92 protein-coding genes and 1 pseudogene are annotated in these 95,788 nt (G+C 56.1%); 58 read left to right on the top strand and 35 right to left on the bottom strand.

What is annotated here, in order from left to right; genetic code table 11:
* Positions 1 to 60 precede the first annotated feature (60 nt).
* A complete protein-coding gene (locus IM295_RS09760) occupies positions 61 to 330 on the bottom strand; it encodes a DUF1435 domain-containing protein (RefSeq protein WP_032644970.1) in 270 nt (89 codons plus the stop codon).
* Between the two features lie 216 nt (positions 331 to 546).
* Here IM295_RS09760 and IM295_RS09755 point away from each other — a divergent pair, with 216 nt between their 5' ends.
* Together IM295_RS09755 and fhuF are read left to right on the top strand one after the other, a co-directional pair.
* Complete coding sequence (locus IM295_RS09755; RefSeq protein ID WP_193066618.1) at positions 547 to 1,611, top strand: GGDEF domain-containing protein; 1,065 nt, start codon at positions 547 to 549, stop codon at positions 1,609 to 1,611.
* Between the two features lie 94 nt (positions 1,612 to 1,705).
* Positions 1,706 to 2,494 (top strand): siderophore-iron reductase FhuF, encoded by a 789-nt coding sequence (gene fhuF / locus IM295_RS09750; RefSeq protein ID WP_059357840.1) that lies wholly within the window; start codon positions 1,706 to 1,708, stop codon positions 2,492 to 2,494.
* Positions 2,495 to 2,590: 96 nt separating this feature from the next.
* On the opposite strand, the gene IM295_RS09745 is transcribed toward fhuF, so the two are convergent.
* Positions 2,591 to 3,937: a PTS sugar transporter subunit IIC gene (locus IM295_RS09745; protein WP_028015425.1), complete on the bottom strand. Its 1,347-nt coding sequence runs from the start codon at positions 3,935 to 3,937 to the stop codon at positions 2,591 to 2,593.
* Positions 3,938 to 4,265: 328 nt separating this feature from the next.
* Here IM295_RS09745 and IM295_RS09740 point away from each other — a divergent pair, with 328 nt between their 5' ends.
* A complete protein-coding gene (locus tag IM295_RS09740) occupies positions 4,266 to 4,724 on the top strand; it encodes a YbaK/EbsC family protein (RefSeq protein WP_023331967.1) in 459 nt (152 codons plus the stop codon).
* Positions 4,725 to 4,764: 40 nt separating this feature from the next.
* Here the strand turns inward: IM295_RS09740 and bglJ are convergent, their stop codons facing one another.
* Together bglJ and IM295_RS09730 are read right to left on the bottom strand one after the other, a co-directional pair.
* Positions 4,765 to 5,400 carry a DNA-binding transcriptional activator BglJ gene (gene bglJ / locus IM295_RS09735; protein WP_041911299.1) on the bottom strand — a complete coding sequence of 212 codons (636 nt, stop codon included), beginning with the start codon at positions 5,398 to 5,400 and terminating at the stop codon, positions 4,765 to 4,767.
* Positions 5,397 to 6,134: a LuxR C-terminal-related transcriptional regulator gene (locus tag IM295_RS09730; protein WP_041911300.1), complete on the bottom strand. Its 738-nt coding sequence runs from the start codon at positions 6,132 to 6,134 to the stop codon at positions 5,397 to 5,399. The genes bglJ and IM295_RS09730 overlap by 4 nt, the downstream gene beginning before the upstream one ends.
* Before the next feature lie 408 nt (positions 6,135 to 6,542).
* On the opposite strand from IM295_RS09730, the gene IM295_RS09725 reads away from it, so the two are divergent.
* The 10 genes from IM295_RS09725 to IM295_RS09680 all read left to right on the top strand — a co-directional run bounded on the left by IM295_RS09725 (position 6,543) and on the right by IM295_RS09680 (position 14,568).
* Positions 6,543 to 7,319 carry a threonine/serine exporter ThrE family protein gene (locus tag IM295_RS09725; RefSeq protein WP_193066617.1) on the top strand — a complete coding sequence of 259 codons (777 nt, stop codon included), beginning with the start codon at positions 6,543 to 6,545 and terminating at the stop codon, positions 7,317 to 7,319.
* A complete protein-coding gene (locus IM295_RS09720) occupies positions 7,310 to 7,783 on the top strand; it encodes a threonine/serine exporter (protein ID WP_041911301.1) in 474 nt (157 codons plus the stop codon). Before IM295_RS09725 ends, IM295_RS09720 begins: the two co-directional genes overlap by 10 nt.
* Before the next feature lie 67 nt (positions 7,784 to 7,850).
* Entirely contained in the window at positions 7,851 to 8,492 is a 642-nt protein-coding gene (locus IM295_RS09715) for a TetR family transcriptional regulator (protein ID WP_028015420.1), read from the top strand.
* Between the two features lie 41 nt (positions 8,493 to 8,533).
* A complete protein-coding gene (locus IM295_RS09710) occupies positions 8,534 to 8,986 on the top strand; it encodes a MarR family winged helix-turn-helix transcriptional regulator (protein WP_028015419.1) in 453 nt (150 codons plus the stop codon).
* Between the two features lie 84 nt (positions 8,987 to 9,070).
* On the top strand, positions 9,071 to 9,499 hold the full coding sequence (locus tag IM295_RS09705) for an organic hydroperoxide resistance protein (protein WP_013095463.1): 429 nt from the start codon (positions 9,071 to 9,073) through the stop codon (positions 9,497 to 9,499).
* A 147-nt stretch (positions 9,500 to 9,646) separates the two neighbouring features.
* The gene (gene dnaT, locus IM295_RS09700; protein WP_193066616.1) at positions 9,647 to 10,192 is read left to right on the top strand and encodes a primosomal protein DnaT; all 546 of its coding nucleotides are present in this window, start codon (positions 9,647 to 9,649) and stop codon (positions 10,190 to 10,192) included.
* A complete protein-coding gene (gene dnaC / locus IM295_RS09695; RefSeq protein WP_028015417.1) occupies positions 10,189 to 10,926 on the top strand; it encodes a DNA replication protein DnaC in 738 nt (245 codons plus the stop codon). Before dnaT ends, dnaC begins: the two co-directional genes overlap by 4 nt.
* Positions 10,927 to 11,010: 84 nt before the next feature.
* A complete protein-coding gene (locus IM295_RS09690) occupies positions 11,011 to 11,493 on the top strand; it encodes a DUF2501 domain-containing protein (RefSeq protein ID WP_048959799.1) in 483 nt (160 codons plus the stop codon).
* Positions 11,494 to 11,761: 268 nt separating this feature from the next.
* Entirely contained in the window at positions 11,762 to 14,053 is a 2,292-nt protein-coding gene (opgB, locus tag IM295_RS09685; RefSeq protein ID WP_193066615.1) for a phosphatidylglycerol--membrane-oligosaccharide glycerophosphotransferase, read from the top strand.
* Positions 14,053 to 14,568, top strand: a complete 516-nt coding sequence (locus IM295_RS09680) for a GNAT family N-acetyltransferase (RefSeq protein WP_193066614.1) — start codon at positions 14,053 to 14,055, stop codon at positions 14,566 to 14,568. Before opgB ends, IM295_RS09680 begins: the two co-directional genes overlap by 1 nt.
* Positions 14,569 to 14,658: 90 nt before the next feature.
* Here the strand turns inward: IM295_RS09680 and tsr are convergent, their stop codons facing one another.
* Together tsr and hpaR are read right to left on the bottom strand one after the other, a co-directional pair.
* Positions 14,659 to 16,323, bottom strand: coding sequence for a methyl-accepting chemotaxis protein (gene tsr, locus IM295_RS09675; RefSeq protein WP_193066613.1), 1,665 nt, complete (start codon positions 16,321 to 16,323; stop codon positions 14,659 to 14,661).
* 83 nt (positions 16,324 to 16,406) lie between these two features.
* Positions 16,407 to 16,847, bottom strand: a complete 441-nt coding sequence (gene hpaR, locus IM295_RS09670; RefSeq protein WP_023334396.1) for a homoprotocatechuate degradation operon regulator HpaR — start codon at positions 16,845 to 16,847, stop codon at positions 16,407 to 16,409.
* Between the two features lie 271 nt (positions 16,848 to 17,118).
* On the opposite strand from hpaR, the gene hpaG reads away from it, so the two are divergent.
* From hpaG to yjiA, 14 genes are all read left to right on the top strand, one after another.
* Entirely contained in the window at positions 17,119 to 18,396 is a 1,278-nt protein-coding gene (hpaG, locus tag IM295_RS09665) for a 4-hydroxyphenylacetate degradation bifunctional isomerase/decarboxylase (protein WP_193066612.1), read from the top strand.
* Positions 18,393 to 19,859 carry a 5-carboxymethyl-2-hydroxymuconate semialdehyde dehydrogenase gene (hpaE, locus tag IM295_RS09660; RefSeq protein WP_045631049.1) on the top strand — a complete coding sequence of 489 codons (1,467 nt, stop codon included), beginning with the start codon at positions 18,393 to 18,395 and terminating at the stop codon, positions 19,857 to 19,859. Before hpaG ends, hpaE begins: the two co-directional genes overlap by 4 nt.
* Before the next feature lie 2 nt (positions 19,860 to 19,861).
* Positions 19,862 to 20,713, top strand: coding sequence for a 3,4-dihydroxyphenylacetate 2,3-dioxygenase (gene hpaD / locus IM295_RS09655; protein ID WP_059357834.1), 852 nt, complete (start codon positions 19,862 to 19,864; stop codon positions 20,711 to 20,713).
* Between the two features lie 9 nt (positions 20,714 to 20,722).
* Positions 20,723 to 21,103, top strand: a complete 381-nt coding sequence (locus tag IM295_RS09650; RefSeq protein WP_063438163.1) for a 5-carboxymethyl-2-hydroxymuconate Delta-isomerase — start codon at positions 20,723 to 20,725, stop codon at positions 21,101 to 21,103.
* Positions 21,104 to 21,203: 100 nt separating this feature from the next.
* Complete coding sequence (gene hpaH / locus IM295_RS09645; protein ID WP_193066611.1) at positions 21,204 to 22,007, top strand: 2-oxo-hept-4-ene-1,7-dioate hydratase; 804 nt, start codon at positions 21,204 to 21,206, stop codon at positions 22,005 to 22,007.
* 10 nt (positions 22,008 to 22,017) lie between these two features.
* Positions 22,018 to 22,812 (top strand): 4-hydroxy-2-oxoheptanedioate aldolase, encoded by a 795-nt coding sequence (hpaI, locus tag IM295_RS09640; protein ID WP_059354706.1) that lies wholly within the window; start codon positions 22,018 to 22,020, stop codon positions 22,810 to 22,812.
* Between the two features lie 21 nt (positions 22,813 to 22,833).
* Complete coding sequence (gene hpaX / locus IM295_RS09635; RefSeq protein ID WP_193066610.1) at positions 22,834 to 24,177, top strand: 4-hydroxyphenylacetate permease; 1,344 nt, start codon at positions 22,834 to 22,836, stop codon at positions 24,175 to 24,177.
* On the top strand, positions 24,149 to 25,039 hold the full coding sequence (hpaA, locus tag IM295_RS09630; RefSeq protein ID WP_047363639.1) for a 4-hydroxyphenylacetate catabolism regulatory protein HpaA: 891 nt from the start codon (positions 24,149 to 24,151) through the stop codon (positions 25,037 to 25,039). Before hpaX ends, hpaA begins: the two co-directional genes overlap by 29 nt.
* Before the next feature lie 195 nt (positions 25,040 to 25,234).
* A complete protein-coding gene (gene hpaB / locus IM295_RS09625; protein ID WP_058678933.1) occupies positions 25,235 to 26,797 on the top strand; it encodes a 4-hydroxyphenylacetate 3-monooxygenase, oxygenase component in 1,563 nt (520 codons plus the stop codon).
* A 17-nt stretch (positions 26,798 to 26,814) separates the two neighbouring features.
* Positions 26,815 to 27,327, top strand: a complete 513-nt coding sequence (locus IM295_RS09620) for a 4-hydroxyphenylacetate 3-monooxygenase reductase subunit (RefSeq protein ID WP_041911318.1) — start codon at positions 26,815 to 26,817, stop codon at positions 27,325 to 27,327.
* A gap of 176 nt (positions 27,328 to 27,503) precedes the next feature.
* On the top strand, positions 27,504 to 28,421 hold the full coding sequence (locus IM295_RS09615; RefSeq protein ID WP_048957191.1) for a YafY family protein: 918 nt from the start codon (positions 27,504 to 27,506) through the stop codon (positions 28,419 to 28,421).
* A gap of 191 nt (positions 28,422 to 28,612) precedes the next feature.
* Positions 28,613 to 30,766 (top strand): carbon starvation CstA family protein, encoded by a 2,154-nt coding sequence (locus tag IM295_RS09610; protein ID WP_028015394.1) that lies wholly within the window; start codon positions 28,613 to 28,615, stop codon positions 30,764 to 30,766.
* A gap of 65 nt (positions 30,767 to 30,831) precedes the next feature.
* A complete protein-coding gene (locus IM295_RS09605) occupies positions 30,832 to 31,035 on the top strand; it encodes a YbdD/YjiX family protein (RefSeq protein ID WP_003856610.1) in 204 nt (67 codons plus the stop codon).
* 10 nt (positions 31,036 to 31,045) lie between these two features.
* Entirely contained in the window at positions 31,046 to 31,999 is a 954-nt protein-coding gene (yjiA, locus tag IM295_RS09600; RefSeq protein WP_048959792.1) for a GTPase, read from the top strand.
* Between the two features lie 53 nt (positions 32,000 to 32,052).
* Here yjiA and IM295_RS09595 read toward each other — a convergent pair whose 3' ends face one another.
* The gene (locus IM295_RS09595) at positions 32,053 to 33,411 is read right to left on the bottom strand and encodes an esterase-like activity of phytase family protein (protein ID WP_193066609.1); all 1,359 of its coding nucleotides are present in this window, start codon (positions 33,409 to 33,411) and stop codon (positions 32,053 to 32,055) included.
* Positions 33,412 to 33,821: 410 nt separating this feature from the next.
* Here IM295_RS09595 and IM295_RS09590 point away from each other — a divergent pair, with 410 nt between their 5' ends.
* The gene (locus IM295_RS09590) at positions 33,822 to 34,367 is read left to right on the top strand and encodes a YfaZ family outer membrane protein (RefSeq protein ID WP_049138647.1); all 546 of its coding nucleotides are present in this window, start codon (positions 33,822 to 33,824) and stop codon (positions 34,365 to 34,367) included.
* Positions 34,367 to 34,687: a hypothetical protein gene (locus IM295_RS09585; RefSeq protein WP_028015390.1), complete on the top strand. Its 321-nt coding sequence runs from the start codon at positions 34,367 to 34,369 to the stop codon at positions 34,685 to 34,687. Before IM295_RS09590 ends, IM295_RS09585 begins: the two co-directional genes overlap by 1 nt.
* Before the next feature lie 44 nt (positions 34,688 to 34,731).
* On the opposite strand, the gene IM295_RS09580 is transcribed toward IM295_RS09585, so the two are convergent.
* Positions 34,732 to 36,102 carry an NAD-dependent succinate-semialdehyde dehydrogenase gene (locus IM295_RS09580; RefSeq protein ID WP_049138646.1) on the bottom strand — a complete coding sequence of 457 codons (1,371 nt, stop codon included), beginning with the start codon at positions 36,100 to 36,102 and terminating at the stop codon, positions 34,732 to 34,734.
* A gap of 151 nt (positions 36,103 to 36,253) precedes the next feature.
* Here IM295_RS09580 and IM295_RS09575 point away from each other — a divergent pair, with 151 nt between their 5' ends.
* The 7 genes from IM295_RS09575 to IM295_RS09545 all read left to right on the top strand — a co-directional run bounded on the left by IM295_RS09575 (position 36,254) and on the right by IM295_RS09545 (position 46,444).
* Entirely contained in the window at positions 36,254 to 36,997 is a 744-nt protein-coding gene (locus IM295_RS09575) for an AraC family transcriptional regulator (protein WP_193066608.1), read from the top strand.
* Between the two features lie 47 nt (positions 36,998 to 37,044).
* Complete coding sequence (locus IM295_RS09570) at positions 37,045 to 37,692, top strand: LysE family translocator (RefSeq protein ID WP_193066607.1); 648 nt, start codon at positions 37,045 to 37,047, stop codon at positions 37,690 to 37,692.
* Positions 37,693 to 37,793: 101 nt separating this feature from the next.
* On the top strand, positions 37,794 to 38,975 hold the full coding sequence (locus IM295_RS09565; protein WP_047367268.1) for a restriction endonuclease: 1,182 nt from the start codon (positions 37,794 to 37,796) through the stop codon (positions 38,973 to 38,975).
* Between the two features lie 49 nt (positions 38,976 to 39,024).
* The gene (locus IM295_RS09560) at positions 39,025 to 40,644 is read left to right on the top strand and encodes a class I SAM-dependent DNA methyltransferase (RefSeq protein WP_193066606.1); all 1,620 of its coding nucleotides are present in this window, start codon (positions 39,025 to 39,027) and stop codon (positions 40,642 to 40,644) included.
* A complete protein-coding gene (locus IM295_RS23070; RefSeq protein ID WP_226859465.1) occupies positions 40,634 to 42,088 on the top strand; it encodes a restriction endonuclease subunit S in 1,455 nt (484 codons plus the stop codon). The genes IM295_RS09560 and IM295_RS23070 overlap by 11 nt, the downstream gene beginning before the upstream one ends.
* 96 nt (positions 42,089 to 42,184) lie before the next feature.
* Positions 42,185 to 45,448: a type I restriction endonuclease subunit R gene (locus IM295_RS09550; RefSeq protein WP_193066605.1), complete on the top strand. Its 3,264-nt coding sequence runs from the start codon at positions 42,185 to 42,187 to the stop codon at positions 45,446 to 45,448.
* Positions 45,449 to 45,511: 63 nt separating this feature from the next.
* The gene (locus IM295_RS09545; RefSeq protein WP_193066604.1) at positions 45,512 to 46,444 is read left to right on the top strand and encodes a hypothetical protein; all 933 of its coding nucleotides are present in this window, start codon (positions 45,512 to 45,514) and stop codon (positions 46,442 to 46,444) included.
* A gap of 59 nt (positions 46,445 to 46,503) precedes the next feature.
* On the opposite strand, the gene tssD is transcribed toward IM295_RS09545, so the two are convergent.
* From tssD to IM295_RS09530, 3 genes are read right to left on the bottom strand one after another with little or no spacing between them, the layout of a single operon-like run.
* Complete coding sequence (gene tssD, locus IM295_RS09540; RefSeq protein ID WP_193066603.1) at positions 46,504 to 46,995, bottom strand: type VI secretion system tube protein TssD; 492 nt, start codon at positions 46,993 to 46,995, stop codon at positions 46,504 to 46,506.
* Positions 46,996 to 47,508, bottom strand: coding sequence for a hypothetical protein (locus tag IM295_RS09535; protein ID WP_193066602.1), 513 nt, complete (start codon positions 47,506 to 47,508; stop codon positions 46,996 to 46,998).
* A complete protein-coding gene (locus IM295_RS09530; protein WP_136486957.1) occupies positions 47,508 to 47,870 on the bottom strand; it encodes a tlde1 domain-containing protein in 363 nt (120 codons plus the stop codon). The genes IM295_RS09535 and IM295_RS09530 overlap by 1 nt, the downstream gene beginning before the upstream one ends.
* Positions 47,871 to 48,111: 241 nt before the next feature.
* On the opposite strand from IM295_RS09530, the gene IM295_RS09525 reads away from it, so the two are divergent.
* On the top strand, positions 48,112 to 49,389 hold the full coding sequence (locus IM295_RS09525) for a DUF445 domain-containing protein (RefSeq protein WP_028015387.1): 1,278 nt from the start codon (positions 48,112 to 48,114) through the stop codon (positions 49,387 to 49,389).
* On the opposite strand, the gene IM295_RS09520 is transcribed toward IM295_RS09525, so the two are convergent.
* Positions 49,370 to 50,233, bottom strand: coding sequence for a LysR substrate-binding domain-containing protein (locus IM295_RS09520; protein WP_193066601.1), 864 nt, complete (start codon positions 50,231 to 50,233; stop codon positions 49,370 to 49,372). The two genes, IM295_RS09525 and IM295_RS09520, sit on opposite strands and share 20 nt — an antisense overlap.
* Before the next feature lie 97 nt (positions 50,234 to 50,330).
* On the opposite strand from IM295_RS09520, the gene IM295_RS09515 reads away from it, so the two are divergent.
* Both IM295_RS09515 and IM295_RS09510 read left to right on the top strand, forming a co-directional pair.
* Positions 50,331 to 50,639: a carboxymuconolactone decarboxylase family protein gene (locus tag IM295_RS09515; protein ID WP_193066600.1), complete on the top strand. Its 309-nt coding sequence runs from the start codon at positions 50,331 to 50,333 to the stop codon at positions 50,637 to 50,639.
* On the top strand, positions 50,639 to 51,019 hold the full coding sequence (locus IM295_RS09510) for a tautomerase family protein (RefSeq protein ID WP_193066599.1): 381 nt from the start codon (positions 50,639 to 50,641) through the stop codon (positions 51,017 to 51,019). Before IM295_RS09515 ends, IM295_RS09510 begins: the two co-directional genes overlap by 1 nt.
* Here the strand turns inward: IM295_RS09510 and IM295_RS09505 are convergent.
* From IM295_RS09505 to IM295_RS09475, 7 genes are all read right to left on the bottom strand, one after another.
* Positions 51,010 to 52,074, bottom strand: coding sequence for a DUF2955 domain-containing protein (locus tag IM295_RS09505; RefSeq protein WP_193066598.1), 1,065 nt, complete (start codon positions 52,072 to 52,074; stop codon positions 51,010 to 51,012). The two genes, IM295_RS09510 and IM295_RS09505, sit on opposite strands and share 10 nt — an antisense overlap.
* Positions 52,064 to 53,131 (bottom strand): HlyD family secretion protein, encoded by a 1,068-nt coding sequence (locus tag IM295_RS09500; RefSeq protein WP_193066671.1) that lies wholly within the window; start codon positions 53,129 to 53,131, stop codon positions 52,064 to 52,066. Before IM295_RS09500 ends, IM295_RS09505 begins: the two co-directional genes overlap by 11 nt.
* The gene (locus tag IM295_RS09495) at positions 53,128 to 53,598 is read right to left on the bottom strand and encodes a MarR family winged helix-turn-helix transcriptional regulator (protein WP_028015381.1); all 471 of its coding nucleotides are present in this window, start codon (positions 53,596 to 53,598) and stop codon (positions 53,128 to 53,130) included. Before IM295_RS09495 ends, IM295_RS09500 begins: the two co-directional genes overlap by 4 nt.
* 149 nt (positions 53,599 to 53,747) lie before the next feature.
* Positions 53,748 to 54,443 (bottom strand): helix-turn-helix transcriptional regulator, encoded by a 696-nt coding sequence (locus tag IM295_RS09490; RefSeq protein WP_193066597.1) that lies wholly within the window; start codon positions 54,441 to 54,443, stop codon positions 53,748 to 53,750.
* Positions 54,418 to 54,813, bottom strand: coding sequence for an amino acid-binding protein (locus IM295_RS09485; protein ID WP_028015379.1), 396 nt, complete (start codon positions 54,811 to 54,813; stop codon positions 54,418 to 54,420). The genes IM295_RS09490 and IM295_RS09485 overlap by 26 nt, the downstream gene beginning before the upstream one ends.
* A complete protein-coding gene (locus IM295_RS09480; protein WP_028015378.1) occupies positions 54,806 to 55,129 on the bottom strand; it encodes an antibiotic biosynthesis monooxygenase in 324 nt (107 codons plus the stop codon). The genes IM295_RS09485 and IM295_RS09480 overlap by 8 nt, the downstream gene beginning before the upstream one ends.
* Before the next feature lie 75 nt (positions 55,130 to 55,204).
* Positions 55,205 to 56,617, bottom strand: coding sequence for an aldehyde dehydrogenase family protein (locus IM295_RS09475; protein ID WP_047367259.1), 1,413 nt, complete (start codon positions 56,615 to 56,617; stop codon positions 55,205 to 55,207).
* A gap of 100 nt (positions 56,618 to 56,717) precedes the next feature.
* Between IM295_RS09475 and IM295_RS09470 the strand changes: the two genes are divergently transcribed.
* Positions 56,718 to 57,620: a LysR family transcriptional regulator gene (locus IM295_RS09470; protein WP_193066596.1), complete on the top strand. Its 903-nt coding sequence runs from the start codon at positions 56,718 to 56,720 to the stop codon at positions 57,618 to 57,620.
* On the opposite strand, the gene IM295_RS09465 is transcribed toward IM295_RS09470, so the two are convergent.
* Positions 57,607 to 58,086 carry a carboxymuconolactone decarboxylase family protein gene (locus IM295_RS09465; protein ID WP_014882392.1) on the bottom strand — a complete coding sequence of 160 codons (480 nt, stop codon included), beginning with the start codon at positions 58,084 to 58,086 and terminating at the stop codon, positions 57,607 to 57,609. The two genes, IM295_RS09470 and IM295_RS09465, sit on opposite strands and share 14 nt — an antisense overlap.
* A 101-nt stretch (positions 58,087 to 58,187) precedes the next feature.
* On the opposite strand from IM295_RS09465, the gene IM295_RS09460 reads away from it, so the two are divergent.
* Both IM295_RS09460 and IM295_RS09455 read left to right on the top strand, forming a co-directional pair.
* Complete coding sequence (locus IM295_RS09460) at positions 58,188 to 59,576, top strand: PLP-dependent aminotransferase family protein (RefSeq protein ID WP_193066595.1); 1,389 nt, start codon at positions 58,188 to 58,190, stop codon at positions 59,574 to 59,576.
* An 80-nt stretch (positions 59,577 to 59,656) separates the two neighbouring features.
* The gene (locus tag IM295_RS09455; protein WP_193066594.1) at positions 59,657 to 59,911 is read left to right on the top strand and encodes a DUF4282 domain-containing protein; all 255 of its coding nucleotides are present in this window, start codon (positions 59,657 to 59,659) and stop codon (positions 59,909 to 59,911) included.
* Between the two features lie 94 nt (positions 59,912 to 60,005).
* Here IM295_RS09455 and IM295_RS09450 read toward each other — a convergent pair whose 3' ends face one another.
* Positions 60,006 to 60,167: a DUF1127 domain-containing protein gene (locus IM295_RS09450; protein WP_048959778.1), complete on the bottom strand. Its 162-nt coding sequence runs from the start codon at positions 60,165 to 60,167 to the stop codon at positions 60,006 to 60,008.
* 176 nt (positions 60,168 to 60,343) lie between these two features.
* On the opposite strand from IM295_RS09450, the gene IM295_RS09445 reads away from it, so the two are divergent.
* Positions 60,344 to 61,759: a PLP-dependent aminotransferase family protein gene (locus tag IM295_RS09445; RefSeq protein WP_041911335.1), complete on the top strand. Its 1,416-nt coding sequence runs from the start codon at positions 60,344 to 60,346 to the stop codon at positions 61,757 to 61,759.
* A gap of 79 nt (positions 61,760 to 61,838) precedes the next feature.
* Here the strand turns inward: IM295_RS09445 and foxA are convergent, their stop codons facing one another.
* The 3 genes from foxA to IM295_RS09430 all read right to left on the bottom strand — a co-directional run bounded on the left by foxA (position 61,839) and on the right by IM295_RS09430 (position 65,394).
* Positions 61,839 to 63,947, bottom strand: coding sequence for a ferrioxamine B receptor FoxA (gene foxA, locus IM295_RS09440; protein ID WP_112792168.1), 2,109 nt, complete (start codon positions 63,945 to 63,947; stop codon positions 61,839 to 61,841).
* Positions 63,948 to 64,068: 121 nt separating this feature from the next.
* Positions 64,069 to 65,022, bottom strand: coding sequence for an AraC family transcriptional regulator (locus IM295_RS09435; protein WP_045259553.1), 954 nt, complete (start codon positions 65,020 to 65,022; stop codon positions 64,069 to 64,071).
* Between the two features lie 138 nt (positions 65,023 to 65,160).
* On the bottom strand, positions 65,161 to 65,394 hold the full coding sequence (locus IM295_RS09430) for a DUF2171 domain-containing protein (RefSeq protein ID WP_028015371.1): 234 nt from the start codon (positions 65,392 to 65,394) through the stop codon (positions 65,161 to 65,163).
* Between the two features lie 220 nt (positions 65,395 to 65,614).
* Between IM295_RS09430 and IM295_RS09425 the strand changes: the two genes are divergently transcribed.
* Entirely contained in the window at positions 65,615 to 65,803 is a 189-nt protein-coding gene (locus IM295_RS09425; RefSeq protein ID WP_028015370.1) for a hypothetical protein, read from the top strand.
* A 38-nt stretch (positions 65,804 to 65,841) separates the two neighbouring features.
* Here IM295_RS09425 and IM295_RS09420 read toward each other — a convergent pair whose 3' ends face one another.
* Together IM295_RS09420 and IM295_RS09415 are read right to left on the bottom strand one after the other, a co-directional pair.
* Positions 65,842 to 66,963 (bottom strand): cupin domain-containing protein, encoded by a 1,122-nt coding sequence (locus tag IM295_RS09420; protein ID WP_047367254.1) that lies wholly within the window; start codon positions 66,961 to 66,963, stop codon positions 65,842 to 65,844.
* Between the two features lie 135 nt (positions 66,964 to 67,098).
* Positions 67,099 to 67,704, bottom strand: a pseudogene (locus tag IM295_RS09415) (ATP-dependent Clp protease proteolytic subunit); the annotation flags it as partial.
* An 85-nt stretch (positions 67,705 to 67,789) separates the two neighbouring features.
* Between IM295_RS09415 and IM295_RS09410 the strand changes: the two are divergent.
* A complete protein-coding gene (locus IM295_RS09410) occupies positions 67,790 to 68,176 on the top strand; it encodes a VOC family protein (RefSeq protein WP_028015367.1) in 387 nt (128 codons plus the stop codon).
* A 179-nt stretch (positions 68,177 to 68,355) separates the two neighbouring features.
* Positions 68,356 to 68,973 (top strand): response regulator transcription factor, encoded by a 618-nt coding sequence (locus IM295_RS09405; RefSeq protein ID WP_063942937.1) that lies wholly within the window; start codon positions 68,356 to 68,358, stop codon positions 68,971 to 68,973.
* A gap of 3 nt (positions 68,974 to 68,976) precedes the next feature.
* Here the strand turns inward: IM295_RS09405 and IM295_RS09400 are convergent, their stop codons facing one another.
* The 5 genes from IM295_RS09400 to IM295_RS09380 form a co-directional block, all read right to left on the bottom strand.
* Complete coding sequence (locus tag IM295_RS09400; RefSeq protein WP_193066593.1) at positions 68,977 to 74,559, bottom strand: ATP-binding sensor histidine kinase; 5,583 nt, start codon at positions 74,557 to 74,559, stop codon at positions 68,977 to 68,979.
* Between the two features lie 9 nt (positions 74,560 to 74,568).
* Entirely contained in the window at positions 74,569 to 74,949 is a 381-nt protein-coding gene (locus IM295_RS09395) for a response regulator transcription factor (protein ID WP_028015364.1), read from the bottom strand.
* 23 nt (positions 74,950 to 74,972) lie between these two features.
* Positions 74,973 to 75,233, bottom strand: coding sequence for a XapX domain-containing protein (locus IM295_RS09390; RefSeq protein ID WP_028015363.1), 261 nt, complete (start codon positions 75,231 to 75,233; stop codon positions 74,973 to 74,975).
* Positions 75,230 to 75,451, bottom strand: a complete 222-nt coding sequence (locus tag IM295_RS09385) for a DUF1427 family protein (protein ID WP_028015362.1) — start codon at positions 75,449 to 75,451, stop codon at positions 75,230 to 75,232. The genes IM295_RS09390 and IM295_RS09385 overlap by 4 nt, the downstream gene beginning before the upstream one ends.
* Positions 75,452 to 75,512: 61 nt before the next feature.
* The gene (locus IM295_RS09380; protein ID WP_023331928.1) at positions 75,513 to 76,199 is read right to left on the bottom strand and encodes a hydrolase; all 687 of its coding nucleotides are present in this window, start codon (positions 76,197 to 76,199) and stop codon (positions 75,513 to 75,515) included.
* 219 nt (positions 76,200 to 76,418) lie between these two features.
* Here IM295_RS09380 and IM295_RS09375 point away from each other — a divergent pair, with 219 nt between their 5' ends.
* From IM295_RS09375 to IM295_RS09350, 6 genes are all read left to right on the top strand, one after another.
* Positions 76,419 to 78,290, top strand: a complete 1,872-nt coding sequence (locus IM295_RS09375) for an amidohydrolase (RefSeq protein WP_136343902.1) — start codon at positions 76,419 to 76,421, stop codon at positions 78,288 to 78,290.
* Complete coding sequence (locus tag IM295_RS09370) at positions 78,290 to 78,697, top strand: DoxX family protein (RefSeq protein ID WP_126300261.1); 408 nt, start codon at positions 78,290 to 78,292, stop codon at positions 78,695 to 78,697. Before IM295_RS09375 ends, IM295_RS09370 begins: the two co-directional genes overlap by 1 nt.
* Positions 78,694 to 80,313, top strand: a complete 1,620-nt coding sequence (locus IM295_RS09365) for an MFS transporter (protein WP_192971554.1) — start codon at positions 78,694 to 78,696, stop codon at positions 80,311 to 80,313. Before IM295_RS09370 ends, IM295_RS09365 begins: the two co-directional genes overlap by 4 nt.
* Positions 80,314 to 80,343: 30 nt before the next feature.
* Positions 80,344 to 81,165, top strand: coding sequence for an alpha/beta fold hydrolase (locus IM295_RS09360; protein WP_193066592.1), 822 nt, complete (start codon positions 80,344 to 80,346; stop codon positions 81,163 to 81,165).
* 131 nt (positions 81,166 to 81,296) lie between these two features.
* On the top strand, positions 81,297 to 83,360 hold the full coding sequence (locus IM295_RS09355) for an McrB family protein (protein WP_136486727.1): 2,064 nt from the start codon (positions 81,297 to 81,299) through the stop codon (positions 83,358 to 83,360).
* Positions 83,357 to 84,661, top strand: coding sequence for an McrC family protein (locus IM295_RS09350; protein WP_032608430.1), 1,305 nt, complete (start codon positions 83,357 to 83,359; stop codon positions 84,659 to 84,661). Before IM295_RS09355 ends, IM295_RS09350 begins: the two co-directional genes overlap by 4 nt.
* A 34-nt stretch (positions 84,662 to 84,695) precedes the next feature.
* Here IM295_RS09350 and IM295_RS09345 read toward each other — a convergent pair whose 3' ends face one another.
* Positions 84,696 to 86,090 carry an MFS transporter gene (locus IM295_RS09345; protein WP_126817931.1) on the bottom strand — a complete coding sequence of 465 codons (1,395 nt, stop codon included), beginning with the start codon at positions 86,088 to 86,090 and terminating at the stop codon, positions 84,696 to 84,698.
* Positions 86,091 to 86,135: 45 nt separating this feature from the next.
* Positions 86,136 to 87,224 carry a cellulase family glycosylhydrolase gene (locus tag IM295_RS09340; protein WP_193066591.1) on the bottom strand — a complete coding sequence of 363 codons (1,089 nt, stop codon included), beginning with the start codon at positions 87,222 to 87,224 and terminating at the stop codon, positions 86,136 to 86,138.
* 185 nt (positions 87,225 to 87,409) lie between these two features.
* Between IM295_RS09340 and IM295_RS09335 the strand changes: the two genes are divergently transcribed.
* Positions 87,410 to 88,417: a LacI family DNA-binding transcriptional regulator gene (locus IM295_RS09335; RefSeq protein WP_193066590.1), complete on the top strand. Its 1,008-nt coding sequence runs from the start codon at positions 87,410 to 87,412 to the stop codon at positions 88,415 to 88,417.
* Here the strand turns inward: IM295_RS09335 and fosA are convergent.
* Positions 88,403 to 88,828 (bottom strand): FosA/FosA2 family fosfomycin resistance glutathione transferase, encoded by a 426-nt coding sequence (gene fosA, locus IM295_RS09330; RefSeq protein ID WP_193066589.1) that lies wholly within the window; start codon positions 88,826 to 88,828, stop codon positions 88,403 to 88,405. The two genes, IM295_RS09335 and fosA, sit on opposite strands and share 15 nt — an antisense overlap.
* A gap of 199 nt (positions 88,829 to 89,027) precedes the next feature.
* Here fosA and trpS point away from each other — a divergent pair, with 199 nt between their 5' ends.
* Positions 89,028 to 90,032 (top strand): tryptophan--tRNA ligase, encoded by a 1,005-nt coding sequence (gene trpS / locus IM295_RS09325; RefSeq protein WP_193066588.1) that lies wholly within the window; start codon positions 89,028 to 89,030, stop codon positions 90,030 to 90,032.
* 574 nt (positions 90,033 to 90,606) lie between these two features.
* Positions 90,607 to 90,978, top strand: a complete 372-nt coding sequence (locus IM295_RS09320) for a hypothetical protein (protein ID WP_048961085.1) — start codon at positions 90,607 to 90,609, stop codon at positions 90,976 to 90,978.
* Between the two features lie 58 nt (positions 90,979 to 91,036).
* Here IM295_RS09320 and IM295_RS09315 read toward each other — a convergent pair whose 3' ends face one another.
* Positions 91,037 to 91,504 carry a SymE family type I addiction module toxin gene (locus IM295_RS09315; protein ID WP_193066587.1) on the bottom strand — a complete coding sequence of 156 codons (468 nt, stop codon included), beginning with the start codon at positions 91,502 to 91,504 and terminating at the stop codon, positions 91,037 to 91,039.
* Positions 91,505 to 91,804: 300 nt separating this feature from the next.
* On the opposite strand from IM295_RS09315, the gene IM295_RS09310 reads away from it, so the two are divergent.
* The 3 genes from IM295_RS09310 to IM295_RS09300 all read left to right on the top strand — a co-directional run.
* Positions 91,805 to 92,677, top strand: a complete 873-nt coding sequence (locus IM295_RS09310) for a phosphorothioated DNA-binding restriction endonuclease (protein ID WP_193066586.1) — start codon at positions 91,805 to 91,807, stop codon at positions 92,675 to 92,677.
* A gap of 158 nt (positions 92,678 to 92,835) precedes the next feature.
* Positions 92,836 to 94,020 (top strand): DNA cytosine methyltransferase, encoded by a 1,185-nt coding sequence (locus IM295_RS09305; protein WP_193066585.1) that lies wholly within the window; start codon positions 92,836 to 92,838, stop codon positions 94,018 to 94,020.
* Between the two features lie 72 nt (positions 94,021 to 94,092).
* Positions 94,093 to 95,788, top strand: a 1,696-nt coding sequence (locus IM295_RS09300) for an ATP-binding protein (protein WP_193066584.1), incomplete at its 3' end; no start/stop codon positions are given.

Below are 95,788 nucleotides of genomic sequence, written 5' to 3'. Positions count from 1 at the left end.
AGTCCCCCCCCTCGCACCAATTATCTTATCTCCCTTCTGTAATACCTCTTATTTTCCCTGTTATTTCAAACTCATCATTATCACCAGTATTGCGCTGACTAATGCGACGCATGATGGCAGTAACACATAATGGCGAAGGTGCTTATGCCAGATCATGCCTGACGTCATCAGCAGCCCTGACACAATGATGGCCTTCCAGCTTTCGATGGAGAGATCGGCAAACATCAAACCGCCAAGGATTACGCCCGGCAGCAATACTCCCCATGCACTTCCCAGCGCCCTGTTCAACATACATCGCCCTTTCATAACGATAATGATAAACAATATCATATGATAAAAATTATCATTTGTCAGCGCAGTGAAGCAAAAAAAATCGCCCTTTCTCCTTATGTAGAATGACAGAAATTTCCTAAGGTGATAAATTGCTCACCTGTTAACTACACATAAACTTTTTCTTATAATTACGCTTTGAGTTTTTTGCATAATTAAGTGCGAAACCACACCTATTCATCTGTTTTAATTAAGTTTTAATAAAAACGCACGACTATGACATCACAATCCTGGCGGTCTTTGGTTCAAAGAAAATATCAATTATCGTTACGTTTATTTTTATTTCTGAACGCAACGTCAGCCGTGTTCTCGGTAACAAACCCGCTCTATTCTGTACGCGTGTTTTCTGCCCCTCTGATTGCTATTTTCGCGATCAGTACTGGCCTGTTCATCTGGCACTGGAAAAAGCGCGCGCGGAAGATAAATATTCCTGCCGTTTCAGCAATCTTTGGTATTTTGTGGGCCTGGCAAATAGATTCGAAATTTTCGCTAATTACCCATGACCAGGCGATGTATTTGATAATAGCTTTACTCACGGTGCTTTTTATCGGAACACTGGCCTTCGCCAGTAATATCAAAGCATTTACGCTGCACTCGCTCCCCGCCTTTATTGTCTGCCTGTGGTTAAGTGACCAGGATATATGGCTAAGAATGTCCTATTCTTTCGCACTTCCTGTGGTGGCTATTGCTATTCATAACATTTTGCAACGGCGCAACGATCGCTTCGCCCAGGAGCTGCTCTCTCGCCTGCTGGAAGAACGGGAAACTCTGACCGATCTCAGTATGATGGACCCGCTAACCGGGCTCTATAATCGTCGCGGCCTGCAGAGCCGTCTGGAGAACCTGCCGGCGGTAGAAAACGGCGAACATTTTGTTCTTTTGATGGATATCGACCACTTCAAAGCCTATAACGACCATTATGGCCATATGATGGGTGACCAGGCGCTGAAGCGCGTCTCTGCGGCAATTCGTGATGCCGTCCGTTCGCGCGATATTGTGGCGCGTTTCGGTGGGGAAGAGTTCATGGTGCTGCTGACGAATATTTCACTTGAACACGCCCGCCATACGGCAGAGCGGATCCGTCAAAAAGTCTATGATTTGAAAATCCCCCATCTGTTCAACGAAAGCGTCGCCACCAATGTCACCATCAGCATCGGTATTGCCATTTTCGAAAACGAGGACGCGGAAAGCGCTCTGGAGAGAGCGGACAGAGCCCTCTATGAAGCAAAGCATTTAGGTCGCAATAACATTCTGCTGAGTGAAGAGCTACAAACCGCTTAAGCACGTCTTCGGTTAATCAGGACAAAAGTCTTGCCATTGGTATGAGCAATAGTTAGGATTGGCAATCATTATCATTTAGATTTCTATCTCAACTATGGCTACGCATACCGCACACATCGTTGAACCACTCCTCTGGCGAGCGCCCCTCACCAGCGGGAATGCGTCGCTTGCGGATGCCATACGGGACAAGATTGCTAAGACGCGCGCCCACCTGCTGGACTTTATCAGGCTTGATGAAGCGCCCCCGCACCACGCCATGACGCTCGCTGAGTGGCAGCAGCCCTCTACGCTGCAGTCGCTGCTTGCAACCTATTCCGACCATATCTATCGCAATCAGCCGAGCCTAACGCGGGAAAATAAACCTCTGCTTTCCCTATGGGCACAGTGGTATATCGGGCTGATGGTTCCCCCGCTCATGCTGGCGGTATTAACCCAAAAGAGCATGCTGGCGCTCTCCCCGGATCATTTTCACGTCGAGTTCCACGAAACTGGCCGAGCAGCCTGCTTCTGGATTGATCTGCACGAAGATCGCGGCGCAGAGCAGTTCTCTGCTCAGGAACGTCTGGAACAGCTTGTCATCCAGGCCCTGATCCCAGTGGTTGAGGCACTTGAAGCAACGGGCGAGATCAACGGGAAGCTTATCTGGAGTAATACCGGGTATTTAATTCACTGGTATTTAACAGAAATGAAGCCGCTGCTTGGCGATGAGAAAGTGGAGGCCCTGCGCCAGTCCTGCTTCTTTGCCAAACAGCTTTCCGATGGTCGCGATAATCCGTTATTCCGTACCGTTGTGCTCCGTGACGGGCTTCTGGTACGCCGTACCTGCTGCCAGCGCTATCGCCTGCCGGACGTTAAGCAGTGCGGGGATTGCACGCTGAAGTAGTGCAGTGAATTGCCCGGTGACGCTTCGCTTACCGGGCCTACAAAAACCTCGACTCGTAGGCCGGGTAAGGCGCAGCCACCACCCGGCACAACGTCTTTAAGCCACCTGCTGATTGTCCTCTTCCCCATTACGCTGTGCTTCTTCCGCTTCCTGCTCCAGCAGCTGCTTCTCGTACACTTTGAAGAACGGGTAGTAGATGATTGCCGACACGCAGGCCAGAACCACAACCAGGATAGCCGCGCGGAAATCCCAGCCCAGAGCCCATGCTGCGCCTATCGGCGCCGGTGCCGTCCAGGGGACGACTGAAATAACACGACCAATCAGATCAAACGTCATCGCCGCCCAGGCCAGCACGGCGTTAACCATCGGGGCTAGCAGGAACGGAATAAAGAACACCGGGTTCATTACAATCGGCGTACCGAAGATAACGGGTTCATTGATGTTGAAGAAGCTGGGCACCACGCTCAATCGGCCAATAGAGCGTAAATGCGCTGAACGGCTGCGCAGATAGCAAATCACCAGACCCATCGTCGCACCCGACCCGCCAATCACGATGAAGAACGTCCAGAAGGCTTCCATAAAAATATGTGGCAGAGGATGGCCGGCAGCCAGCGCGGTCTGGTTCGCTCCGAGGTTAGTCAGCCAGAACATCTGCAGCATCCCGGAGACAATAGCCGCCCCGTGGATCCCGGCGAACCACAGCAGGTGGCCAATCAACACCGCCAGCAGGATCGCGGGCAGTGAATCCGCCGCGGAAACAAGGGGCTTGAAGATGGACATAATTGCCTGCGGGATCAGCATGTCAAACTGAGACTGAATCACCAGGCTCAGCGGATAAAGCGTTAACACCACCACCAGCACCGGGATCAGCAGATCAAAGGAGTTTTTGATCATCGGCGGCACCTGGTCCGGCAGGCGAATACCGATGTTATGCGCCTTCAGGAAACGCATCATTTCAACGCAGTAAATCGCCACCAGAATGGCGGTAAAAATACCCGTTCCACCCAGGCTGTCGACGGGAAGCGTGCCTTTGGTTTTCGGGGCGGCAACCAGCAGAAACGCCATCAGCGACAGCATGGCGCACATGAACGGATCCAGCTGGTGCGTTTTGACATAATGTTTGCCAAGGTTATAGGCGATGGCCGCGCAGATATAAATGGACATAATGCCCATGGTCATATCAAACGGCGTCAGGATCTGGCCTTCAAACTGCTTCGCCATATCCAGCCAGGCGCGCGCGAAACCCCAGGTGGTATCAGGCGAAAACGGCGGGTAAGCAAACACTAATAAAAATGAACCCACAATCATGAACGGCATCGCAGAGATGAACCCATCACGGATAGCCATGACATGACGCTGGGACGAGATCCGCCCGGCAATCGGGCTCACGTAATTTTCAACGAAACGGAATATCAGATTAAACGCAGCATGGTTGGCAGACATGATTGATCTCCTGTCAGACGTTTATTACAGGCGCGCTCGCGCCGCACGTTGGTCCATAAATCAGCTTCACAACCTTGCTGGCTTGCGTACCAGCGGTACTGCTCAGACGAAATGGTTTCATAATTGGCTCTTATTATTGGATACAGAGGACGTTACATACTCAGTATTAATCTACGCATCATGCTCTGCAACCGGTTACTGTAACCGGTTTCTGTGATTGTGAAGAGGATCCAGAAATCAGCCATCCTGGATATTTGTTACTTAAGAGATATTTACAGAGCATAAATTCTTATGACAGATTACGCAGGATATTTGTCAGGAGGAAACAATGAGTTTGCAGTCCGTACAGCAGTTTTTTGCCGACAACGCGCCGGAAATAGAGGTAATAGAACTTAGCCAGAGTACGGCTACCGTTGCGCTGGCTGCTGCCGCCCACCGTGTAGAGCCGGGACAAATCGCCAAAACCCTATCGTTGAAGGTTAAAAATGAGGTGATTCTGGTGGTGGCGAAGGGTGATGCGCGTCTGGATAACAAAAAACTGAAAGACACGTTTGGCGCGAAAGCACGCATGCTCAGCAGTGATGAAGTGGTTACCGTGACGGGTCATCCCGTTGGTGGCGTCTGCCCGTTTGGGCTTGAAAACCCACTTGCGGTTTACTGCGATATCTCTTTAAAACAATACGCTGAAGTGCTCCCCGCCGCTGGCGCTATCCATAGTGCCGTACGTATTTCTCCGGACAGAATGGCAGAGCTGACTTCAGCAAAGTGGGTTGATGTGTGCATCTGAATGACGCGCCAGGGCATATCTGGCGCGCAAAAGGTACAGGTTACAAAAATGTCGGTTTGCTTAGCCCCACAGTTCTCGGTTCTCTAACCGGAAGATGGGTAAGAATATCCGCTGCATCAAGCAATCCTACGTCAGAATTCACCCCTAGCTTCACCATCGCATTAAACTTATGCGCGCGAATAGTCTTGATATTGCGTTCAAGCTGCGCCGCGATTTCGGGAATGGAATATCCGCATGACATATAACGTAAAATTGCTCTTTCCGTTGGGCTTAACATCCGGTTCTGACTGCAGTACCAGTGGTTAAGCATATTGTCATTAATGCGCAGCGTTTCGCTCAACAATACCACTAACTCCTTCAGCAGGTGTTCAAGGGTCACCGATTTACTGACCACACCGTGAAGACGTGAAGGCGAAAGATGGCTAATCAATCTCGCCTCCATCTCATCCGAGACCAGGATAATGCGCTGAATATGGCTATGCGTAAACGCGAGATCCCGCAGATGCGCCAGGCAGTTACGTCGTTCTTCTCGCGCATCGGAAAGCGAATAGATCAGCGAGAAAAAATTCACGTGTTGCAGTGCTTTCTTAAAGCCATCAAAATCATTAAACAGGTGCAGTTGATATTGGCTGAGTTCAGGCTGCGTAAAAAGATGCTGCAGCCCGACCGCACTCATCGAGCAATTTTCGATGATGGCGATATGTCTTGTTGAATCGGTTTTTTCCATTCCTCGAACTCTCCATAGGCTGACATTAAACTCAGCTCTCTCATTCCCTGTGTACTGTTGATCCAGGCGTACATATCGGCATTACTCCGCAATGAGAGCCTTCGCATCGCACTGTTTTTCTGCGCACTGATCGTTTTATTGCTCTTTTTAAGCAACGTAGCGATTTGGTTAATCCCCCACCCTTTGCCTAACAGGCGAAGCACCTTACGTTCTGAGTGCGTGAGCGCAATAAAGTGTTCGTCGTCATCCTCACTTTCCTCAGGTTCTGGGGTTAATAACGTCTGGCTTATCCGTTCTGCGCGTTCACTCCCTGCCCGGATAGCGTTAACGACACCTTCGATAGGTTCCATATCAGAAAGCAGCGTGCTTTCCGGCCGCATAAGCAGCTCAACGGCAATAGGGTAAAACGGCCGGGAGACCAAAAAGATCCAGTGGATTTCCCGGTACTGGTTCAGTAAGCGGTAATACTCTTCGAGCGTACCCCGTGGGTTCCTGTATTCGCCTGAAACGTCGGCGATAATCACATCTGCGCGGCGCAACTGAAGCAGGGTTAACTCCTGCAGTGAGCGGCAGTAGGTCAATTCAAAATCGGGGAAATGACGTGCCATCACGTCCCCTAACCCATTCTGCATGACGGGTATCCGGCTAATGACAACGCCATGCTTACCAGGCAACGACAACATAGACCCTCCGTGTCCATTTTCCTTCGGTGCGTCATGTAAAACACACCAAGGTATAAATATTTTCTTCCCTGAGTATAAAAAGATTAATACAAGCAGAAGATGAGATATGTTCTTAGTTTAGGAAATGCCTAAAACAGCGCTAATATCTCACAAAGCGCAAATCAATTTAATTGTGCAGACATTAAAATAACAACAAAATAAAATTAGAATTTCTAAATACAAATATTTTATTATTTCAAATTACTAATTCATCGTATTAATAAATTAATCCTGTAAGTCGTCGTGACGAGGGGGGTAACTGTTTGCATAAACCTTGATCTGACCCACAGCAAGAGCCACTGCACTTTGTGCTAAAAGTAGGCATTACGGGCCAACCGGCAACTATTCACCTTATCTTCGGGATAATACATGCAGGCAGATCGGTCAACGCAGCGTGCTATCACGCGGCTCTGTATTCAGTGCGGTCTTTTTCTGCTCCAGCACGGCGCGGAAAGCGCGCTGGTCGAGGAGCTCTCAACCCGGCTGGGGCTGGCGCTGGGGATGGACAGCGTTGAGAGCGCTATCTCGTCCAACGCCATTGTGCTGACCACCATTAAAGACGGGCAGTGTCTTACGTCCACCCGTAAAAACCACGACCGCGGCATTAATATGCACGTTGTAACCGAGGTCCAGCACATCGTCATCCTGGCTGAGCATAAGCTTCTCGATCTCAAGGAGATTGAAAAACGTTTTAACCAAATCAAGCCATTACGTTATCCACGCTGGCTGGTCGTGCTCATGGTGGGGCTGTCATGCGCCTGTTTTTGTAAGCTCAATAAAGGTGGCTGGGACGGCGCGATCGTCACCTTTTTCGCCAGCAGCATCGCCATGTACGTGCGCCAGCTGCTGACGCACCGGCAGCTGCACCCGCAAATTAACTTCTGCATTGCCGCGTTTGTTGCCACTACGGTGTCTGGCCTGCTGCTGCGCCTGCCGCAGTTTGCCGCTACCCCGACGATTGCGATGGCCGCCAGCGTGCTTCTGCTGGTGCCGGGCTTCCCGCTGATTAACGCCGTTGCCGACATGTTTAAAGGGCACATCAATACCGGGCTGGCACGCTGGGCTATCGCCAGCCTGCTGACGCTGGCGACCTGCATCGGCGTGGTGATGGCGATGACGCTGTGGGGGTTACGAGGATGGGCGTGATAGATTTTCTGCTGGCGCTGGCACAGGACATGGCCCTGGCGGCCATTCCTGCCGTCGGCTTTGCGATGGTATTTAACGTTCCGCAACGCGCTCTGCCGTGGTGTGCGCTGCTGGGCGCAATTGGCCACGGCTCGCGAATGGTGATGATGACGGCGGGCTTTAACATCGAATGGTCGACGTTTATCGCCTCTATGCTGGTCGGCAGCATTGGTATTCAGTGGTCGCGCTGGTATCTGGCGCATCCGAAAGTGTTCACCGTCGCCGCCGTTATCCCGATGTTCCCCGGCATATCTGCCTATACGGCGATGATTTCCGCGGTGAAAATCAGCCATTTTGGCTACACCGAGCCGCAGATGATCCTTCTCCTTAGCAACTTTCTTAAGGCGTCCTCCATCGTCGGTGCGCTCTCTATCGGGCTGTCAATACCCGGGCTATGGCTCTACCGCAAACGCCCGCGCGTTTGATATTTGTGTTATTTCGCTGCCGTGGAGATAATCTTTCTGGTCCGTTTGGTAAAAATAAGGAAAGGATGTGGCTAACTCTGGCAGCGAACACCCCGATCACAGTGAAGAATCGAGCCTGAAAGAGAAAATTTTTCAGAGCGCTATCGCGCTGTTTGCCGAATTTGGACTGAACGGCGCCCGCATGGAGCAGATCGCGGAGAAAGCAGGTACCACCAAACGCATGGTCGTTTACCATTTTAAAAACAAAGAAAATCTCTACCTGCTCGTCCTGGAGTACGTTTACACCCAAATTCGCGCTAGTGAAAAGGCGCTTAGCCTGGCGGATATGCCTCCCGTCGAAGCGCTGGTCCATCTGGTTGAAGCCACCTTTGACTATCATGCCGACCACCCGGATTACATCCGCATTATCTGCATGGAAAACATGCAGCGCGGCCGTTTTATGCAGCAGTCAAACTATCTGCGGCAGGTCAACCGCAGCGCGCTCGACCTGCTGGAAGGCATCCTGCGCCGGGGCAAAGAAAAACAGCTTTTCAGCCAGACGGTTGACGCCCGCGACCTTCACCGTCTGATCAGCAGCTTCAGCTTTCACTACGTTGCCAACAGCTACACCTTCACCCTGCTGTTTGAAGAGGGTGCAGACGAGCAGGCCCAGCGCCAGCACTACCGTAAAATGGCCGTTCAGGTGGCGCTGCGTTATACTTGCCCCTAAAATTGCTTGCAATTAAATCGTGCACAATCTATATTCATTTCATGAACGCAAAAACGAACGACACGACCGCTGCGCTCCTGCTGGATAACCAGCTCTGTTTTGCCCTCTACTCGGCAAATCTGGCGCTTAATAAGCTGTACCGGCAACTGCTGGCGCCGCTAAACCTGACTTACCCGCAATATCTGGTGATGCTGGTGCTGTGGGAGCAGGATGACGTGACGGTGTCGGACATCGGTGAACGGCTGTTCCTTGACTCCGCAACGCTGACGCCGCTTCTGAAGCGTCTGGAAAGCGCAGGGCTAATCAACCGCCACCGTTCGCGTAAAGATGAACGTCAGGTCGCCGTCACGCTGACTGAAGCCGGACGTGAACTTCAGCAGCAGGCACTGGGTATCCCACACGCGGTGGGGTGCGCCGCACAGTGTGATACCGACACCATGCTGGCGCTCAAGCAGCAGCTGGAACTTTTGCGACAACAGATTCAACGCGCGTAAGGCTATACTTTACGCGTTTTAATTCACCCATATACATCGCACGCTATTTAATAGCACATACAAAAGTAAGATGAGGAACCTGCCATGTCTTTAGAAAAAGTTGTTTATACCGCCAAAGCAAAAGCAACCGGGGGCCGTGACGGCCGCGCGACCTCTTCCGATGGCGTTCTGGACGTTAAACTGGGCGTGCCCAAAGAGATGGGCGGTATGGGTGGAGAAGTCACGAACCCTGAGCAGCTGTTTGCTGCGGGTTACTCTGCCTGCTTCCTGGGCGCGATGAAGTTTGTGGCGGCTCGCGACAAATTTACCCTGCCAAAAGAGGCGTTTATTGAAGGCGAAGTGGGTATCGGCCCGCTGCCGACCGGTTTTGGTATCGAAGCAAAACTGAATATCCACGTTGAAGGTATGGATCCTGCGGAAGCCAAAAAGCTGGTCGATGCGGCGCATATCGTTTGCCCGTACTCTAACGCGACCCGCGGCAACATCGACGTGACGCTGAATATCATCGCGTGATAACTGCCTGATGGCGCTGCGCTTTTCAGGCCTACGACTGTAGCCCCGGTAAGCGCAGCGCCACCGGGGAAATCCCCTCCATCCCCTCCCCTCTCTGTGCTACCATAAGCCCATATCACGCCCGTAGTAATCAGTTGAGTAAGCGTTATGTCCTCCAGAATTCTGACCACCAGCATTGCTGGCATTGATGCCTTTATGCGCGACCCACGCGGTGTGTTGATCCACGCCGAAGGCGGCACGGTTGCGGTTTTTGCCGACAACGCGCCGGCGTTTTACGCAATCACGCCGGAACGTCTGGCGCAGCTTCTGGAGATCGAAGCGCAGATGTCACGTCCGGCAAGCGACGTCACGCTGGATAACCAGTTTTTTGAAGAACCGGTTAATACCCCGCTAACCGTTCCGATGGGCAAATTTGTCCTGTACGCGGGCTGGCAGCCTGACGCAGATTTTCAGCGGCAGGCAGCATTGTGGGGCATTGCGTTAACTCAGCCAGCCACCGCGGAAGAGCTCGCCGCGTTTATCGCCTGGTGGCAGGCGGAAGGCAAAGTGTTCACCCACATTCAGTGGCAGCAAAAGCTCGCGCGTCATCTTCAAATTACCCGCGCCAGTAACAATAGCCAGCCTAAGCGCGATATCAACACGTTTTCAGAACCGGATAAACAGATCCCGAGTGGATTCCGAGGTGCGAAATGAAGAACGTCGGCGACCTGATGAAACGTCTCCAAAAGATGATGCCAGCCAACGTGAAGCCCGCCTTCACCACGGGTGAAGAGCTGCTGGCGTGGCAAAAGGAGCAAGGTAAAATTCGTGCCGCCGCGCTCGCCCGCGAAAACCGGGCAATGAAAATGCAGCGCACCTTTAACCGCTCCGGTATTCGTCCCCTGCATCAGAACTGCTCGTTTGATAACTATAAAATTGAGACCAGCGGGCAGATGAACGCGCTCGCCGCCGCGCGTCAGTACGTGGATGAATTTGACGGCAATATCGCCAGCTTCATTTTTAGCGGCAAGCCGGGCACAGGTAAAAACCACCTCGCGGCCGCCATCTGCAACGAACTGCTTCTGCGCGGTAAATCGGTCCTCATTATCACCGTGGCCGATATCATGTCCGCCATGAAAGACACCTTCAGCAACCGTGAAACCAGCGAAGAGCAGCTTCTTAACGATCTGAGCAATGTCGATCTACTGGTCATCGACGAGATTGGCGTTCAGACCGAATCCCGTTATGAAAAGGTCATCATTAACCAGATAGTCGATCGCCGCTCTTCGTCAAAACGTCCCACCGGGATGCTGACGAACCACAACATTGACGAGATGACCCGCTTACTGGGCGAACGCGTCATGGACCGCATGAAGCTGGGCAACAGTCTGTATGTCATTTTCGACTGGGACAGTTACCGCAGCCGCGTCACCGGCAAAGAGTATTAAGACAGTTCCAGGAATCGCCAGCAGGGCGCAGGTATATACTGGAACCCCTTCCGGCCCAAAACGGACCTTTTTGAGAAAGCCATTATGAAAAAACAGATTCTTATCAGCACCTTTTTAGGCGCGCTGCTGGTTACCGGCGCAGCACAAGCGGCTTCGTGGCAGGAGTCCCTGTCAAGCGCCGCGAATGAGCTGACCAAAGAGAGCAGCAGCGCCCAGGGCGGGCTCTCGGCCTCTTCTCTCACCAGCCTGCTGAGCAACAGTTCCCAGAGCCTGAGCGCGGGCACGATGAACAACGCGGCGGGGATTCTGGAATATTGCGCTAAGCAAAAGCTGGCCTCGGTGACCGACGCGCAAAACGTGAAAAACCAGGTGCTGGGTAAACTGGGTCTCGACACGCAGGAGCAAAAAGCGGACACCAGCTATATGGACGGCATTCAGGGCCTGCTTAACGCGCAAAACGGCCAACAGCTGAATCTGAGCACCCTCGGCAACTCCGCCCTGGCAAAACAGGTGAAAACCAAAGCCTGCGATCTGGTGCTGAAACAAGGCGTTAATTTCATCTCCTGATCCGCCCCATTTTCTGCCACAACACGCCGCGTTTAATGCGATAGGCTTGCATCGCGGCGTTAAACGAGCGTTTTACCTACCTGCCACCGTCTCAGCGTCCGTTTATCAGGATGCGACCATCCTCATAAAAACGATTTTATAAACCAAATCCTAACAACAGCACACTTTCGTGACACTAAAATTGCAGCTAAACGACATCGCCATTACATTGTCTTACCAAAAATAAACAGTTAGCCAGCGAAGCACCTGGCGTCATGAGGATATGCTGTTGTCAGAATTCATCTCTCTTATCCTTTTTCTGGCTTCCGTCGGCGTTTATGCCTGGAAAGCCGGCCGTAACACCTGGTGGTTTATCGCCACGCTGGTGGTGCTCGGCATTTTTATCGTTTTAAACATTACCTTATACGCCAGCGATTACTTCACCGGCGACGGCATTAACGATGCTGTACTCTACACCCTGACGAACAGCCTGACGGGCGCGGGAGTAGGTAAATATATCCTTCCGGGGCTGGGACTGATCGTGGCGCTGGTGACGATTTTCGGCGCGCTCGCCTGGGTGCTGCGCCGCCGTCGCCATCTTCCTCACCATCATGGCTACAGCCTGCTGGCGCTTTTCCTGGCGCTGGCCTCCGTCGACGCCAGCCCCGCGTTTCATCAGATCACCGAGCTTGTAAAATCCCAGTCGCGCGACGGCGATCCGGACTTCGTGGCCTACTATAAAGAGCCGTCGAAAACGATCGCCAACCCGAAGCTCAATCTGGTCTACATCTACGGTGAAAGCCTGGAGCGCACCTACTTTGATAACGATGCGTTTCCGAACCTCACGCCGGAACTGGGCGCGCTGAAAAACGAAGGTCTCGATTTCAGCCACACCGTGCAGTTACCCGGCACGGATTACACTATCGCCGGGATGGTGGCCTCCCAGTGCGGTATCCCGCTGTTCGCACCTTTTGAAGGCAACGCCTCCGCCTCGATGTCGACGTTCTTCCCGCAGAATATTTGCCTGGGCGATATACTGAAAAACTCCGGCTATGAAAACTACTTTATGCAGGGAGCAAACCTGCGCTTTGCCGGAAAAGATGTGTTCCTGAAATCCCACGGTTTTGACCACCTGTATGGCTCAGAAGAGTTAAAAACGACGGTTGCCGATCCCACCTACCGCAACGACTGGGGCTTCTATGACGATACGGTGCTGGACGAAACCTGGAAGAAATTCGAGGAACTTTCCCGCGCCGGGAAGCGTTTTTCTCTCTTTGCGCTGACGGTAGATACGCACCATCCGGACGGGTTCGTCTCGCGCACCTGTAAGCGAAAAAGCTATGACGTGGACGGCAAAAACAACAAGTCTTTCAGTGCGGTGACCTGTAGCCAGGAGCACATCGCCGCGCTGGTCGAGAAAATCAAAGCCTCACCCTGGTTTAAAAACACCGTCATCGTCGTATCGTCTGACCATCTGGCAATGAAAAACAGCGCGTGGGACCAGCTCAGCAAGCAGGATCGCAGCAACCTGTTCTTCGTGCTGCGCGGCGACCAGCCACAGCAGGAGTTAATCGCCACCAAACGCAACTCCATGGATAACGGCGCAACCGTGCTGGACATTCTGGGGGGCGACAACTTTATTGGCCTTGGACGCAGCACGCTGTCGGGGCAATCCCTGTCGGAAGTGTTCCTCAACATGAAGGAGAAAATCCTCGCCTGGAAGCCCGACATCATCCGCCTGTGGAATTTCCCGAAAGAGATGAAAGACTTCACCGTCGATCGGGATAAAAACACCGTTGCCTTCTCCGGCAGCAATTTCCGCCTGCCGCTGCTGGTGCGCGTGTCGGATAGTCGCGTCGAACCGCTGCCGGAAAGCGAGTATTCCGCGCCGCTGCGCTTCCAGCTGGCCGATTTCGCCCCTCGCGATAACTTCGTCTGGATTGACCGGTGTTACAAAATGGGTCAGCTCTGGTCGCAGCCGCTGGCGCTCTCTACGGACTGGTGCGTCTCTCAGGGCCAGCTTGGCGGGGAGCAAACCGTGCAGCATGTCGACAAAGCCCAGTGGAAAGGCAAAACCGCCTTTAAAGATACGGTGATTGATACGGCTCGCTATCAGCACAACATCGACATGCTGAAAATCGTCGACAACGACATCCGCTATAAAGCGGACAGCTTTATCTTTAACGTGGCCGGCGCGCCCGAAGAGGTGAAGCAGTTTAGCGGCATCTCCCGTCCGGAGTCGTGGGGACGCTGGTCAAACGCGCAGCTGGGCAACGAGGTGAAAATTGAGTACACCCATCCGCTGCCAGAACAATTTGATCTGGTGATCACGGCCAGGGCGTACGGGCCTAACGCGAATAAACCCGTACCGGTGCGCGTGGGCGATCAAGAGCAGACGCTTACGCTTGGAAATGACGTAAGCACTCACACCCTGCATTTTGAGAATCCATCGCGCAGCAGTACCCTGGTGATTGTGCCGCCAGACCCGCAGTCCACCAATGAAGGAAATATTCTCGGCCATTCACCGCGCCAGCTCGGGATCGGCATGGTTGAAATTAAAATCGTGAGTCGCGCAGGCTAATGGTCACCCTTAACCTCACCGTTCGGCCCACACATTCCGACGACGTTGCCGCCCTGCCCGCCATTGAGCGCGCGGCGGGCGAGCGTTTTCGTGACTACCCCGACCTCGCCTGGCTTGCCGATGGCGAGGTCATTTCCGCTGAACAGCATCTCGACTATGCCGAACGGGGGCTAAGCTGGCTTGCGCAGGCGAACGACAGTCCCGTGGGGTTTATTCTCACTGAAGCGCACCCTTCGTCGCTGTTTATTGTGGAGCTCTCGGTCGATCTGGCCTGGCAGGGAAAAGGGATCGGTCGGCAGCTCATCGCCTGTGCGGCTGACCATGCCCGCCAAATGGGGCTGAGATCGCTGACGTTGACGACGTTCCGGGACGTGCCGTGGAATGCGCCCTTCTATGCGCGGCTGGGGTTTGAAATGATGACGAGGCTGACGCCTGAATTGCGTGAAAAACGCGAAGAAGAGACGGCGCACGGTTTAGCGTATGACTCCCGCTGCGCCATGCGCCTGCCGCTTTGATATCGCCCGGTGGCGCTTCGCTTACCGGGCCTACAACAAGCTTCCGTTGGCCGGGTAAGGCGTAGCCGCCACCCGGCACAACGCGCTGGATCAGAACGTTTCCCAGTTATCGCCCGCGTCCGCCGTCGCGACTTTACGCGACATCACCGGCGCGGCAACGCTTTTCGCGGCAGCGAACTCGCGCGCCTTCATCTGCTCCTGTTGAATGCGGAACACGGCCACGGCCTGCGTCAGACGGCTCGCCTGCTCTTCCAGCGCCGCCGCCGCTGCGGCTGACTCTTCCACCAGCGAGGCGTTCTGCTGGGTCACGCGGTCCATCTCTGCCACCGCCAGGCCCACCTGGTCGATACCGCGGCTCTGCTCGTCGGACGCAGAGGCAATCTCGCCCATGATATCGGTCACGCGGGTCACCGCGTTCACGATCTCACCCATGGTTTCACCGGCGCTTTCCACCAGCGTTGAACCCACTTCCACGCGTCCCACGGAGTCTTCAATCAGGCTCTTGATCTCACGTGCTGCCTGAGCGCTGCGCTGGGCCAGGTTACGCACTTCCCCTGCCACCACCGCAAATCCACGGCCCTGTTCGCCCGCACGCGCCGCTTCTACCGCCGCATTCAGCGCCAGGATGTTGGTCTGGAAGGCAATGCCGTCGATCACGCTGATGATATCGGCAATTTTCTGCGAACTGCCCGCGATGTCGCGCATGGTTTGCACCACGTTGTCCACCACCTTGCCACCCTTCTGCGCGGTTTCAGACGCGCTTAGCGCCAGGTGGCTCGCCTGACGGGCGTTCTCGGCGTTCTGCTTAACGGTCGCCGTCAGCTGCTCCATGCTGGCAGCGGTCTCTTCCAGTGAAGCGGCCTGCTGTTCAGTACGGGAAGAGAGGTCGTTATTGCCCATCGCGATTTCGCTCGCGCCGCTATAGATAGCGTTCGCGCCGTTACGCACGTCGCCCACGGTACGCACCAGTTCGCCCTGCATATGACGCAGCGAGTCGGCCAGTTCGCCCATCTCGTTAGAGCCTTCCACGTCGATGCGCTTCACCAGGTCGCCGCTGGCGATGTGGCGGATATTGTCAATGAGACGCGTCAGCGGAGAGATCAGCGCCTGCTTGATACCCAGCCAGACGGCCACGATCACCACCAGCACGGCAACCAGCACGCTGATCAGCACCCAGATAGCCTGAGTGTAAGAGCTGTTGCTGTCTTCAACCGCCATCTGGTACAGCTTGTCGTTCTGCTGCAGGTAGCTCACGTACTGCTTCTCGAATCCATCCTGGTAGCTCTGGGTCGGCTGGTCGAAGAAGGCGTTGATTTGGCCCGCCCCCAGCAGCTGAATTAGCTCAGCCAGCGCACCGTGGTAGATATCGTAGTTACGTTTTATTTCCAGCGCAGCGGCGTCGCTCTGACGCGGGTCGCGCGGCAGGGCTTCATAGTCAGCCCAGTTTTTTTCCGCCTGTTTCAGCGAGGCAGACGCAATCTGCATCAGATCGTTAACGGTCGCGCCGCTGCCGATATTGTTCTGATCCATCATGTAGCGGATGCCCGCGCGGTTCAGGGTATTACGGGTTTGCAGCAGCGCAACCCAGCTCCCGTTAAGGGTGGATTGTTGCTGACGAATGGTTTGCAGGACGGTGAAATTCTCTTTGTCATTCTTCAGAGCATTAAAGAAAAGACCACCGGATGTGAGTTGTAAAAGGCCAAATATCGCTAAAACCAGCATTAAGCTGGTGACAATCTTGATACGGTTTAACATGTTTTCTCTTTCCTCAGACAGATACAGAATTTTCGGCCTGGAAAGGGAAAACTTTACGAAAATCATCCTGGAATTTGTGGTTTTTACTCTTCTTCCCGCGCTGCGTTATGCCGGTTTCCGAGTTCAATAAACTCTTCCAGCAGCGCCGTCAGCTGCTTCATCTTCTCCGGCGTGTATTCCGCCTCAATCTGCTGATACGCCTCTTCCACCTGCGCCTGGGCGTGCTCGTACAGCGCATTTCCCTCTTTGGTCAGCGACACGTACAGCTTGCGCTGGTCGTTCACCGGCTTTAAGCGCAGCACCAGGCCGTCGCGCTCCATGCGCGTCAGAATGCCGGTCAGGCTCGGGCGCAGAATACAGGTGCGAAACGCCAGATCGTGAAAATCCATCGACGGATGTTCAGCCAGCACGCGCACGATGCGCCACTGCTGCTCGGTGAGGTTATGCCGCTTCACAATCGGACGGAAGTACGACATCGCCGCTTCCCGCGCCTGCAAAAGCGCGATGGTTAATGAATCATGCATAGCCTCTCCCCTTCACATCATTAACAAGTAAACGAATCATAAAAGATGTTTTTATAAACAACACGTTTCCTGCCAGAAAGTCTAACAGAAACCATTCGTTTTTATTAATCCACTGATTTACATAGGATTAAAATCCATAATGTAAATTTATTGTTATTCATATCACAAATTCTTCACTTCTGATTGCGAAATAAACAGCAAAAGCATAAAAACAGATCATTAACATATTAATGAAATCATAACCCGGACCGTCGGGGTGAGGAGTAGGTGAATGAAAGGTACCGTATTTGCCGTCGCGCTGAACCACCAGAGTCAGCAAGAAGCCTGGGCTGAGGCGTTTGAAAAAGCCCCTTACAACACGCCGCCAAAAACGCCGGTGTGGTTTATCAAACCGCACAACACGGTGATTCGCGCGGGCGAGCCCATTCCTTTCCCGCAAGGGGAAACGGTGTTAAGCGGCGCGACGGTGGCGCTGGTTGTGGGTAAAACCGCCAGCAGGGTGCGCGTAGAAGACGCCGCGGCCTACATCGCCGGGTACGCGCTGGCCAACGAGGTGAGCCTGCCGGAAGAGAGCTTCTACCGCCCGGCCATTAAGGCCAAATGCCGGGACGGCTTTTGCCCGCTTGGCGAGCTGGCCGCCGTTGATAACGTCGACAACCTGACCATCATCACCGAGATCAACGGCCGCGAAGCGGACCACTGGAACACCGCCGATCTGCAGCGCAGCGCCGCCGAACTGCTGAGCGCCCTGAGCGAATTCGCCACCCTCAATCCCGGTGATGCGATCCTGCTCGGCACGCCGCAAAGCCGCGTGAAGATCCGCCCGGGCGATCGCGTGCGGGTTCTGGCGGAAGGTTTCCCGCCGCTGGAAAACCCGGTGGTGAACGAGCGCGACGTTGCCCTTTCCCACCGCAAGCCTGAACACGCCACGCTGTTCGCCCTCGGTCTTAACTACGCCGATCATGCCAGCGAGCTGGACTTCAAGCCGCCCACCGAGCCGCTGGTGTTTATCAAAGCGCCGAACACCTTCAATGGCGACAACCAGACCTCGGTGCGCCCGAACAATATCGAATACATGCACTACGAGGCGGAGCTGGTGGTGGTCATCGGTAAAACCGCGCGTAAGGTGAGCGAAGCCGAGGCGATGGAGTATGTCGCGGGCTACACGGTCTGCAACGACTACGCCATCCGCGACTACCTGGAAAATTACTACCGCCCGAACCTGCGGGTCAAAAGCCGCGACGGATTAACCCCCATCAGCCCGAACATCGTGCCGAAAGAAGCCATTCCTGATCCGCATAACTTAACCCTGCGCACCTTCGTCAACGGCGAACTGCGTCAGGAAGGCACCACCGCCGATCTCATTTTCAGCATTCCTTACCTGATTGCGTATCTGAGCGATTTTATGACCCTACAGCCGGGCGACATGATCGCCACCGGCACGCCGAAGGGGCTGTCCGACGTGGTGCCGGACGATGAAGTAGTGGTGGAAGTGGAAGGCGTGGGCCGCCTGGTGAACCGGATTGTCAGCGAGGAGACTGCAAAATGAAAAAGATTAACCACTGGATCAACGGTAAAAACGTCGCCGGAAGCGAGTACTTCCATACCACTAACCCGGCCTCCGGCGAGGTATTAGCGGAAGTCGCCTCCGGCGGTGAAGCGGAAATTCATCAGGCCGTTGCCGCCGCTAAAGAGGCGTTCCCGAAATGGGCCAACCTGCCGATGAAGGAGCGCGCGCGCCTGATGCGTCGCCTGGGGGATCTGATCGACCAGAACGTGCCCGAGATCGCCGCCATGGAAACCGCCGACACCGGCCTGCCGATCCACCAGACCAAAAATGTGCTCATCCCGCGCGCCTCGCACAACTTCGAGTTCTTCGCCGAGGTGTGCCAGCAGATGAACGGCAAAACCTACCCGGTTGACGACAAAATGCTCAACTACACGCTGGTGCAGCCGGTGGGCGTCTGCGCGCTGGTGTCGCCGTGGAACGTGCCGTTTATGACCGCCACCTGGAAGGTCGCGCCGTGCCTGGCGCTGGGCAACACCGCGGTGCTGAAGATGTCTGAACTCTCGCCGCTGACCGCCGACCGTCTGGGCGAGCTGGCGCTGGAGGCGGGCATTCCGGCGGGCGTGCTGAACGTGGTGCAGGGCTACGGGGCGACGGCAGGCGACGCGCTGGTGCGCCACCACGACGTGCGCGCCGTCTCCTTCACAGGCGGCACCGCCACCGGGCGCAACATCATGAAAAACGCCGGGCTGAAGAAATATTCCATGGAGCTGGGCGGCAAATCCCCGGTGCTGATTTTTGAAGATGCGGACATCGAGCGCGCGCTGGACGCCGCCCTGTTCACCATCTTCTCCATCAACGGCGAGCGCTGCACTGCGGGCTCGCGCATCTTCATCCAGCAGAGCATCTACCCGGAGTTCGTCAAGCGCTTCGCCGAACGCGCCAATCGCCTGCGCGTGGGCGATCCGACCGATCCGAACACCCAGATTGGCGCGCTCATCAGCCAGCAGCACTGGGAGAAAGTCTCCGGCTATATCCGCCTCGGCATCGAGGAAGGCGCCACCCTGCTGGCGGGCGGCCCGGACAAACCGGTCGATCTGCCTGCACACCTGAAAGGCGGCAACTTCCTGCGCCCGACGGTGCTGGCGGACGTCGACAACCGCATGCGCGTGGCGCAGGAGGAGATCTTCGGGCCGGTGGCCTGCCTGCTGCCGTTTAAGGACGAAGCGGAAGGGCTGCGGCTGGCCAACGACGTGGAGTACGGCCTGGCGTCATACATCTGGACCCAGGACGTCAGCAAGGTGCTCCGTCTGGCGCGCAGCATTGAAGCGGGCATGGTGTTCGTCAACACCCAGAACGTGCGCGACCTGCGCCAGCCGTTTGGCGGCGTGAAGGCCTCCGGCACCGGGCGCGAGGGCGGCGAGTACAGCTTTGAAGTGTTCGCGGAGATGAAGAACGTCTGCATCTCCATGGGCGACCATCCGATTCCAAAATGGGGGATCTGACAATGGGCAAGCTAGCGTTAGCGGCAAAAATCACCCACGTGCCGTCGATGTACCTTTCCGAGCTGCCGGGGAAAAACCACGGCTGCCGCCAGTCGGCCATCGACGGGCATAAAGAGATCGGCAAGCGCTGCCGCGAGCTGGGCGTGGACACCATCATCGTGTTCGACACCCACTGGCTGGTAAACAGCGCGTACCACATCAACTGTGCGGATCATTTTTCAGGCGTCTACACCAGCAACGAGCTGCCTCACTTTATCCGCGACATGACCTACGACTACGACGGCAACCCGGAGCTCGGGCAGCTGATCGCCGACGAAGCGGTGAAGCTCGGCGTGCGCGCCAAGGCGCACAACATCCCGAGCCTCAAGCTGGAGTACGGCACGCTGGTGCCGATGCGCTACATGAACGCGGATAAGCACTTCAAAGTGATCTCCATCTCGGCGTTCTGCACGGTTCACGATTTCGCCGACAGCCGCAGGCTGGGCGAGGCCATCGTCAGCGCCATCGAAAAGTACGACGGCACCGTGGCGGTGCTCGCCAGCGGCTCGCTGTCGCACCGCTTTATCGACGACCAGCGTGCGGAAGAAGGGATGAACAGCTACACCCGCGAGTTCGACCGTCAGATGGACGAGCGGGTGGTCAAGCTGTGGCGCGAAGGCCAGTTTAAAGAGTTTTGCAGCATGCTGCCGGAGTACGCCGACTACTGCTACGGCGAGGGCAACATGCACGACACGGTGATGCTATTGGGGATGCTCGGCTGGGACCGCTATGACGGCAAGGTGGAGTTTCTCACCGAGCTGTTCGCCAGCTCCGGCACCGGCCAGGTCAACGCCGTTTTCCCGCTGCCCGCATAAGGAGTCGTTATGCCGCACTTTATTGCTGAATGTACCGACAACATCCGCGCGCAGGCCGACCTGCCGGGGCTGTTCGCCAAAGTGAACGAGGCGCTGGCCGCCACGGGGATCTTCCCGCTCGGCGGCATCCGCAGCCGCGCCCACTGGCTGGACACCTGGCAGATGGCGGACGGTAAGCATGATTACGCCTTTGTGCATATGACGCTGAAGATCGGCGCCGGGCGAAGCCTGGAGAGCCGGGAAGCCGTGGGGGAGATGCTGTTTGCGCTGATCAAAACCCACTTCGCGGAGCTGATGGCGGAGCGCTATCTGGCGCTGTCGTTCGCCATGGAAGAACTCGATCCGACGCTCAACTACAAACAAAACAACGTGCACGCGTTGTTTAAGTAGCCGTCTGCTCGCCCGGTGGCGCTGCGCTTACCGGGCCTACAACAGCCCCGAACGTAGGCCGGGATCGCTACGCGCCACCCGGCAAAAACAGGATATCGCCATGCTCGACAAACACACCCATACCCTGATCGCCCACCGCCTGCATCAGGCGGAACAGTCCCGGGAGCAGATCCGCGCGATCTCGCTGGAGTACCCGGAGATCACCATCGAAGACGCCTACGCCGTACAGCGCCAATGGGTGAGCCTGAAAATTGCCGAAGGCCGCGTGCTGAAAGGCCACAAGATTGGCCTCACCTCAAAAGCGATGCAGGCCAGCTCGCAGATTAGCGAGCCGGACTACGGCGCGCTGCTGGACGACATGTTCTTCCATGACGGTAGCGACATCCCCGTCGATCGCTTTATCGTCCCGCGTATCGAAGTGGAGCTGGCCTTCGTGCTGGCAAAACCGCTGCGCGGCCCGAACTGCACGATCTTCGACGTCTACAACGCCACGGATTACGTCATTCCCGCCCTGGAGCTGATCGACGCCCGCTGCCACAACGTTGACCCGGAGACCCAGCGCCCGCGCAAGGTGTTCGACACCATCTCCGATAACGCCGCCAACGCCGGGGTGATCCTCGGCGGTCGTCCGATTAAGCCCGACGCGCTGGATCTGCGTTGGATCTCCGCCCTGCTCTACCGCAACGGCGTGATCGAAGAGACCGGCGTCGCCGCGGGCGTGCTTAACCACCCGGCGAACGGCGTGGCGTGGCTGGCGAACAAGCTCGCGCCGTACGACGTGCAGCTTGAGCCCGGACAAATCATCCTCGGCGGCTCGTTTACCCGTCCGGTTGCCGCCAGCAGAGGCGACACCTTCCATGTTGACTACGGCAACATGGGTTCCATCAGCTGTCGCTTTGTATAAGGAGGCGACCATGCAAAACGCATTCAAAGCGGCGCTGAAGGCGGGCCGCCCGCAAATCGGTTTATGGCTGGGGCTGACCAGCAGCTACAGCGCAGAGCTGCTGGCCGGGGCCGGTTTTGACTGGCTGCTGATCGACGGCGAGCACGCGCCGAACAGCGTGCAGACCGTCCTGACTCAGCTCCAGGCTATCGCCCCTTATCCCAGCCAGCCGGTGGTGCGCCCGTCGTGGAACGATCCGGTGCAGATCAAGCAGCTGCTGGACATAGGCGCGCAAACCCTGCTGGTGCCGATGGTGCAAAACGCTGACGAGGCGCGGCTGGCGGTAAGCGCCACCCGCTACCCGCCTGCGGGCATCCGCGGCGTCGGCAGCGCCCTGGCGCGCGCCTCGCGCTGGAACCGCATCCCGGATTACCTGCATCAGGCTAACGACGCCATGTGCGTGCTGGTGCAGATCGAAACCCGCGAGGCGCTGAAAAACCTGCCGCAGATCCTGGACGTGGAAGGCGTCGACGGCGTGTTTATCGGACCGGCGGATCTGAGCGCCGACATGGGCTTTGCCGGCAATCCGCAGCACCCGGAGGTGCAGGCCGCCATCGAACAGGCGATCGCGCAGATCCTCAGCGCGGGCAAAGCGCCCGGCATCCTGATGGCGAATGAACAGCTGGCGAAACGCTATCTCGGCCTCGGCGCATTGTTTGTGGCGGTCGGTGTGGATACCACCCTGCTCGCCCGCAGCGCCGAAGCGCTGGCGGCCCGCTTTACCGACGTCACCACAGCAGTTGATAACAATAAATCCGTCTACTAAACGTACGATGTGGAGCGCAACATGACGACCTCAACCCTGCATAATAAAGATGTAGAACATCGCGCAATGAATAAGCTGTTCCGTCGTTTGATCGTGTTTCTCTTTATCCTGTTTGTTTTCTCGTTTCTCGATCGCATCAACATCGGCTTTGCCGGACTGACGATGGGCAAAGATCTGGGCCTCACGTCGACCATGTTTGGCCTGGCCGCGACCCTGTTTTACGTCACCTACGTGCTGTGCGGGATCCCCAGCAACATCATGCTGGCGAAGGTCGGCGCACGCCGCTGGATCGCCGGGATCATGGTGGTGTGGGGCATCGCCTCCACCTGCACCATGTTCGCCACCAGCCCCGAAACGCTTTACGTCCTGCGCATGCTGGTGGGCATTGCGGAAGCCGGTTTCCTGCCGGGGATTTTGGTCTATCTCACCTGGTGGTTCCCGGCCTATCACCGCGCCCGCGCCAACGCGCTGTTTATGATCGCCATGCCGGTGACCATGATGCTTGGCTCGATCCTCTCCGGGTATATTCTGGCGATGGACGGGCTGTGGAACCTGAAGGGCTGGCAGTGGCTGTTTCTGCTGGAGGGGTTGCCGTCGGTGGTGCTCGGCGTGGTGACCTGGTTTTACCTCAACGACACGCCGGATCAGGCCACCTGGCTGGATGAAGACGAAAAGCAGGCGCTGAAAACGATGATCGCGCGCGAGCAGGAGGTCGCCATCGCCCAATCCGTCACGCCGCGCTCGACGCTTCGTGAGGTGCTTACGCCCGCCGTGCTGCTCTACACGCTGGCCTACTTCTGTCTGACCAATACGCTGAGCGCGATCAACATCTGGACGCCGCAGATCCTGCAAAGCTTCAACACCGGCAGCAGCAATATCGTGATTGGCCTGCTGGCGGCGATCCCGCAGTTTTGTACCATCCTCGGGATGATCTGGTGGAGTCGCCGCTCCGACAGGCTGAAAGAGCGAAAAAAGCACACCATCCTGCCGTACCTGTTTGCAGCGGCGGGATGGATGCTGGCCTCCGCGACCGATCACAGCCTGATCCAGCTGCTTGGCATCATCATGGCCTCAACCGGATCGTTTACCGCCATGGCGATATTCTGGACCACGCCGGACCAGGTTATTAGCCTGCAGTCACGCGCGGTGGCGCTGGCGGTGATCAACGCCATCGGTAACGTCGGATCCGCCGTCAGCCCGCTGCTGATTGGGATCCTGCGCGACGCGACCGGCAGCTTCAGCTCCGGGCTGTGGTTCGTGGCGGGTCTGCTGGTGGTCGGCGCGCTGGTGCTGACGCGCATCCCGATGACGCAGCGGGTTCAACAGAGGAACGATCATGTGCCAGAGCCCTATCGCCAACATTGATATCAGCAAGGAGTACGACGAAAGTCTGGGTACCGACGACGTGCACTATCAGTCTTTCGCCCGCATGGCGGCCTTTTTTGGCCGCGACATGCAGGCGCACCGTCACGACCAGTACTTTCAGATGCACTTTCTCGACACCGGACAGATTGAACTCCAGCTCGACGACCACCGCTATTCGGTGCAGGCGCCGCTGTTTGTGCTGACGCCGCCGTCGGTGCCGCACGCATTTATCACCGAATCCGACAGCGACGGGCACGTGCTGACGGTGCGCGAGGATCTCATCTGGCCGCTGCTGGAGGTGCTCTACCCCGGCACGCGGGAAGCGTTCGGCCTGCCGGGGATCTGTCTGTCGCTTGCCGACAAGCCTGACGAACTGGCGGCGCTGAAGCACTACTGGCAGCTGATTGCCCGGGAATCCACGGCGCAGCTGCCGGGCCGTGAGCATACGCTGGTCCTGCTGGCGCAGGCGGTATTTACCCTGCTGCTGCGCAACGCGAAGCTCGACGACCACGCGGCCAGCGGGATGCGCGGCGAGCTGAAGCTGTTCCAGCGCTTTACCCAGCTGATCGACACCCACTATCACCAGCACTGGACGGTACCGGAATACGCCAGCGAGTTGCACCTGACCGAATCCCGCCTGACGGACATCTGCCGCCGCTTCGCCAACCGCTCGCCGAAACGGCTGATCTTCGACCGGCAGCTGCGCGAGGCCAGGCGCCTGCTGCTGTTTTCCGACAGCGCGGTCAGCGAGATTGCCTGGCAGCTGGGATTTAAAGATCCAGCCTATTTCGCCCGGTTTTTCAATCGCCTGACGGGTTGCTCGCCCAGCGCGTATCGGGCGCAGAAAGTACCGGTTTCCTGAACGCATCGCGGTTCGTAGGGCGGGTAAGCGCAGCGCCACCCGCCAAAAACCCGCACAGATCACAAATCCCAATCCCGCCCGAAAAGTACCCGCCGTTGTCCCAATCGTCCCTTCACGTTCCGCCCCTCTCACGCTTCAATTAAACAACAAAAACAAAACATAAATTTAACAACCATCTTCCGATACGAGGTCCCTATGAAGCCTGAAGAATTCCGCGCTGATGCCAAACGTCCGTTAACCGGCGAAGAGTATTTAAAAAGCCTGCAGGATGGCCGCGAGATTTATATCTACGGCGAGCGCGTTAAGGACGTCACCACCCACCCGGCGTTTCGCAATGCAGCAGCGTCCATCGCCCAGATGTACGACGCCCTGCACAAGCCGGACATGCAGGATACGCTGTGCTGGGGCACCGACACCGGCAGCGGCGGCTACACCCACAAATTTTTCCGCGTGGCGAAAAGCGCCGACGACCTGCGCCAGCAGCGCGACGCCATCGCCGAGTGGTCGCGCCTGAGCTACGGCTGGATGGGCCGCACGCCGGACTACAAAGCGGCGTTCGGCTGCGCGCTCGGTGCTAACCCGGCTTTCTACGGCCAGTTCGAGCAGAACGCCCGGAACTGGTACACCCGCATTCAGGAAACCGGCCTGTACTTCAACCACGCCATCGTCAACCCGCCGATCGACCGCCACAAGCCGGCGGACGAGGTGAAGGACGTCTACATCAAGCTGGAGAAAGAGACCGATGCCGGGATTATCGTCAGCGGTGCGAAAGTCGTCGCAACCAACTCGGCGTTGACCCACTACAACATGATCGGTTTTGGCTCCGCGCAGGTGATGGGCGAAAACCCGGACTTCGCGCTGATGTTCGTCGCACCAATGGATGCCGAAGGCGTGAAGCTGATCTCCCGCGCCTCGTACGAGATGGTGGCAGGCGCAACCGGATCCCCGTATGACTATCCGCTCTCCAGCCGCTTCGACGAGAACGACGCGATCCTGGTGATGGATAACGTGCTGATCCCGTGGGAAAACGTGCTGATCTACCGCGATTTCGACCGCTGCCGTCGCTGGACGATGGAGGGCGGCTTCGCCCGCATGTACCCGCTGCAGGCCTGCGTACGTCTGGCGGTGAAGCTCGACTTCATCACCGCCCTGCTGAAGAAATCCCTGGAGTGCACAGGTACCCTTGAGTTCCGCGGCGTGCAGGCGGATCTCGGCGAAGTGGTGGCCTGGCGCAATATGTTCTGGGCGCTGAGCGACTCCATGTGCTCCGAAGCCACGCCGTGGGTGAACGGCGCGTACCTGCCGGACCACGCGGCGCTGCAAACCTACCGCGTGATGGCCCCGATGGCCTACGCGAAGATCAAGAACATCATCGAACGTAACGTGACCTCCGGGCTAATTTATCTGCCGTCCAGCGCGCGGGACCTGAACAACCCGCAGATCGACCAGTATCTGGCGAAGTACGTGCGCGGCTCCAACGGAATGGATCACGTCGAACGCATCAAGATTTTGAAACTGATGTGGGACGCCATCGGCAGCGAGTTTGGGGGTCGTCACGAGTTGTACGAAATCAACTACTCCGGCAGCCAGGATGAGATCCGCCTGCAATGCCTGCGTCAGGCGCAAAGCTCCGGGAATATGGACAAGATGATGGCAATGGTCGACCGCTGCATGTCCGAGTACGACCAGCACGGCTGGACCGTGCCGCACCTGCACAACAACAGCGATATCAACATGCTCGACAAGCTGCTGAAATAGCGCAGCGGGAGGTTACAATGCATTCAGATGAACAACGCCTGCGTTTTCGCGACGCAATGAGCAGCCTGTCGGCGGCGGTCAATGTGGTCACCACCGAGGGCGACGCCGGACGCTGCGGCATTACCGCCACCGCCGTCTGCTCGGTGACGGATACCCCGCCGTCGGTCATGGTCTGCATTAACGCCAACAGCGCCATGAACCCGGTCTTTCAGGGCAACGGCAGGCTGTGCGTCAACGTGCTGAACCACGAGCAGGAGATCATGGCCCGCCACTTCGCCGGGATGACGGGGATGGCAATGGAGGAGCGCTTTGCCCTCTCCTGCTGGCAGAAAGGCCCGCTGGGGCAGCCGGTGCTGAAAGGCGCGCTGGCGAGCCTGGAAGGCGAGATTACCCAGGTGCAAACCATCGGCACGCATCTGGTTTATCTTGTCGAAGTGAAAAACATCATCCTGAGTGACGCGGGACACGGCCTGATCTACTTTAAGCGCCGTTTCCACCCGGTGATGATGGAGATGGAAGCCGTCGTGTGATCCCCCTCGCGCTGGCCTTTTTTCGGGCCAGCGCCGCTTTCTACAAAAATTCCTAAGGTTTCCGCTAAATCACGCCGTTATATATCCATAAGAGAAATTTTCTGTGCCTGAATACTGACATCTCCGGTCAGTGCTTTTGCATTGTTCAGCGCATACCCAATATACAGGAAGACCTTATGGCTAAAACGACGCGGAGCCGCTCGGCTGAACGTCTGGTCGATATTCTCCTTGAGCTACATTTACACGGGGTGGTAAACCGCAGTGCGCTAATGGAGAAATTTAAAATTACCGAGCGTACCGTCTACCGGGATTTAAATGCGCTCTCGCCCATTGTTGAACATACCGGTAACGGGCTATATCGACTGATCCACTCCGCCCAATCTCCCGGCGGGCAGGGATTACATCATGCTCTGGCTAACTTCCTGAATGCCGATAACTTTTTCCCTGAAAGAAATACGGACTTCTGGCAAAAGCTGGAGGCGCGCGTCGACGAAAACCATATTCTTATCCTCGGTAATGACGCAGAGCACACGGTGCAGCGTGATATCCGCCGCCATTTAGCGAAAATCGAGAAATCGATTAAGAACCATAATGTCTGTCAGATCGTTTATAAGGGTAAAACCCGTCTGATTAATCCCTATAAACTCATTAACAAAAAAAATATATGGTATTTACAAGCTACCGAAAATAGCCGGTTGAAATCCTTTTCATTAAGCCAGATTAGCTGGTTTGATGTTCAAAAAACCTTTTTTACCCCTGATGAAAATGTTCGGGAACTGCTGGAAAAAAGCCTCGACCCGTGGGTGTCCGAAACTACTTTCACCGTGAAAATATTCATTAAGGATAATATTTCACATTACTTCCTGCGCCGCGATCTCCTGCCGGAACAGGAGCTGCTGGAGGAGCGGCGCGGCGGCGTCACGCTGCGCTGCCAGGCGGCACACGAAAACCAGATCCTGCCGCTGCTGTTCTACTGGCTGCCGAATATTCAGATCCTGGAGCCGAGCTGGCTGAAGGAGAAGCTCATCAAGACGCTGGAAAGCTACCTGTCGATGGAGCGCAGCCCGGAAAACCACGTGATCTCAATCACATAATTTTCCCGACCAGCGGCGAGCCTGAACCACTCGCCGCGTCCTTTGACCGCTCACCCGTCACTTTCAACCACTCACTCATTTACCGTCCTTTACGCGCGCGCGGATCTGGCACGATCGCTCCAGCATTAATCAATACCTCCTCACAACGAACCCTGACCCTTTTTTCTTTACATAAAAAACCAGGTCTTACTATGGATACTAAAAAACTACTTAAGCACGTGCCCTGGGCCTTACTCGGGATCCTCGGCGCTTTCTGTCTGGCGGTTGTCGCATTGCGCCGGGGCGAACACGTCAGCGCCCTGTGGATCGTGGTCGCGTCGGTTTCCGTCTACCTTGTGGCCTATCGCTACTACAGCTTGTACATCGCGCAGAAGGTCATGAAGCTCGACCCGACGCGCGCCACCCCGGCAGTCATTAACAACGACGGCCTGAACTACGTGCCAACCAACCGCTACGTGCTGTTTGGTCACCACTTTGCCGCCATTGCAGGCGCTGGCCCGCTGGTCGGCCCGGTGCTGGCCGCGCAAATGGGCTACCTGCCGGGTACGCTCTGGCTGCTGGCGGGCGTGGTGCTGGCGGGTGCGGTGCAGGACTTTATGGTGCTGTTTATCTCCTCGCGCCGTAACGGCTCGTCGCTGGGTGAGATGATCAAAGAAGAGATGGGCCGCGTGCCGGGCACTATCGCCCTCTTCGGCTGCTTCTTGATCATGATCATCATCCTCGCGGTGCTGGCGCTGATCGTGGTGAAAGCGCTGGCCGAAAGTCCGTGGGGCGTCTTCACCGTCTGCTCTACCGTACCGATTGCGCTGTTCATGGGCATCTATATGCGCTTCCTGCGTCCTGGGCGCGTTGGCGAGGTGTCGGTGATCGGTATTGTGCTGCTGGTCGCCTCCATCTACTTCGGCGGCGTGATTGCGCACGACCCGTACTGGGGCCCGGCGCTGACCTTTAAAGACACCACCATCACCTTCGCGCTGATCGGTTACGCGTTCGTTTCCGCCCTGCTGCCGGTGTGGCTGATTCTGGCTCCGCGCGACTACCTGGCGACCTTCCTGAAAATCGGTGTCATCGTCGGGCTGGCGATCGGGATTGTCATCATCAACCCTGAGCTGAAAATGCCGGCGGTGACGCAGTACATTGACGGCACCGGTCCGCTGTGGAAAGGCGCCCTGTTCCCGTTCCTGTTTATTACCATCGCCTGCGGCGCCGTGTCTGGCTTCCACGCGCTGATCGCCTCCGGCACCACGCCGAAGCTGATGGCTAACGAAACCGACGCGCGCTTTATCGGTTACGGCGCGATGCTGATGGAGTCCTTCGTGGCGATCATGGCGCTGGTTGCGGCGTCGATTATCGAGCCAGGCCTGTACTTCGCGATGAACACTCCACCGGCGGGTCTGGGCATCACCATGCCAAACCTGCATGAGATGGGCGGGGAAAATACCGCGCTGATCATGGCGCAGCTGAAAGAGGCCAGCGCACACGCGGCGGCGACCGTCAGCTCCTGGGGCTTCGTGATCTCGCCTGAGCAGATCATGCAGACCGCGAAGGACATTGGCGAACCGTCCGTGCTGAACCGCGCAGGTGGCGCGCCGACGCTGGCCGTGGGTATCGCACACGTGTTCCACAAAGTGCTGCCGTGGGCGGACATGGGCTTCTGGTACCACTTCGGTATTCTGTTCGAAGCGCTGTTCATCCTCACCGCGCTGGATGCCGGTACCCGTGCGGGCCGCTTCATGCTGCAGGATCTGCTGGGCAACTTCGTGCCGTTCCTGAAGAAAACCGACTCTCTGGTAGCGGGTGTTCTGGGTACTGCCGGGTGCGTAGGCCTGTGGGGCTACCTGCTGTATCAGGGCGTTGTCGACCCGCTCGGCGGCGTGAAGAGCCTGTGGCCACTGTTCGGTATCTCTAACCAGATGCTGGCAGCCGTTGCCCTGGTGCTCGGTACCGTCGTCCTCGTGAAGATGAAACGCACCAAATACATCTGGGTGACCGTGGTTCCTGCGCTGTGGCTGCTGCTCTGCACCACCTGGGCGCTGGGCCTGAAGCTGTTCAGCACCAACCCGCAGCTGGAAGGCTTCTTCTTCATGGCTAACCAGTACAAAGAGAAGATTGCCGCAGGCGGCGCGGATCTGACCGCGCAGCAGATTGCCAACATGAACCATATCGTGGTGAACAACTACACCAACGCGGGTCTGAGCATTCTGTTCCTGGTGGTGGTGTATAGCATTATCTTCTACGGCATCAAAACCTGGATGAAAGTGCGCAACACCGAAGGCCGTACGGATAAAGAGACCCCGTACGTGCCGGTGCCGGAAGGCGGCGTGAAGACCTCTTCACACCATTAATTAAGCCTGTCACTGTAGGCCCGGATCGCTGCGCGCCTCCGGGCTTCTTCTATCTGGAACTCTCAATGTTTGGTAACTTAGGCGAAGCAAAAAAATACCTCGGTCAGGCGGCGAAAATGCTGATTGGCATTCCGGACTATGACAACTACGTTGAGCATATGAAGACCAACCATCCGGATAAGCCGTACATGACCTACACCGAATTCTTCCGCGAGCGTCAGGAAGCGCGCTACGGCGGAAGTGGAGAAGGCGGCGTCCGCTGCTGCTAAAGGAGAGACCATGACCCCGATTGCCGTTACCCTGCTGACCGGTTTCCTCGGCGCCGGTAAAACCACCCTGCTGCGCCACATCCTGAACGAGCAGCACGGCTTCAAAATCGCCGTCATCGAAAACGAATTTGGCGAAGTCTCCGTTGACGATCAATTAATCGGAGACCGCGCCACGCAAATCAAAACCCTGACCAACGGCTGCATCTGCTGCACCCGCTCTAACGAGCTGGAAGACGCCCTGCTGGACCTGCTCGACAGCCGCGATCGCGGTGACATCGGCTTCGACCGCCTGGTGATCGAGTGCACCGGCATGGCCGACCCCGGCCCGATTATTCAGACCTTTTTCTCGCACGATATTCTTTGCCAGCGCTACCTGCTGGACGGGGTGATTGCCCTGGTAGACGCGGTCCACGCCGACGAGCAGATGAACCAGTTCACCATTGCCCAGTCTCAGGTAGGCTACGCCGACCGCATCCTGCTGACCAAAACCGACGTGGCAGGCGACAGCGAAAAACTCCGCGAGCGCCTGACGCGCATCAACTCGCGCGCGCCGATTTATACGGTGACGCATGGCGATATCGATCTATCCCAGCTGTTTAACACCAACGGCTTTATGCTGGAGGAGAACGTCACCACGAAACCGCGCTTCCACTTTATGGGAGACAAGCAAAACGACGTAGCGTCGATTGTGGTGGAGCTGGACTATCCGGTGGACATCAGCGAGGTCTCGCGGGTAATGGAAAACCTGCTGCTTTCGTTTGCCGACAAGCTGCTGCGCTACAAAGGCATGCTGTGGATCGACGGCGAGCCGAACCGCCTGCTGTTTCAGGGCGTACAGCGCCTGTACAGCGCCGACTGGGACCGCCCGTGGGGCGATGAAGCGCCGCATAGCGTGATGGTGTTTATTGGTATACAGCTGCCGGAAGAAGAAATCCGAGCAGCGTTTGCAGGTCTGAAGAAATAACCGCCTTGCTTCCCCTCTCCCCTTTGGGGAGAGGGTTAGGATGAGGGGTAAAATTATTTCAACGCCTCCGGCAGCGTCACAATCCACAGCTCGCTCTCTGACTCCGGCTTCTTCAGCGGCTTCACGCTGAGCGTGGTTTCCACCGGTTTATCATCCAGCGTCAGCTTGCCTTCCTCGTTAATCCGATAGTCCTTGAGCTTTTTGCCCTCGACCGGATGCTGCATCGCCACCTTCACGCCAAAGTCGTTATCGTTCGCCACCGCAAGCCGTTTGCCGTCGATCAGCGCCAGCCCTTCGGCCTTCTCCTGCTTCCAGCCCAGCGCGCGCAGATCGACGACCTGCGTTTTTGCAGCAAGGGTAATGCCGCGCTGCGCCAGGGTTTTCTCATCATCAAACTCCGGGTACTCGCCCGGCTTGTCGAAAGCGGTCAGGTCGCTCGCCTTGCTGAGATCCACCTTGTAGATAAGGTTACGCATCGCGTCATTTTTATCCTCACCCTGTTCAATCAGCAGGATGTGCTGGTCGTCCAGCGCCACGATGTCGCCGATTTTGGCGTCGCTGTTTTTGCTGTAGGCCGCGCTGTCGATGGGGTAGCCGTACATCGCCGTTTTCCCAGTCGCCGGGTCGAAGCTGACCAGACGCGTAAACAGCGCCTGCTTTTTGCTCTTACCGTCGATATCCAGCGTGCTTTGCACGGCGGCGATAATCCGCCCGTCCGGCATCCGGGTCAGGCCTTCAAAGCCCCGGTTCGGCTGGCGCCATTTAATAACGTTTGGCAGACCGCCCGCGATGGATTTTTCCCCTTCCGCCGCCTGCGGCCCGTGGATCGCCAGAATTTTCCCTTTGCTGTCGACGTTAATCAGGAACGGGCCATACTCGTCGCACAGCCAGAAGCCGCCCTTGCCGTCCGGGGTGATGCCTTCCGTGTCCAGTCCGCGGTTGTCACCCTTCAGAATTTTAAGGGTATCGCTGAACGCCACCTCGTTGGTGGCTCCAATCACGCCGCTTTGCAGCGGCAGGCCGTTAATCTCGCCTTTATCATCATGCAGCGGGCGGGCATCCGTTGCCTCCGCTTTGCCGTTCTGAACGCGGATGGTCATCAGCAGCGGCGCGAAATCCGGCGTGACAAAAATCTTGGCTTCGTTTTTACCCATTTTGGGCGCATCGGCGTTAGGACCGCGATCGGTCACGGTCGCGAAGGTCAGAGCATCCCCCTGCTTGCCCGTAAACAGCAGGCCGGAGCCAATCCCTACCGGGAGTCCATTCGGAAACGCACCGGCAAACGCGCCGGTGTATTTCACGTGTGAGCCGTCAGGGAAGCTGACAACATAGCGTTCAGCCGTGGGCTGCGCCGCCAGGCCAGAGAAAGAGAGCGTACAGCCGATAAGCACAGGAATGATTTTTCTTTTCATATTGTTAGCATCCGGAAAGTGAAGCCCACAACGTAATGAACAAACGTGTCAGAAAAATGACATGGAAAGGAAACGTGGCCGGACATCTGAACGAATAATGACCATAAAAATGTAAAAATTTGTTTTTTTATGTGATTTTAGAAATGGAATTGGAAATTATTAGAAGCGCAATTAATGCATCTCAAATCACTATCCCTGCCTCGTTCAGATTTCGTTTAGTCAAAAAATTAAACTGTTCCTCAATATCTGAAATTTGCGCGTTGACACACCGACAACCCAACTTAAGCGTTACAAATAAAGATAAAAGAATTAACAATTACAGCATGAAAAGTCGATTTGCATCACATTTGCAGTCATAAACATCGCTTGTTAAGGTGCCTCCAGATTAATTTGATGATGAGGCACGAAACATGAAAAAACTGAACATTCTTCTTCTTTCTGCACTGACCGCCATCTCGGGTTCCGCACTGGCAATGGGCGGCAGCATTGAGCAGGGTAAAAACTTTACCAACCTCAACCTGGAAATGGGCAAATCCTCATCCGGTGTTTATCTCGAAAGTAACTGGCTGAAAAACACCGACGACGGTACCCAGACCGGTGGCGTGGGCGCAGGCTACAATCTGGAAGTGGGCCCGGTGATGCTGAATGCGGGCGCAAAAGCCATCTACATCGGCCCGAAAAAAGGCGATAACGGCGTGGCCTTCCCGATTGGCGGCGGCGTAAATGTTGCGCTGACCGACAACATCCACGTCTATGGCGAAGGCTATGCGGCACCAGAAGGCCTGAACAACAGCGTGAAAAACTACGTTGAAGCTAACGGCGGCGTAAGCTGGACCCCAATCAAACCGGTTACGCTGAAAGTGGGCTACCGCCACGTGAGCGTTGACGGTAAAGATGGTCGTCCAAACCACACCCTGATTGATGGCGCATATGTCGGCGGTGGAGTTAGCTTCTGATGAAACACCGCATTACCGCGCTTTGTGTTCTGAGCCTCACGCTGATGCTCACTGGCTGCGTCCAGTACAAATGGGTAAAACCGGGCGTGAGCGACGCTGAGATGAATAAAAAGCTCACGGAATGCGAAGCCCAGGCCCTGATCGATCTGCCTCCGGATAACGTAGTGACCGGTTCGAGCTCGGAAAAAACGGACAAAAAGAACAAGAAAAAGGATATTTCCACGAGCTACACGGTTGAAGACGCGAATGAATATCGCCGGGATACGTTAGTCGACAGCTGCATGTTCAAAAGCGGCTGGGACAAGATCGAAGTACAGTAATCAACTGAAAAAACCTGCCAACCGGCAGGTTTTTTTATTACCTCTTACTTACGCACCACCACCAGCTTCTGGTTCACAAACTCTTTGATCCCCAGATCCGACAGCTCGCGTCCGTAGCCGGAACGCTTCACGCCGCCGAACGGCAGCTCTGCTGCGGTATCGGTGAGCCAGTTGATGTACACCATCCCGGTCTCGATCCGCGACGCCATTTTCTTCGCGCGCTCAATGTCCTGGCTGAACACCGCCCCACCCAGGCCGTAGTGGGAGTCGTTCGCCAGCGCGACCGCTTCGTCGTCGTTTTTCACCACGTACATCTGCGCAACCGGGCCGAAGAACTCTTCGAAGTACGCCGGGTTATCGCGGGAGATATTCGTCAGGATAGTCGGTTCGAAGAAGCTCCCGTCGCGCTGCACCGGCTTGCCGCCATAGTGCAGCGTGGCACCGTTTTTCACCGCCTCGTTAACCTGTTTGGTCAGCGTTTCCAGCGCATCTTTGGAAGAGAGCGGCCCCAGCGTGGTGCTCTCGTCCAGCGGATCGCCAATCTTCACCTGCTTAAACGCCTCGGTAAATTTGCTGAGGAACGCGTCGGCAATTTTCTCGTGCAGGATAAAGCGCTTCGCCGCGGTACAGACCTGCCCGGCGTTGTTGAGCCTCGCATTCACGCCAATCTTAACCGCTTTATCCAGGTCCGCGTCGTCCAGCACCACGAAGACGTCGTTACCGCCCAGTTCGAGGGTCGATTTCTTAATGTGCTTCGCCGCCTGCGCGGCCACCACGCTGCCCGCCTTTTCGGAGCCGGTTAGCGCTGCGCCCTGCACGCGATCGTCTGCGATGATATTCGCCACCTGTTCGGACGAGATAAACAGGTTCGTCCACGCCCCTTCCGGCGCACCCGCCTCGCGCACCAGATGCGCAAAGGTCTCGGCGCAGTGCGGAACGATGCTGGCATGCTTGGCGATAACGGGGTTACCCGCCGCCAGGTTTGGTGCCAGGACGCGCATCAGCTGGTAGTACGGGAAGTTCCACGGCTCGACGGCCATCAGCACGCCGATGGGGTGATGCTCCACCCACGCTTCCCCAAGTTCAGAGTCGTACTTCACCGGGGCGAGGAACTGCTTCGCGTTGTCGGCGTAGTAGCGGGCGATCTGCGCGCAAAGCTTCACCTCGCCGCGGCTCTGTTCGATGAGCTTACCCATCTCCTGGCTGGCGATTTTGGCCAGATCCTCCACGCGCTCGTCGATCAGGTCGGCAAGCTTATGCAGCACCGGCAGGCGCTGGCTGATGTCGCCTTTCGCCCATTCCGAATGGTAAAGCGCATCGGCCGCCTTCAGCGCCGCTTCGATATCCGCGTCGGTATGTGAGGGGTATTCTTTGATGAGCTGGTTAGTGGCAGGATTTACTGTCTGATAAGCCATATCGAATCTCCATGTTTTACCGCTTAGGGTATTAAGGGTAGTCAACATGACTGGCTGTGGACGTAAAGTTGGGTATATCCGGAAGGTTCTGAGTTAAGCAGTGCCGGACGGTTCGCTGACGTGGTATAAAAAACGTCCAGAAGGAGTTTCCATGACCGATACCCGACACGTTCGCCAGACTTTTCACCGCGCCTCAGGCATTGAGCTGCGCAGCACCTGGCAAAGCACGCGGGCGTACAAACGCCACTGTCACCCTCAACTCTCCATCGGCGCGATTGTTGAGGGCCAGACCTGCTGCGTGTGCCATGACCAAGAGTACATTCTTCATCCCGGGGACCTCATTGCGATCCCAGCTTATGTGCCGCACAGCTGCAACCCCGTCGACGGGCAGCCGCGCAGCTACCATATGCTCTATATCGACACCGATCTTCCTCTGGCGCTACAGGTGATTCGTAACCCTGCCCTGTTTGCCCATTACCTGGACGTCGTTAAGACAATGTCTCCAGCGTCCGTGGAGGCGCTGCTTTCTGCCCTTCCCCGCTGCGCAGATAACGCAGACGCGCTTCGGCCAACCAGCCAGCAGGTTCAGGAGGCGTTTCTTTCCAATCTCACCAGCCCGCCCTCTCTCGACGAACTTGCCCAACGCTTCTCGCTGCGCAAGGAGACGCTGATCCGCACCTTCCGGCAGGACACCGGCCTGACGCCGGGCAGCTTCCTCAACATCTCCCGCGTGGAGTTCGCCAAAGCGCGGCTACGTGCCGGGGACGACATCGCCGACGTCGGCTACCAGAGCGGCTTTGCCGACCAGAGCCATTTTCATAAGACCTTCGTCAGCTATACCGCCGCCACGCCGCGCCAGTACGCCACAGGCCGATCAATATCAGACAATAAATAGTTTCTGCAGCGCCGTATCCTGTCCTCAGATGGTTAACTGAGGTCGCTATGGAACTGTTCTTCCCTTCCGCTTTTCTCGCTCTGGCGCTGGCGCATTTTGTTGCGCTGTTGAGCCCGGGTCCGGATTTTTTCCTGCTTGTGGGCTACGCGGCGCGCTATCGGCTGCGCGGCAGCGCCGGGCTGTGCGTCGGCATCGCCGCGGGTAACGCGCTCTATATTGTTCTGGTGATTATCGGCTGGAGCGCGCTGCGCCAGTTTACGTGGCTGTTTACGCTTATCGAGGTATGCGGGGCGCTGTACCTGCTGTGGATCGGCTCGCATCTGGTGCGCAGCCAACCGCAGGCGCTGACGCTTGCAGAAACCCGACAGCGGTGCCCTTCTCTGATCAAGCAGATCCTGCTGGGGCTGGGATCGGCGCTGTTAAATCCAAAAAATGCGCTGTTCTACCTGGCGCTGATGACGGCGTTACTCGGGCCGGACGTCACGCTGCTTCAGCAGGCGACCTGCGGCGTCTGGATGGTGATGGTGGTGCTGGCGTGGGATCTGGCGCTGGTGTCGATGATGGGGCTTTCGGCGGTGCAACAGAAGCTCAGCCGTTCGCTGTGGTGGATTGAGCGCACGGCGGGCGGGGTGCTGATGGGGTTTGGCGGGTGGGTGCTGTGGCGGGTGCTGGCAAATAGTGTGTTGCCCCTATAGAAAGCAACGCCTTAATTACCTTACAAAATAAGTGACTTAGCTATTAGTATTTCTTCCCTGACGTGGCAAGCTAACGCCACAGCAATCGTTAAGGGAACAACGTGAAAAATTACAAAGTCATTACGCCACTTTTTCCAACCTATGCGCAGGTTCAGGCAATGATGAAAGCCGTCTCCGGCTATTCAGTGAATTCTGTACGTAACATGATCAGTGCGATTCAGGAACAAACCGGCACTCCGCAAAACCCGGTCGACTGGTCCGAACCTGATATGTGGATCAACGAACGCCTGAAAGGCGAAGACGCTGAGATCGCGCTGCGGATATGGAATCAGGATAGCCACATCCTCAATCCGCGCCATAGCTACGGTAGCTATTTGTTTCTTAACTCTTCTGTCTTCGAGTTGATGGAAACGACGCAGAAAGATACCTGGGTCCCTACCCAGCGCGGGCAGCAATTCCTGAATAACGACGATGCCACGTTACGCGCGCTCGACGATAAAGAAGGGTTACTGCAACTCCTTGAACTGCTTGCAGGACGTGAAATGTCCCGTCGTGCTGACTTACTCCCGGAATGGCAGGCTTTTTTACACCAGCATTCAAAGTTCGCTTCTACCAGTTCTATCAAAAGCACGCTCTACTCGCGCCTCTACAACCTGATCGATCGCGATATGGTCGCCCGTGAAGGGATGAGTTACTACATCACCGATAAAGGCCGGGCATGGTTAGCGAATGCGTTACCGGCCCGAAAAGCCGATCCGCGAAAAGAACTTCTGGACGCGGTGAAGCGCTACAACCAGCAGCAAAAAGAGCAGCTTCGCGAACAAATCAGCACCATGAATCCCTACAAGTTTGAGCATTTGATTGGTCAACTTCTGGAAGCGATGGGTTATGAACAGGTGGAAGTGACCAAAGCGTCGGGCGATAAGGGCGTCGACGTTGTCGGCAGAGTTCAGGTGGGCATTACCACCATTACGGAAGTGGTGCAGGTTAAGCGTATGCAGAGCAATATTACCCGTCCTGTTATCGACCAGTTACGCGGTGCGTTGCCTTATCACAGCGCGATCCGGGGCACGCTCATCACCACCGGGCGTTTTGCCGGGAACTGTGAAAAAGCGGCTCTGCATCCCGGTGCGGCTCCTATTACCTTGATAGATGGTGACCGGCTGCTTGAACTGCTGATTGAGAATAATGTTGGCATTCGACGCAGCAACGCGGTCGAGCTGCTGGATGTGGATTTACAGGTTTTTGATGAGCTGGAAGAGGGATTAAAAGGCGAAATTTAACGTCTTAATCGCTACAATAGACGCCAAATTTTTCCTGATTGAGTTCATCATGGCCAAAGCACCAACAAAAAAAGCCAAAGCAAAGAAAGGCTTTGAAGACACATTATGGGATACCGCGAACCAGCTTCGCGGTAGCGTTGAATCCTCCGAGTACAAGCACGTGGTGCTGAGCCTCGTGTTCCTGAAATTTATCAGCGATAAGTTCGAGGCCCGTCGTCAAAAAATGAAGGACGAAGGCCAGGAAGACTTCCTGGAAATGGAGGTCTTCTATCAGCAGGACAATATCTTCTACCTGCCGGAAAAGGCGCGCTGGTCGTTCATCAAACAGAACGCCAAACAGGATAATCTCGCCGTCCTGATTGATGATGCCCTTTCTACTATTGAGAAGCGCAACCCGACGCTGAAAGGCGCGCTGCCGGATAACTACTTCAGCCGTCAGGATCTGGAGACCAAGAAGCTGGCATCGCTGATCGACACTATCGACAACATCGAAACGCTGGCGCACGAAACCGACGTTGAAGCGCTGTCGAAAGAAGACCTGGTCGGCCGCGTGTACGAATACTTCCTCGGCAAGTTTGCCGCCACCGAAGGCAAAGGCGGCGGTGAGTTCTATACGCCAAAATGCGTGGTGACGCTGCTGACCGAAATGCTCGAACCGTTCCAGGGCAAAATTTATGACCCCTGCTGCGGTTCGGCGGGGATGTTTGTCCAGTCGGTGAAGTTCGTCGAAAGCCACCAGGGGAAAAGCCGCGATATCGCTCTGTACGGTCAGGAGCTTACGGCCACTACCTATAAACTGGCGAAGATGAACCTCGCCATCCGTGGTCTTTCCGCCAACCTTGGCGAACGCCCTGCGGACACCTTCTTCAACGATCAGCACCCGGATTTAAAAGCCGACTACATTCTGGCAAACCCGCCGTTTAACCTGAAAGACTGGCGTAACGACGCCGAGCTGACTAACGATCCGCGCTTTGCAGGCTACCGTACGCCGCCAACCGGCAACGCCAACTACGGCTGGATCTTGCATATGCTCTCCAAGCTGTCGGCCAACGGTACCGCCGGTTTTGTGCTGGCAAACGGCTCGATGAGTTCCAACACCAGCGGCGAAGGCGAGATCCGCGCGCAGATGATCGAAAACGATCTGATCGACTGCATGATCGCCCTGCCCGGCCAGCTGTTCTACACCACCCAGATCCCGGTCTGCCTGTGGTTTATGACCAAATCGAAGGCTGCCGATCCGGCTAAAGGCTATCGTAACCGTCAGGGCGAAACGCTGTTTATTGATGCGCGTAATCTCGGCACCATGATGAACCGCACCACCAAAGAGCTGACGGCGGACGATATCGCCACCATCGCCGAGACCTACCATGCATGGCGCAGCACGCCAGAAGAGCTGGCCGAGCGCGTTAAGCGTGGCGACAGCAAGCTGGCGCAATATGAAGACCAGGCAGGGTTCTGCAAGGTTGCGACAATTGAAGAGATCAAGGCTAACGACTATGTGTTGACGCCGGGCCGCTATGTCGGCGCTGCCGAGCAGGAAGACGACGGCGTGGCGTTTGAAACCAAAATGCGCGAATTGTCGCAGACGCTGTTTGCGCAGATGAAGCAGGCGGAAGAATTGGATAAGGCGATTCGCCAGAACCTGGAGGCGCTGGGCTATGGGGAGTAAGTGGGCCATCGTTAGCATTGACGATATTAAGTTACCTGAGAAATATAGTTGTGTTGGAGGCCCGTTCGGTTCTTCTCTTTCACAAAAACATTATGTCGATTCAGGTGTTCCTGTTATCCGAGGCACCAATTTAGCCGGAGACATATTTTCAGAGAGCGGATTTGTTTTTGTTTCTCCAGATAAAGCAAATGAATTACAACGCAACATGGCCTTTCGTGGGGACATTGTATTTACACAACGAGGAACGTTGGGACAAGTAGCGTTGATCCCTGAAGACTCTATATACGAACGATATATTGTGTCGCAGAGCCAAATGAAGTTGACTGTAAATCCGAAACATGCGGATGCATATTTTATATACACATATTTCAGAACTAATGAAGCCAAGGCATTGATTGAAAATAATGCTATTATTGGAGGAGTTCCTCATATCAACCTTGGTATTTTGAAACAATTTAAGTTGAGGCTCCCTCCACTTTCAGAGCAAAAGCGAATCTCTGAGGTTTCCAAGTCTATTGATAACAAAATAAATCTAAACTACCAAATTAACCAAACCTTGGAACAAATGTCCCAAACCCTGTTCAAATCTTGGTTTGTGGATTTCGATCCGGTGATTGATAACGCACTGGATGCGGGAAACTCAATCCCGGAAGCGCTGCAATCTCGCGCCGAGTTGCGTCAAAAAGTACGCAACAGTGCAAATTTCAAACAACTTCCAGCGGAAGTTCGTGCACTGTTCCCGGCTGAATTTGAAGAAATGGACTTGGGTTTAATCCCAAAAGGTTGGAAATTTTCAAATGTTGATAGCTTACTAAAAAATACAATTGGTGGTGACTGGGGAAGTGATTCAGAGAATGAAAAACATACAACACAAGCTGTGATTGTACGTGGAACAGACATTCCGGACTTAATTTCCGGAAAACTAAGCTCTGCGCCATATCGATGGGTTGAACCGAAAAAGCTTGAAAAAAGAAGAATTAATGTCGGTGACATTATCATTGAAGTTTCAGGTGGGAGTCCAACACAGTCGACTGGCCGCTCAATTTTCATGACTGAACAGATCATTGATCGATTAGGCGGTGTTATCGAACCTGCAAGCTTTTGTCGCAAATTCGAGCCGTTATCTGTAGAACTTGGACTAATCATTAGTTTGCATCTGAGCAAAATATATAATGATGGGAAAATGTGGGAATACCAAAATCAAAGTACAGGTATCGCTAATTTTCAGACAAAATATTTTCTTGGGGCTGAACAGATAGTCATTCCAAGTGTTCAAGTCATTAATGCTTTTTATCGTATCGTTATGCCATGGATTGAAAAATCGCATAATAATGAGCAAATCATCTTGGGTAACCTCCGCGACACCCTGCTCCCCAAACTCATCTCCGGCGAGCTGTCCCTGGAGGATCTCCCCGACCTCATCAAACAAACCGAAGCCGCATAACGCATTTTTGCCCCTGTAAAATCAGGGGCTTTCTGGTAAGGTTTTCTCTTACTACAGGAACCCTTACCAGAAAACCAGCCAGGGCCGGAGCGGGATATGCATCTCTCATTCAGTGAAGCGAAGTTAGAACAGGCAATAATTGAACTGTTACAGGAGCAGGGCTACCAGCACCTGGCAGGCGACAATGTGCCGCGTTCCAGCCTCGATCAGGTGATTATTGAAGACGATCTTCACCACTATCTCGCATCCCGCTATCAGGCTGACGGTATTACGGAAGACGAAATCCAGCGGCTGATTAAACAGTTGACCACCCTGCCCGCTTCCGATCTCTACGAAAGCAATAAGATCTTTTGCACCTGGCTGGCCAATGGCTTCCTGTTTAAACGCGACGATCGTCAGCAGAAAGATCTCTATATCGAACTGCTCGATACCCGGCACCTGCCCGCCGCGCTGCGTGAGCTATTCGATAGCGAAGAAGTACCACTGCAACAGGCTGCTGAAACGCCTGCAAACTATCTTATCCAGCCGTTGAACCGCATTAAGATCGTTAATCAGCTGACCATCACCGGCAAAGAAAACCAGCCGCGCATTCCGGATGCCATCCTGTATATCAACGGCCTACCGTTAGTGGTGTTTGAATTTAAAAGCGCGGTGCGAGAGCAGGAAGCCAATATTGGTGATGCGTATAAACAGCTCAGCACCCGCTATCGTCGCGATATTCCGCAGCTGTTTGTTTATAACGCGCTGTGCATCATCAGCGACGGCGTCAATAACCGCATGGGTAACCTTTTTGCGCCTTATGAGTATTTCTACTCCTGGCGTAAAGTCACTGGTAACGAAAACCGAGAGCAGGACGGCATTCCTTCCCTGCACTCAATGATTCAGGGACTATTTCACCCGGTACGCCTGCTGGATGTGATTAAGAACTTTATCTGCTTCCCGGATAAAGCCAAACACGAAGTGAAAATCTGCTGCCGCTATCCGCAGTACTATGCCGCGCGCAAGCTCTACTACAGTATTGAGCGAGCGCGTAAACCTTACGGCAACGGTAAAGGCGGCACCTACTTTGGCGCCACGGGCTGCGGTAAGAGCTACACCATGCAGTTCTTAACCCGCCTGCTGATGAAAAGCGTCGAGTTTTCCAGCCCGACCATCGTGCTAATCACTGACCGTACCGATCTGGACGATCAGCTCTCCACGCAGATGTGTAATGCCAAAAATTATATCGGTGACGATACCGTGGAGCCCGTCACCAGCCGCGACGATCTGCGGGAAAAGCTTGCTGGTCGTAATAGCGGCGGCGTTTTCCTGACCACCATCCATAAATTTACTGAAGACACCGAATTGCTCTCCGAGCGAAGCAACGTTATTTGTATCTCTGACGAAGCGCACCGCAGCCAGGTCAATCTGGATCAGAAAGTGATCGTCGATAAAGAGAGCGGCAAGGTACGCAAGACCTGGGGCTTCGCCAAATATCTGCACGACTCGCTGCCAGCGGCCACTTATGTCGGTTTCACCGGGACGCCTGTAGACGCTACGCTGGATGTCTTCGGCGCGGTAGTGGACAGCTACACCATGACCGAATCCGTTCAGGATGAGATCACGGTACGCATCGTCTATGAAGGCCGTGCTGCAAAAGTGATCCTGGATGCCAGCAAGCTGGAAGAGGTAGAGAAATATTACGAAGAGTGCGCTAACGCGGGCACCAATGAGTGGCAAATTGATGAAAGTAAAAAAGCCAGCGCTACCATGAATGCGATCCTCGGTGATGAGGATCGCCTGAAAGCGCTGGCGGAAGATTTTGCCAAACATTATGAAAAGCGCGTCGCTGAAGGCTCAACGGTGAAAGGTAAGGCAATGTTTGTCTGCGCCAGCCGGGAAATTGCCTGGGATTTGTATCGTCAGTTAAAAGACTGTCGTCCGGCGTGGTTTGAGGTCAAACAGGCCCCTGAAGGGGTTGTGCTTACCGAGCAGGAGCAGAAAGAGCTGCCACCGTCCGAAATGGTCAAGATGGTGATGACGCGAGGTAAAGACGATGATGCCAAACTGTACGACCTGCTGGGCAGCAAAGAGTATCGTAAAGAACTGGATAAACAGTTCAAAAATGCAAAGTCGAATTTCAAAATCGCTATTGTGGTCGATATGTGGCTCACTGGTTTCGACGTCCCGGAACTGGACACTATCTATATCGATAAGCCGCTGCAAAAACATAACCTTATCCAGACCATATCCCGTGTTAACCGCAAGCTGGAAGGAAAAAGCAAAGGCCTGGTGGTGGACTATATCGGCATCAAACGCCAGATGAACCAGGCACTGGCGATGTATTCCCGCATTGATGCCACCAACTTTGAGGACATTCAGCAGTCGGTCATTGAGGTGAAGAACCATCTCGACCTGCTGTCGCAGGTATTCCATGATTTCGACAGCCGCGCTTACTTTACGGGAGAGCCTCAGGCTCAGCTGGCATGTCTGAATCGGGCGGCAGAATTTGTCATGCAAACTCAGAAAATAGAACGTCGCTTTATGGGGCTGGTGAAGCGCCTGAAGGCGGCCTACGATGTCTGCTGCGGCAGCGAAGCGTTATCGCAGGCAGAGCGAGATCGTATCCATTTCTATCTTGCCGTGCGCTCCATCGTCTTTAAGCTGACTAAAGGCGATGCTCCTGACGTTACCCAGATGAACGCCCGCGTTCGAGAGATGATTTCTGACGCATTAAAGGCAGATGGCGTGGAAGAACTATTTTTCTTGGGCGATAAGAAAGCGGAATCGATCGATATTTTCGACGAGGATTATCTGGCGCGTATTAATAAGATCAAGCTGCCCGCAACAAAGATCCAGCTTCTCCAGAAACTGCTGGAGAAAGCCATCAGCGACTTTAAAAAAATTAACCAGCTTCAGGGGATCAACTTCACCCGTCGCTTCCAGTCCATCATGGATAAATATAATGAGCGCCGGGAAGACGACGTGCTGAATGGTGAAGAGTTTGATCACTTCAGTCAGGAAATGACCGACATTATCTATGATATTAAAACCGAAATGGGCACTTATGCAGATTTGGGAATTGATATCGAAGAGAAAGCGTTTTATGACATCCTGGCACATATGCGTGACAAGTATCAGTTTACCTATGAAGACGACAAGATGCTGGCGCTGGCAAAAGAGATGAAAGCAGTGGTTGATAACACGTCAAAGTATCCAGACTGGAGTAAGCGTGATGATATCAAAGCCAAACTTAAAGTTGAGTTAATTCTTTTACTGCATAAACATAAGTTTCCTCCTGTAGCAAACGACGAGGTCTATCTGGGCGTATTGATGCAGGCAGAAAATTTTAAACAAAATATGGGCTCGATAAAAATTTGATATGTCAACTGATTTTGGCAAAGATTCTTCTTCCGGTGCAACAAGGATTATAAGGAGCATATCATGGCCGAAGGATTAAAAATGTTTTACGCGCGTGATGAGCGCAATGTACACTCCCGCATTCCTGTAAAAGATATTAAAGAGAGCGATAGAGAGGGGCTGATATGTGAGTTCTGCCCCGCTAAAATCAGCTGGGTCAAGGCGCACAAACGTAACGGCAAGAACATTTCAGCGTTTTTACGTTTACAGAAAAATGAGGAACATGCATTCAATTGCAAAAACAGCGTCAAATCAGCGATTACTTCTCTTGTAGCCCATTCACAGAATATTGAAGACGGAAAACTTCTCCTCGAAGCGCAAGATTCAGCGTTCATCTTCCGAATGAACGTCCTTATTGAAGCCAGTGCCGCTCTAAGAAAATCCACTTTAACATTAGAGGAAGAATCCGATCCGAAACAGAAAGCTCGTAAGCGAATTCGATATAAGAAAACAGCAAAACATCTCGCTGATTACTTTAACACGGCTACAGGCATTGCCAAAATCAGAGCAAAAATAGAGGAAAGCAGCGATAAGAAAACACTATCTGACCTTGTCAAGATAGATTATAACGGCAAGAAAATTAGCTGGAATGACTTTTTCTATGATGAAGACCGTTATCCCATTCTTTTTAAAAAGGCCGCAAAAATCGCTCATCCTGTCGCAATTCTTATAACGGTTAAAAAAGCGCGAGAACACATTAATAATGAAAGGAATAATTTCTTCGCCCTCAAAGGAGAGGTATGCACACTGGAGCATGAGGATAAAAGCAAAGAGTTTTTCGCACCAGGTTTAACTTGTAACGATGCTACCTTTTTTGAAAACCTCGAACCAAAAGACGAGATTATTGTTGTCGGTAAAGTACGCCCAACAACAAACCACTGGGGTGAAGGGAAAATCTATAAGAATTTGAACTTTACTATTTTTAACAAAAAACAAATCACACGGTTAACAGATTGAAATACATAAATTATTACACTCTGGCAACGGGAAACCATTTGTCTCCCGTTGCAAGTTAATCAAGCCCCTAACCGATAATCCCAGTCATCCGAGTGAATAACGTTACCGTCACGGTAATGCCAGGTAATCTTTTCATAACGAAGCAAAACAAGCTCCAGATGGCCCTGTTTTTCATGATAAGTCTTTTTCACGTCATGCATCAATGAAAACACCGTGACGACCTTCACCGCTTCCAGCGTTATCGTGAAATAGATTTCTTCCTGACCGGCATCATTGATTCTGTACAGGTCGATAGTCGCTTTCCTGAGCGTACCGCCCGTGCTAAGCGCTTTATAGAGAAAAACGCTGGAGGCATCAATTTCCTTTTCAATAAGAAAGGGACGATGCTGGCGTTTACTCAACGCTCTGCCATTATGCAGGTCAGAGTTATAGCATACGTTATGATAGAGTCCTAATACCTTAATTTGGTTTTCACGGTCTTTAACTTTCACGCTCCCTTTTATGATATTACCCGCATCGTCAGTTAATGACATATATCCCGGAATGGCCATTTAAATATCCTTATCGAATGGAACAGAGTGTTCAAGGTTGGCGATCATAACGGCGAGACATCTTTTACCCTTTGGGCTTTTAACCTTAAATATCTCCCTGATTGAATCGACATAAAGCTTATTACTCTCTGCTTCCGTCTCGGGGAAATTGGCAAAAGCGCAGACTTGTTCAATAGTGAGTAACGGTTTATCGTCATTTAAGATTGCTAAAACACCCTCAGGGTTATGCGGGATGGCTTCAGAAAGCGATGCCTTTAAATCTTCAGCCGTACTGGCGTCCACTCCGGGCTCAAGGGCACTCGCCACGGCTAACCATGCCTGAGTTCCTTTACCTATCTCTGGAATGACATGATTCCACCATTCCGACTCACCGCTATCATTAGCATATAACTCTGCTACAACACTTCTTGCACCTTTATCGTTTATCATCTGGATAATCTGCGCAGAAGTGTGGTTTTTGGCAAAGAGAGCCATCGGAGCACATAAGAAGAGCAGTGCAATCATATATTTCATTATCGCACCACCAGTATCGTGTCACCTGAATCATAAATAATATGACGCTTGTCCTGGCCATTCATAATGATGCAGCCTGCTGATGCAGAACCTGGCGGCTGACCTTTTTTATCACCATGAATTTGAAAATGATCTCTACCAAAGGTATTGGTCCCCGCTATAGGCTCAAGAATAATGGACTCAGCACTTTTATGATTATTCCATCCGGCAATAAAATAAATACCTCTGGGAATGGGTCCTCTGTTTCGTTGACTTTCACACTCTGGCTTATCTTTCGATTCACCCGCACCGCTGTAGCAGTTAGCGACAAACACACCATTATGACTCAATATCCCTGTCGAAACTTTATACTCCCATGTCATCAATACCGTCTCCTTTCATGAATAGTCCTTTATCTTATGGCTAATAAGAGCGTTATAATGGCTACGATGGTCACAAAACATCACGTCCAAAATAAATAAGCACAAAAAATATAGAAAAATTAACAATATATAATTTTGATGTATATAATTTTTATATAAAAGCCGTGTGTTCAGGCAGAGATTGCGTCTCCTCCTTACACCAGCTTTGCACTTTTGGTTCACTTGCCTCTATCCTTAACCCATGGAAAAAATCGCTGAACTCAAACGCGCCAAGCTGCTGGCGCTGTCGCTGCTGCTGATTGCCGCCGCGGCCTTTGTCACCACCCTCTTCCTGCCGCAGACCTTCTGGGTGCGCGGCGTCAAAGCCATTGCCGAGGCGGCGATGGTCGGCGCGCTGGCGGACTGGTTTGCCGTCGTCGCGCTGTTCCGCCGGGTTCCCATTCCGTTTATTTCGCGCCATACGGCGATTATCCCGCGCAATAAGGACCGAATCGGCGACAATCTTGGCCAGTTCGTGCAGGAGAAGTTTCTTGATACTCAGTCGCTTGTGGCGCTGATCCGCCGCTATGAGCCAGCGCAGATGATTGGCGCCTGGTTCAGCAAGCCCGACAACGCCCAGCGCGTCGGGCTGCATCTGATGCAGGTGATGAGCGGTTTTCTTGAGTTAACCGACGACGGGCGCATTCAGCGCCTGCTCAAACGCGCGGTGCATAAAGCTATCGACAAGGTCGATTTCACCGAAACCAGCGCCGTCATGCTGGAGAGCATGACCAAAAACAACCGCCATCAGGTACTGCTGGACGCCATCATCAACCGCCTGATTACCCTGATTCAGCGGGAAAGCACGCGGGAGTTTATTGCCGATCAGATCGTCCACTGGCTCAAAACCGAGCATCCGCGCAAGGCGATGGTGCTCCCCACGGAGTGGCTGGGCGATCAAAGCGCGGAGATGGTGTCGAACGCGGTGAACACGCTGCTGGACGATATCAGCCACGACCGCACGCACCAGATCCGTCAGGCGTTCGACCGCGCCACGCTGAAGCTTATCGACAACCTGAAAAACGATCCGGAAATGGCGGCGAAAGCCGACAACATCAAGCACTACCTGAAGAACGATGAGGCGTTTAACCGCTATCTGGGCGAGATGTGGGCTGACCTGCGCCAGTGGCTGAAGGCGGATATGCAGAGCGAGGATTCGCGCGTGAAGCAGCGCATCGCCAACGCCGGACTGTGGTTTGGCGAAACGCTAACAAACGACGCCAGCCTGCGCGCGTCGCTGAACGAGCATCTGGAGCAGGCCGCGCACCGCGTCGCGCCGGATTTCGCCGCGTTCCTGACCCGCCACATCAGCGACACGGTCAAAAGCTGGGACGCCAAAGACATGTCCCGCCAGATTGAGCTGAACATCGGCAAAGACCTGCAGTTCATCCGCGTCAACGGCACGCTGGTGGGCGGGACGATAGGCCTAATCCTGTTCTTACTCTCGCAAGTCCCAACGCTTATCCATTCAGCGTCCTGAGGATCAGCGCCTTCATGCTGGTAATAGCTGCATCGGGGGAGGCGCTCCCCTGATGCAGCGCGATTCCCAGTTCTCCTGCATCTGGCAGCAGGTGGCTGTCGATCCGTAACGTCTCGGGCAGACCAATACGCGTGCGGAGCGTAATACCCAGCCCCGCGCTAACTCCCGCCCACAGCCCGCTCAGGCTATAGCTGGTATAAGCGATACGCCAGGGAATACCTGCGGCATCCAGTGCCGCGATGGCCCGGCTTCGCAGGAGGCAGGGCGCGTCAAACATCACCAGCGGGAGCGGCTCACCTCGTTGCAGAAGGACCTCAATGTCCTCGCGGGACCGGCAAATCCATGCCAGCGGTTCGCTTCGCACGTAGTCGCCTTCTCGACCTTCCTGCCAGACCATCGCCAGATCGAGTTCATTCGCCGCCACGCCGCGCAGCAGCGGCGGGTTGCGATCGACACGTGCCGTCATGCGAAGCTCAGGGTGTTGTCTGTGAAAATCGCCGAGGACCTTCGGCATCACGGACTCGCCAAAGTCCTCCTGCATACCCAGCCGTACCTCGCCCTGAAGCAACTCACCTCTGATAGCCCGGAGCGCTTCATCATTTAATACCAGCATGCGTCGGGCGTAGCTCAGCAGAATTTCACCCTCTCGGGTCAGTGCCAGCGTACGCCCCTGCTTAACGGTCAGAGCCACGCCACACTGCTGCTCCAGCTTTTTTAACTGGGCACTGACCGCAGAGGTGGACCGACACAGCCTGTCCGCCGCCTCGGCAAAACTGGCGGACTGAATCCCCTCCACAAAGCTGCGCAGCGCGTCCAGGTCTAATGCTGAAAAGCGTTTATCCATATCATCCTCATTTTCAGGACATTCAGTCCTGAACATTGCGATTTTATTTATGGTGGCAGCCTGCGAGAGTGATTTCCAGACGACAGGAGGAATAAAAATGAGCACAACACTGAATCTCGACACGCTTGCGCAGGTTTCCCCTAAGCTGGCGGAACTGAGCCAGCAGGTACTTTTTGGCGATATCTGGCAGCGTCCGCAGCTAGCCCCGCGGGATCGCAGTCTGATCACGCTTGCCGCGCTGGCAGCCCTGGGGCGCACCGCGCAGCTTCCCTGGCATATCGGCTTCGCCCGGCAAAACGGCGTGACGGACGACGAAATAGCCGAAGCGTTTACCCATCTGGCGTTTTACGCAGGCTGGCCGGCCGCCGTCAGCGCGCTGAGCAGCCTTGAAGAGGAGAAACAATAATGCCGTTTGTTCGTATCATGACGGGTGACCGCTATAGCGAGATGCAGCAAAAGCAGATCTCGGACATTCTGCACCAGGCGCTGACGGAAACCTTCGCCGTTCCCGCGCAGGACAGATTCCATTTTATTGAATGCTTCGCGGCCGGGGATCGATACATTGATCGGCACTATCTCAGCACGGGCAGAACGGAGGGGGCGATACTGTTTAATATCGTTGCTGGTAAGCCGAGGAGCACTGAACAGAAATCTGCCCTCTACCACCATCTGGCTGCGCAACTGAATGAGAAGATGGGCATTGAAGGTGAAGACGTGATGGTCGTTATCCAGTTTACGGCCGCTGAGGACTGGAGCTTCAGCGGCGGCAAACGCTATCAGCCCTGAATGACGTAGCGCGTGGCGGCGAAACGGTTCAGGATCAAATGCACCAGAAAGACCATCGTCAGCGTCGCCACCAGCGAAAAGGTCACGGAGGTGATGCGATAGAGATCGCTGAACACCAGGTCGCTGTCCGGGTGCATGTTCTGCCCGAACATAATGCCGATGGTCGTGATGCTGGAAAACCCCACGCCCGCGCCCACTTTCTCCATCACGTGCAGCCGCGCGCCAAACGCCAGGCCGAGGCCAATCAGCGGCATCATCAGCAGCATATGGCTGCTGTGATCGTAGAGGATAAGCTGCACCACCAGAATGTAGAGGCAGCCCAGCACTACCCCGACCACGCGCCAGATGGAGCTTATCACCGCGCCGCGGTAGTGCATAGGGAACAGGATCAGAATTCCTGCCATCAGCGCCGAGAGCGAATCGCTTAAGTCGCTAATCTGAAACACCACGAAAATCATCGTCGCGACGCTGCCGGAGAGCAGCGACTCGTGGCGCACGCGGGCGTCGTCTTTCTCAATCAGCGGCGGCGGCTTGCGGGGCTCCACGTCCGGCAGCAGGTAGTTCATCAGCGCACTCAGGCACACCGCCATCACGCTCGCTTCAATGTTGGAAAACAGCAGCGTGTGCCAGTTGGTGGTGGGGTAGCTCATAAAGTTGAGCATTACGCTCTGGCACACAACGCCCATCGAGCCGAACAGGAACAGCGGCCCTTTGCTCATAAAACGAAAACGCATCACGTAAAGAGCAAATACCACCAGCGTCATGATGACCGGCCATTGGGAAAGATAGCCGATGATAATCACCATTTCGACGCAGTTCAGCGATGCGCTGAAGATAAACTGCTTCGCCACGTGGCGGTTAAACACCGGCACCAGCGACAGCAGCATGATCGGATAGACCACGAAAAACACGCCGTAGCTGGTGTTGTAGAAGCTCGATATGCTCAGGGCAATCATCCCGGCAAAAACGATGCGCAGGGTCTGGCGAAAGTCGTTTGCCGTGTAGACGATGTTGCCGTGCGGGGTAAAGACCCGCGCCAGCGTATTAATAGACATAGTGAAGCAGGCTCACCAGGTGGATCTGCATTCCGGAGAAGAAGCGCGCAAACGGCCCTTCGCTGTTGTAGAGCTGCACGGTCGCCCGCGCGCCGGTTGGCAGCGGCTTCGGCAGCGGCTCGTCCAGCGTGACGTGAATGCGCATGCGTTGGGCATCTCGTACCCAGCGGTTTGAGGTCTCCGGCTGGGAGAGCTGGCCGTTAACCGCCTCCTGGCCTGCGAGGATCCCCGCGTCGCTGCTGGCCACGTGGGCGCGGAACACCTGCCCCGGGAAGGCGTCAAACACCACGGCGGCATCGGTGCCCTGACGGGTATGGCGCAGGCTCTTCTCGCGGAAATCGGCCACGATATCGGTCTGGTTGTTTACCAGCGCCAGCGCGGCGGAGCCGGATGAGGCGTAAAAACCGCGGCTTAACTGCAGGTTACTGACCGTGCCGTCCGCCTGGGCGTAGACCTTTGTCCAGCCGAGGTTCAGTTCTGCTTCATCCAGCGCGTTGCGGTATTTTTGCAGCGTCACGTTGCGGTGTTCTTCGCGCTCGCCGCGCTGGATGCGCAGGTTCCGGATGTTGGCCTGAATCGTGCTGACGGACTGCTCGCTGCTCTGCCAGGCGGTGCGGACCTTATCCAGATCCGCCTGCGAGACGTTCTGTAACGTGCTCAGCTTCTGATAGCGTTCGAAGGTCACCTTGTCGTTACGCGCGGTCAGCACCGCGGTTTTCAGGCTGGCCTGCGCGGCGGCGATCTGCGCGTCCAGCTGTTCGTTAGAGAGACGCGCCTGCTCCAGCGCGATTTGCGCCGCTTCCACTTTATTGCGAAACGGCGTGTCGTCGAGCGCAAACAGCAGATCGCCTTTCTTCACCTGGCTGTTGTTGTGGACATGTACCGCCGCCACGTAGCCGGAGACGCGCGGAGAAACCGGCGTCACCACGCGCATGACGGTGGAGTCCGGCGTCAGCGGGATCCAGATATCCGCGACGACAAAATAGATAAACATCAGCAGGAAAGAGGCAATACTCACCCTTACCCAGCGGGCAAATTTTTGTTCAGGGGTCATTATTTTTCGGTCTTGTTGTCTTCTTCGCGGATTGTCCGCAAATTGCAGGCGATTTGATTTAACGTGGCGCTGAAAATCTCGATATGCTCCGGCGCGATGTGTTGCGATACGCGAGCCTGATAGGTCTCAATCACCTGAGTGAGCCTTTTTAAAATGGCTTTTCCCTCAGGCGTCAGCGTCAGAAGCCGGATGCGCTTGTCATAAGGCGATGTGGTGCGCAGCAGGTAACCCTGTTTTTCCAGCTGTGTCAGGGTGCGCATCAGCGGCGGCAGTTCAATACCCTGCACCTCCGCCAGCTCACTCATTGAGACGTTATCCCCGAGCTGATGAAGCTGCATCATCACCGTCCAGCTCGACTGGGTTAAGCCGGTATCGAGAATGGCATCATCGATCACCGCACGCCACTGGCGCACGATCATTGCCATCCGCATGCCCATCGGCCTGCGGCTAAACAGCGCTTCTTCACTCATGGGGAAACCTCTCGTCACACGCGGTCAAGATAATAGTTATCAGGGTAAGTATCAAGAAACGCGAGACGAAAGAGCAGGAATTGCGAAAACGATGTCTCCCTCTCCCTGTGGGAGAGGGTCGGGGTGAGGGCACCAGCCCGCAGTGGAGTTTAGCGGCTAAAATGCCTCCTGACGGCACTTTTTCCCGAAGCCGTCACCACCACCTCCCTGTACCCCGCCTCCCGCTGGATCCACCCTTTGCTTTCCAGATGAATAAGCAGCGCCGCGCCAGCTTCGCCTCCGAGGTGAAACCGCCGCTCGCTCCAGTCCAGACAGGCGCAGCAGGCCTTGCGGCGCGGATGAGCGCTTAACGACACGCCGAGCTTCAGAAACTGCTCCCGGCCATACAGCGTGAGTGCTGAACCGTCTGCCTCCAGCCAGCCTTCCGCCTGCATGAAATCGTAGATCTTTACCGCCACCGCGCCCGCCAGATGATCGTAGCAGGTGCGCGCCTCCCGCATGGCCTTCGGCGCGGTGGTTTCCGGCGGCGCAATGCGGCTCCAGGAGAGCCCCATCATCTGTTCGATCAGCTCCGCCACGTCGTGCCCCGCCAGACGATAGTAGCGGTGCCGCCCCTGAGACAGACAGGTAATCAACTTTCCCTCCACCAGCCGGGCGAGATGCCCGCTGGCGGTCGAGGGGGCGACGTCTGCCGCGGTGCTCAGTTCAGTGGCGGTCCACGCCCGCCCGTCCATCAGCGCACACAGCATCTTCACGCGCGACGGATCGGCCATTGCCGCCGCCACCGCCGCAATGGCCTGCTCCAGCGCCGCGCCGTTATCAGTCGGTAAGCTTGTCTTTAACATGTGCTGCCCAGGGTTCGGTGATTTCTGCAGCCAGCTTATCATCATCCGTCAGCAGAATAAGGTGATTCGCATGGTCGCTGTACTGGGTAAGAACAGACACGCCGCGTGCCGCCAGCGTCGCCGCAATTTCACCCAGCTCGCCGGGACGCGACTGCCTGAGTTTTCTGATCACCGGCTTTCGCACCGCCTGCACGGTAAACCCGGCCTCCACCAGCACGCGGCGGGCTTTTTCCCCGTCCTCCACCAGGAAATGGGCATCGGTACCGAATACGCCGCCCCCCTCAAGCCCTACGCCGTTGCGCCCCAACAGCTGTCCAAAGCGCGCCAGCTCGCCGGGCCCGTCGCGGAAAATCACGTGAACGTCATACATCCGCGCGGCCTCCCGTTTCGGAACTGTACTCCCGCACCAGCTGTGCCACGCGAATACGGTAGAAAGAGAAAATCGACTCCCGCCCTTCGGCCTGCGCCGCCTGATGGAAAACGTTCTGCTTCCAGCGGCGGACGGCCTCTTCATCCCGCCACCAGGAAAGGGAAAGAATTTTGCCGTCGGTCGTCAGGCTCTGGAACCGTTCGATATCGATAAAGCCGTCGATGTCGGCCAGCAAAGGCTTAAGCTCTGCGGCAAGTTGGAGGTAGCGCGCCTGATGGGCAGGCGCGGCTTTGGCTTCGAAAAGGACTGCGATCATGATGGTCTCTCCGCTGTGATGTTGAGGAGAGAATGCAGGATGGAAAAGCACAATGCTTCGGTAAAGAGCGAAGCTTTAGCCCAGAACCGACCTCGGCTCCATAAACGCGCGGATCCCCCACTCGCCCATCTCGCGCCCCACGCCGGAGTGCTTAAACCCGCCGAACGGCGCTTTCGGTTCATGGGCCAGGGTGTTCACCAGCACGCGACCGGAAACAATCTGCTGCGCCACGCGGCGCGCGCGGTCCGCACCGCCCAGCACCACCGCGCTCAGGCCGTAGTCCGTGTCGTTGGCAATGGCAATCGCCTCCGCCTCGTCACGATAGGGAATTACGCACAGAACCGGACCAAAAATCTCGTCGCGGGCAATCGTCATTTGGTTGTTCACGTCGGCAAACAGCGTCGGGCGCACAAACCAGCCGTCCTGCGTGCCTTCCGGCCGCCCCTCGCCGCCCGCCAGCAGGCGCGCCCCCTCTTCGACACCTTTGCGGATATAGCCCTGCACCCGCTGCCACTGCTTTGCGCTGACCATCGGGCCGACGTCCGTTGATTTATCGCGCGGGTCGCCGGAGTTCACCGCCGCCACGGCCTGCGCCAGCGCGGTTTCGATCTCCGCCTTACGCGAGTAAGGCACCAGAATGCGCGTACCGGCCACGCACGCCTGCCCGCTGTTCATAAACCCGGCCTGAATGACAAGCGGGATCGCCTGCGCCAGATCCACGTCATCCAGCAGGATCGTCGGCGATTTCCCGCCTAACTCCAGCGTCACGCGCTTAAAGCTTTCCGCCGCGTTGCGCAGGATCGCCTTGCCGGTATGCGTCGAACCGGTAAACGAGATTTTTGCCACGTCCGGATGGCGGCTGATTGTGTCACCGACCGTCTCACCCCGCCCGGTGACGATGTTAAACACGCCCGGCGGCAGAGCCGCATCGCGCAGCGCTTCGGTGACAATCTGCGTTTGCAGGGCGCTCATTTCGCTCGGCTTGATCACCGCCGTACACCCCGCGGCCAGCGCGGCCGCCAGCTTGCCGCAGATAAATCCTGCGTCGCTGTTCCACGGCGTAATCAGCCCGGCCACGCCAAGCGGCGTCATCTGCACCGTGGCTGCACCCGCAGGGGTGACGAATTCAAACGCCTCCAGCGCCTCAATCGCCTGAGCAATCACCTCCGCCGGATAGCTGGCCATCCACGCCGAGCGCGAGGCGGGCGCGCCGTACTCTTCGATGACCGCTTCCAGCAGATCGTCGTGACGAGCGGCCACGGCGGCGTGCATACGTTTTAGCGCGGCAATGCGCTCCTGCTTTGTCGTCTGCGACCACGCGGGGAACGCCGCTTTTGCCGCCGCAACGGCGCGCGCTGCGTCAACCTCATCCGCCAGGCGTACCTGCCCGATGACCTGCGCCGTCGCCGGGTTGTATAAATCAAACCGTTCGGTGCCGTGCGGGGTAACAAATTCGCCGTTAATAAAGATCTGTTCGATAGTGTGCATATAAACCTCCTCGGGCTGTGTGAGCACAGTCTGGCACGGCTTCTCCGTTGCGATAATCCACGCTATGCTGCAAGGGTTGTTTCGATTTTCAGGATAATCTATGCATCGTTCAGGTCTGACAGAGCTGGAAGTGGTCATGGCGGTGGTGCGGCGCGGCAGCTTTCGCGGCGCGGCGCAGGAGCTCGGCATGTCCGCCACGGCGGTCAGTAACGCCATCGCCGGGCTGGAGAGCCGCCTTGATACCCGCCTCTTTAACCGCACTACCCGCAGCGTGGCGCTCACCGACGCCGGACAGCGCTACGTGGCGCGCGTTGGCCCGGCGCTGCAGGAGATCCGCTTCGCCAGCGAGGAGATCCACAGCGACACCGGGGAACCCGCCGGCACGCTGCGTCTGAACGTGCCGAACCATATCGGCACCCTGTTTCTGGACCAGCTGCTGATCGACTTTATGATCCGCTACCCGAAGATGCGCGTGGAAACCGTCAGCGAAGCGCGCATGATCGACATCGTTGCCGAAGGCTACGACGCGGGGATCCGCCTTGAGGAGTCCGTGCCGCAGGACATGATAGCCGTGCCGCTGACCGGAGAGATCCGCCAGCTGGTGACCGCCACGCCGGACTATTTTGCCCGTCACGGTACTCCGCAGACGCCGGACGATCTGCTTTCGCATCAGGGGATCGGCATGCGCATGGCCCACGGTGGGATCTACCGCTGGGAGCTGGCGCGTCGGGGGGAAACGTACGCCCTTGCCGTACCGCCGCGCTTTGCGACATCCGATCTTTTCGCCTCGATCCGCGCCGTAAAGGCGGGATTAGGGGTAGGATTTTTGCCGGAACTGTATATCCGGGAAGAGCTTGAGCGTGGAGAACTGGTGAGCGTTTTAAACGACTGGGCGCAGCCCTTTGCCGGGCTGCGCCTGTATTACCCCGGCCATCGCCACGTTCCGCCGGGACTGCGGGCGCTGGTGGCGATGATCCGCGAGCGCGGGATTATTCCAGGTTAGCCTTATTCAGCCCGTAAGCCGCGTCCAGCGAGCCGGGCGCCATGCGGGAGGTGATCCCCAGACGGTTCCAGGCGTTGATCGCCACGATGGCGAAGTTCAGCTCTGAAATCTCCACGTCCGAGAAGTGCTCCGCCACGCTGCGGTACAGCGCGTCGCTCACCCCATGAACGCCAATCTGGGTCAGCGCTTCGGTGAAGGCCAGCGCGGCTTTCTCGCGGGCGCTGAACAGCGGGGACTCGCGCCAGGCCGCCAGATGGTACAGGCGCAGCTCGCGTTCCCCGGCGATTTTGGCCTCTTTAGAGTGCATATCCAGACAGAACGTACAGCCGTTCAGCTGCGACACGCGAATGTCGATCAGGTGCTTCAGCGCCGGGTCGATGGAGGTTTTTGCCACCTCCATGCTCAGGGCAGACAGCGCGTTGGCGAGGGCAGGTGTAACTTTATGGTGGTTAACGCGAGTGCTCATTGTCTTTCCTCTTTTTGTGCGGCATGTGCCGTGCGATGAGGTAAATCTACGCCGTTCATGACATAGTAAAAAGATACAAAAAGCGTGAAATGAGGTAGGACATGAAGCCGGGCTATCACGACATTTATACACGCTATCGCGACAACATCACGCGGGGCGTGCTGAAGCCGGGGGATAAGGTACCTGCCATCCGCGTGCTGGCGGAAGAATTGAAGGTGGCGCGCAAAACCGTCGAAACGGCGTACGCCATTCTGACGGGTGAAGGGTATCTGGTGAGCCAGGGCGCGCGCGGCACGCGGGTCAACCCGGATTTACTGCTGCCGGATAACAATGCCCCTGCGGAACAGCCTACCGGCACGCTTCCGGCCTCGCTTATCAGCCAGCGCGAGCGGGCCGGATTTCTGCGCCCCGGCATCCCCGCCCTCGACAGCTTCCCGTATAAAAAATGGCTGCTGCTGGCGGGCCAGGCGACGCGCGCCATGCGTCAGGAGGAGATGCTCAACCCGCCCGTCCTGGGCTGGTATCCGCTGCGCCAGGCCATCGCCAGCTATCTCAATATCTCACGCGGCTTGTCCTGCACCGCCGAACAGGTGCTGATCACCAGCGGCTACAGCGGCAGCCTGCGGCTGATCCTCGACACCCTCGCCAGCCGCAGCGACAAGGTGGTGTTTGAAGATCCGGGCTACTTTATGGGCCAGCAGCTGCTGAAGCGGATCGTGCCGCGCCTGCACACGGCGCCGGTCGATCGCTGCGGCATTGATACGGAATACCTGCTTCGTCACCATCGTGACGCGCGTTTTGCCATCGTCACCCCCTCGCACCAGAGCCCGCTGGCGGTGACGCTCTCCCTGCCACGCAAGCAGCAATTGCTCGACTGGGCCAGCCAGAACGAGGCGTGGATCATCGAAGACGATTACGACGGGGAGTTTCACTACACCCGCAAGGTGCTGCCGTCGCTGAAAAGCCTCGACCAGCACGACCGGGTGATCTTTATGGGCACCTTCAGTAAAACCATCATGCCGTCGCTGCGCATGGGCTACGTGGTGATGCCCGCCAGCACCGTCGGGGCCTTTACCGACTGCGCGGATATCACCACCAGCGGCCAGCCGGTGCTGATGCAGAAGATCCTCACCGCGTTTCTCAACGAAGGGCATTTTTTCCGCCATCTCAAAAAGATGCGTGCGCTGTACCAGACCCGCCGCGACTGGATGATTTCCGCCCTGCGCGAGGTGTATGGCGATCTGTTTTTCACCGAGCAAAACGACGGCGGGATGCATATCGTGGCGTTTCTCACCAAAGGGAGCTGCGACCGGGAAGTGGCCCGCTGCTGGCAGGAACAGCAGTTGCAGGTCAATGCGCTCTCGGAGTGGTATCGCGGGTCGGGCAAACGCTACGGGCTGGTAATGGGCTATAACAACGTGCGGTCGTATCAGGAGGCGCTGGAGCTGCTGGAAAGGCCGAAACGGCATACGCTGGAGATATTACTCTGAATTCAGATATCTGCCCAATTAGCACCATTTTAAAATATCGATATAATCTGATGGCTTTTTACATTTCTAAGGAAAAGAAAATGAAATCAATTTTGGGATTTGATTATTTATTAACACCACGCGTGCTGGTCTTATTTTACTGGATCGCCATGCTGCTTATTTTTGCAGGCGGTGTGTATACCATGTTCAGCGACCATCTCATCACCGGCTTTTTCGGTACGGTATGCAGCCTGGTCGGATGCCGCGTGATGTTCGAACTGATTATGGTTGCGTTCAAGAACAACGAATATTTGCGCCGTATCGCTGAAAACACGTCCGTAAAATCTGCCGAATAATCCGCTTGTTATATGCCGGGTGGCGGCTACGCCTTACCCGGCCTACGCTCTTCTGTAGACCCGGTAAGCGTAGCGCCACCGGACAACCCTATCCTCATACATCATATCGCGATAACCCAACGTCCTTGAGCTGCTCGTCGCTCATCTGGCTCAGGATGCGGCGGGTCCGGTTGATGCGATACCAGTTGCGGATCGTTTTGCCGATCCAGACAAATACGACGAACGGACGTTTTGAACGGTTTTCGTAGAATTCCATAATGCTCTCCTCACTGTGCCAGTGGGGTTATCATCCTGGAAATCGACCTGCGCAATACAGATGCAAAAACAACTTTTGTTTAACATACAGATCCGCTAAAACGGTATCTGCATGCCGGTTTTTGCGGCAATCTGTACTGGTTTAATAATCTGTATGGTGAAAATAAAGGATACAGCATGACACGCTATCAACACCTGGCCAACCTTCTGGCAGAACGCATTGAACAAGGGCTGTATCGCAGCGGCGAGCGTCTGCCGTCGGTGCGCGCCCTGAGCCAGGAGCATGGCGTGAGCATCAGCACCATACAGCAGGCCTACCAGATCCTCGAAAACCTTCAGCTGATCACCCCCCAGCCGCGCTCCGGCTATTTTGTCTCGAAACGCAAAGCCCAGCCGCCCGTCCCGGCGATGACGCGTCCGGTGCAGCGCCCGGTGGACGTCACCCAGTGGGATGAGGTGATGATGCTGCTGGACGCCCGCGCCGACAAAGAGATGATCTCCTTTGGCGGCGGCTCGCCGGACATTAACCAGCCGAGCCTGAAGCCCCTGTGGCGCGAGATGAGCCGCCTTGCGCAGCATAACCCAAGCGAGATGCTGAGCTATGACGTGCTCGACGGCCGCCTTGAGCTGCGCGAGCAGATCGCCCGCCTGATGCTGGACGGCGGCTCTACCGTCTCGGCAAGCGACATTGTGATCACCAACGGCTGCCACGGCGCGCTGTCGATCGCCCTGCTCTCGGTGTGCAAGCCGGGGGACATCGTGGCGGTGGAATCGCCGTCGTTCCACGGCACCATGCAGATGCTGCGCGGGTTTGACATCAAGGCGATTGAAATTCCCACCGACTCTGAAACAGGGATCAGCATCGAGGCGTTAGAGCTGGCAATGGAGCAGTGGCCGATCAAGGCGGTGATCCTGGTGCCCAACTGCAATAACCCGCTCGGGTTTATCATGCCGGAAGCGCGGAAAAAACAGGTTTTAGCCCTCGCCCAGCGGCACGATATCGTGATTGTGGAGGATGACATTTACGGTGAGCTGGCGGCGGAGTACCCGCGCCCGCGCACCATTCACTCGATGGACATCGATGGCCGCGTGATCCTCTGCAGCTCGTTTACCAAAACCGTGGCGCCGGGCCTGCGCGTCGGCTGGATTGTGCCGGGACGCTATTACGACCGGGTGATGCACATGAAATACGCCGCGGGCGGGTTTAACGTGCCGGGCACCCAGATGGCGGTGGCGGCGTTTATTCGCGACGGCCATTACCATCGCCACGTGCGCCGTATGCGCCAGATTTATCAGCAGAATATGGAAACCTACACCTGCTGGGTGCGGCAGTATTTTCCGGCAGAGATTTGCGTCACGCGCCCGCAGGGGAGCTTCCTGCTGTGGGTTGAGCTGCCGGAGAAGGTGGATATGGTGTGCGTCAGCAAGCAGCTGTGTCGGCTGAAGATCCAGGCGGCGGCCGGGTCGCTGTTTTCCGCCTCCGGGAAGTACCGCAACTGCCTGCGGATCAACGTGGCGCTGCCGCCGACGGATAAGCATCGCGAGGCGTTGAAGAAGATGGGCGAGGCGATTGTGATTGCGATGGAGGAGTAGTACGTTTTTTTGCGCCGGTGGCGCTACCGAATAGAGTAGGCCGGGTAAGGCGAAGCCGCCACCCGGCAAAATCAACGACTCAGAACTTCCACGAAACGCTGCCCACAATGCTGCGTTCTGCGCCGAAGTAGCAGTAAGAGAGCGAGTTACACGCCGCAACGTAGCTTTTGTCCGTCAGGTTATTGACGTTCAGCTGCGCACTCACGCCCGTGAGCCCCACTTTCGACAGGTCATATCCCACGACCATGTCCACCAGCGTGTACGATGGAAGCGTATGGGTGTTCTGGCGATCGCTGGCGATCCCGTTGACATAGCGCACGCCGGAGCCGACGGTCAGGCCGTCCAGCGGGCCGGTTTTGACGTCGTAGCTCAGCCAGGCGCTGGCCATGTTACGCGGGGCATAGACGGCGCGCTTGCCCTCCTCTTCCGGGCTGCTCTTCTTATAGCGAATATCCGTGTAGGTGTACGCCGCCTGCATACGCAGGCTGTCGGTCAGCTGACCAATCGCCTCCAGCTCAACGCCTTCGGATTCGATTTCACCGATGGAACGGTACGGATCGGTCGGCTCCTCTTTGGTGGCAATGTTCTTCTGGTTGATGCGGAACACCGAGGCGCTGAACTGGCTGTTCATCCCTTCTGGCTCATACTTCACGCCCGCTTCCCACTGCTTGCCCTTCATCGGATCCAGGATATTGCCCTGCTCGTCAGCAAAGCTGGTCGGCGTAAAGGCGGTGGAGTAGCTGACGTACGGCGCAACGCCGTTATCAAACAGATACAGCAGCGCCGCGCGGCTGCTGAAGTTGTTTTTATCCAGATCGCTGCGGGTGTGGTTGAAGTTGTCGACGTTCGACACGCTCACCTGGTCGTAACGCCCGCCGAGCGTCAGGCGCCAGCGGTCAACGGACATCTGATCCTGTAGGTAGTAACCGGTCTGGCGAAGCTTATGCTTTTCCCTGCTGTACTGGGTGATGTAGTCCGGCTTCGCACCGTAAACCGGGTGGAAGGCGTCAATCGGCGGGAAGCCGCCATAGTAGCCGGTCACGTTGTTGGTGCGGTCCTGATAGTCCATGCCGATCAGCACGCGGTGGTTCACCGCCCCGGTGTCGAAGCTGCCGTCGACCTGGTTATCCAGGGTGATGGCGTTCATCTTCTCGTCAGAGCCGGAATAGCCGCGGTTCAGCTCGGTGTCATTCAGCCAGCCTGCGGCATACACCTGGTTCAGCTCCACTTTGGTGTGCAGGTAGCGCAACTTCTGGCGCACGGACCAGCCGCTGTCAAACAGGTGCTCAAGGTTATAGCCGACCATGTTTTCCCGACGATCGTACTTGTCGTAATCGTCTTCGCCTTCAAAGAACGTGTTGGAGATTTTCTTCCCGCTGTGCGGCACAACGGTGCCCTCGTACGGCAGGCCGGAGTGGCTGCCGCCTTCCGGATCGCGGTGCAGGTAGGCCATCAGATCCAGACGGGTGTTATCGGTGATACGCCAGGTCAGGCTCGGCATCAGCGCGTAACGCTCTTCCTTCAGCGGATCGAACTGGGAATCGGCATAGCGGGTCATCCCGCTGAGGCGCACCGCCACGCGGTCATTGTCATCAACCGGGCCGGTGACGTCGAACATCGCCCCACGCTGGCTATTGTTCCCGGCGAAGAGCTTGATCTCCCCGCCCGGATCGAACGACGGCTTACGGGAGGTAAGCGCCACAATCCCGCCAGGCGATGAACGGCCATAGAGCACGGAGGCCGGACCGCGCACGACTTCGATACTGTCCAGGAACCACGGATCAACCACCAGCGAGCTGTGGGAGTTGGTGTCGCCCATCATCTTCAGGCCGTCCAGGTAGACGTTGTCCAGGCTGCCGTCAGAGAAGCCGCGCAGCACCATGTAGTCAAAGCGGTTAGACGCCCCAATCTGGTTGCTGTAGACCCCCGGCGTGTAGCTCACGGCCTGCCGCACGCTGGTTGCGCCCTGCTCTTCGAACTGCTCGCGCGTGACGATAGAGACCGACTGCGGAGTTTCAATATCCGGCGTTTCAAGCTTGGTGGCCGCAGACTGCATCTGCGAGGTCACCACCACGGTGTCAGTTTTTTGCGCATCCTGCGCCAGTAAAGGAAAAGCGACGCTACCGGTAACCCATCCCACCAGCAGTGCCAGACGCGATTTAGCAAACATAACCCTCTCCAGAGATATTTCTTATTGTTAATAAGAATTATTACCTTTTTGAGAGTGCAAACGGCTATGCGCGCCGCCAGGTTACGTATGCGCGATGCTAAACCGCACGGGATGCGTTCGCGCGATGGGCGAAATTACGTTAGCGGAGTTTGCGCACGTCGCCCGGAGAAATCCCGTAATGACGACGAAACGCGGTGGCGAAGTTGGTAGCATGCTGATACCCGCACATCCAGGCCGCCTGCTGCACGCTGTGGCCTTCCAGAAGATAGCGGCGCGCCAGCGCAAGGCGACAGTCGCGAAGATAATCGAAGAGGGTGCAGCCGTAGCGCTGACGGAACTTGCTGCGCAGGCTGCTTGGGCTCATTGCAGCCAGGGCTGCCAGCTGCGCGAGAGTATGATCCCGTTCAGGAGACTGTTCCAGCATGCTCCGTACGCGTTCCAGGCGCGCATGCTCAGGGCGGCTCGGGCAGGGCTGCTGGCGCTGGTTCAGGCCGTGGCCGAGCAGCTGGTACATCAGCCCCTCCAGCAATAGCTTACGCGCGAGCATGCTTCCCCTCTGCTGCTGCGCATGCTGAATGCCTGACATAACAAACTCGGGAACGTGCCAGACAAACGTGGGTGTATTCAGGTTTTGCCATTCCAGCAGCAGTGACTCAAGCAGGGCTTCTCGCCCGGCTTCATGCGGGTACACGCCAAACGAGAGCGTTTTCAGCGCGCTGTCGGCGTCGTGACGCGCACTCATCACCTGTTCCTCACTCAGACGGGCGCTGAACGCCATGCCGGGACGAACGTGATAGTCGATGCCATTGAGCGCGATCGTAACGCACCCTTCCAGAACTACCAGCATATAGAGCGGGCTGCTGTGGCGGGATGTGGTTTCGTAGGGTTGTAATACATGCACGTCGGAGTGGGTCAGCGAAATGCCGGACGAGAGCGTCATCTCTTCCACATTCCCCTGCAACACCGGGCTGCCGCTGATCTGCTCCCCTTTTAACAGCGGGAAACGGTAGTCGATGCCGTAGCGCTCGCCGAATACCTGAAAATCCTCAACAAAAAATATGCGTTTCGCTGATCTATTTTCACTCTGGAGCATAATTCGGGGCCTGCATCGGGAAAAGGACAGGCAAAACAGTACCATCCCTTTGCCATATCAGCAATCACCGGGCGCAGACACTATTACGCTCCGGACAAAGCCGGAGCGAAGATATATATTTCTTTACGAGAAATATATTTATGCTTCCTGCCACTCAGCAAAAACCTCTTTATGGTTTTTGGTCAGGATAACTTTATTATCTTCGACCTTATCGACCCAGCCGAGAGGAATAAAGTGGTGCTTGCCGCCTGATTCAGGGTCACTCTTCGCAAGCTTGATACGCTCGCCGTCTAAATGGTCCACAACCCCGACGTGCGTTCCGCAGCTGGCGACAACCTGAGTGTGATCCTTAATTGCGCTTTTATCTACCATAATCATTCTCCTGTTTCGGTTATTTGCCTGTTGCACGAAAAATAACTGTAGCGCATAAATTCAGGCTTAAAAGGCTTATTAGCATTTTGAAACATCATTGACAGAATGGAATATGATGTCTATTTAACGCCGAAGTGAAAAAATAAGAATGAGATGAATTATTTCCGACTGATTATTTCCCGATCATAATTAAATTATCGCAACCAACGAGGAGGTATTTATGACGATTCGCAACAATAATCGGGCAGAAATTTCGCTGGCTCTTGGTGAAGCGGTCCTGGACATCGTGCAAAAAGGCCATGAATTATCGCGAGAGAATCTCGCCCAGGCGATGAAAATCAAAGCGGAGAAAGAGCGCGACGACGAGCGGCTTTTGAACTACTGGAAGGCGTGTAATATGCTGGTTTGAACGTAGCGGCGTTTAGGCTGACTAAACGCCGCCTCATGTTACTCGTCGAAGTACCAGTACCCCTGGTTAATCAGCCCGGTGAGTTCGTCAACAAACGCCGGGTTTTTCAGCGCGTCGCCCAGCTCGGCCTGGCCGAGCTCGGTGTAGCGGCACAGCGCATCCGCGCCCTTCGCGTCTACCGTCTCCAGCTGTTCACTGTTGATGAAGACGCTGCCGTTAACGTTCAGCACGCGCAGGCCGCTCAGGCGCGACAGCGTTTCGCCGCCCTGCAGCGCGTCGAGCACCTCGTCTGCCGAATACGGCGGCTCGGCGGCGGCGATATCCAGCTCGTGGCGCGGCGTGGAGACGAAGCTGCCAAACCATTTCGTGAAATCGTCCGGCTTGCTAATCATGTCGATCATCATCTGACGGATACGATCGAGCTCGTACTGCTCCACGCGGCCCGGGTGTTCGCGGCAGGTCAGATCCGGATCGCTATAGTGCTCGCCGCCCAGATCGTTTTCCAGCGCGTAATCGGCGAAGCTGCTGATCAGATCGCGGCCGTTCGGCCCGCGGAAGCCGACGGAGTAGTTGAGCGCGGTTTCATGGGTGAAGCCGTCGTGCGGGAATCCAGGCGGAATATAGAGGATATCGCCCGGCTCAAGATCTTCGTCGATGATCGGCTCAAACGGATCCACGTGCAGCAGCGCCGGATGCGGGCAGAACTGACGCATCGGCAGCTTGTCGCCCACGCGCCAGCGGCGGCTGCCCATCCCCTGAATGATAAACACGTCGTACTGATCGATATGCGGACCCACGCCGCCGCCCGGCACGGAGAAGGAGATCATCAGATCGTCCAGACGCCAGTCCGGCAGGACGCGGAACGGACGCACCAGCTCTGCGGCGGGCATATGCCAGTGGTTCACCGCCTGCGCCAGCAGCGACCAGCCGGTTTCGCCCAGACCGTCAAAGTGCTCAAACGGACCATTGCTGGCCTGCCATTTGCCGTTAGCGTGGCTCACCAGACGGCTATCGACTTCCGGCTCCATCGCCAGGCCTGCCAGCTCGTCCGGGGTAATCGGGTCGACAAAATTCGGGAAGGCATTTTTCAGCACTACGGGTTGTTTTTGCCAGTATTTCTCAAGAAATTCCGGCCAGTTCAGGTTCAATTGATACGCCATGGGTAGCACCAGTGAGAGGGGAAACAGGCGCGATTATAGGCAAGAAGGCAGAGGGGGAACTTGTCATGGGTCAAACGAGCGCGCGTAGGTCGGGTAAGGCGAAGCCGCTACCCGACACGTACACGGCGGTAAAACTTAATCCAGGTTCAGCTCGTCGTAATGGGTAATCAGTTTGCCCACGATGCCGTAGTCCAGCGCTTCTGCCGGAGACATCCAGTAGTTGCGGTCGGTGTCTTTTTTCACTTTTTCCAGCGGCTGGCCGGTGGCATCAGCGATCAGCTTGTTGACGCGATCCAGCATGCGGATGATCTCGCGCGCTTCGATCTCAATATCCGTCGCCTGACCGCGCACGCCGCCCAGCGGCTGGTGGATCATAAAGCGGGTATTCGGCAGCGAGTAGCGGTGCTCTTTTTTCGCTGCCAGGAAGATGGTGATCCCGGCGCTTGCCACCCAGCCGGTGCCGATAACGTGCACTTCCGGGCGGATGAACTTGATGAAGTCGTGAATGGTGTCACCCGCTTCCACGTGGCCGCCCTGGCTGTTGATGTACAGCTTGATCGGATCGTTGCTGACGCTTTGCAGCAGGATCATCTGGGTAATGACCTTCTGCGCCAGCTCCTGGTTGATCTCGCCGGAGATGACAATCGAACGGGACTCCAGCAGTTTTTGCTGCAGAGCGCCCGCGCCGCTTGACCCTTCCGCTTTGTCCTTGTCGCTTTCTTTCAGTGTGTAGTGCATTGTTGTTTCCTCAGCTTGTCGCGCTCAAAACCAGAGTGTAGCCTGTTTTATCGGTGAAAGTCCTCACAGACAAATAACGAGGGATCTTATGAATATTGCACATGTCGCACTCTGGACCCGCAGCCTTGAAGCCCAGGTTCAGTTCTGGGAAACGGTGTTTAATGGCCGCAGTAACGAACGCTACGTCAGCAAAAACCGTCCGGGGTTTGAATCCCATTTTATTACCCTGGATGACGGGCCGACCCTCGAGCTAATGACGCTGCCGGACCTGCCCGACGCCCCGTCGCACCCGGAGTTTATCGGCTGGGCGCATATCGCCATTAACGTCGGCAGCAAGGCAAAAGTGGACAGCATGGCCGAGCGGGCGCTGGCAAACGGCACGCTGCTCAGCGCCCCGCGCATGACCGGGGACGGCTTCTATGAAGCGGTAATCGCGGACCCGGACGGCAACCGCATCGAGCTTGTCGGTGCATAAAAACAGCGTTTCATTCCTTCACCGCCCCCGCCCCGGCTCGCTATACTTCATATGGTTATCATATTGTTAAATGATAATGATATTTAATGTGTTAAGATGAAAGTCAGCATAAACAGTCTCTTACGCCACCGTTGGGACTGTTTGCATCCTCGACATTTAAATCAGCACCGGGGCGGTGAATGGAACACATTGTGTATGTGGTTGATGACGATGACGCGGTCAGGCAGTCCGTAATCGGGCTGCTGGAATCGGCAGACTTAAACGCCATCGGCTTTTCATCAGCAGAAACGTTTCTTCAACACCGGTTTGAGGATCTGCCGTCGTGCGTGATCCTCGACATGCAGATGCCCGCCATCTCTGGCTTCGAGGTGGCGGACGCGCTCAAAGACAGCGGGCGCGAGATCCCGATTATTTTTCTCACCGGCCACGGCACTATCCCGATGTCGGTGCGCGCCATCAAAGGCGGCGCGTACGAATTTCTCACCAAGCCCGTTGAATCCGCCGCGCTTATCGACGCCATTGCGTCCGCACTGCAGCTGGCGGAAAACAACGCCGTGCGCAATAAAGAGCACTACGCCCTGAAGCAGCGCCATCTGTCCCTCACGCCGCGCGAGCACGAGGTGCTTGAGCTTGCCATCACCGGCAAGCTCAACAAGCAGATTGCCGCCGAGCTGGGCGTCAGCGAGATCACGGTGAAGGTGCACCGCCGCCGCGTGATGGAGAAAATGCAGGTGCGCTCCGTGGCCGAGCTGGTCAGGGCCGTTGAGCGCCTGACCAAAAGCCAGCCCGCGGAGTAACGTTTACCCTTCCTGCGCGGCCAGCGGCAGCGCGAAGGTAAACGCCGTGCCGTGCGGTTCCCGGCGGCGCGCGCTCAGCTTTCCGCAGTGGCGCTCGATGATGCTGGCGCTGATGGTCAGCCCCATCCCCATCCCCTGCGGCTTGGTGGAGTAGAACGAGTCAAAAATCTGCTCCAGCCGTTCGGGCTCAATGCCGCTCCCGGTATCGGCGATCTCAACGATCACTTTCCCGTCCGCGTTGGCGGTGCTGAGGATGATGGTGGTGGCGCGATCCCTCACCTCGGCCATCGCTTCTACCGCATTCATCACCAGATTCAGCAGCACCTGCTGGATCTGCACGCTGTCCCCGGTGATAAAGCTGTCGCTGGCGTTCAACAGATAATCAACGCTAATGTGTCTCTGCTCCAGCTCGCTGCGCGAAAGCGTGATGATATGGTGGATCAGGTAGTGCATATCGATGCGCGAGAAGGTGGGATCCTGCTTGCGCGTCAGGGACTGGATGCTGCGAATGATCTCCCCCGCACGCGCGCCTTCCGCGGCGATCTCCTCCAGCCCTTCGCGCACTTTATCCAGGCGGGCGGGCTCGCGGCTGAGCCAGCGCAGGCTCGCCCCGGCATTCGAGACGATGGACATCAGCGGCTGGTTGATCTCGTGGGCGATGGAGGAGGTCAGCTGCCCAACGGTGGTGGCGCGGGAAACGCGCGCCAGATCCGCCTGCGCCACCCGCATAGCATCTTCCGCGGCGCGCTGGCTGGTGATATCGGTAATGATGCCGTAGTACTCGTTCACCTCGCTGCCCACCCCCACCGGATCGCCAATTCCGAGGATGTAGCGCGTTGAGCCGTCGGTGCGCTTAATACGAAACTCCGCACGCATGGAGAGCCCGTCGCGCACGCTCTGGGTGACGATGGCGCTGATGCGGGCGTAATCGTCCTCGTGGACGAAGGTTAAAAACTCCGCCATGGAGATCATCTTTTGCTGGTCGGGCAGGCCGAGAATGCGGGCGTACTCTTCCGAGACAAACATCAGATCCTGCTCCAGCTCCCAGCGCCAGCTGCCGGTGTGGCTGATCTGCTCGCCCAGCATCAGCGAGGTCTGGCTGGCGCGCAGCTCTTTTTCCACCCGGCGGCGCTGAATATTCTCCGCCAGCAGCTCGGCGTAGAGCCGCGCCGTCTCCAGGGATACCGCTGCCTGCGCGCCCAGCAGGCTGACCACGCGCGAGTGCTCGGCGGTGAAGACCTCCGGCATCAGGCGGTTTTCCAGGTAGAGCACGCCCACCAGCCGCGCCTGTTTGAACATCGGGACGCACATCACCGCCGCCCCCGAGGTCACCAGATAAGGGTCCTGGCTGAAGGGATGAAACTCCTCCGGCTTGCCGGTGCGGATCTCCTGCCCGGTGCGGATCACCGCAGCCAGCACCGACAGCGGCATGTCGGTCGCCATCGGCACGTCTTTCAGGATCCGCACCCGCACGCCGTCGGTGCTGGTCCAGGCGCTGGCCTCGATCTCCGGGATCAGGTTATCGCTCACGCGAAGCAGCAGGCCGCGCTGCGCCCCGGCGCGTTCGAGCAGGATGGTCATCAGGTTTTCAATCAGGCGCTCAAGATTGATCTCTTCCGACAGCGCGCGGGAAGCCTTGATCACGCTCTGCAGATCGCGGATCGTCTCGTTCTGAGCAAACGCCACCGTGTCGTAGGCGCTGGCCTGCCCGGAGGCCAGCAGGTGCGGGAAATCCTGCTCCAGCTGGCGCACCTTGGCCTGCGCGCCCGCGCGGCCCCAGGCGGCAATCGAGCCGCGGAAGTGCGCGTCTGATGCGGTCGGGTAGCCGCAGGCCAGCGCAAAGCGGCCCGCCAGCTCGTGGGCCAGGGCGTTAATCGGGTTAAAGCCACCCTCGCGGGAGAGCCGGACCGCCTTCTCATACTGCTCAAGCGCAATGCTGTTCATCCCGTCCAGACGGACAATTTCGGCGTAGATCAGCGCCTCTTTATCCGCGAACGTGCCGGGATTAATGCGCGCCCAGAGGGCGATTTTGTCGTAGTGAGCGTGAATGCTGCGGCGGTGATTCGCCGAAAATGTCTCCGGCGTCAGCTGACGTGAGAGCGCCAGCGCGCTGTAGAGATGGTAATCCAGCAGATGGATGTGGCCCGGCGCAGACCACGCGTACCAGCCCGCCATCTCAAGATCCGCCTGCGCGTCGGTATACTCGCCGCAGGTAAAGTGCGCCATGCCGCGGTAGAGCCAGTACCAGAACAGCATGGTGGAGGTCTGCTCCGGGGCCTGCTCCGGCGACGCGGGAAGCAGCTCCTCGGGCAGCGCCTGCGACGCGGTCCAGGTGCCGATCGTCGGCGTGCGCAAAAACTCCACGAAGGTGCGCTGGAGCATCAATATGGTCTCCACGTCCTGGAAGTGGGTTTTACGTACAAACGCCAGGCCGCGATCGATGCTGGTCAACACTCCGTCCAGGTGATCGCCCCGTGAGAGGAAGTTAATGACCTGATGGCAGGCGGCAAAGCAGGCCACCGTCATATCGCCGTGGGTAACGGCGGCGGTGAAGCAGGCTTTTGCGCACTCGATGGTGAACGACAGCGGCTGGGTCCAGACGCTGAGCTGGTCGAGGGGCAGCAGGGTTTTGGCTTCAAACGCGTCGTAGCCGTGGCGGTTCACCAGCTCGCGGGCCAGGGTGCCGTACTGGAACCCGAGGCGGTACTCGGCGTAGCGCTGGCCAATCAGCACGCCAAACCAGGCCATCGCCGTGGTGGAGGCGCCAGTGATGCCGTGGTCGAGGGTCAGGTGCATCATGCGGCAGAGCAGCAAAAAATGCAGGCGCGGGCAGATGAAGCTGGCGCAAATGCTGGCGCTGTAGAGCAGGTTCATCACCGCTTCGGTTTCCGGGTTATCCATTCGCGACAGCTGGGCAAAAAGGCTTTGCGGCGCGTCGGCCGTGCGGTTGCAGAAGTGTTCCCAGGCCTCGTCGCAGTCGGCATCTTCCGGGTGGCGGCCAATCTGAATACCGAAAATCCCCAGCCAGCAGAGCGCCGCCTCCAGCGCCAGACGGCTGTCCGACTGGCGAATGTACACCTCCACCAGCAGGTTGGCCGCCAGCGCCTTTTCGGTCAGCCCGCCGGGACAGCCGAGGATGGCGTCACACAACTCGCGGGTGCGCTCCAGGTGCCCCAGAGCAAACTCGCAGCCCGCCTCTTCGATATCAAGCATAAAGTCTGACACCGTTCCGGCGTTGCCCAGCGCTCTGGCGGTCTGGATATAGCTGAGCGCCGATGGATAATCCCCCGAACGCTTTGCCCGTCGTGCGGCCAGCAGGCTCAGCTCGCGGAACATCTGGCGCTGCGGCGCGGGCTGGATGCAGTCCAGCGCAGCCGTGACGTGGTGAACGGCGCGAAACAGCAGTTCGTTCCCCGCGGCCTGACGCGCGGCATCGGCCAGCAGGCTGGCGGTGGTCAGGTGAAGATGGCTTTTCTCATGCTGATCCAGCATCGCAAAGGCCGCCTCCTGCACCCGGTCGTGGGTGAAGGCGTACTCTTTTTCCGTCAGCACAATGAGCTGGGCCATCACCGCCGGATGCAGCGCATAGCGCATTTCCGCCATCGACATGCTGACCACCCGGCAGATCATCTCCATCTCGCCCGTGCCGCCGAGGCAGGCGAGGCTGCCCAGCAGGCGGCGCGTCTCGTCGGGCAGCTCTTCGAGCTGCTCCAGCACCAGGGTAACGACGTTTTCGGTGTAGTGCCGGGCGCGGATCGCCTGCAGATCGTAGTGCCACTTATCCTGATATTTGTTGTGCACCACCAGCCCGTCATCCACGATGCGGCGGAAAAACTCGTGCACAAAGAGCGGGTTGCCCCCGGTTTTCTCGTGGATCAGCGTGGCGAGGTCGGTCGTCGCCGCGCTGCGGGCACGAAATATCGTCGCCAGCCAGCGCGCCACCGCCTTCACGGACAGCGCCTGCGGGACAATTTCAGTCGCGTTTTGCGCCGCCTCCGGCAGGCTCGCCAGCTGCTGTTGCAGCGTCGGTTCAGACAACGAACCGATATCGCGGTGGGCGACCACCAGCAGCAGCGGGATAGCGCCGCAGGTCACCAGCAGATGTTTCAGCGTATGCAGGCTGGCCGCGTCGCTCCACTGGAGATCGTCGAGCACCAGCACCAGCGGGCAGCCCTGAGAAGCAAAGGTTTTTACCAGCGCCAGCACCATATGGCTGAAGCGCGCCCGGGCATCAATGGAAAACGTATCCGCCGAGTAGCGCGGCTTGCTCTCAAGGAGCAGCCCCAGCTCGGGCACCAGGCTGACGGCCAGCGCTTCGTACCCCTCCAGGGCGCGCGACAGGCGGATTTTCCACTTCGCCACCTCTTCCGCGGGCAGCCCCAGCAGGTGCAGCGTCAGGGTGCGGAACGCGGAGCTTAATACGCCGTAGGGCAAAGACGGCGAGAACTGATCGACTTTCCCCACCGCCAGCAATACCTGACGCTGCTGCAGCGTTTTGAGCGCCGTCGCGATGATGGACGATTTGCCAATCCCCGACGGCCCGCCGATCGTCACCAGCTCCGGCACCAGGTTCTGCCCCACCCGCTCAAACGCGGCAATGACGTCATTCGCCTGCGGATGCGTCGCGAACAGGGAGTCCGCCAGATGGATCGCGGGAGTGCGGTCCTGCTGGCCGGGGGTAAAGGCGACGATCTCGCCCTCACAGGTCAGCGTCGCCTGGCAGCGGCGGAGGTCGGCAATCAGCCCGTCGACCGTCTGGTAGCGGTTATCGGGGTGCTTCTCCAGCAGCTTGAGGATGATGGTCGACAGCATTCCCGGCACGTCCGGACGAATCACGTCCGGGGCCAGCGGCTCCGAGGCAATATGGTAGTGCGCCCAGTTGGTTTGATCGTCCTCCCCCAACTCAAACGGCAGGCGTCCGGTCAGGAGTTCATACAGCACCATGCCGAGGCTGTAGAGATCGCTGCGGCCGTCAACGGGACGCCGGGTGCGGGTGGTGTGCTCCGGCGACATATACGCGGGCGTACCGCCTGAAACGGCAAGCCGGGCCTGGGAGAAGGCACCGGAGAGGCTGCAGGAGAGGCCAAAGCTGCCCAGACGGCAGGTGGCATCGTGATGAACAAAAATCGCGCCGGGCTTGATATCGCCGTGGATCAGGTTTTGCAGGTGCATCTGGCGCAGGGGAACGCAGATCTGGATCGCCATCTCAATAAAGCGCGAGATCCCCGAGATCGCCCTGCCCGCGCGCCGCGCCAGCAGCTCAAACGCAAACGGCGCATACACCAGCGCGAAACGTCCCCGGTACTGGGTGGAGGCAACGGCGCGGATGGCCCAGCTGTCCTGCAGCACGTCACGCAGCGCAAATTCGTTTTTTAGCAGCCGCGTGGCCCGCTCTTCCTCTTCGTCGCTCACCGCGGTGGCAATGATGAACGAGCCGCCTGAATGGGGATGGCGCGCGTGCATCCAGGCGATACCGCCCTCCTGCGCCAGCACGGTAAAAATCACATCCTCTTTAAGGACAAAAACCCGCCCCTGGTGAAGATTCCCCTGGGCGGGCCAGAATGCAGGCTGCTCGTGTTCGTTCATCCGCGATCCTTATCGTCGGCGGGCCAGCTCCCGCTGTATATGATCCAGCAGAATATCGATGTTAATGGGTTTACGCAAAAATGCAGCGGCGCCCAGGCTAAGAGCGTACCGCTGCATATTTTCATCAGCATGACCGGAGATAAAGATCACGGGCGGTGGGGGGACGGCCAGCAGCCGCAGCTTGTCAAACAGCTCCAGGCCGCTCATGCCCCGCAGCTTGATATCGGCGATCACCAGCGCCGCGCCGGACAGGGCGAGCGGATGGCTCAGAAACACCTCTGCCGAATCAAACGTATCGGCGGCATACCCTTCCGACTCCAGGAGATTACTCAGCCCGCTGCGGACGGAACGTTCGTCATCAATGATGGCAATGCGCCACGGCAGCGTCATGCTGTCTTTCCTCAAAAAAATCATTAAACGTCGCGATCGTCCTTCGCGGGCGCAGGGGGCGCCGTGCCGCTGATTTTCGGCACGCATTCGTGACGAAACCAGGCGAGGGTAAACGGTTCGCGACTCAGTAAACGCCGTCCCACCGGGATGAGCTGTTCACCCACCAGCATGCCAAACAGGCCAAGCAGGGCGACAACCGGCGGTGCCGGGGAATGAACGTCGAGCAGGGCGTAAATTACCCCAGCAACCACGCCGCACACCAGCGAAATTATCCATGCTCTCATGACGTCGCTCCCGTCTGCGATTTCACCTGCGGAACCGTCACCTGAGGAGGCGGCGCGCCGTCGCGGGATAACAGATGGCGCGTCGCCTGTTCACCCGCCAGCATCCCCAGCAGGCCAATCAGCGCCAGCGCGGGCGGCGCGGGGGAGCGCACCTTCAGCACGGCATACATCAGGCCAATCAACACGCCTGCGGCAAGGGATATCAGCCCAGTACTCATTGTGAACTCCAGAGAAAAAGGCAGCGGCGAGCCGGATGAGGGACCAGCCCGCCAGCGGAACTTAGCGAGCCGGGACCGGCGCTAAGGTGCGGTGCTCGCTCTTCTGGCGAGACGGTGCTTTGTGCACCATGGTGTAGGCGTAATCCACGCCCATGCCGTACGCGCCGGAGTGTTCGCGCACGATATCCATCACCGCGGTGTAGGTTTCTTTACGCGCCCAGTCGCGCTGCCACTCCAGCATCACCTGCTGCCAGGTCACCGGGATCACGCCTGCCTGGATCATGCGCTGCATCGCGAAGTCGTGGGCTTCTTTGGAGGTGCCGCCGGACGCGTCCGCCACCATATAAATTTCGTAGTCGCCTTCCAGCATCGCGCACAGGGCAAAGCTGTTGTTGCACACTTCGGTCCACAGGCCGGCAACCACCACCTTCTTCTTGCCGTTAGCCTTCAGCGCGTCGCGCACCTTCTGGTCGTCCCAGGAGTTCATGGAGGTACGCTCCAGAATGTCCTGGCCCGGGAACACGTCCAGCAGCTCCGGATAGGTGTTACCGGAGAAGCTTTCTGTCTCAACGGTGGTGATGATGGTCGGGATGTTGAACACTTTGGCCGCTTTCGCCAGCGCCACGGTGTTGTTTTTCAGCACCTGGCGGTCAATAGACTGCACGCCAAACGCCATCTGTGGCTGGTGATCGATAAAGATGATCTGACAGTTCGCAGGGGTTAACACTTCGAGCTTTGAAGAGGTCATAGCATTTTCCAGTGGTTAAGGGTAGAAATCGCCGCGAGCGCCGCGACGATAAAGTCACCCTCATCCTGCGATTTTCCGTCGCCGCGCGTAATTATCTCTTCGTATAGTTAACCTTAGGTATAGTTATACTTTGGTATACCTATCCTATTGTATAACTGGATCTTTGCCGAAACCGGTTCCCATAATCCTGACCATTCCCCCTCTCAGTCAGGAGCAGTTATGGTTACCCTCGGTAAAGCCGATCTTATTCTGGTTAACGGCCAGTTTCACACCGTCGATCGCGAGAACCCTGTCGCGGAAGCCGTTGCCGTGCGCGACGGAAAATTTCTGGAAGTGGGTACCGTCGCCGAGGTGATGCAGCACCACTGCGACGGCACTAAGGTGGTGGATTTGAAAGGCCACACCGCGATCCCCGGCCTGAACGACTCGCACCTGCACCTGATCCGCGGCGGGCTGAACTACAACCTCGAGCTGCGCTGGGAAGGCGTGCCGTCCCTGGCCGACGCCCTGCGGATGCTGAAAGAACAGGCCCTGCGCACCCCGTCGCCCCAGTGGGTGCGCGTGGTGGGCGGCTGGAGCGAGTTCCAGTTTGCCGAGCGCCGCATGCCGACGCTGGACGAGATTAACGACGCCGCGCCGGACACCCCGGTCTTCATTCTGCACCTGTACGACCGCGCTCTGCTCAACCGCGCCGCGCTGAAGGTGGTCGGCTACACCAAAGAGACGCCGAACCCGCCGGGCGGCGAGATCCAGCGCGACGCCAACGGCAACCCGACCGGGATGCTGATTGCCCGTCCGAACGCCATGATCCTCTATGCCACGCTGGCGAAAGGGCCGAAGCTGCCACTGGAGCAGCAGGTCAACTCCACGCGCCAGTTTATGCGCGAGCTGAACCGTCTGGGGCTGACCAGCGCCATCGACGCGGGCGGCGGCTTCCAGAACTACCCGGAAGATTACGAGGTGATTGCCGAGCTGCACGAGAAAAAGCAGATGACCATCCGCATCGCCTATAACCTGTTTACCCAGCGTCCGGGCCACGAGCTGGAAGACTTTGAAAAATGGACCGACATGCTCACGCCGGGCCAGGGCAGCGACTTCTTCCGCCACAACGGCGCGGGCGAGATGCTGGTCTTCTCCGCCGCCGATTTTGAAGACTTCCTCGAGCCGCGCCCGGACCTCGCGCCGGGCATGGAGGACGAGCTGGAGCGCGTGGTGCGCCATCTGGTGGAGCACCGCTGGCCGTTCCGCCTGCACGCCACCTATAACGAATCCATCAGCCGCATGCTGGACGTGTTCGAAAAAGTTAACCGCGACATTCCGTTCAACGGCCTGCACTGGTTCTTCGACCATGCGGAAACCGTTACCCAGGCCAACATCGACCGCATCAAAGCGCTGGGCGGCGGTATTGCCGTCCAGCACCGCATGGCCTTCCAGGGGGAGTACTTTGCCGAGCGCTATGGCATCGAAGCTACCCGCCACACGCCGCCGGTGGCAAAAATGCTCGAGACCGGCGTGCCGGTGGGCTTAGGGACGGACGCCACCCGCGTGGCGAGCTATAACCCGTGGACCGCGCTCTACTGGCTGGTCTCCGGCCGCACCGTAGGCGGGATGCAGATGTACGATCATAGCGCCCGTCTGGATCGCGATACCGCCCTGATGCTCTGGACCCAGGGCAGCGCGTGGTTCTCCAGCGAGCAGAACCAGAAGGGGCAGATCAAGGTCGGCCAGCTCGCCGACCTGGCGGTGCTCAGCAAAGACTACTTCCGCGTGCCGGAAGAGGAAATCAAGGGCATCGAGTCCGTCCTGACGGTGGTCAACGGCGACATCGTCTACGCCGCAGGCAGCTTTGGCCCGCTCGCGCCACCGGCCATTCCGGTTCTGCCCGAGTGGTCGCCGGTGGTGAAAGTGCCGGGTCACTACCGCAGCGCGCCGCCGCAGGCCGCCCGCGTGGGCATGAGTGTGGCTCACCACTGCAGCGGCCCGTGCGGGGTTCACAGCCACCAGCATGATTTCGCCCGCACGTCAGAGATGCCGGTATCCGACGATAACGCTTTCTGGGGGGCGCTGGGCTGCAGCTGCTTTGCATTCTGATGAAAAACACTACTATGCCACCTCGGGTCGACCTGGGGCTGTTCTTCCTGCGCCTCACCGGCAGCCTGCTGCTGCTCTACGTGCACGGCCTGCCGAAGGTGCTGCACTTCAGCGAAGAGCTGACGCGCATTGAAGATCCGTTTGGCTTCGGGCCTTACGCGAGCCTGATCCCGGCGATCGTCGCCGAGGTCATCTGCCCGCTGTTGATCATTGCGGGCGTCTACACCCGCCTGGCGTGCCTGCCGATTATCGCCGTGCTGCTGGTGGCGATGCTGGCGGTACACCCGGACTGGTCGATTGCCGAAGGGCAGTTTGGCTGGCTGCTGCTGATTATCTTCACCACTCTCGCCCTCACCGGGCCGGGCCAGTGGCGGCTGCAGCGTAAGGCAGCGGAGAGGTTCGCATGACCCAGGTTAACGACGTTCGCGACGCACACGTTGAGACGACGCCCACGCGGGCGGTTTCGCCCTGGCAGCCGCTGAGCCAGCCGGTGTTCCGCATGCTGTGGATCGCCACGGTGGTCTCTAACGTCGGCTCATGGATGAGCGACGTCGGCATCAACTGGAGCATGCTCACGCTCAGCGCCGACCCGCTGGATATCGCGCTGGTGCAGGCCGCCAGCAGCCTGCCGATGTTCCTCTTCGCCCTGCCGTCCGGGGTAATGGCGGACATCGTTGACCGGCGTAAATACCTGCTCTTCTCCCAGCTGTGGGTGTTCATCGCCGCCGCCGGGCTGACGGTGCTCTCCTTCACCGGACACGTCACCCCTACCGTTCTGCTGGTGGCGACGTTCCTGCTGAGCGTGGGCGCGGCGATGAGCTCGCCGCCGTTCCAGGCCGTGGTGCCCGATCTGGTGAGCAAGCCGGAGCTGGGTGCCGCCGTGGCGCTGAACTCGCTCGGGGTGAACATCAGCCGGGCGATTGGTCCCGCGCTGGGCGGTTTTCTGCTTTCGCTCGCAGGGCCGTGGATGGTGTTTGCCCTGAACGCGCTGTCCGTGGTGGGCGTGGCGTGGGTGCTGTGGCGCTGGCGTCCGGCCCCGTCCGTGCAGCGCCTGCCGCCGGAACACTTCTTCTCCGCGGTGCGCTCCGGCATTCGCTACGTGCACGCCGCGCCGGTGCTGCGCAACGTGCTGGTGCGCACCGTGGCCTTCTTCGTTTTCGGCAGCGCGGGCTGGGCACTGCTGCCGCTGGTGGCGCGCCGCGAGCTGGGCTTAGGCCCGGCAGGCTACGGCGTGATGCTGGCGTGCATTGGCCTGGGCGCCATTGCCGGGGCGATCCTGCTGCCGCGCCTGCGCCAGCGGCTGAACGCCGATCGGCTGATGGTGGCCGCGAGTCTGGTTTTTGCCCTCACCATGCTGGCGCTGGCGTTCGTGCGCCACGTCTGGCTGCTCAACCTGTTTGAGTTCTTCACCGGCTTCGCGTGGATTGCGGTGCTCTCCACCCTCAATCTCGGCGCACAGCGCAGCGCCGCCCGCTGGGTAAAAGCCCGGGCGCTGGCGGTTTATCTGACGGTCTTTTTCGGCTCGATGACCACGGGCAGCGCCATCTGGGGGCAGATCGCCTCGCAGTTTGGCACCCCGACCTCGCTGGTTGTCGCCACGCTGGGGATGGTGCTGGCAAGCGCAACGGTGTTCCGCTGGAAGCTGGAGAAAGATCCTGATTTAAACCTCGACCTGAGCGGCCAGCCGCTGGACGGCGTGGAGATTGAGCTGCCGAACGAGCGCGGCCCGGTGCTGGTGTCGCACGAGTACATCATCGACCCGCAGAACGCGAAAGCCTTCCTGGAGGCGGTACACGAGCTGCGCCGGGTGCGCCGCCGCGCCGGGGCGATGAGTTGGGCGGTATATGAAGATATTGAGCGCCCCGGCCTGTTTATTGAGACCTTCCTGATGGGCTCGTGGATTGAGCATCTGCGCCAGCAGGAGCGCCACACCATGAATGACCTCCTGCTGCAGAGCCGCGTTCTGGCTTTTCATCAGGGCACAACATCACCGGCAATTCGCTATCTGGTCGCGCCGGTATAACCATAACCATCACCTGTACAGGAACACACTATGGCAACGTTTAAGGCAAAAGACGGCACGCAGATTTACTACAAAGACTGCGGCGCGGGCAAACCGGTTCTCTTCAGCCACGGCTGGCCGCTGGACGGCGACATGTGGGACAGCCAGCTGAACTACCTGGCCGAACGCGGCTTCCGCGCCATCGCCTTTGACCGTCGCGGCTTTGGCCGCTCGGATCAGCCGTGGAACGGCTACGACTACGATACCTTTGCGTCCGACATTAACGACCTGATCACCACCCTGGACCTCCAGAACGTGACGCTGGTGGGCTTCTCCATGGGCGGCGGCGACGTGACCCGCTACATCAACAACTACGGCAGCGCGCGCGTGGCCGGTCTGGCGCTGCTGGGTGCGGTCACGCCGATCTTCGGTAAATCCGACTCCTTCCCGCAGGGTGTGGATCAGAGCGTGTTCGACGGCATTCGCGACGGACTGCGTAAAGATCGCGCCCAGTTCATCAGCGACTTCGCGACGCCGTTCTACGGCATCAACGCCGGGCAGACCGTTTCCGCCGGCGCCCTGACCCAGACGCTGAACATCGCCCTGCTGGCATCCCTGAAGGGCACCATCGACTGCGTGACCGCGTTCGGCGAAACCGACTTCCGCCCGGATATGGCGAAAATCGACGTGCCGACGCTGGTGATCCACGGCAGCAACGACCAGATCGTGCCGTTTGAAAGCACCGGCAAGCTGGCGGCAGAGATGATTAAAAACGCCACGCTGAAGGTGTACGACAACGCCCCGCACGGCTTCGCGCTGACCCACCAGGATCAGCTCAACGAAGATCTGCTGGCGTTTGTGAAGTCGCTGTAAGTCTGAGGGCTGACGCCAATGGCGACAGCCCCCTTATCGCCTCAACCCACCTGAACAAGCAGTGACACTATTCAGATTAATCCTATAAAATACTGACCTTTACCGCCTTTACCCGACTTCCGGAGTTTGTGATGGTTCAGGATCGCACCGCGTTAGCCCCCTTCTTTAATGAGCATATCAATAACAACAGCCGATACAGCCCTAAATGGGGGCCAGCCTATCACCAGATGGTCAAACGCGTAGCGACAGAGCGGCCCGAGTTTCGTGATCAAAGCCTTATCAAGGCACTTTGGTATGAACGCTCCAACGGCGTCGCCAGCATTAAACAGGGTGGAATGTCGCAGAACGAATACAATGCGGCCCAGATTCACCTGCGGGAAATCACAACCCTGATGGCACAGGGCTGCACCCCGGCCGTATATGAAAAGGTGGTCAACAAGCTACAGGCGCTTAAGGCCAAATCCATTCTCAAGAAACAGTACTGGGCGTTGTGTCACCGGGCTTTTGCCACGCTGTACCCTGAGCGGGTTTCGAACGTGGTAAATACCAAAATGTTTTCCCGCATTTATAACTACTGTAATAACCGCTTCGGGCTTGGGCTCGCCGGGAAAGGGACGTGGTTTGAAAAAAACCTGGAGCTGAAGGCGGCTCTGAACCGCGAGCTGGGCGGCCATGTAGACCCTGTCGAACTCAATATGTCGCTGTGGCATCTCTACACGCATTTCATCAAAGATAAGAGCGATATCGGCCTGGTAGGTAGCGAGTCCTGGGCCGAAGACGACGATCAGGATACGGATGAGAGCGTGGCGGATGTTCCACTGAACGTCATTCTCTATGGCCCTCCGGGGACGGGTAAAACCTATTCCACCGTTGAGCATGCCGTCCGCGCCTGTGAACCCGCTGAGTATTCCCGCCTGCTGGATGGCCTTCAGGGCAGTGATTACCGAAACGCACTTAAAACGCTTTATGACCGGCTGGTCTCCGAACAGCGCATCCGCTTTGTCACTTTCCACCAAAGCTTTGGTTATGAAGAGTTTATTGAAGGGCTACGCGCCGATACCACCCGTGACGGTAACGTTCGCTATGACATTAAATCCGGCGTCTTTAAGCAAATCTGTGAGGATGCAGCGTTTGGTTACGCAGGTGAACAGCTGGCGCTGAACGAGGCGCTATCAAAGTTTCAAAAAGAACTGCTGAATGGCGAAGCCGCCACGCTCAAAACGACATCAGGTAAACCGTTCGGCGTCACCTATAAAAGTGAAACGAACTTCGGCATCTTCCCTTTAAACAGCAAAAAAGGGGATCTGGGGAATGGATACAACGCCTACGTGAAGGACATCAAAGCCTGGTATCAGAACAACGGGATTGATATCCACAACGAGTCGTATGTCCGGGGTATCCTCAACTATCTTCATGATAATTATAATCTTCCCGTCACACCGAAAAAAAATGCACCGGCAAAACGCCAGAACTACGTGCTGATTGTTGACGAGATTAACCGTGGCAATATCTCCAAAATTTTCGGAGAGCTCATCACCTTAATTGAGAAATCCAAGCGCATGGGTGAACCCGAGGCCCTGAGCGTGACGCTACCCTATTCGGGCGAAAAATTCAGCGTGCCAAACAACCTGTTCCTGGTCGGCACCATGAATACCGCGGACCGTTCCCTGACCGCTCTGGACACCGCCCTGCGCCGCCGCTTCGAGTTCAAGGCCATGCTGCCGAAAGCCTCCATTCTGGAAGGCCACGTCATCAAAGGTATCGATCTCAAACGGCTACTGCAGATGCTCAATGAACGCATTGAGGCGCTGTACGATAGCGAGCACACGCTCGGGCACGCTTTTTTCATACCGGTAATTGAGACGGAGGACGATGACATTGCTTTCGCCCGTCTGCAGCGGGTGATGAAAAATAAAGTACTGCCGCTGCTGGAGGAGTACTTTTACAACGACTGGCAGAAAATTCGTCTGGTCCTTGGAGATAACCAGAAGCAGGATCCCGCCCTGTGCTTCATCCGTTCGATCAAAAACGAGGGAAATATTCAGCGGCTGTTTGGAACGGATGCATCGGACGATCTGCAGGAAGAGGGAGAGCGCTATCACCTTGCAGGCGAAGACGATCCTGTCTGGAATAATGCCATCGCCTGGCGTCAGATTTACGATGCAGGTGCGCGAGGCGCGGAGAACGACGAATGACCGGGCGGCGGCAGTGGTCCACCTTTGAATACGGTTATTTGGTCAGTAAAGAGGACAGCGGCCGGGTTAAGGACGCAGTGGAGCTTCCTCCGGCCTGTTTTGCGTGGCTGGAGCAATGCTGCCTGAACGACGATGCGGAATACGACGCGCGCCTGCTGACGCTGAAAACGGTCGGGCGCGTGAAGGTGCTGCAGGTGAAAAACTATGTCGGCGTCATTGCGCTGCCGGGAGGAGCGTTCATCGAGGTGTTGCCAAAGACCGGCCATGATAACGCCCGCGAACAGCTGATGATGATGCTGCGCACGCTGAAAACCTTCCGGCACATCGCCACAACCTCCGCCAGTATCAAAACCTCGCGCATGCCGCTGATGGATATCTTTATTCATCAATTTATCCAGAGCGTCCAGGCGGTCCTGCAGCAGGGTCTTAAGCGTGACTACCTTCGCCAGCAGGAGAATCTACCGTGGATGAAGGGAAAACTGCGGGTTTCAGCACAACTGTCGACAAATAGCGTTCGCCGGGATCGCTTTCAGGTGGAGTATGACGAGTACAGTGTTGACCGACCGGAGAACCGCATTCTCAAAACGGCCATCGATACGGTTTCGCGCCTGACCCGCAACCCTCAGCTCATCCAGCAGCTTCGCCCCTTGCAGTCGGCCTTCGAAGGTATTCCTCCCGTTGTTGATACCGCTCACGCGTTCGATCTGGTTCGCCTCGACAGGCATATGCATCACTATGAACAGGCGCTGGAGTGGGCCAAATTGATCCTACACGGGGAGTCACCACTTTGTATGCAGGGTCATGCTGATGCCATATCGCTGCTCTTTCCAATGGAAGCGGTATTTGAATCCTTTGTTGCGGCGTGGATGAGGCATCATCATCATCAACGTTACCAAATTGATACCCAAGCAAAAACACACACTCTGGCTCGCTATCACACCAGGTATATGTTTAGACTCAAGCCGGATATCTGGCTTCGCCCGTATGACACGTCGAAACATTCTTCAATTATTTGCGATACGAAATGGAAAAAGATTAAGCCTCATAAACCTGGCTTTAACATTTCGCAAAGCGATCTTTACCAGATGCTGGCCTACGGAACGAAATATCTCGATAGCCGCGGCGATATGATCCTGATTTACCCGCAGCATGACGGTTTTAGCGATGCGCTTCCCCATCCCTTCGAACTTCATAAGCCGGACAGCCATGCGCTACGTTTGTGGATCGTCCCTTTTACCATCGGAACCAGTATTCAGAGCTCGATACTCCACCTCCCCGAGTCCCTGAAGCTGCGGAATTAGAAGCAGACGCCTGCAAAGCAGGCGTCTGAAGCGATTAATTGACCGATACCGGGCGGGTCAACGCCTCATCCACGATGCCATTCTGCTCGCTCCCCCGCCTGCGCTCCGCCAGCAGCCGACAAACCTCCGCATGCTTCTCCTCGGTAAAGGTAAAGCGCGACATAAAGCCCATGCGGATCAGCGACCCAATCGCCGGCAGCAGGCAAATCCCAAAGAACAGCCCCGACAGCACGCCTTCGCTCTGGATTTGCGCCTGCGGCACGTAGCCGATCATCGTCAGAAACACGCCAATAAGCCCGCCGCCCACCGCTACCGACATCTTGCCGGTAAAGGTCTGTCCGGAGAAGGTGATCGCCGCGCAGCGCTTGTTAGTGTGGTACTCCGCGTACTCGATGGTGTCGGCAATCATCGACGAGGTGAGGATGTTGGTCATCATCACGAACAGGGTGCTCAGGCCGAGCAGAATAAACAGCATCGTCACCTGCTGATATCCGACAAACCACATCACCACGCGCACCGCCACGTCCAGCCCGCAGAGGATCATAAACAGCTTCCGCTTCTGCATCCGGCGCGTCAGCATCGGGGCGACCAGGCACAGCACCGCCGCCACAATGCCCATCACGCCAATCGCCATCTGCAGGCTGCCGTCGCCCAGGTTGTTGATAAAGAAGTAGATATACAGCCCGCCCGCCACGTTGTGGAACACGCAGAAAAAGAACGACAGCAGGACGATAAACAGCGGCTTGTTCTGGCGCAGGTTGTGGAAGGTGTCGCGAATGGTCACCTTTTCCGGGCTCGGCGGAACACGCTCTTTGATCTGCATAAAGCCGTTGAGCATCAGCGGCAGGCCCACCAGCATCATCACCAGCGCCGCCATAAAGTAGCCTTTATCGTTGCTGTACTGGGCGAAGAACGCCGCCAGCTTCGGGAAGAAGATATTGGCGCAGGCAATCCCGGCGTTCACCCCGAGCATCGCCGCCGTCACCGCGCGGGTGCGCTGACCGGAGTCGTTGGTCATCACCGACGACATCGACCAGAACGGGATATCGGAGATGGCGTACAGCGTCCCCCACAGGATATACGTCACCCCGGCGTAGAGGATTTTGGTGGTCATGTCCGCTTCGATTTTATAGAACGACAGCAGCGTGACGCCGGTAATCAGCAGCGGCGCGATCAGCAAAAAGTGGCGAAACTTGCCGAACCGGCTGTTAATGGTGTCCATTATGCTGGCAAACAGCGGATCGTGAACCGCGTCCCACGCGCGGGCAATCAGGAAGATGGTGCTCGCCGCCAACGCCGAGATCCCCAGCACGTCGGTGTAAAAATAGTTAATAAACGAACCCACTAAACCAAAGCTAAAACACTGACCTAAACCATAGCCAAAATAAGACCACAACTCGCGAGACGGTATTTTCATTGTCGTTGCCATAGTGCGTACCTGGTTGCCCGGCGACAGCGCGCCGGGTCGTTATTATTAGCCCTGAGGATTCGGGGCGATCTTGCGCAACTGCTGCATCAGGGCGATTTCACGGCGCGAGAACGGAATGCCGTTCTCCTCAAACACGTCGTGGAACCAGAGGCGGCAATAGTCCGTGGACTCCTTCATCACCACCGGCCACGGCAGCCACGTCTGGGTTTTGCCGCGCACCAGCCCCCACTGATACGGCGCAACCTTCGCCATGTACATCAGCGGAAGCTGCTCTTCAATCGTGCTGCCCACGTGGCGCGCCAGCCATTCGGTGCAGAACAGCGGGCGACCGAGCTTTTGCAGCTGCTGAATCATCGCCGTCATGCGCCCCGTGTGGGTGTAGGCGTGGAAGCTCACCACGTCCGAGAGCGCCAGCGCGGTCTGGTCCAGCGGGTGCTGGAAGAACGTCTCGCCCTCCTCTTCCGGCGGGACGCGCCACGCGCAGACGGTGAGCGGCTGGGTCGGGTCTTCTTCACGCACCCACTGGAACGCCAGCTTCATCAGCGCGTGGGCGCAGGTCTCCAGCTTCGCGTCGTACTGCACCTCCTGCGTGCCCGTCGCGAAAATGCCGCGGTTGCCCGGCTCGTTATACAGATCCCACAGCAGCACGCGCTTATCGTCGCGGAACTGGCGGACAACGTCGCGGATATAGCGTTCAATGTCTGCCCAGCAGTCGGGATCGCACACCTTATCGCGACCGGGGCTCGCCGCCGCCTGGCTGTTGTGCTTGCCCGGCACGGGCGGCTTTTGCGGGCCGAGGTACGGCTCGTCACCGGAGAAGCCGCAGTCGTCCATCAGGGTCAGCATGGTGCTGAACCCGTGACCGTCGGCAATCGTCAAAAAGCGGTCGATGCGCGCCATCAGCCCGTCGCGGTCATGCTCCCAGACGATAAACGGCAGGTTGATGCGCAGGGTGTTATAGCCCGCCTCCGCCGCCCAGCCCAGCTCGCGGTCAATGGTTGCGGCATCGAAGGTCTCTGCCTGCCAGATATCGGTCCAGTTCACCGCCGTCGACGGCAAATAGTTAAACCCGCACAGCCAGCCTTTCTGCTCATACCACGCCTGGGCCTGCTCCCTGCTCCACTGCTCTTTCATTACGCATCCTCTTACTGATAATATTTAGCTAATAAATATTAGTTGCGGGATATATGCGCAAATCACGGCGTTCTGAAAAGCGATGCCCCTCACAAAGTTCACGCTTCGATGAATGAGAAACGTGATCGACGGCGCTAAAGCGTGCGGTTAGGGTATGATGCGAAGTCGCGAAAGGGAGAGGACGGATGAAGCGAAAAACAAAAGTGACGATGAACGATATTGCGCGGGCGGCAGGGGTGTCGCAGGCAACGGTATCGCTGGTGCTCAACCAGTCCCGCAACATCAAGCTCAGCGACGACACCCGCCAGCGGGTGATTAACGTTGCCACCGAGCTCGGCTACGACCGCCTCCCCGCCGTTCACGCCCCGCGCAACCAGGAAGAGATCGCCCTGCTGGTCAGCTCGCTGCAGAGCTTTGACCCGTTTATCGACGCCATCAGCCAGGCGCGGGAAGCGGCGTGGCGCAACGAGACCCTGCTCACCGTCTACGACTACGGCGACGACATCGAGCTGGCGCTGAACATTATCCGCCAGCTCGAGAAGCGCAACTGCATCGGGATTATTCTCGCCTCTCCGGTCACCACGCTGGTGGACATGACGGCGTTTCACGACTGTACCCGCATCCCGCTGGTGCTACTCAACCAGCGAGACCCCGGCTCGCCGCTGCTGCCGTCGTTTATCCCGGACGACTACGCCAACGCATTCCAGGTGACTAAACACCTCATCGCCTGCGGGGCCACGCGCATCGCCCACATCACCGGCGAGAGCTGGATGGAGGCCTCCCGCCAGCGTCTGGCGGGCTACCGGGCGGCGCTACAGCAGGCCGGATTAGCGTGCGACGACGGCCTGGTGCGTCAGACCAACTGGCAGTTCAGCGAGTCCTTTACCGCGACCACGGCCCTGCTGGAACTGGCCGAGCGCCCGGACGACATCTTCTGCGCCAGCGACTGGCTGGCGATTGGCTGCTATCAGGCGCTGGCGGTGAACGGCGTGCGCATTCCGCAAGACATGCTGCTGGCTGGCTACGACGACCAGAAGATCTCCGAGCAGCTCACCCCGCCGCTGACCAGTATCCAACTGCCCTACAGCGAGCTGGGACGGCTGGCGGTGGAGTACCTGTGCAATCAGGAAGATGCCGCCACGCACGTGACGCTGGCGGGCAGGCTGAAGGTGCGCGCCTCAAGCCTCGTTTGAGGTAAACACCATGCCCGCGTAGGGCTTCTCGCGACACGCCGCCAGCCGCGCGGCGAGGCTGCCCACGTGCAGCTCCAGCTTGTGCCCGTCCGGGTCGAGAAAGTAGAACGATTCCCCCTCGCTTTTGTTCTGCTTCCAGACGGTGACGCCCGCCTGCTCAAGCCTTTGCGAGAACGGTTCAAAATCCGCTTCCGCCACGGTAAACGCGTAGTGGGTATAGTCGCTCTCCTGCGGCGGCACATACCGGCGCGCCTCGTCGTACGACAGGCAGATCCACAGATCGCCGCAGGTGAGATAGGCCCCGGTATTCCAGCGGGCGTGCAGCGTCAGCCCCAGCAGTTCGTGCCAGAAGGTGACGCTTTTTTGCAGGTCGCTGACCGCGAGGGTCAGGTGGTTGAGTGATTGCAGCATGACGTGCCCTTTTGTTTTTCGCGCCGGACGTGGTACGGTAAAAGCATGAACATAAACCACGCCGTCCTCACCGTAAACCGCTGGTGGCTGCCTTCTTAAAGGCGGCACGGAGTAGTTTTCCCCATTTTCAGATAGCCGCCGAAAGGCGGCTTTCACTTTTCTAAGACCCCTTTCGGCATTACAACGTTAAGGAGTCTTTATGAACACGCAAACCATCCTCACCGGCGATCGCCCAACCGGCCCGCTGCACCTCGGCCACTTTATCGGATCGCTGCGCCAGCGCGTGGCGCTCCAGCACACACACAACCAGTTTGTGCTGATTGCCGACCTGCAGGGGCTGACCGACAACGGCAGCAACCCGCAAAAAATTCGCGACAACATCCCCGAAGTGCTGGCCGACTACCTCGCCGCCGGCATCGATCCGAACCTGACCACGATCTGCCTGCAGTCCGCCCTGCCCGCCCTCGCCGAGCTGACGATGCTGTATATGAACATCGTCACCGTCGCCCGCGTGGAGCGTAACCCGACGGTGAAAAACGAGATTGCGCAGAAGGGCTTCGCCCGCTCGCTGCCGGTCGGGTTTATGGCCTACCCCATCAGCCAGGCGGCGGACATTACCGCGTTTAAGGCCGAATGCGTGCCCGTCGGCGACGACCAGCTGCCGATGATTGAGCAGACCAACGAGATTGTGCACAAGATGAACAGCCTGCTGCCCGCCCCTGTGCTGCGCCACTGCAAGGCGATGCTGAGCGACACTAGCCGCCTGCCCGGCATCGACGGCAGCGCCAAGATGTCGAAATCGCTCGGCAACACACTGCACCTTTCGGCCAGCGAAGAGACCATTCATCGCGCGGTCAGCGCGATGTACACCGACCCGAACCACCTGAAGGTGAGCGATCCGGGGCAGATTGAGGGGAACGTGGTGTTTACGTACCTCGACGCGTTTCATCCGGACAAGGAGAAAGTGGCGGAGATGAAGGCGCACTATCAGGCTGGCGGGCTGGGTGACCGGGTATGTAAGAACGAACTGGAGGCGTGTTTGCAGGAACTGATTGCACCGATGCGGGAGCGGCGGACGATGTATATGCAGGACAAGGGGGAGCTGATGGCGATGCTGAAACGCGGGACGGAGCGGGCGCAGGGGGTGACGCAGGAGACGTTGAGGGAGGTGAAGGTTGGGCTGGGGGTGCCGGTGTTTAGTTAAGGTAGATTTAGCGGTGGAGTGCGTGGGATTGGCATGAAGCCGCTAACTTGATTATTGCGTAAATAAGCAAGGCGCAATAAATGCTTAAATGCATTATTAGCCATTGTCGTTTGTCATTCTGTTGAGAGCGCTATATTCATAGACTCTTTTTATTTTAAACGTCACGATAACTGTTATGAGCAAGTTTATTATTTCCATGCTGAATACGTTACTTTGTGTTTTTGTAATTGTGTTATGCCTCATATACGTGGGCGTCACTGATAACTGGAAAGAATGCGCTATAGCTATAATCATCACTTTAGGATGCGCACATTTCATGGCCGTTTTACTGAATCGTGTATTGCCTCATAAGTTATCTATCTTAGAAGGAATACTGGAATTATTGGGAGGACCACTATTAGTTATAGGCGCAATTGTGTGCTTTGATGTATTCGAACCCTGGCCGTTAAAAATCATTGGGATGTTTGCGTGGATTGTTTTTATTTTCTTTTTACCTTCAATAATCAGTCCCAGGCGTTAACTCGATCTGTTAATCAATATCTACGTCATTTCTTCACCCACGGAATCCAACATAATGTACCCCACTCTTTCGCAGGTCATTGAGGTTGTACGTCAGTCCTCGGGACATCATCGCAAGCGCATTGATGAGAACACCCTAATCGAAGCCGACCTCGATATATGCGGCATGGATGGCGATGCCCTGATAGAAGACTGCGAGGAAGCGTTTGCCGTTACGCTTGTCACTGAAGAAGATGGCTATGAGAAAACTTTTTCCCTCGCTGAAAACGAGTTTCTTTTTAGCACCGAGGGCATAGATTACTTTGGTATCTGCCGCTTGATTCGCAGGTTGCGAGGCATTCAGGAACCGGTGATACACGATTTAACCGTTGGCGAGCTTCATGCTGTGCTGGTTAAGGCAGTTAAAGAACAGGTAGATCATGATTGAGTTATTTTTAGCATAGTGCGGGCATGTGCTCATATGCCCGCACTCGTTAGTCTTAAGTTTAAACGGCCTTCCCACTCCCACGCTTAATCACCGGAACATCACCTGTATCATTCAGCGCTCCCGGAAAGGTCTTCAGCCACTGGGCGACTTTCTGCTTATTAATATTCACCACGCTCATACCCTCCAGACATCCCCATAATTCTCTTGTATGCTGTGGTGTAATCACAATGCAGTCTTTCATGGCGCGGATTTTCACGGGCATGCCGTTGATAAAGCCAGCACGGGTTAACCACTCGCCGCCCAAAAGAAGATATTTCATGTCTATGCGTGCATACAGTTCGCAGCAGGCGGCACTGTCCTGCGGCGTTTCCGCTCGGGGATGGACGGGCGCCGCGTTAGGCGGGTTGCCGTGAAGACGGCGGGCGCTGTTTTTGCGTACCAGCTCGCGGTTTTCAATCACGCCGGTGAAAGCGTCTGATTCTGTTTTGCAAACAGTAAACTCTGGCTTAAAATCCGTCGCAGCCATTTTCAACTCCTCTATAGTTGTTTGTGGTTAGCGGTATGGGGGTGTTGCAGCACCTTCATATCGCGAATTCCTCGTTAAATATTCTTCGATATATCCTTTGCCGTTCGGCGTAATTTCTGGTGCTCATTATACAGGGCTGAGTATAAATACAGCGGTTTTGGGTGGGGTAAATTTGAAATTTGCGAGGAGGATTCAGGAAATAAGGTTGTGTGCGGTAAGGTCATGTTTTTGTTAATTGTGGGTTGATTGGTCTGGGTTTTGCGAGCATCATCGCAATTATTTACCTTGTTCCGTAACGCGATGGCTTCCAGCAAAACTCTCGAACAGGCAATTGCCGATATCACCATCTGGCGCAAAGGCGAACAGCGTGCGCCGCATAAACCTTTATTGCTTCTGTACGTGCTGGCGAAGTATCAGCAGGGGCATGCGCGACTGTTTGATTACGGAACCGAGGTACACGAGCAGCTTCTTAGCCTGTTAGAGCGCTTTGGCCCACAGCGGAAGGCGCATTATCCGAATATGCCTTTCTGGCGGCTTAAGGGGGATGGGTTTTGGGATCTGAAGAATACTGAGTTCTGTTCGACCACTGGCAGTAAGCAACCGCCCGTTAAAGAACTTGTGGAACATAACGTCGCAGGCGGGTTTGATGAAGAACACTATGCGCTACTGAGTAAGAACAAAAAAATGATCGGCTCGCTGGCGCAGCAGATCCTTGAAGCGCACTTTCCTGAGAGCATTCAGGAGGAGATCGCGGATGAGATGGGTTTTGATATCCAGCAGATCCGTAAGGTTCGCGATCCGCTGTTCCGCCAGCAGGTGTTGCGCGCATATAACTATGAGTGCGCTATTTGCGGGTTCAACATGCGGCATGATAACGCCTCTGTAGGACTTGAAGCTGCACATATTAAGTGGAAGCAGTTTGGCGGACCGTGTGAGATCCCGAATGGACTGGCGCTGTGTGCGATTCATCATAAGGCGTTTGATAAAGGATCGATTGGGCTTGATGAGAGTATGCGGGTGCTGGTGTCCGAGGCGGTGAATGGAAGTGGGATTGTTGGGCGGTTGTTTTGGGATTTTGCCGGGAAGCAGATTACGTTGCCGATGGTGAAAGGGAATTATCCAAGGGAGGGGTTTGTGGAGTGGCATCGCAGGGAGGTGTTAAAACTCAATTAGATCGTCCATTTTCAATCAAAATCTTATAGTTGATGATTTAATGCTCAAAAAAAATCATTAATATTCAATAAGTTAAACTGAACCAAGGAATGCCTGATTATTGATTTTAAAAGACCTTAGTGTACAATGCATAGGTTTATAATCTTTTTTGGACATTTATGAAAGCATTAGATTTATTTGCAGGCGCAGGGGGATTTAGTTTAGCAGCCCATAGCATCAATTCTTTAAGTGTCGTTGCTGCCATAGAGTTCGACAGGGCTGCTGCACATACCTACGAAATGAATTTAATCAACCGTCTTAAACATCAAACAAAGTTATTACAAGAAGATATACTTTTGGTTAATCCGAAAGAGCTTAGACAACAATTAAATTTAAATAAAAAAGAACTAACCATCATTCTTGGTGGCCCACCTTGCCAAGGTTTTTCTAGCCACAGAATTAAAGATTCAGGGGTAAATGATCCCAGGAATAAATTACTACTTAGATATTTTGATTTTGTATGTGAATTTCTTCCTAAGGCATTTCTCGTCGAGAATGTTGCCGGTTTACTATGGGAACGGCACAGTGATTATCTCAAAGAATTCAAAGAATTAACGTCCAAGAATGGTTATACTTTAGTTCATTGTGATATCGTAAATGCCAGGGATTACGGTGTTCCCCAAAATAGAAAGCGCGTATTTATTTTAGGTATAAGGAATGATATTTATAATAAAGAAACTAATTTTCCTTTTCCGCCTCCAGCTACCCACTTTAATCCCAATGCCAGCTCAGGCGAAGGAAAATCAATAAAAACATGGAGAACAGCTTCTTGTGTGTTTCCAAAAATTAGCAATGAAATTCTTGAAAGATATATTGAAGAATACTTTCTTCGTAAAACTAAAATATCCTCTGATGTCGCGAGAGTGCTTCTTAATAATTTAGAATACGAAAGCAAACCAATCCCTGAAGATGACCCTTGCAATATTCATATGATTCCTACACAAAGAATGGAGGAACGTTTTAAAGCAACTATTTTAAATGGTAGCCGAACAGATGCTGGCGAAGAATTTCAATTAAAATGTCATTCAAATGGTTATGAAGGACATAAAGATGTTTACGGGCGCATGATGATTCATCTCCCTTCTAATACAATTACAACTGGTTGCCATAATCCTTCTAAAGGAAGATTTGTCCATCCATGGGAAAATCACGGTATCACCTTAAGGCACGCCGCCAGGTTACAAACCTTTCCAGATGATTTTATTTTTATAGGCAATTCAACAGAACAAGCGAGACAAATTGGAAATGCGGTTCCTCCTGAGTTGGGTACTGCGCTCATAAAATATATATTACAAAACCTATGATGTAAAATATCATATATAAGTTGCTTAAAGGGAATAGCAAAATATTATTTAATTAATTATATGAGGACGAAAATGGTTATATCAGCAACGTTTCAGACAAGAGCAAGGACGATTGATCACTTAGGTCGAGAACAAATTGCGGATTGCCCAACGGCCATATCAGAGCTTTGGAAAAATGCTTATGATGCCTATGCTAGAAATGTTTCACTAAACATTTTCGATGGCAATATCCCTGTAGCTACGTTAGTGGATGATGGGCATGGGATGTCGATCGATGATGTAGTAAACAAATGGTTGACAGTTGGGACCGAATCCAAAGCAACTAATAACCATGTCCCATTAGAGGATAAAAACGGAATACAGCAAGATAGGGTTAAACAAGGTCAAAAAGGTATTGGTCGTTTATCATGTGCAGCATTAGGATCGTTAATGCTGTTAGTTTCCAAAAAAATAAATAAACCATATGTGGCTTGTTTATTAGACTGGAGACTTTTTGAGAATCCTTATTTAATGTTGAATGATATAAATATACCAATAACTGAGTTCGATACTAAGGAAGAATTATCACTTATTTTACCCAGCATGTTTGATGCTTTATTAAGCAATGTGTGGGGTTCTGGTAAAGACAGGCTACGAGATGAAAGAATCGAACAAGCTTGGAGATTATTTTCAGAACTAGAAGAGAGGGAAAAGAAAGAATCAACTAAAAACTCAATTGAGAAAACTGTCATCGATGCTTATTTTGATGAAAGACATTTTTTATCATGGCCGGTCTGGGGTAAAAATGAGGAACATGGAACAGCAATGTTCATTGCTGGTATCCATGATGATTTGATTGCCCAATTATCTAATGATTCAGGTTCCGAAGCTGAAGGTAGTGAAGTAAGAGCAAAAGAAAGATTTATTCAGACTCTTAACAGTTTTGTGAACCCTTTTAGAAGAGATAATGAAGAGAAAATCACAGATTTTCAAACTAGTGTAATTGCATGGAATGGCGATCTTCAACGTTTTATTATAGATGAAGTACGTAACTTTGATATATCAAATTTTGATCAATTAGAACATATTGTCGAAGGGGATATTGACGAAACTGGACTTTTTAAAGGGAGGGTTAAAGCTTTTGGGGATTGGTATGAAAATATTACAATCAAACCTAAAACTGCCTATAAGACTAGAAGAGACAGTCGATTTGGCCCATTTTTCTTACGAATTGGCACATTTGAAATTTTAAAGAAAAATACCACGTTATCAGATGAACAGCATGCAACTTTTGAATCCACTCGGGATAAATTCGGTGGAGTTATGGTGTTTAGAGATCATCTTAGGGTGATGCCATACGGACGAGAAGACAATGATTTCTTTGAAATTGAAAAACGCCGTACTAAAAACGCGGGTATGTATATGTTTAGTAACAGAGCATGCTTCGGCGGCGTTTGTATAACTAAAAATGACAATCCCAATTTAAGAGATAAAGCAGGCCGAGAAGGAATTATTGATAATAAAGCGTCTAAACTTTTTAGAGAAGTAGTAGAAAATATTCTAATTGAAGTCGCAAAAAAATTCATTGGCCGTACATCAGGTATTCGTGAAGAGAAATTAGAAGAGATAAACACTAAATATAATGCACAAAAGGCCGATGATGATCGTAAAAAATTACTACGAAAAGAACAAAAACGAATCAAAAATGCTATTCAGAAAGATATAAATAATTTATTAAACCTACGAAATGAACTTTCAGGCATTATGGATCATTTAAGCAATAATGAAA

Origin of the sequence: Enterobacter cloacae complex sp. P14RS, assembly GCF_014895895.1 — a bacterium.
Lineage (GTDB): Bacteria > Pseudomonadota > Gammaproteobacteria > Enterobacterales > Enterobacteriaceae > Enterobacter > Enterobacter bugandensis.
The sequence above is the reverse complement of the archived record's forward strand: the minus strand, read 5'-3'. Positions and strand labels throughout refer to the sequence as shown.

Coding starts and splice junctions, on each gene's coding strand:
- hpaG (WP_193066612.1), top strand. CDS start 17,119: ATGAAAGGTACCGTATTTGCCGTCGCGCTGAACCACCAGAGTCAGCAA.
- tsr (WP_193066613.1), bottom strand. CDS start 16,323: ATGTTAAACCGTATCAAGATTGTCACCAGCTTAATGCTGGTTTTAGCG.
- IM295_RS09445 (WP_041911335.1), top strand. CDS start 60,344: ATGACACGCTATCAACACCTGGCCAACCTTCTGGCAGAACGCATTGAA.
- IM295_RS09720 (WP_041911301.1), top strand. CDS start 7,310: ATGGGCGTGATAGATTTTCTGCTGGCGCTGGCACAGGACATGGCCCTG.
- IM295_RS09465 (WP_014882392.1), bottom strand. CDS start 58,086: ATGAGCACTCGCGTTAACCACCATAAAGTTACACCTGCCCTCGCCAAC.
- trpS (WP_193066588.1), top strand. CDS start 89,028: ATGAACACGCAAACCATCCTCACCGGCGATCGCCCAACCGGCCCGCTG.
- IM295_RS09380 (WP_023331928.1), bottom strand. CDS start 76,199: ATGACCTCTTCAAAGCTCGAAGTGTTAACCCCTGCGAACTGTCAGATC.
- hpaD (WP_059357834.1), top strand. CDS start 19,862: ATGGGCAAGCTAGCGTTAGCGGCAAAAATCACCCACGTGCCGTCGATG.
- IM295_RS09545 (WP_193066604.1), top strand. CDS start 45,512: ATGGCCGAAGGATTAAAAATGTTTTACGCGCGTGATGAGCGCAATGTA.
- IM295_RS09355 (WP_136486727.1), top strand. CDS start 81,297: ATGGTTCAGGATCGCACCGCGTTAGCCCCCTTCTTTAATGAGCATATC.
- hpaI (WP_059354706.1), top strand. CDS start 22,018: ATGCAAAACGCATTCAAAGCGGCGCTGAAGGCGGGCCGCCCGCAAATC.
- hpaB (WP_058678933.1), top strand. CDS start 25,235: ATGAAGCCTGAAGAATTCCGCGCTGATGCCAAACGTCCGTTAACCGGC.
- IM295_RS09410 (WP_028015367.1), top strand. CDS start 67,790: ATGAATATTGCACATGTCGCACTCTGGACCCGCAGCCTTGAAGCCCAG.
- IM295_RS09345 (WP_126817931.1), bottom strand. CDS start 86,090: ATGGCAACGACAATGAAAATACCGTCTCGCGAGTTGTGGTCTTATTTT.
- IM295_RS09550 (WP_193066605.1), top strand. CDS start 42,185: ATGCATCTCTCATTCAGTGAAGCGAAGTTAGAACAGGCAATAATTGAA.
- IM295_RS09435 (WP_045259553.1), bottom strand. CDS start 65,022: ATGCTCCAGAGTGAAAATAGATCAGCGAAACGCATATTTTTTGTTGAG.
- IM295_RS09480 (WP_028015378.1), bottom strand. CDS start 55,129: ATGATCGCAGTCCTTTTCGAAGCCAAAGCCGCGCCTGCCCATCAGGCG.
- IM295_RS09390 (WP_028015363.1), bottom strand. CDS start 75,233: ATGAGAGCATGGATAATTTCGCTGGTGTGCGGCGTGGTTGCTGGGGTA.
- IM295_RS09305 (WP_193066585.1), top strand. CDS start 92,836: ATGAAAGCATTAGATTTATTTGCAGGCGCAGGGGGATTTAGTTTAGCA.
- IM295_RS09400 (WP_193066593.1), bottom strand. CDS start 74,559: ATGAACGAACACGAGCAGCCTGCATTCTGGCCCGCCCAGGGGAATCTT.
- IM295_RS09755 (WP_193066618.1), top strand. CDS start 547: ATGACATCACAATCCTGGCGGTCTTTGGTTCAAAGAAAATATCAATTA.
- IM295_RS09340 (WP_193066591.1), bottom strand. CDS start 87,224: ATGAAAGAGCAGTGGAGCAGGGAGCAGGCCCAGGCGTGGTATGAGCAG.
- fhuF (WP_059357840.1), top strand. CDS start 1,706: ATGGCTACGCATACCGCACACATCGTTGAACCACTCCTCTGGCGAGCG.
- IM295_RS09680 (WP_193066614.1), top strand. CDS start 14,053: ATGGTCACCCTTAACCTCACCGTTCGGCCCACACATTCCGACGACGTT.
- IM295_RS09615 (WP_048957191.1), top strand. CDS start 27,504: ATGGCTAAAACGACGCGGAGCCGCTCGGCTGAACGTCTGGTCGATATT.
- IM295_RS09725 (WP_193066617.1), top strand. CDS start 6,543: ATGCAGGCAGATCGGTCAACGCAGCGTGCTATCACGCGGCTCTGTATT.
- IM295_RS09690 (WP_048959799.1), top strand. CDS start 11,011: ATGAAAAAACAGATTCTTATCAGCACCTTTTTAGGCGCGCTGCTGGTT.
- IM295_RS09455 (WP_193066594.1), top strand. CDS start 59,657: ATGAAATCAATTTTGGGATTTGATTATTTATTAACACCACGCGTGCTG.
- hpaA (WP_047363639.1), top strand. CDS start 24,149: ATGTGCCAGAGCCCTATCGCCAACATTGATATCAGCAAGGAGTACGAC.
- IM295_RS09335 (WP_193066590.1), top strand. CDS start 87,410: ATGAAGCGAAAAACAAAAGTGACGATGAACGATATTGCGCGGGCGGCA.
- IM295_RS09570 (WP_193066607.1), top strand. CDS start 37,045: ATGGAACTGTTCTTCCCTTCCGCTTTTCTCGCTCTGGCGCTGGCGCAT.
- IM295_RS09470 (WP_193066596.1), top strand. CDS start 56,718: ATGCATCGTTCAGGTCTGACAGAGCTGGAAGTGGTCATGGCGGTGGTG.
- IM295_RS09650 (WP_063438163.1), top strand. CDS start 20,723: ATGCCGCACTTTATTGCTGAATGTACCGACAACATCCGCGCGCAGGCC.
- IM295_RS09530 (WP_136486957.1), bottom strand. CDS start 47,870: ATGACATGGGAGTATAAAGTTTCGACAGGGATATTGAGTCATAATGGT.
- IM295_RS09385 (WP_028015362.1), bottom strand. CDS start 75,451: ATGAGTACTGGGCTGATATCCCTTGCCGCAGGCGTGTTGATTGGCCTG.
- IM295_RS09490 (WP_193066597.1), bottom strand. CDS start 54,443: ATGTTAAAGACAAGCTTACCGACTGATAACGGCGCGGCGCTGGAGCAG.
- hpaR (WP_023334396.1), bottom strand. CDS start 16,847: ATGCATGATTCATTAACCATCGCGCTTTTGCAGGCGCGGGAAGCGGCG.
- IM295_RS09535 (WP_193066602.1), bottom strand. CDS start 47,508: ATGAAATATATGATTGCACTGCTCTTCTTATGTGCTCCGATGGCTCTC.
- IM295_RS09505 (WP_193066598.1), bottom strand. CDS start 52,074: ATGTCTATTAATACGCTGGCGCGGGTCTTTACCCCGCACGGCAACATC.
- IM295_RS09740 (WP_023331967.1), top strand. CDS start 4,266: ATGAGTTTGCAGTCCGTACAGCAGTTTTTTGCCGACAACGCGCCGGAA.
- bglJ (WP_041911299.1), bottom strand. CDS start 5,400: ATGAGTGCGGTCGGGCTGCAGCATCTTTTTACGCAGCCTGAACTCAGC.
- IM295_RS09590 (WP_049138647.1), top strand. CDS start 33,822: ATGAAAAAACTGAACATTCTTCTTCTTTCTGCACTGACCGCCATCTCG.
- hpaH (WP_193066611.1), top strand. CDS start 21,204: ATGCTCGACAAACACACCCATACCCTGATCGCCCACCGCCTGCATCAG.
- IM295_RS09475 (WP_047367259.1), bottom strand. CDS start 56,617: ATGCACACTATCGAACAGATCTTTATTAACGGCGAATTTGTTACCCCG.
- IM295_RS09460 (WP_193066595.1), top strand. CDS start 58,188: ATGAAGCCGGGCTATCACGACATTTATACACGCTATCGCGACAACATC.
- IM295_RS09350 (WP_032608430.1), top strand. CDS start 83,357: ATGACCGGGCGGCGGCAGTGGTCCACCTTTGAATACGGTTATTTGGTC.
- IM295_RS09705 (WP_013095463.1), top strand. CDS start 9,071: ATGTCTTTAGAAAAAGTTGTTTATACCGCCAAAGCAAAAGCAACCGGG.
- IM295_RS09580 (WP_049138646.1), bottom strand. CDS start 36,102: ATGGCTTATCAGACAGTAAATCCTGCCACTAACCAGCTCATCAAAGAA.
- IM295_RS09710 (WP_028015419.1), top strand. CDS start 8,534: ATGAACGCAAAAACGAACGACACGACCGCTGCGCTCCTGCTGGATAAC.
- yjiA (WP_048959792.1), top strand. CDS start 31,046: ATGACCCCGATTGCCGTTACCCTGCTGACCGGTTTCCTCGGCGCCGGT.
- IM295_RS09605 (WP_003856610.1), top strand. CDS start 30,832: ATGTTTGGTAACTTAGGCGAAGCAAAAAAATACCTCGGTCAGGCGGCG.
- IM295_RS09525 (WP_028015387.1), top strand. CDS start 48,112: ATGGAAAAAATCGCTGAACTCAAACGCGCCAAGCTGCTGGCGCTGTCG.
- hpaE (WP_045631049.1), top strand. CDS start 18,393: ATGAAAAAGATTAACCACTGGATCAACGGTAAAAACGTCGCCGGAAGC.
- dnaT (WP_193066616.1), top strand. CDS start 9,647: ATGTCCTCCAGAATTCTGACCACCAGCATTGCTGGCATTGATGCCTTT.
- IM295_RS09595 (WP_193066609.1), bottom strand. CDS start 33,411: ATGAAAAGAAAAATCATTCCTGTGCTTATCGGCTGTACGCTCTCTTTC.
- IM295_RS09450 (WP_048959778.1), bottom strand. CDS start 60,167: ATGGAATTCTACGAAAACCGTTCAAAACGTCCGTTCGTCGTATTTGTC.
- IM295_RS09620 (WP_041911318.1), top strand. CDS start 26,815: ATGCATTCAGATGAACAACGCCTGCGTTTTCGCGACGCAATGAGCAGC.
- IM295_RS09510 (WP_193066599.1), top strand. CDS start 50,639: ATGCCGTTTGTTCGTATCATGACGGGTGACCGCTATAGCGAGATGCAG.
- IM295_RS23070 (WP_226859465.1), top strand. CDS start 40,634: ATGGGGAGTAAGTGGGCCATCGTTAGCATTGACGATATTAAGTTACCT.
- IM295_RS09760 (WP_032644970.1), bottom strand. CDS start 330: ATGATATTGTTTATCATTATCGTTATGAAAGGGCGATGTATGTTGAAC.
- IM295_RS09320 (WP_048961085.1), top strand. CDS start 90,607: ATGTACCCCACTCTTTCGCAGGTCATTGAGGTTGTACGTCAGTCCTCG.
- IM295_RS09365 (WP_192971554.1), top strand. CDS start 78,694: ATGACCCAGGTTAACGACGTTCGCGACGCACACGTTGAGACGACGCCC.
- IM295_RS09375 (WP_136343902.1), top strand. CDS start 76,419: ATGGTTACCCTCGGTAAAGCCGATCTTATTCTGGTTAACGGCCAGTTT.
- fosA (WP_193066589.1), bottom strand. CDS start 88,828: ATGCTGCAATCACTCAACCACCTGACCCTCGCGGTCAGCGACCTGCAA.
- dnaC (WP_028015417.1), top strand. CDS start 10,189: ATGAAGAACGTCGGCGACCTGATGAAACGTCTCCAAAAGATGATGCCA.
- IM295_RS09610 (WP_028015394.1), top strand. CDS start 28,613: ATGGATACTAAAAAACTACTTAAGCACGTGCCCTGGGCCTTACTCGGG.
- IM295_RS09730 (WP_041911300.1), bottom strand. CDS start 6,134: ATGTTGTCGTTGCCTGGTAAGCATGGCGTTGTCATTAGCCGGATACCC.
- IM295_RS09515 (WP_193066600.1), top strand. CDS start 50,331: ATGAGCACAACACTGAATCTCGACACGCTTGCGCAGGTTTCCCCTAAG.
- IM295_RS09405 (WP_063942937.1), top strand. CDS start 68,356: ATGGAACACATTGTGTATGTGGTTGATGACGATGACGCGGTCAGGCAG.
- IM295_RS09360 (WP_193066592.1), top strand. CDS start 80,344: ATGGCAACGTTTAAGGCAAAAGACGGCACGCAGATTTACTACAAAGAC.
- IM295_RS09485 (WP_028015379.1), bottom strand. CDS start 54,813: ATGTATGACGTTCACGTGATTTTCCGCGACGGGCCCGGCGAGCTGGCG.
- IM295_RS09370 (WP_126300261.1), top strand. CDS start 78,290: ATGAAAAACACTACTATGCCACCTCGGGTCGACCTGGGGCTGTTCTTC.
- IM295_RS09425 (WP_028015370.1), top strand. CDS start 65,615: ATGACGATTCGCAACAATAATCGGGCAGAAATTTCGCTGGCTCTTGGT.
- IM295_RS09420 (WP_047367254.1), bottom strand. CDS start 66,963: ATGGCGTATCAATTGAACCTGAACTGGCCGGAATTTCTTGAGAAATAC.
- hpaX (WP_193066610.1), top strand. CDS start 22,834: ATGACGACCTCAACCCTGCATAATAAAGATGTAGAACATCGCGCAATG.
- IM295_RS09745 (WP_028015425.1), bottom strand. CDS start 3,937: ATGTCTGCCAACCATGCTGCGTTTAATCTGATATTCCGTTTCGTTGAA.
- IM295_RS09430 (WP_028015371.1), bottom strand. CDS start 65,394: ATGGTAGATAAAAGCGCAATTAAGGATCACACTCAGGTTGTCGCCAGC.
- IM295_RS09585 (WP_028015390.1), top strand. CDS start 34,367: ATGAAACACCGCATTACCGCGCTTTGTGTTCTGAGCCTCACGCTGATG.
- IM295_RS09520 (WP_193066601.1), bottom strand. CDS start 50,233: ATGGATAAACGCTTTTCAGCATTAGACCTGGACGCGCTGCGCAGCTTT.
- IM295_RS09575 (WP_193066608.1), top strand. CDS start 36,254: ATGACCGATACCCGACACGTTCGCCAGACTTTTCACCGCGCCTCAGGC.
- IM295_RS09560 (WP_193066606.1), top strand. CDS start 39,025: ATGGCCAAAGCACCAACAAAAAAAGCCAAAGCAAAGAAAGGCTTTGAA.
- tssD (WP_193066603.1), bottom strand. CDS start 46,995: ATGGCCATTCCGGGATATATGTCATTAACTGACGATGCGGGTAATATC.
- IM295_RS09395 (WP_028015364.1), bottom strand. CDS start 74,949: ATGACGCTGCCGTGGCGCATTGCCATCATTGATGACGAACGTTCCGTC.
- IM295_RS09310 (WP_193066586.1), top strand. CDS start 91,805: ATGGCTTCCAGCAAAACTCTCGAACAGGCAATTGCCGATATCACCATC.
- IM295_RS09495 (WP_028015381.1), bottom strand. CDS start 53,598: ATGAGTGAAGAAGCGCTGTTTAGCCGCAGGCCGATGGGCATGCGGATG.
- IM295_RS09315 (WP_193066587.1), bottom strand. CDS start 91,504: ATGGCTGCGACGGATTTTAAGCCAGAGTTTACTGTTTGCAAAACAGAA.